This is a genomic window from Asinibacterium sp. OR53 (genome assembly GCF_000515315.1).
Taxonomy (GTDB): domain Bacteria; phylum Bacteroidota; class Bacteroidia; order Chitinophagales; family Chitinophagaceae; genus Sediminibacterium.
Genome location: NZ_KI911562.1, coordinates 461,374 through 576,716 on the forward strand (window position 1 = coordinate 461,374; position 115,343 = coordinate 576,716).

Annotated in this window: 82 protein-coding genes (2 of these 82 only partly in view); 31 read left to right on the top strand and 51 right to left on the bottom strand. The window is 46.1% G+C overall.

Annotated features, from left to right (window positions below):
• A protein-coding gene (locus tag SEDOR53_RS0102050) for a phosphoenolpyruvate carboxylase (protein WP_026768212.1) crosses the window boundary here: on the top strand, positions 1-923 show its end. 1,663 nt of this gene lie to the left of the window's left edge; the window shows 923 of its 2,586 coding nt (coding positions 1,664-2,586); its start codon lies beyond the left edge, outside the window; the stop codon is at positions 921-923.
• Positions 924-925: 2 nt separating this feature from the next.
• Here SEDOR53_RS0102050 and SEDOR53_RS0102055 read toward each other — a convergent pair whose 3' ends face one another.
• A complete protein-coding gene (locus SEDOR53_RS0102055; protein WP_026768213.1) occupies positions 926-1,519 on the bottom strand; it encodes a DNA-3-methyladenine glycosylase in 594 nt (197 codons plus the stop codon).
• Positions 1,520-1,547: 28 nt separating this feature from the next.
• On the opposite strand from SEDOR53_RS0102055, the gene mnmD reads away from it, so the two are divergent.
• Complete coding sequence (gene mnmD, locus SEDOR53_RS0102060; protein ID WP_051416452.1) at positions 1,548-2,216, top strand: tRNA (5-methylaminomethyl-2-thiouridine)(34)-methyltransferase MnmD; 669 nt, start codon at positions 1,548-1,550, stop codon at positions 2,214-2,216.
• Between the two features lie 35 nt (positions 2,217-2,251).
• Complete coding sequence (locus SEDOR53_RS0102065; protein ID WP_026768215.1) at positions 2,252-2,674, top strand: DUF4440 domain-containing protein; 423 nt, start codon at positions 2,252-2,254, stop codon at positions 2,672-2,674.
• A 3-nt stretch (positions 2,675-2,677) separates the two neighbouring features.
• On the opposite strand, the gene SEDOR53_RS0102070 is transcribed toward SEDOR53_RS0102065, so the two are convergent.
• Both SEDOR53_RS0102070 and SEDOR53_RS0102075 read right to left on the bottom strand, forming a co-directional pair.
• The gene (locus SEDOR53_RS0102070) at positions 2,678-2,914 is read right to left on the bottom strand and encodes a hypothetical protein (RefSeq protein ID WP_026768216.1); all 237 of its coding nucleotides are present in this window, start codon (positions 2,912-2,914) and stop codon (positions 2,678-2,680) included.
• 11 nt (positions 2,915-2,925) lie between these two features.
• Entirely contained in the window at positions 2,926-3,897 is a 972-nt protein-coding gene (locus SEDOR53_RS0102075; protein WP_026768217.1) for a M23 family metallopeptidase, read from the bottom strand.
• Positions 3,898-4,008: 111 nt separating this feature from the next.
• Between SEDOR53_RS0102075 and alaS the strand changes: the two genes are divergently transcribed.
• The 4 genes from alaS (at position 4,009) to SEDOR53_RS0102095 (ending at position 10,441) form a co-directional block, all read left to right on the top strand.
• A complete protein-coding gene (alaS, locus tag SEDOR53_RS0102080) occupies positions 4,009-6,639 on the top strand; it encodes an alanine--tRNA ligase (protein WP_198018769.1) in 2,631 nt (876 codons plus the stop codon).
• Between the two features lie 125 nt (positions 6,640-6,764).
• Complete coding sequence (locus SEDOR53_RS0102085; protein WP_026768219.1) at positions 6,765-7,733, top strand: PDZ domain-containing protein; 969 nt, start codon at positions 6,765-6,767, stop codon at positions 7,731-7,733.
• An 82-nt stretch (positions 7,734-7,815) separates the two neighbouring features.
• Positions 7,816-9,258, top strand: coding sequence for an Asp-tRNA(Asn)/Glu-tRNA(Gln) amidotransferase subunit GatB (gatB, locus tag SEDOR53_RS0102090; RefSeq protein WP_026768220.1), 1,443 nt, complete (start codon positions 7,816-7,818; stop codon positions 9,256-9,258).
• 52 nt (positions 9,259-9,310) lie between these two features.
• Positions 9,311-10,441, top strand: a complete 1,131-nt coding sequence (locus tag SEDOR53_RS0102095) for a TlpA disulfide reductase family protein (RefSeq protein ID WP_026768221.1) — start codon at positions 9,311-9,313, stop codon at positions 10,439-10,441.
• A 78-nt stretch (positions 10,442-10,519) separates the two neighbouring features.
• Here SEDOR53_RS0102095 and SEDOR53_RS0102100 read toward each other — a convergent pair whose 3' ends face one another.
• From SEDOR53_RS0102100 to SEDOR53_RS16890, 3 genes are all read right to left on the bottom strand, one after another.
• Positions 10,520-12,019, bottom strand: coding sequence for a SusD/RagB family nutrient-binding outer membrane lipoprotein (locus tag SEDOR53_RS0102100; protein WP_026768222.1), 1,500 nt, complete (start codon positions 12,017-12,019; stop codon positions 10,520-10,522).
• Positions 12,020-12,049: 30 nt separating this feature from the next.
• Positions 12,050-15,151, bottom strand: a complete 3,102-nt coding sequence (locus SEDOR53_RS0102105) for a SusC/RagA family TonB-linked outer membrane protein (RefSeq protein ID WP_037360396.1) — start codon at positions 15,149-15,151, stop codon at positions 12,050-12,052.
• Between the two features lie 319 nt (positions 15,152-15,470).
• Positions 15,471-17,816 carry an RND family transporter gene (locus SEDOR53_RS16890; protein ID WP_037360399.1) on the bottom strand — a complete coding sequence of 782 codons (2,346 nt, stop codon included), beginning with the start codon at positions 17,814-17,816 and terminating at the stop codon, positions 15,471-15,473.
• A 244-nt stretch (positions 17,817-18,060) separates the two neighbouring features.
• Between SEDOR53_RS16890 and SEDOR53_RS16895 the strand changes: the two genes are divergently transcribed.
• Positions 18,061-33,528, top strand: a complete 15,468-nt coding sequence (locus tag SEDOR53_RS16895) for a gliding motility-associated C-terminal domain-containing protein (RefSeq protein ID WP_037360402.1) — start codon at positions 18,061-18,063, stop codon at positions 33,526-33,528.
• Positions 33,525-34,562: a PorP/SprF family type IX secretion system membrane protein gene (locus tag SEDOR53_RS0102120; RefSeq protein WP_026768224.1), complete on the top strand. Its 1,038-nt coding sequence runs from the start codon at positions 33,525-33,527 to the stop codon at positions 34,560-34,562. Before SEDOR53_RS16895 ends, SEDOR53_RS0102120 begins: the two co-directional genes overlap by 4 nt.
• A 7-nt stretch (positions 34,563-34,569) precedes the next feature.
• On the opposite strand, the gene SEDOR53_RS16900 is transcribed toward SEDOR53_RS0102120, so the two are convergent.
• The 6 genes from SEDOR53_RS16900 to SEDOR53_RS0102150 form a co-directional block, all read right to left on the bottom strand.
• Positions 34,570-35,223: a hypothetical protein gene (locus tag SEDOR53_RS16900; RefSeq protein ID WP_051347686.1), complete on the bottom strand. Its 654-nt coding sequence runs from the start codon at positions 35,221-35,223 to the stop codon at positions 34,570-34,572.
• Positions 35,223-37,949, bottom strand: coding sequence for an OmpA family protein (locus SEDOR53_RS0102130; RefSeq protein ID WP_026768225.1), 2,727 nt, complete (start codon positions 37,947-37,949; stop codon positions 35,223-35,225). Before SEDOR53_RS0102130 ends, SEDOR53_RS16900 begins: the two co-directional genes overlap by 1 nt.
• Positions 37,934-38,929: a PorP/SprF family type IX secretion system membrane protein gene (locus SEDOR53_RS0102135; protein WP_051416453.1), complete on the bottom strand. Its 996-nt coding sequence runs from the start codon at positions 38,927-38,929 to the stop codon at positions 37,934-37,936. Before SEDOR53_RS0102135 ends, SEDOR53_RS0102130 begins: the two co-directional genes overlap by 16 nt.
• Positions 38,930-38,942: 13 nt before the next feature.
• Positions 38,943-41,285, bottom strand: coding sequence for a gliding motility-associated C-terminal domain-containing protein (locus SEDOR53_RS0102140; RefSeq protein WP_157576668.1), 2,343 nt, complete (start codon positions 41,283-41,285; stop codon positions 38,943-38,945).
• Positions 41,286-41,385: 100 nt separating this feature from the next.
• Positions 41,386-42,876 carry an RNA polymerase factor sigma-54 gene (rpoN, locus tag SEDOR53_RS0102145; RefSeq protein WP_026768228.1) on the bottom strand — a complete coding sequence of 497 codons (1,491 nt, stop codon included), beginning with the start codon at positions 42,874-42,876 and terminating at the stop codon, positions 41,386-41,388.
• Positions 42,877-42,961: 85 nt separating this feature from the next.
• Positions 42,962-44,179, bottom strand: coding sequence for a DegT/DnrJ/EryC1/StrS aminotransferase family protein (locus SEDOR53_RS0102150; RefSeq protein ID WP_026768229.1), 1,218 nt, complete (start codon positions 44,177-44,179; stop codon positions 42,962-42,964).
• 55 nt (positions 44,180-44,234) lie between these two features.
• On the opposite strand from SEDOR53_RS0102150, the gene SEDOR53_RS0102155 reads away from it, so the two are divergent.
• Positions 44,235-44,894 carry a DsbA family protein gene (locus SEDOR53_RS0102155; protein ID WP_026768230.1) on the top strand — a complete coding sequence of 220 codons (660 nt, stop codon included), beginning with the start codon at positions 44,235-44,237 and terminating at the stop codon, positions 44,892-44,894.
• A gap of 72 nt (positions 44,895-44,966) precedes the next feature.
• On the top strand, positions 44,967-45,599 hold the full coding sequence (locus SEDOR53_RS0102160; RefSeq protein WP_026768231.1) for a DUF1579 domain-containing protein: 633 nt from the start codon (positions 44,967-44,969) through the stop codon (positions 45,597-45,599).
• 83 nt (positions 45,600-45,682) lie between these two features.
• On the opposite strand, the gene SEDOR53_RS0102165 is transcribed toward SEDOR53_RS0102160, so the two are convergent.
• Entirely contained in the window at positions 45,683-46,237 is a 555-nt protein-coding gene (locus SEDOR53_RS0102165) for a DinB family protein (RefSeq protein WP_026768232.1), read from the bottom strand.
• Positions 46,238-46,438: 201 nt separating this feature from the next.
• Here SEDOR53_RS0102165 and SEDOR53_RS16905 point away from each other — a divergent pair, with 201 nt between their 5' ends.
• The 8 genes from SEDOR53_RS16905 to SEDOR53_RS0102215 all read left to right on the top strand — a co-directional run bounded on the left by SEDOR53_RS16905 (position 46,439) and on the right by SEDOR53_RS0102215 (position 56,381).
• Complete coding sequence (locus tag SEDOR53_RS16905) at positions 46,439-46,846, top strand: DUF5606 domain-containing protein (protein ID WP_198018771.1); 408 nt, start codon at positions 46,439-46,441, stop codon at positions 46,844-46,846.
• 137 nt (positions 46,847-46,983) lie between these two features.
• The gene (locus tag SEDOR53_RS0102175; protein WP_037361590.1) at positions 46,984-49,878 is read left to right on the top strand and encodes a glycoside hydrolase family 3 N-terminal domain-containing protein; all 2,895 of its coding nucleotides are present in this window, start codon (positions 46,984-46,986) and stop codon (positions 49,876-49,878) included.
• A gap of 51 nt (positions 49,879-49,929) precedes the next feature.
• On the top strand, positions 49,930-51,660 hold the full coding sequence (locus SEDOR53_RS0102180; protein WP_026768234.1) for a DUF4836 family protein: 1,731 nt from the start codon (positions 49,930-49,932) through the stop codon (positions 51,658-51,660).
• 30 nt (positions 51,661-51,690) lie between these two features.
• Positions 51,691-52,338, top strand: a complete 648-nt coding sequence (locus tag SEDOR53_RS0102185; RefSeq protein ID WP_026768235.1) for an ATP-binding cassette domain-containing protein — start codon at positions 51,691-51,693, stop codon at positions 52,336-52,338.
• 15 nt (positions 52,339-52,353) lie between these two features.
• Positions 52,354-53,550, top strand: a complete 1,197-nt coding sequence (locus SEDOR53_RS0102190) for a hypothetical protein (protein ID WP_157576672.1) — start codon at positions 52,354-52,356, stop codon at positions 53,548-53,550.
• 281 nt (positions 53,551-53,831) lie between these two features.
• Positions 53,832-54,320, top strand: coding sequence for a hypothetical protein (locus tag SEDOR53_RS0102200; protein ID WP_157576674.1), 489 nt, complete (start codon positions 53,832-53,834; stop codon positions 54,318-54,320).
• A gap of 625 nt (positions 54,321-54,945) precedes the next feature.
• Positions 54,946-55,737 carry a sensor histidine kinase gene (locus SEDOR53_RS0102210; protein WP_026768239.1) on the top strand — a complete coding sequence of 264 codons (792 nt, stop codon included), beginning with the start codon at positions 54,946-54,948 and terminating at the stop codon, positions 55,735-55,737.
• Positions 55,734-56,381, top strand: a complete 648-nt coding sequence (locus tag SEDOR53_RS0102215; RefSeq protein WP_026768240.1) for a response regulator transcription factor — start codon at positions 55,734-55,736, stop codon at positions 56,379-56,381. The genes SEDOR53_RS0102210 and SEDOR53_RS0102215 overlap by 4 nt, the downstream gene beginning before the upstream one ends.
• A 7-nt stretch (positions 56,382-56,388) precedes the next feature.
• Here SEDOR53_RS0102215 and SEDOR53_RS0102220 read toward each other — a convergent pair whose 3' ends face one another.
• The 5 genes from SEDOR53_RS0102220 to SEDOR53_RS0102240 form a co-directional block, all read right to left on the bottom strand.
• A complete protein-coding gene (locus SEDOR53_RS0102220; RefSeq protein ID WP_026768241.1) occupies positions 56,389-58,536 on the bottom strand; it encodes a peptidase domain-containing ABC transporter in 2,148 nt (715 codons plus the stop codon).
• Positions 58,533-59,579 carry an HlyD family efflux transporter periplasmic adaptor subunit gene (locus SEDOR53_RS0102225; RefSeq protein ID WP_198018773.1) on the bottom strand — a complete coding sequence of 349 codons (1,047 nt, stop codon included), beginning with the start codon at positions 59,577-59,579 and terminating at the stop codon, positions 58,533-58,535. Before SEDOR53_RS0102225 ends, SEDOR53_RS0102220 begins: the two co-directional genes overlap by 4 nt.
• 107 nt (positions 59,580-59,686) lie before the next feature.
• Complete coding sequence (locus SEDOR53_RS0102230; RefSeq protein ID WP_198018775.1) at positions 59,687-60,121, bottom strand: CPBP family intramembrane glutamic endopeptidase; 435 nt, start codon at positions 60,119-60,121, stop codon at positions 59,687-59,689.
• Between the two features lie 163 nt (positions 60,122-60,284).
• Positions 60,285-60,482 carry a bacteriocin class II family protein gene (locus SEDOR53_RS0102235; RefSeq protein WP_026768244.1) on the bottom strand — a complete coding sequence of 66 codons (198 nt, stop codon included), beginning with the start codon at positions 60,480-60,482 and terminating at the stop codon, positions 60,285-60,287.
• A gap of 128 nt (positions 60,483-60,610) precedes the next feature.
• Entirely contained in the window at positions 60,611-60,970 is a 360-nt protein-coding gene (locus SEDOR53_RS0102240) for a hypothetical protein (RefSeq protein WP_157576676.1), read from the bottom strand.
• Between the two features lie 20 nt (positions 60,971-60,990).
• On the opposite strand from SEDOR53_RS0102240, the gene SEDOR53_RS0102245 reads away from it, so the two are divergent.
• A complete protein-coding gene (locus SEDOR53_RS0102245; protein WP_037360412.1) occupies positions 60,991-63,288 on the top strand; it encodes a two-component regulator propeller domain-containing protein in 2,298 nt (765 codons plus the stop codon).
• Between the two features lie 4 nt (positions 63,289-63,292).
• On the opposite strand, the gene SEDOR53_RS0102250 is transcribed toward SEDOR53_RS0102245, so the two are convergent.
• The 3 genes from SEDOR53_RS0102250 to SEDOR53_RS0102260 form a co-directional block, all read right to left on the bottom strand.
• Positions 63,293-65,731 carry a bifunctional YncE family protein/alkaline phosphatase family protein gene (locus tag SEDOR53_RS0102250; RefSeq protein ID WP_026768247.1) on the bottom strand — a complete coding sequence of 813 codons (2,439 nt, stop codon included), beginning with the start codon at positions 65,729-65,731 and terminating at the stop codon, positions 63,293-63,295.
• A gap of 98 nt (positions 65,732-65,829) precedes the next feature.
• A complete protein-coding gene (locus tag SEDOR53_RS18465) occupies positions 65,830-66,408 on the bottom strand; it encodes a hypothetical protein (protein ID WP_026768248.1) in 579 nt (192 codons plus the stop codon).
• 37 nt (positions 66,409-66,445) lie between these two features.
• Positions 66,446-69,793 carry a methylmalonyl-CoA mutase family protein gene (locus tag SEDOR53_RS0102260; RefSeq protein WP_026768249.1) on the bottom strand — a complete coding sequence of 1,116 codons (3,348 nt, stop codon included), beginning with the start codon at positions 69,791-69,793 and terminating at the stop codon, positions 66,446-66,448.
• A gap of 121 nt (positions 69,794-69,914) precedes the next feature.
• Here SEDOR53_RS0102260 and SEDOR53_RS0102265 point away from each other — a divergent pair, with 121 nt between their 5' ends.
• On the top strand, positions 69,915-70,874 hold the full coding sequence (locus tag SEDOR53_RS0102265) for an aldose 1-epimerase (RefSeq protein WP_051416455.1): 960 nt from the start codon (positions 69,915-69,917) through the stop codon (positions 70,872-70,874).
• Positions 70,875-70,877: 3 nt separating this feature from the next.
• Here SEDOR53_RS0102265 and SEDOR53_RS0102270 read toward each other — a convergent pair whose 3' ends face one another.
• Entirely contained in the window at positions 70,878-71,258 is a 381-nt protein-coding gene (locus tag SEDOR53_RS0102270; RefSeq protein ID WP_026768251.1) for a RidA family protein, read from the bottom strand.
• 67 nt (positions 71,259-71,325) lie between these two features.
• Between SEDOR53_RS0102270 and SEDOR53_RS18470 the strand changes: the two genes are divergently transcribed.
• From SEDOR53_RS18470 to SEDOR53_RS0102290, 4 genes are all read left to right on the top strand, one after another.
• Positions 71,326-71,931: a 3-hydroxyacyl-CoA dehydrogenase family protein gene (locus SEDOR53_RS18470; RefSeq protein ID WP_051416456.1), complete on the top strand. Its 606-nt coding sequence runs from the start codon at positions 71,326-71,328 to the stop codon at positions 71,929-71,931.
• Between the two features lies 1 nt (position 71,932).
• Positions 71,933-72,631, top strand: a complete 699-nt coding sequence (tsaB, locus tag SEDOR53_RS0102280) for a tRNA (adenosine(37)-N6)-threonylcarbamoyltransferase complex dimerization subunit type 1 TsaB (RefSeq protein WP_026768252.1) — start codon at positions 71,933-71,935, stop codon at positions 72,629-72,631.
• Positions 72,632-72,737: 106 nt separating this feature from the next.
• Positions 72,738-73,073: a helix-turn-helix transcriptional regulator gene (locus tag SEDOR53_RS0102285; protein WP_026768253.1), complete on the top strand. Its 336-nt coding sequence runs from the start codon at positions 72,738-72,740 to the stop codon at positions 73,071-73,073.
• An 18-nt stretch (positions 73,074-73,091) separates the two neighbouring features.
• Positions 73,092-74,507 carry a rhodanese-like domain-containing protein gene (locus SEDOR53_RS0102290; protein ID WP_026768254.1) on the top strand — a complete coding sequence of 472 codons (1,416 nt, stop codon included), beginning with the start codon at positions 73,092-73,094 and terminating at the stop codon, positions 74,505-74,507.
• Here SEDOR53_RS0102290 and SEDOR53_RS0102295 read toward each other — a convergent pair.
• The 17 genes from SEDOR53_RS0102295 to SEDOR53_RS0102375 form a co-directional block, all read right to left on the bottom strand.
• Positions 74,504-75,388: a lysophospholipid acyltransferase family protein gene (locus SEDOR53_RS0102295; protein WP_026768255.1), complete on the bottom strand. Its 885-nt coding sequence runs from the start codon at positions 75,386-75,388 to the stop codon at positions 74,504-74,506. The two genes, SEDOR53_RS0102290 and SEDOR53_RS0102295, sit on opposite strands and share 4 nt — an antisense overlap.
• Positions 75,389-75,397: 9 nt before the next feature.
• Positions 75,398-76,993, bottom strand: coding sequence for an L-aspartate oxidase (nadB, locus tag SEDOR53_RS0102300; RefSeq protein ID WP_026768256.1), 1,596 nt, complete (start codon positions 76,991-76,993; stop codon positions 75,398-75,400).
• A 25-nt stretch (positions 76,994-77,018) separates the two neighbouring features.
• Positions 77,019-79,031, bottom strand: a complete 2,013-nt coding sequence (gene ispG / locus SEDOR53_RS0102305) for a (E)-4-hydroxy-3-methylbut-2-enyl-diphosphate synthase (RefSeq protein WP_026768257.1) — start codon at positions 79,029-79,031, stop codon at positions 77,019-77,021.
• A gap of 48 nt (positions 79,032-79,079) precedes the next feature.
• On the bottom strand, positions 79,080-79,922 hold the full coding sequence (locus SEDOR53_RS0102310) for a penicillin-binding transpeptidase domain-containing protein (protein ID WP_026768258.1): 843 nt from the start codon (positions 79,920-79,922) through the stop codon (positions 79,080-79,082).
• Positions 79,923-79,940: 18 nt separating this feature from the next.
• On the bottom strand, positions 79,941-81,128 hold the full coding sequence (kbl, locus tag SEDOR53_RS0102315; RefSeq protein ID WP_026768259.1) for a glycine C-acetyltransferase: 1,188 nt from the start codon (positions 81,126-81,128) through the stop codon (positions 79,941-79,943).
• Between the two features lie 33 nt (positions 81,129-81,161).
• Positions 81,162-81,845: a response regulator transcription factor gene (locus SEDOR53_RS0102320; protein WP_026768260.1), complete on the bottom strand. Its 684-nt coding sequence runs from the start codon at positions 81,843-81,845 to the stop codon at positions 81,162-81,164.
• On the bottom strand, positions 81,842-83,755 hold the full coding sequence (locus SEDOR53_RS18475; RefSeq protein ID WP_051416457.1) for a cell wall metabolism sensor histidine kinase WalK: 1,914 nt from the start codon (positions 83,753-83,755) through the stop codon (positions 81,842-81,844). Before SEDOR53_RS18475 ends, SEDOR53_RS0102320 begins: the two co-directional genes overlap by 4 nt.
• A 108-nt stretch (positions 83,756-83,863) precedes the next feature.
• The gene (locus SEDOR53_RS16925; protein WP_084220282.1) at positions 83,864-84,586 is read right to left on the bottom strand and encodes an FKBP-type peptidyl-prolyl cis-trans isomerase; all 723 of its coding nucleotides are present in this window, start codon (positions 84,584-84,586) and stop codon (positions 83,864-83,866) included.
• Between the two features lie 63 nt (positions 84,587-84,649).
• Entirely contained in the window at positions 84,650-85,984 is a 1,335-nt protein-coding gene (gene argH / locus SEDOR53_RS0102335; RefSeq protein ID WP_026768262.1) for an argininosuccinate lyase, read from the bottom strand.
• 17 nt (positions 85,985-86,001) lie between these two features.
• Positions 86,002-87,075 (bottom strand): M20 family metallo-hydrolase, encoded by a 1,074-nt coding sequence (locus SEDOR53_RS0102340; protein WP_026768263.1) that lies wholly within the window; start codon positions 87,073-87,075, stop codon positions 86,002-86,004.
• A gap of 3 nt (positions 87,076-87,078) precedes the next feature.
• Positions 87,079-87,864, bottom strand: a complete 786-nt coding sequence (gene argB, locus SEDOR53_RS0102345; protein ID WP_026768264.1) for an acetylglutamate kinase — start codon at positions 87,862-87,864, stop codon at positions 87,079-87,081.
• A 5-nt stretch (positions 87,865-87,869) separates the two neighbouring features.
• Complete coding sequence (locus tag SEDOR53_RS0102350; protein WP_026768265.1) at positions 87,870-88,835, bottom strand: N-acetylornithine carbamoyltransferase; 966 nt, start codon at positions 88,833-88,835, stop codon at positions 87,870-87,872.
• A gap of 25 nt (positions 88,836-88,860) precedes the next feature.
• Positions 88,861-90,021 (bottom strand): aspartate aminotransferase family protein, encoded by a 1,161-nt coding sequence (locus tag SEDOR53_RS0102355; protein ID WP_026768266.1) that lies wholly within the window; start codon positions 90,019-90,021, stop codon positions 88,861-88,863.
• A gap of 11 nt (positions 90,022-90,032) precedes the next feature.
• Positions 90,033-91,013, bottom strand: a complete 981-nt coding sequence (gene argC / locus SEDOR53_RS0102360; RefSeq protein ID WP_026768267.1) for an N-acetyl-gamma-glutamyl-phosphate reductase — start codon at positions 91,011-91,013, stop codon at positions 90,033-90,035.
• Positions 91,014-91,016: 3 nt separating this feature from the next.
• Positions 91,017-92,210 carry an argininosuccinate synthase gene (locus SEDOR53_RS0102365; protein WP_232214705.1) on the bottom strand — a complete coding sequence of 398 codons (1,194 nt, stop codon included), beginning with the start codon at positions 92,208-92,210 and terminating at the stop codon, positions 91,017-91,019.
• Between the two features lie 23 nt (positions 92,211-92,233).
• Complete coding sequence (locus SEDOR53_RS0102370; protein ID WP_026768269.1) at positions 92,234-92,938, bottom strand: N-acetyltransferase; 705 nt, start codon at positions 92,936-92,938, stop codon at positions 92,234-92,236.
• A 386-nt stretch (positions 92,939-93,324) separates the two neighbouring features.
• A complete protein-coding gene (locus SEDOR53_RS0102375) occupies positions 93,325-96,198 on the bottom strand; it encodes an outer membrane beta-barrel family protein (protein ID WP_198018777.1) in 2,874 nt (957 codons plus the stop codon).
• A 270-nt stretch (positions 96,199-96,468) separates the two neighbouring features.
• Here SEDOR53_RS0102375 and SEDOR53_RS18990 point away from each other — a divergent pair, with 270 nt between their 5' ends.
• Positions 96,469-96,804 carry a YHS domain-containing protein gene (locus SEDOR53_RS18990; RefSeq protein ID WP_037326052.1) on the top strand — a complete coding sequence of 112 codons (336 nt, stop codon included), beginning with the start codon at positions 96,469-96,471 and terminating at the stop codon, positions 96,802-96,804.
• Positions 96,805-96,861: 57 nt separating this feature from the next.
• Here SEDOR53_RS18990 and SEDOR53_RS0102385 read toward each other — a convergent pair whose 3' ends face one another.
• From SEDOR53_RS0102385 to SEDOR53_RS0102415, 7 genes are all read right to left on the bottom strand, one after another.
• Positions 96,862-100,623, bottom strand: a complete 3,762-nt coding sequence (locus SEDOR53_RS0102385; RefSeq protein ID WP_026768271.1) for a DEAD/DEAH box helicase — start codon at positions 100,621-100,623, stop codon at positions 96,862-96,864.
• Between the two features lie 96 nt (positions 100,624-100,719).
• A complete protein-coding gene (locus tag SEDOR53_RS0102390; protein ID WP_026768272.1) occupies positions 100,720-101,463 on the bottom strand; it encodes a 2-phosphosulfolactate phosphatase in 744 nt (247 codons plus the stop codon).
• A 275-nt stretch (positions 101,464-101,738) separates the two neighbouring features.
• Positions 101,739-102,092, bottom strand: coding sequence for a single-stranded DNA-binding protein (locus SEDOR53_RS0102395; protein ID WP_026768273.1), 354 nt, complete (start codon positions 102,090-102,092; stop codon positions 101,739-101,741).
• Positions 102,093-102,204: 112 nt separating this feature from the next.
• Complete coding sequence (gene gcvT / locus SEDOR53_RS0102400; RefSeq protein WP_026768274.1) at positions 102,205-103,287, bottom strand: glycine cleavage system aminomethyltransferase GcvT; 1,083 nt, start codon at positions 103,285-103,287, stop codon at positions 102,205-102,207.
• Between the two features lie 109 nt (positions 103,288-103,396).
• Positions 103,397-105,619, bottom strand: a complete 2,223-nt coding sequence (locus tag SEDOR53_RS0102405; RefSeq protein WP_026768275.1) for a PspC domain-containing protein — start codon at positions 105,617-105,619, stop codon at positions 103,397-103,399.
• 21 nt (positions 105,620-105,640) lie between these two features.
• Positions 105,641-106,006 carry a PadR family transcriptional regulator gene (locus SEDOR53_RS0102410; RefSeq protein WP_026768276.1) on the bottom strand — a complete coding sequence of 122 codons (366 nt, stop codon included), beginning with the start codon at positions 106,004-106,006 and terminating at the stop codon, positions 105,641-105,643.
• A gap of 85 nt (positions 106,007-106,091) precedes the next feature.
• On the bottom strand, positions 106,092-106,283 hold the full coding sequence (locus SEDOR53_RS0102415) for a hypothetical protein (protein WP_026768277.1): 192 nt from the start codon (positions 106,281-106,283) through the stop codon (positions 106,092-106,094).
• A 240-nt stretch (positions 106,284-106,523) separates the two neighbouring features.
• Between SEDOR53_RS0102415 and SEDOR53_RS0102420 the strand changes: the two genes are divergently transcribed.
• The gene (locus tag SEDOR53_RS0102420) at positions 106,524-106,916 is read left to right on the top strand and encodes an arsenate reductase ArsC (RefSeq protein WP_026768278.1); all 393 of its coding nucleotides are present in this window, start codon (positions 106,524-106,526) and stop codon (positions 106,914-106,916) included.
• Positions 106,917-106,919: 3 nt separating this feature from the next.
• Here the strand turns inward: SEDOR53_RS0102420 and SEDOR53_RS0102425 are convergent, their stop codons facing one another.
• The 4 genes from SEDOR53_RS0102425 to SEDOR53_RS0102440 are packed head-to-tail and all read right to left on the bottom strand — an operon-like array spanning position 106,920 to position 111,042.
• A complete protein-coding gene (locus SEDOR53_RS0102425) occupies positions 106,920-107,279 on the bottom strand; it encodes a phage holin family protein (RefSeq protein WP_026768279.1) in 360 nt (119 codons plus the stop codon).
• Between the two features lie 10 nt (positions 107,280-107,289).
• A complete protein-coding gene (locus tag SEDOR53_RS0102430) occupies positions 107,290-108,570 on the bottom strand; it encodes a pitrilysin family protein (protein ID WP_026768280.1) in 1,281 nt (426 codons plus the stop codon).
• Position 108,571: 1 nt separating this feature from the next.
• The gene (locus SEDOR53_RS0102435; RefSeq protein WP_026768281.1) at positions 108,572-109,816 is read right to left on the bottom strand and encodes a pitrilysin family protein; all 1,245 of its coding nucleotides are present in this window, start codon (positions 109,814-109,816) and stop codon (positions 108,572-108,574) included.
• 35 nt (positions 109,817-109,851) lie between these two features.
• A complete protein-coding gene (locus tag SEDOR53_RS0102440; RefSeq protein ID WP_026768282.1) occupies positions 109,852-111,042 on the bottom strand; it encodes an aspartyl protease family protein in 1,191 nt (396 codons plus the stop codon).
• A gap of 100 nt (positions 111,043-111,142) precedes the next feature.
• Between SEDOR53_RS0102440 and mqnC the strand changes: the two genes are divergently transcribed.
• The 4 genes from mqnC to SEDOR53_RS16935 are packed head-to-tail and all read left to right on the top strand — an operon-like array spanning position 111,143 to position 114,770.
• On the top strand, positions 111,143-112,267 hold the full coding sequence (mqnC, locus tag SEDOR53_RS0102445; RefSeq protein WP_026768283.1) for a cyclic dehypoxanthinyl futalosine synthase: 1,125 nt from the start codon (positions 111,143-111,145) through the stop codon (positions 112,265-112,267).
• Between the two features lie 58 nt (positions 112,268-112,325).
• On the top strand, positions 112,326-112,811 hold the full coding sequence (locus SEDOR53_RS0102450; protein ID WP_026768284.1) for an RNA polymerase sigma factor: 486 nt from the start codon (positions 112,326-112,328) through the stop codon (positions 112,809-112,811).
• A gap of 5 nt (positions 112,812-112,816) precedes the next feature.
• Positions 112,817-113,884, top strand: a complete 1,068-nt coding sequence (locus SEDOR53_RS0102455; RefSeq protein WP_026768285.1) for an anti-sigma factor — start codon at positions 112,817-112,819, stop codon at positions 113,882-113,884.
• A gap of 13 nt (positions 113,885-113,897) precedes the next feature.
• Entirely contained in the window at positions 113,898-114,770 is an 873-nt protein-coding gene (locus tag SEDOR53_RS16935) for an outer membrane beta-barrel protein (protein WP_051416458.1), read from the top strand.
• 61 nt (positions 114,771-114,831) lie between these two features.
• Here the strand turns inward: SEDOR53_RS16935 and serS are convergent, their stop codons facing one another.
• Positions 114,832-115,343, bottom strand: partial view of a serine--tRNA ligase gene (gene serS, locus SEDOR53_RS0102465; protein WP_026768286.1) — the 3' portion only. The gene runs 769 nt beyond the window's last position; the window shows 512 of its 1,281 coding nt (coding positions 770-1,281); the start codon falls outside the window, past its right edge; it ends in the stop codon at positions 114,832-114,834.

The following is a 115,343-nucleotide window of genomic DNA, read 5'->3' on the forward strand; positions in this document are numbered from 1 at the left end:
GCTTCTTCGATGGCCGCGGAGGCCCCCCTTCTCGCGGCGGAGGTAAAACGAATAAGTTTTACGCTTCACTCGGCAGCAATATTGAGAACGAAGAAATACAGATTACCGTACAGGGGCAAACCATTACGTCCAATTTCGGCACCATACAATCATCGCAGTATAACCTGGAGCAATTACTGAGTGCCGGGGCCAGTAATGAATTGTTTGCCGACACACGCATACAGGTATCGCAACACGACCGTTTCCTGCTGGAAGAACTGGGCAGGATCAGTCACGAAGCATACCAATCGTTCAAAACACATCCACTGTTCCTCTCTTACCTGCAACGGTTCAGTCCGCTGAATTATTACAGCAAAAGCAATATTGCCAGCCGCCCTTCCAAAAGAGGCAATGGCGGAGACCTGAAATTCGAAGACCTTCGTGCCGTGCCATTTGTGGGAAGCTGGAGCCAGCTCAAACAAAACGTGCCGGGCTTTTACGGTGTAGGCACTGCTTTGCTGGAAATGAAGAATAAAGGTTTGTGGAATGATGTGAAAGCGATGTTCCGCAACGTGCTTTTCTTCCGCACATTGATCGACAACAGCATGATGAGTATGCTGAAATCTTATTTTGCTATAACACAGTATATTAAAGACGATCCACAGTACGGACCCATCTGGCAACTCGTCAAAGATGAGTTCGACCTCACCCGGCGGCTCGTATTGCAACTGGCCGATGCGGCCGACCTGATGGCCGATGACCAGCCAGGCCGCGCTTCTATCCAGATGCGTGATAAGATTGTATTGCCCCTGCTTACCATCCAGCAGTATGCGCTACATCAACTGAATCAGCCCGAGACCAACGAGCAACTGAAAGTGGTGTATGAGAAACTGGTTACCAGGAGTATGTTCGGGATCATCAATGCTGCGAGGAACTCGGCGTAACATCAGGCATCTTTCCACGCCCATAAATGCAAGCAGGCGTAGGTCCTGTATGGTGTCCATTTCGAAGATAGGCGGAGCATTTTTTCTTTCATCGCTTTTTTATCGGTGGCATCCAGTTTGTATATATGGGTCATAGCCTGTTGAATACCCAGGTCGTCCACAGCGAAAACATCTTCACGCCCCAGCGTAAACATGAGCAGCATTTCAACCGTCCACTTCCCCACGCCTTTGATAGCGGTCAACAGCTCTATGATCTCTTCATTGCTCATGACCAGCAGTTTCTTATCGGTGATCTGATGTTCGATACAGAAACGCGCTACATTTTGTACATAAGATACCTTGGCATTGCTTAGCCCTATAGCACGCAGTTTTTCCGGTGGTGTATCCAATACCTGTTGCGGACTGGGCTCCTTTCCGTTATACAATTCCAGGAAACGATGGTAAATAACCCTGGCTACTTTGGTGCTCAGTTGTTGGCTCATGATGCTGGCCATTAGTCTCAGCGGAATATTCTTGTGCAGTTTCAACTCATGCACTTCCTCACCTATGGCCTTTGCCAGCCTTTTGTCTTTTTGCAGATGTTTGATATACTCCATGCGGTTAAGTTAGCTAATTTGCAATGCCATGCAAAGGGAAATTAGATTAACGGCAGATGGTTCGCATACAGTTGCCATACCGGCGATGGATGTAAGCTATCATAGTAAACACGGTGCAGTAAGTGAAAGCATGCAAGTATATATTGAAGCCGGACTGCTTACCTGTATGAACGGTTTTGCCAGTGACCCTGTTTGCATATTTGAGATGGGGTTTGGTACAGGGTTGAATGCCTTGCTCAGCTTGCGCGAAGCGATCAACCACCGAAGAAATATTTTTTACCTGGCCATTGAACCATATCCGTTAACCACTACAGAAGCTGCATTATTGAATTACGGAAGGATCATCGGCTTTGAAGATGCTTTTCAATTCTTGCATACAGCAGCATGGGAGAAACCGCTTTCGATAAATCCCTTTTTCACACTCCATAAAACACAGGCGGCATTGCAGGATTTCACTACAGGCCATTCTTTTCATTGTATTTATTTCGATGCTTTTGCACCTGAAGCGCAACCTGAACTATGGACAACAGGCATCTTTTCACAATTATTTCCCCTGCTCCTGCCAGGAGGATGCCTCGTTACTTATTCCAGTAAGAGCATCGTAAGAAAAGCCATGGCCGAAGCGGGCTTCAGGGTGGAAAAGATTCCGGGTCCGCACGGCAAAAGGGAAATGGTAAGGGCATGGAAACTGCAATAATTACTATATTGAATGATCATCTTTAAACACATTACATGAAATACTTTGTCTTCATTGCCGCCCTCCTGTTCCAGCAACCACTGTATGCCCAACACAAAGACGAGCAGGCAATCCGTCAAATACTGACCGATCAAACAACCGAATGGAACAAAGGAAACCTGGAAGCCTTTATGAAAGGCTATTGGAAAAATGATAGTTTATTGTTCGTAGGCAAAACCGGTCCGCGTTACGGGTTCCAGACAACACTGGATAATTACCACAAAGGATACCCCGATACTGCTGCGATGGGCAAATTAAGCTTCAACATCATACAGGTGAAGCGGCTTTCTCCGGACTATTATTTTGTATTGGGGAAATGGATGCTCAAAAGAAGTATGGGCGACCTGAGCGGACATTACACGCTTTTATTCAGAAAAATAGCCGGCCAGTGGAAGATAGTAGTAGACCACAGCAGCTAAGCTTCATTCATCATCTTCCTGCTTCAACGGCTTACGCCATAACCATACAATATACCATATAAAAGCGCCCAGGCTCAATAAGAACCATGTATAGAAAAGCAGGTTTTTGAGTTGGATGCGTTCATGTATGAAAGCCAGATCGTACATGATGCCTGCCGTGGAATTAACAGCAAGCCAAAGCAAACTCACTGAAAGGGTGTTCAGAATGCGTATCAGGTATCGTTTTACGATGGGTTCCATGCCAACTTTCTTTAATCAAAGCTTTGATTGCTGGCTGCTGCCATTTTAAGTATCCTGTCGAATTGCGCCGGTGTAAGATCATTGTAGAAATAATAAATGGGATCCACCGGAATGCCATTCTTGTGTACTTCATAATGACAATGTGGTCCGGTGCTCTTACCCGTATTGCCCACATAGCCGATCACTTCGCCCCGCTTCACCGATTGTCCCACCCTTGCTTTGATGCGGTACATGTGTCCATATAAAGTTTCATAGCCGTAACCATGGTTGATCACCACACGGTTACCATAACCACCGGTATTGAATCCTGCATCCTTCACAACGCCATCGGCCGTAGCATAAATAGGCGTTCCCTGTGGTGCTGAAAAATCGAGACCCATGTGCGCCCGCCGCTCTTTGTACACGGGGTCTATACGATAACCGAAACCAGATGCAATGCGGTTGAGGTTTTTATTACTTACCGGCTGGATAGCAGGAATGGCTGCCAGTAGCTTTTCCTTATTCTTCACCATATTGGCGATCTCATTAAAAGATTTTTCCTGGTAAGCGAGGCGCAGGGCCAGGTTGTTCAGTTGACCGGTCATGCTTTTGATGAGCTCGGTCTCACCCATCGCCTGCACCAGTGTTACCTCCTTACTCTTTTCCATTTCACGTATGCGCGCACTGTCGGGAATGGGTTTGGCTTCGAAAATGGAACGGTAAACCGTATTGTCGCGGTTCTCTATTTCGTCCATCTGCAATTCGAGCTGCTTCAGGCGTTCCTGGAAAATGCTGTAATTCTGGGTAAGGTCTTCATATTGCTGGCGCAACAGTTTTTCCTTGGGAGAATCGATATAGCGGAAAGTGATGGCTACGATGATCATGCCGGTAACCGCCGAAGCCATTAGAAAACCCATCACGCGCAAAAGGCGAACACGCAGGGGTGTTTCCAGTTTCTCATAGCGGAGCGTATGGGTATTATAATAATATTTTATTTTCTTCATAGGGGGGTGCTACTTCCAAAGAGGCGCCAAATCCCTACCTTTGATGCCCTTGAAAAGCTTCCAAAGATAGTTTCTAACCGCATAAATGCCTTTATAAAAATTTTTGTCCAGATGATGACCAGTGCCGAGATCAGACAGCAATTCCTTAACTTTTTTGCTTCCAAACAGCACCAGATCGTTCCTTCTGCCCCTATTGTGGTGAAAAATGATCCCACACTTTTGTTCACCAATGCGGGGATGAACCAGTTCAAAGATTTTTTCCTGGGAAACAAAAAACCGGCAAGTCCTCGTGTGGCTGATACCCAAAAATGTCTCCGGGTAAGTGGCAAACACAACGATCTCGAAGAAGTGGGTGTGGACACTTATCACCACACCATGTTTGAAATGCTGGGTAATTGGAGCTTTGGCGATTATTTCAAGAAAGAAGCCATTGCCTGGAGCTGGGAACTGCTTACCGAAATATATAAGATCGATAAAGACCGTTTGTATGTAACCGTTTTTGAAGGTGATAGCCAGGAAGGATTGCCCAAAGATGATGAAGCTTTTGCAGAATGGGAAAAGCACATAACACGCGAGCGGATTTTGCTGGGTAATAAAAAAGACAATTTCTGGGAGATGGGTGATACCGGCCCTTGCGGCCCCTGCTCAGAGATACATGTAGACTGCCGTTCGGATGAAGAAAGAAAAGCAGTAGCCGGTAGTACGCTGGTGAATAAAGATCATCCGCAGGTGATTGAGATATGGAATAATGTATTCATGCAGTTCAACCGCCTGAAAGATGGCAGCCTGCAACCCCTGCCAGCCAAGCATGTAGATACGGGCATGGGCTTTGAAAGACTCGTGAGGGTATTGCAACAGAAACAGAGCAATTACGATACCGATGTATTCACCGGCACCATTGCCGCTACTCAAAAGATCACGGGACAGCAGTATCATTTTAGTGATGATAAAAAAGACATTGCTTTCCGCGTGCTGGCCGATCATATCCGTGCCATCGCTTTCACCATTGCAGACGGGCAGCTCCCATCCAATACCGGCGCTGGTTATGTGATTCGGCGCATCCTGCGACGCGCCGTTCGTTATTATTATTCATACCTGGATTATAAGCAGCCCCTTTTATTTCAGCTGATCCCCATCCTTGCCAAACAATTCGCTACTGTATTCCCTGAATTACAACAGCAGGTGGGATTCATTGGCAAAGTGGTGAAGGAAGAAGAAGAAGCATTCCTCCGCACATTGGAAAAAGGATTGAAGCGGATTGATGATATCATTGGTAATGCAAACCTCAACAAAACCAAATCCATCGAAGGAAAAGCGGCATTCGAATTGTTCGATACATTCGGCTTCCCTGTTGATCTTACACGCCTCATAGCCACTGAAAATAAGCTGGGGGTTGACGAAGCCGGCTTTGAAGCAGAGATGCAACAACAGAAAAACCGCAGTCGCGCTGCAACTGCAGTAGATACCGAAGATTGGGTGATACTGCACGAAGATGCGCTTTCGGAATTCGTGGGATACGATACATTGGAAATACGCAGCAGGCTGATCCGCTACCGCAAAGTCAAAGCAAAAGGAAAAGAGTTGGTACAACTCGTATTGGAAGCCACTCCTTTTTATGCAGAGAGCGGCGGACAGGTAGGTGATACCGGCGTGCTTGATTTCGAAGGCGAGCGGATTGAAGTGATCGATACCAAAAAAGAGAATAACCTCACCATTCATCTTACAGAAAAATTGCCTGGCAATACGCAGGCTTCGGTGATCGCTGCGGTGAACAGGCCCAGGCGCCATGCGACCACTATTCATCACAGCGCTACACACTTACTGCATGCGGCACTCAGATCGGTGTTGGGTACACATGTAGCGCAAAAAGGAAGCCTGGTGAATGAAGAAGGGCTGCGATTCGACTTTTCTCATTTTGCCAAACTGAGCGAAGAAGAGATCGTTCATATTGAAAGGTTGGTGAATGAAAAGATCAGGACCAATATTCCCGTTCACATCAAAGAAATGAACAGGGATGAAGCGATTGCTATGGGTGCGATGGCCTTGTTCGGTGAGAAATACGGCGATACCGTGCGCGTAGTGATCATAGACCCTGCTTATTCTGTTGAGCTCTGTGGAGGAACACACGTGGGCAATACCGGGGAACTGGGCTTTTTCAAAATAAAACACGAATCTGCGGTGGCAGCCGGTGTACGGCGCATAGAAGCCGTAAGCGGCACAGCCGCAGAGCAACTGGTATTGGATCAGTTTGAGCAACTACGCCAGGTGCGGGAATCATTGAAACATCCTAAAGAACTGCTCAAAGCAGTAGACGCACTGGTAAGCGATAACAATGAATTGCGCAAACAGGTTGAGAGCCTGGAAGCCAAACAACTGATCGTGATTAAACAGGAATTACTGAAGCAGGTGGAATCAGTGAATGGGAATGCTTTCCTCGGGGCGATCGTAGAAGTGGGCAATGCAGATGGCCTTAAAAAATTATGCTTCGAACTGAAAAAAGAACTGAACAACTACCTCGTAGTGTTGGCTGCCAATATTGATGGTAAAGCACAGGTGGCCATACTTATTGATGAATCATTGAGTACTTCACGCGGACTCGAAGCGCCAAAAATTATCAAAGAACAGGTGGCCCCACTGATCAAGGGCGGCGGCGGCGGACAGAAAACATTGGCCACAGCAGGCGGTCAGGATGCAGGTAACCTTTTACAGGTTATTGCAAAAGTCAAGGCGCTTATTGAATAAAGTGCCTTTCTTAACCATCTGCAAGGATCCTTTAACCTTATTTAACATCTCCGAAGGTATTCGTATGTAAGAAAAATCGGTAAATTTGATCTACTAATGATTTCGTATAATTAAAATCATGTTTTATGTATTTCAAATGTATTACAGCTTCTGTGCTGGCATTGTGCATCGCGGGCTCGGTTGCAGCCCAGGAAACACTTCCCCCTCCTGTTCCGGATAAGAAGTTCAAAAAAGAGGAAGACATCATCATTCGTAGAAAAGGCGACCGTGATGAAAAGACAACCATTATAATGGATGGCGATAAGATCACCGTCAATGGAAAAGACATTGATGAACTGCACGATTCCGATTTGCAGGTATTGAGAGGTCCCGACGGATTGGCCATGGCAGGGCCGCGGATCAGGATGAAAGGACCCTGGGTTACAGTGCCTGACCATGATTTCAATTTTTCTTTCAGCTCCAACCGCGCGTTCCTGGGAGTGATGAGTGAAAAAAATGAAAAAGGCGCCAGGATCATCGAAGTAACCAAAGAAAGCCCTGCTGCCAAAGCCGGCCTGCAAAAAGGCGATATCATCACCAAAGTGGGTGATAGCAAGATCGAAGGACCTGATGATCTCTATTCTGCGATCGGAAAATACAAGCCGGAAGAAAAAGTGAACATCAGCTATCTGCGCGGTGGTAATGAAAAGAGCACTTCCACTGCACTGGGAAAAAATAAAGAAAACCGGGTATTCAATTTCAGAAGAGATGAAATTGGTCCTCATTTCAAGTCTGACATGATGCCCCATATCCAATTCGATGGTATGCCTTTTATGCGCCCAAGATTGGGTTTGCAGGTGCAGGACCTCGACAACAGCAAAGGAGTGAAAGTGATGGATGTGAATGAAGACGCCCCTGCTGCCAAAGCCGGTCTGCAAAAAGGCGATATTGTTACCGCCATCGATGGCAAAGAAATAAAATCAGTAGAAACCCTTCGGGAAAAACTGCGCGATTTGAAAGAGGGCGATAGTGTAAAACTCACTTATGAGCGGAATGGCAAGACGCAGACCGCTGAAGTAAAGTTCCCTAAAAAGCTGAAAACAGCCGATTTATAAAGATATCATAAAATTATTTTATTTCTCATGTTGCATTGTGCCGCGCCATTCCAGGCGCGGTTTTTTGTTATTTTTGCGCCCGATGTCAGTCCATTCCAAATACGAAGCAGTCATAGGCCTCGAAGTGCATGCCCAATTGGCAACAGTGAGCAAGCTTTTTTGCGGAGATAGCATTGCCTTTGGTGCACCGCCTAACACACATGTGAGTCCTATTACCCTTGGCCATCCCGGCACCCTGCCCAAGACCAACCGGAAAGCGGTGGAATATGCCATTAAAATGGGACTTGCCTGTCACTGTGAAATTGAACGCGACAACTATTTTGCCCGCAAGAATTATTTCTACCCCGATCTGCCCAAAGGATACCAGATCTCTCAACATACCACACCTATTTGTAAAGGAGGTCATGTAACCATCAAAACAACGGAGGGAGACAGGGCCATCCGCCTCAACCGCATTCACATGGAAGAGGATGCGGGCAAAAGTATTCATGATATCGACGACAAGTATACCTGTATCGACCTTAACCGGGCCGGTACCCCGTTGATAGAGATCGTTACCGAACCCGATATCCATACCGCTGAAGAAGCCTGGCTTTATGTAACTGAAATACGAAAACTGGTTCGCTGGCTGGGTATATGCGATGGCAATATGGAAGAGGGAAGTCTGCGTTGTGATGCCAACGTTTCCATCCGCCTGAAAGGCGAGACCAAACTGGGTACCAAGGCCGAGGTGAAGAACCTGAACTCTATCCGCAATGTGAAAAAAGCCATCGAGTTTGAAATACAACGCATGATCGATATTGTAGAAGCCGGCGGAACCATTCAGCAACAAACACGCAGTTTCGATGCAGGCAATGATACCACATTTGCTATCCGCGACAAAGAGGAAGCAAATGATTACCGTTATTTTCCCGATCCCGATCTGGCTCCCTTCCATCTCAGCGAAACATTCATCAACGGCATTCAGGCAGCATTGCCTGCACTACCCGCACAGTTGTCTGCCCGATACCAGGAGGTTTACCAATTGAGTGAATATGATGCCGGTCAATTGTGCGATGACAAAGCCACGGCTGATTATTTCGAAGCAACGGCGCAACACTGCAGCAACCACAAAGCCATCGCCAACTGGATGCTGGGCCCACTCAGGCAGGTATTGAACGAAAACGGCATGGGCTTTGAAACGCTCAGCCTGTTACCTGCTACACTGGCCAGCCTGATTCAACTGGTAGATGACGGAAAACTGAGCTTTTCTGTGGCTTCTTCTAAAATACTGCCTACTGTAATGCTTACCAATGCATCACCTTTGCAGACAGCCGAGTCGATGAACCTGTTACAGGTAAGCGATACAAACGAACTAGATGCGTGGGTGCAACAGGCCCTGGAAAAAATGCCGGAAAAAGTAACGGAATACAAAAAAGGTAAAAAAGGGTTGATCGGTTTATTTGTAGGCGAAGTAAAAAAACTCAGCAAAGGAAAGGCCGATCCGAAATTGGTAACACAGTTACTCGAAGAAAAACTTAAATGAGTTGTTAGATAGATTTTTTCTAACAACCGACATCTATCAACTAATATCTATCATGAAAAGAATCATCTATTTACTCTCCGGCATTCTGTTGCTTACAGTTGCGTGCCGGCAACAGCAATCCGGTTCATTTACCGTAAGTGGTAAAATAACGCATGCACCCGGCAAGAGAATTTACCTGCAGGAGTTACCGTATGGCGGCGAACAGCCGGTAGTACTCGATTCTGGCAGCCTGCAATCCAATGGCAGTTTCGAACTCAAAGGCATGGGCAAGGAAGAATCTTTGTACCGGTTGGTTTTAGAAAATGGACCCGATGTGTTGTTGGTCAATGATGCCAGGCATATTGAGTTGGCACTCGATGTTAATAATTACCGGTCTTATAAGATTGAAGGCTCTCCTGCGAGCGCAAGTTTGCATACTTTGTTCGAAGACTATCGCAGGAAAGATTCGGCATTGTACAAAGCGTTTCAGCAGCTCGATACTTTGCAGAAACAAAAAGCGCCCGACAGTGTGCTGGCGATTGTACGCAATACCCGCGATGCCGCCATCAAAGACATGAACAAGATGGTAACGGATTTTATTGAGCAGTCGCCCAGTCCCGCTGCCCGTTATTACGCTATTGGCATGGCTTCCCGCACCTTGCCGCCCGATGAGCTGAAGAAACTGGTTACTGCTTCAGCCGACAAGTTCAAAGAACACGGCGGACTGGCCAGGATCAAAAGCATGCTTACCGTACAACAGCAGTCCGCCGCTACATCGAAATATGCTTTGCTGAATCAACAGGCGCCCGAGATCAGTTTACCCGATACCGACGGTAAAACTTTCCAGTTGAGCAGCCTCAAAGGAAAGTACGTGCTGGTAGATTTCTGGGCCAGCTGGTGCGGACCCTGCAGAAATGAGAACCCCAATGTAGTAGCCGCTTTCAATAAATACAAGGATAAGAATTTCACTATCCTGGGTGTATCACTCGACTCGGATAAAGCATCCTGGCTGGAAGCCATTAAAGAAGACAAGCTGAACTGGAAACATGTAAGTGACCTGAAAAAATGGGAAAGCAGCATGGTTTCTTTGTACCAGTTCGATGGTATTCCTTTCAATGTATTGGTTGACCCTGCCGGTAAGATCATTGCAACAGAGTTAAGGGGTGAAGCGCTGGAGCAAAAGTTGGCAGCGGTTTTAAAATAAAAAATTGCTCAATAACAAAGAGGCCGTCCCAATAATTACTATTGAAACGGCCTCTTTGTTATCTATTTCACCCAATCGTTATTTATCCCAAAACACCCTTACCAGCAAGTCTGTTTTCTGCGGAGGTGCATTTTTGTTGGCATCAATTTCACTTTGCGGATAAGGCAGTGAACGTGGAATATCTGCTGTAACGGCGTTGGACACTTTTGATATCGCAGGATAACCTGTTCGCCTCCAATCGGTCCATGGTTCCAGTACCACACCATAACTGGCTATGAATTTTTCATTGATGATCTGCTGCAATTGTTGATCAGCAGTACCCGTCAGCACACCATTTGCTGCGATATAAGTTGCAATATCAGCTGCTGCAACACCGGCATTGGTCATTGAAGCAGTGATACCAGCCTGGAAAAATGCCTGCGGGTCTCCCGGAGCTCCATACAAGGCAGCTTCTGCGCGAATGAAATTATACTCGGCAAATGTGAGCATACGAATGGGCGCATCTCCGGTATAAGTAATCCCACCTGCGGAAGGAAGTGCATTATAAGATCCATCTGCATTGGGCGTACCACCGCTTGCTGCACCTCTCAGAAAAACGTGCATCCTTGAATATTTCTGTGAAGAAGGGTCTGCTGCTTTGGCCCCCACATAAGCATTCGAACCCACCGGAAACGCCGTAAAATAAAACGGGCGCCTTGGATCCGCTTTGGCATTCATCATGTCTACCATAAACTTGTTGGGAAACAGGTAGTTGGTCCGTTGCAGTTCAAACTGGTGAATAGGGTTCTGCCTGTTGTTCTGGTTCACGAACGGCATTTCAAAATTATCCGCATTACTTGTAAAGAAGCTGGCTGAGCCACTGTTGACGAGGGCAGTGATTTTGGATACCATGGATGCTTTATCCAGTTTTGAATAGTGCAATAGTATCCTCAACTTCAGCACATTACCGAATTTAATCCAGTTGGCTTTTTTAGTAGAAAAAGTACCGGAATAAATAGTCGAATTGGTACCTGGTGCCAATGAAGAGCTTGTTGCATTCAGGTCGCTGAGGCCATTATCAATCAATGCCAGTAACTGGGTATAGATCTGTGAAGCATCATCGAATTTGGGCGACAGGTTAGCGGTTGTTTGTTGCGATTCGCTGAAAGGTACATTACCCCAGGCATCTACGATCAGCTGATAATTATAAGCTTTCAGCAATTTGGCTACTCCGCTATAATAAGGAGCGTTTTTAGCCGCAGCCTGCTTGATGATCACTTCCAGGTCATTCAGCGTGGTAGCATAAAATGTAGACCAAAGGTTATTTACGTCGGCTGATTGTATAAGGTATTTTTCATACTGCTGTGTTTGTGTTTCACCGCCGGTAGTCTGACCGGATAATTGCTGCGTCAGTAAAGCGGCATACCTGAAAAGGTCGCTTCCACCAACAAAACCAGTATTAATAGTGGTATTGGTAAGCAACAATGCCATCGGAGCATCGGTCTCAACAATATTATCGGGATCTTTGTTGATATCAAGATATTTCTTACACGAACTCAGCGCAACAGCTGCTGTTAGAATGATTACTATCTTTTTCATGTTCAATAAGTTTTGTTAATCAGGAGTTGGTTAGAAAGTGAGTTTCAAATTAACTCCCATGGTACGTGTCGATGGGTTTGAGTTAAACTGCAACCCCTGGAAATTGCTGGATCCAAAAAGGTTCTGCTCCGGATCGAAATGCGGATAATCTTTTGCCCACAGGAAAAGATTCTGGCCATAAATACCGAATTCGATAGCGCCAAACGGAGATTTGTCAACCAGTTTTTTGGGTAGCTTGTATGACAAATTCATCTCCCTTACCCTTACCCAGGAAGTATTCAGAATAAAACCTTCCGCCGCCACATATTTTCCGCTATTGCCCCAATATTGTTCAGCAGTGATAGGAACATTTACCGCGTTACCGTTTGCATCGACACCTGTAAACTGGTAATTTTTCAGTAATGTAACATTGTCTTTGTCAAACCTTGGCAAAGCAGCTGTTTCAATAGCTACACCATTACTCCGCAGGTCTTTCACATCTCTTGAATAGATATCGCCGCCGCTGCGGATATCCACTAGCACATCCAATGTGAAGTTTTTATAGCTGAAGGTATTGGTGAGGCCGATCGTAAATTTAGGATTCGGATTACCAATTTTAAATACACTGGAAGTTGGCAGCGGCAATCCTGAAGCGGAAAGTATCATCCTTCCCTGTGCATCGCGCTGGTATTTGTTACCATATATCTGTCCGAATTCATCTCCTTCCACCAGTCGTACGTTCGGTGTTGTAAAGCCTCCCAAAGTGATTACAGAAACACCCGGCGCCAGTTTTGTTACAGTTGATTTGAATTGTGTATAGTTACCATTGATGGTCCAGTTGAAATCCCTGAGCTTAACAGGTGTCAGCGTAAGTCCTAATTCAACACCTTTTGTTTCAATCTCTCCGGCATTCTGGAAAACAGAAGTTACACCAGAAGCAGGTGATACAGGTACGCCAAATAATCCATCGGTCAGTTTACGCTGGTAATAGTTCGCTTCAATGATCAGTCGGTTGTTCCACAGGTTCACATTGGCACCGACTTCCCATTCAGTTGTAAACTCAGGCTTGAGCTTCGGGTTACCTGCACTGTTGGAAATAGTATAAGCAAGCAGGCTGTTGAAAGGTATGGCGATAGAAGGTCCGAAGCCATCTGATGCCCCCCCGGTAACAGCATAATTATCTGTATTATATGCGCCTGGTCCGCGACCCACTTTACCGATATTGGCTCTTAATTTCACCTGGTTTACAAAGTCTGATTTGATACCGGGCAATGCTTCAGAAAGTAGAACGCTTACGGCAGCGGCCGGATAGAATACAGACCTGGTTGCTTCAGGCAATGTAGAAGGAAGATCATTCCTGGCTTTCACGTTCAATGAGAGCCAGTTCCTGTAATCCACTACCACATCTCCAAAGAATCCAATAGTCCTGGTTTGCGAGGTACCGAACGATGGCGTAAATACCGTTGCATTTTTCATCTGGTCGAACCCTTTAATGCTCAGAGAAGTTCCTACAACAGTGGACGTATTGGAATAGTTGTCAAATATTTCATTACCCAAAGTTGCAGCAACATTCAATGATCCGAATTTCTGGTTTGCATTCAGGGTGAAGTAAGAGTTGAAGTTTCTTACGGTATTCCGGACTTCTCTTACGCCACCTGTACCGCTTGAGCTGGTATTACCGCCTCCGCGAATGCCAATCTCATCAAATCCGTGTGCTTTGAAAGAAAACACATCGGCACCAACTTTCAGATCGGCATTTAGCCAGTTATTGAACTTATATTTCAGGCCGGCATTGCCAAAGAAACGGTTGGTCTCATCATTGTAGCGAACATTATCCATCGACCAATAGGGATTGTCTTCACTGCCATAGAACCATTCATTACCTGCAGCATCATAATAGGGAAGCTTGGTAAGATCATAACTACGCGGAATAAACCATGCCCTGAAAATAGGGTTCGACAGCTGGTTACCCTGTTGCGTCCTGTTCGAAGCCGTATTGTTGTAATTCAGAAAAGCTGATGCAGTCAGTTTGGAAGTCAGTTCTGAATTCAGATTCAGCGTAAGTCCGTTTTTACTCAACTTATTATTCCTGAGCACATAAGTCTCCTGTGTATTATTATAAGACAGCCGGTAAGTGGTCTTATCCGATCCGCCGCTGAAACTGATAGAATTCTGCGCACTGTATCCTTTCTGGAAAATGTCTTTTACGTTATTAGGATACGCAGCCAATTGTTCTGATTTGCCAAAATAGTTGGTCACGGTTTGTCCCATGATCAATGGCCCCCAGGAAGAGGCATTATTAGTAACGTATAATCCTCCTGCACCCTGGGCATAAGTATTTTGGAACTCTGGCAACCGGTTCACTTCAACCATACTGTAAGAACTAACCACTTCCACATTATCTTTTACTCTCTTTCTACCTTTCTTGGTGGTCATAAGGATCACACCACCTGCACCCCTGGAACCATAAAGAGAAGTAGCAGCCGCTCCTTTCAGAATAGTCATCGATTCAATATCGTCGGGATTGATATCCACCACCCTGTTGGAGGTAGTTGTTCCGTTCTGCAGGGAAACACCGCCACCGCTATTATCAATAGGTACTCCGTCTACGACAAATAAAGGAGCACTACTACCTGTCATGGAAGTATAACCACGAATGAGGATACTGGAACCCGTAAAAGAACCGCCTGTTCCCTGGGTCCTTACACCCGGCGCTTTACCCGAAAGTGCATTGCTGATATTGGAATTACGCGTAGAAGTAAGTTCATCGGAATTGATCACTGGCGTGGAATATCCCAGCGTTTTCTTATCTCTCCTGATTCCAAACGAAGTAACCACTACTTCAGAAAGATTAGATTCTTCGGATTTGAGTTGTACTGTAAAAGAAGTGGAAGATCCAATGGTTATAGTCTGTGACGTATAACCAACATAAGAAAAGACCAGCGCTTTGGAAGCTGAGGGAATGGCAATACTAAAACCGCCGTCTGCTTGGGTTTTAACACCACTTTTCCCATCCTGGGTTACAATAGAAACTCCCGCAAGCGGAGCTCCATCTTTCGCATCTGTTACTTTACCGGTAATGGTGCGACTTTGAGCGAACAATTGTGTAGACAGAAACACAAAGCCCGCAAGAAAGACAAATAGTTTTCTCATACGCTTTAGTTTTGATATTATAGATCAGTTAAAACTACCAATTATTTATCAAAAAATGCCGGATCCTGCCGAAGAAACTTAAAAAAAAATTAATGAGAGGTAAGTGCCTTCAGTTACATAAGATGAAGTTACAGGATAAAGTACGGGATAGATAGGGCGATCAAATGAGTATAAACAACTATGAGACGACCGGGTATGGGGCATAAATACCTTATAGATATCCCATTCTAAAGGGTTTATTACCTATTGAGAGGAATGCCCTGATTGATAAATAGAGTGAAGGAAACCCGACATTGGCTTCAGGAAAACCTTCATTAAATCAACCAATGGCTGTTTTTTGTTTCCGGCCGGAAGTATGCAATATCAGCACCGGTAACAAGATCAGGTTGGTGAGTGTCCCCGTTACCAGGGTCAGTGAAGTAAGCCAGCCTAAAGCCTTGGTTCCACCGAAATCACTCCAGCAGAAAATGATGAATCCGGCGATCAATACCAGTGAAGTATAGATGATGCTGATACCGGTATGCCTGATCGTCTGCACCAGGGTTGCCGATACCTGCTTGTTGTAATGCGGCAGTTCCTGTTTATAGTTGATGAGAAAACGAATGGTCACGTCAATAGCTATTCCCAATGCCACACTGAACACCAGCACGGTGGATGGTTTCAATGCAATGCCTGCCCAGCCCATTACACCGGCCGTGATCACCAGCGGAATGAGATTGGGTATCAGCGAACAAACCAGTATGCGGAATGAACGGAACAAATAGAGCATACACAAAGTGATCAGCAGGAAAGCCCAGCAAATACTTTCCTTCAATCCTTTGATGATGAAACTGGAACCTTCCAGGAACGTGATGCTGCTACCTGTAAACGTTACATGGTAACTGGCCGTATCAAAAATTTCGTTGGCCTTGTGTTCAAAATCTTTCAATAGCATGGGCAACCGGGCGCTGCCCACATCTTTCATATTCACACTAATGCGCGCTACCTGCCGCGAGCTGTCCATAAAACTGCTCATCAGTTGTGCAAAGCTTGATTTTTTTTGATTGCCTCCGGCGCTGTCGGGCCGGGCTTTCAGATAAGGGGCCATGAATGCCAGGTCTCCTTCGTAAGGAATGGCATAGCTTAGTGTATCACCATCGAAATAAGCCTGCTTGGCGAACTTCAATCCTTCTACAAAAGACAGCGGCCGCGCGGCTTCCGGACTGTTTGCTATGTATTGCGAGAGTTCTTCAATATTTGCAATGGGTTTAACAGAGCGCACCAGTCCGTTCTTCTTTTTGGTATCCACCAATATTTCCAGTGGCATCACGCCGCCGAAATTGCTTTCAAACCATTTCAGGTCGGTATATATTTTATCGTTTTTAGGAAGATCATCCACAATAAATCCTTCACTCTTGATCCGCAACAATCCGATTGCGGCAAATAAGGTCAATATCGCTGTTACGCCATACACCCATTTTGCGTGGTGGAAGGTCCAGCGTTCGATACGCACCAGCACACGTTCTAAAAATGCGTTGTCGAGGTAGCGGGTGTGTTTGTTTTGCGGAGCGGGAAGATAGCTCAATACCACCGGTATGAAAATGAGTGAAATAAGGAACAGGGCAATAATATTGATACCTGCCACCGCGCCAAACTCTTTCAATACCGCACTGCGTGTAAGCGCAAATACAGCAAAGCCAATAGCCGCGGCAATATTGCAAAACAGGGTAACAATGCCCATTCTCCCCACCATGGTCACCAATGCTTTTTGCTTATCGCCGGTCTCCCGGTAGGCAGTATGGTATTTATTAAGAAAATAAATACAGTTAGGAACGCCGATAACCACCACCAACGGCGGAATAATCGCTGTGAGTAGGGTGATCTTGTAGCCAAACAGCACCACAGTACCCAGGCTCCAAACTACTCCCATCCCCACCACGAACAAGCTCATGAGCATGGCACTGACAGAACGGAAGAACAGGATCAGGGTAATGGCCGACAGCAATAGAGAACCGATGAGAAACCAGTTCATTTCATCTTTGATGCGGTTGCTCATGATAGTCCTGATATAAGGTAGCCCGCTCATGTGTACCGGCACCTGCGCTTTTTGCTCAAAAACCTGCACCTGCTTTACAATGTCGTTGATCAGCCGGGTACGACTCTTGCTGTTGACCGTATCCTTATTCACATTCACACCCATCAGATAAGAACGAGTAGTGGGATTGTACAGCAGGCGGCGGTAAAAAGGCAGGTTTTCAAAAACCTGGCGTGCGCTGTCGAGTGAAGCCTGGCTGGTGTATGGATAATTAAATATTCTATATGGCAACAGCCGCTTATTCAGGGTATCATTTTGCAGGTTTACGACCTCCGGTATACTGGCGATATCAGTCACCCCAGATACTTTTTTTAACTGGCGATGCAGTTCACCTACTTTATTGAAAAAATCTGCAGTAAAGAAGCTATCTGATTGAATGCCAATTACTACAGTCGATCCATCTCCACCAAATTTCTGTAAAAAAGCCTGGTAATCACGGTAGCGAGGGTTATCGTCGGGGATGGCTTTGGTAAACTCATAACTCAGTTTTACCTGGCTGCCGAAGTAACCCATGACGGCCGTAGCAGCCAGTAAAAGAATCAATAATATCAGTCGGTTTTTCAGGATGAATTGCCCCAGGCGATACCACATAAAAAGGTTAAGAATTTATTAAATAATAATATCTGCAAAAAGCCCTAAGAGGCTCAAGCGCAATACCGTTACCTATCATAAAAAGACTACAAAGAAAAGAAGAAAGGACTACATCCGGTCACACAATATTAATCGAACATTGAACGTTGAAATGACCCTTGTTTGACCTGTGCGATTGATGAATTTTAAAATCCAGCGGATGACCCATTTTTAGTCAATGGTTTATGCCCCCCAAACATCCATTATGAGAAACCACAGGCATATATATCTGCTGCCCTTTCTTCTACTGTCGTGCCTGTATAATAATGTTTCCCTTGCCCAAGGAGTTTGTAACAGTACGGCGCTTGCTCCCGTTTACAAACAAGATTTTAGCTTTGCATCGAAATCATCTTCTAAAAGTCAAGTCCCTCCTGGCTTCATCACAAATTATAATTTCGGCACCGATAACAATGGCTCTTTAAATGATGGGTATTATATTGTAACACCACGAATTGAAAATGGCGGTCACGCTGATTGGACTACCGGGGGAGATCATACCGGCAACACCAATGGCAACATGCTTTTGATAAACGCCGGCAGACCTTCTGCAGGTCCTGTTGATCTGATTTTTTCACAGCAGGTAAATAATCTTTGCCCTGGTTCCGTGTATAGTTTTTCAGCATGGCTTGTCAATGTAAATACAAATTCCAAAACGGTTCCCATCTGTGGTCCCTTTGGTTCATCCGGAACCATTCCTGCCAAAGTAACATTTAACATCAAAAACACTTCCGGTACTGTTTTACAGACTTATACCACACCTGATTTACCGCTTACAGCTACCCCAGCAGGTCCTCCCAACTGGCAACAATATGGATTTCAGTTTACGCTTCCTGCCGGAACCACTTCATTGGTTCTGGAAATGCGAGATGCATGGGGTGGGCAGTTGAATTATTGCGGCAACGACCTTGCTGTTGACGATATTCTTTTTTCTGCTTGTACCCCAACTGTAACTACTTCTATTAATTCTGCTACTTCGGCATCTGTTTGTCCCGGTAGCAGTATTACCGTTAACAGTGCTCTTACAAACAGCCCTTTCTCCAGCCCCGCTTACCAGTGGCAGAAAAGTACTAACGGCGGCACCACATGGGCAAATGTGGGAACGCCTGGCACAAGCGCCAATAACTTCACACTTACCAATGTTGCAGCAACTGATGCCGGAATGTATCGCGTACTGGTAGGGCCCGATGTATCCAGCTTGTCAAGCAGTACCTGTGTTACCGCGTCCAATTCCATTACGCTTAATGTATACCCGTCTCCCGCAGTTTCCGTAACCGGCAGCAGTCCGGTTTGTTCAGGAAACAGCGTTGTATTATCATCCACAGCTTCCGGTGGAACACCTGGATATACTTATAGCTGGACGGGCCCAAATAGTTTTGCATCTACAATCAGCAACCCGTCTATTCCCAACTCCACAACAGCGGCGTCCGGTACTTATTCTTTAACTGTTACCGACACTAAAAGTTGTACTGCTACTGCAAGTACTGCAGTTACCGTTAATCAAACACCTGTGGTAGCAGCCATCAGCGGCCCTAATGGGGGATGTGCGGGAAGTACCATCCAGTTGAGTAGTTCCACATCAGGAGGTACGTGGACCAGCAGTAATACATCCGTTGCTACTATTGACAATACAGGGCTTGTTACCATTGTTGCAGGTGGCACCAGCACCATTACCTATACCGTTACCAATAACGGATGCTCTGCTTCGGTAACCAAAAACATTGGCGCAGCCAGTGTTTTTATGAGTCCTGATTATTTGGAATGTAATAACGGGGTGAGGACCTACGACAGTACTGCTGCAAATCCTTATCGCGTTAAATATGATAATCCTGTAACCGGTACTTATAACTGGAAGATCACAGATGGAAATGGCACAGATGTAACTAGCAGTGTATTTAAGAATTCATCCACCGGTCCTTACCCGAGTGTACAACTGCTAAGAGGTAATTGGTATACCGTACAGGTAATTTACACCAGCAATGGCATTACCTGCACCGCCAGTCATAAGGTCTACAAAGAAATAAATGTAGCCGATACCATAGCCGGGTCCCGCGACACCACTGTTTGTTATACCACCAACTCTATACCCATATCGGTAAAAACATCTGCTGTTGTAACTACACTTAATTGGGGTACTACGGGTAGCGGAAGTTTCTCTCCTAATAATTCAATTAATACCACTTACACGCCAAGTGCTGCTGATAAAGCCAAAGGCGTGATCACACTTTATGTAACTGCAAGCACTTCTATCAATGCTACCGGTTCCTGCGGCTCTGCAACTGCCACGGACAGTATGAAGCTGCGCATTTATCCTAACAACACGGGCAAAGATTCTGCAAAGACCGTCTGCTCCAATCAAACCGTCAACTATACACCTGTTTCTGCCGTAGCAGGCAGCACTTTTTCCTGGGCTTCTGCCGTTACTTCAGGTAGCATTAGCGGTAACTCTCCATCAGGCACCGGCAATATCACCGATTCACTAATCAACCTTTCGAATACCAGCAATGGTGTAGTTAATTATACCATTACACCTTATGCATTTACACCTTCGAATGTGAGTTGTCCGGGTTCACCTTTTAATTTTACGGTAACATTGCAACCCCGACCTGCCGTTAATATCACTAATAATACGGCATCGCTTTGTACCGGAACCACTACGAACATTCAATTCAATAGTTCCATTGCTGGTTCTCTGTACACCTGGAGTTCATCCGTTATTTCAGGTGCTGCCACCGGTAATTCGTCCAATGCTGTACCATCTGCTACCAATACCATCAACGATGTATTAACCAACAGTTCCACTACCGCCAATGCAACGGTGCGTTATCGCATCACAGCAATTCCTCCGACTGGTTGCAGCAGAACAGATTCAACCGATGTGTTGGTATATGCATTGCCTACCAAAGCCGTTGCCGGCAGTGCGCAGTCACTCTGCAGTGCTACTTCCACGATGCTGACAGGTAACACACCCATTATCGGTACAGGCACCTGGACCCTTGCATCAGGCCCTTCAGGCAGCAGCTTCAGCAATCCCAATGCGCCATCCACTGCTGTAAACGGACTTACAGCCGGTACTTATAAGTTCGTTTGGTCTATTGTCAATGGCTCTTGTGCTGCTTCAACCGATACGGTTACCGTAACGAATAGTGCAACAACCGTAGCTGGTACGCTCGCATCGCCTGCCACTGTTTGCGCTGGTTCTAATACCGGCACACTTACACTCTCCGGTTATACAGGAAGCATCCTCAACTGGCAGTCTTCTACCGATGGCGGTACCACCTGGACCAATATTGCCAATACTACGAACACTTACACTTACAACAATCTTACCACCAGTACTTTCTTCAGGGCTGTGGTACAAAGCGGCGCTTGCAGCACTGCAAGTTCACCCTCTGTTGCCATCACCGTTACACCTGCTTCCAGCAGCGGTAACCTCGCAGCCAATGCTACTGTTTGCGCCGCCAGCAATAGCGGCACCCTCAACTTAACAGGCTACACCGGCACTGTGACTCGCTGGGAATCTTCTACTGACAATGGTGCTACCTGGGCCAGTATTGTCAATACTACCAGCAGTTACAGCTATGCCAATATAACTGCCACAACACTTTACAGAGCTGTTACACAAAGTGGTAATTGCGGAATCGTTAATTCCAATAATGTTACTATTACCGTAAATCCGCAAACAGTTGCCGGTACACTGGCTGCCAGCAACACCGTTTGCGCCACTGCGAATACCGGCACCCTTACACTCTCCGGTTATACTGGAACCATTCTCAACTGGCAATCTTCTACTGACAATGGTACTACCTGGACCAACATTGCCAACACTACTGCGAACTATACTTACAATAACCTGACAGCTACTACTCTCTTCAAGGCGCAAGTGCAAAGCGGCGTTTGTAACACCATCAGTTCCAATGCCGTTACCATTACCGTTATGCAGCCTGTAACTGCTGCCAGTGCTGGTCCTAATCAGGCATTGTGCAATGTTACATCCACTACTATGGCCGCCAATGCACCTACATCGGGTACCGGCACATGGACACAAGTATCCGGCCCTACTACTGCCAGCTTCACCAATATCAACAACCCGTTTACCACTGTCAATAATTTAACAACCGGTACTTACCAATTCCAGTGGAACATCACCAATGGCCCTTGTGCTTCTTCACAAAGCACTGTTCAGGTTACCATCGATCCGCAAACTGTTCCAGGCACACTGGCATCACCTGCTACTGTTTGTGCTACTTCCAACACCGGCACGCTTACACTTTCCGGTTATACTTCAGCCATTCTGAACTGGCAGTCTTCTACTAACAATGGAACTACCTGGACTAACATCGCCAACACTACTGCCAACTATACTTACAATAACCTGACGGCAACCACCCTCTTCAGGGCACAGGTGCAAAGCGGCAGTTGTGCAGCCCAGTATTCTAACAATGTAGCCATCACAGTTGCACAGGCAGTAACACCTGCCAATGCCGGTCCTAACCAGTCGCTTTGCAATGTTACCTCTACCACCATGGCAGCTACAGCCGTGAGTTCAGGTACCGGCACCTGGACACAGGTATCCGGACCAAGTACAGCCAGCTTCACCGACAGCCATAATCCCTTTACTACTGTAAACGGATTAACCAGTGGTATCTATCAATTTCAATGGACTGTTTCCAATGGCGTTTGTGCCTCTTCACAAAGCACCGTACAAATCAGCATCGATCCGCAAACCGTTCCCGGATCTCTCGCATCACCTGCTACTGTTTGTGCTACTTCCAATACCGGCACACTTACACTCTCCGGTTATACTTCTACTATATTGAAGTGGCAGTCTTCTGCTGACAATGGTACTACCTGGATTGATATTGCCAATACCACCAATACATATACTTATACTAACCTTACCGCCACTACCCTGTTCAGGGCTTCTGTAAAAAGCGGCGCCTGCGCAGCGCAAAACTCAAACAATGTAGCCATCACGGTGCTGCAAACAGTGACGCCTTCTGTTGCCGGAAATGATCAGCAACTCTGTAATGTTACATCTGCTACCATGGCCGCTAATGCGCCTACATCGGGTACCGGTACCTGGACACAGGTTTCCGGACCTACTGCCGCCAGCTTCACTGACACCCACAATCCCAACACTACGGTGAACAACCTTAGTTTCGGAACCTATCAGTTCAAGTGGACTATCTCCAACGGATACTGCGCCAGCTCGCAATCTACCGTTAATATTACCGTGAACACACCTAGTGTGCCAGGTACATTAGCCGCCAATGCTACTGTGTGCGCTACTGCCAATAATGGCACATTAACGCTCAGCGGTTACAGCACTAATATTGTTCGTTGGGAATTCTCTACCGATAACGGCAATACATGGACCAACATCGCCAACACAGGCAATACCAATACTTATAATAACCTTATTGCTACCACTCAGTACAGGGCATTGGTACAAAATACAGTCTGTCCTGCTGCCTATTCAAACGCGGCCATTATTACCGTGTTCCAGCCGGTTACCACTTCCAATGCAGGGCCCGCTCAAACATTGTGTAATGTTACATCTGCAACACTGGCAGCCAACGCGCCTGCATCGGGCAGCGGTACCTGGACAAAAGCTTCCGGCCCAACTGCCGTTAGCTTTACCAACCCCAATGATCCGAATACTACTGTAACCGGACTTGCTACCGGCATCTATCAGTTTGTATGGACCATCTCCAATGGTGTTTGCGCTTCTTCTCAAAGTACGGTACAAGTAGAAGTAGATGCACTCACAGCACCAGGTACACTCGCCTCACCCGCTACTGTTTGCGTTACAGCCAATGCAGGTACACTTACGCTCAGTGGTTACAGTACCAATATACTTCACTGGGAATCTTCTACCGACAATGGTAATACATGGACCAACATTATCAATACGGCCAATACTTATACTTACAACAATATTCCGGCAACAACCCTTTACAGGGTGTTGGTGAAGAATGGTGTATGTGCTTCACAGTATTCCAACAATGTAGCCATTACCGCTTTAGCGGCCGTATCAACTGCCAATGCAGGAACTGATCAGCAACTCTGTAATGTTACTTCCGCTACAATGGCCGCTACGCTGCCCACATCGGGCACCGGTACCTGGACCCAGGTAAGCGGCCCTTCTACTGCAACCTTTACCAACCTGCACGATCCCAATACAACTGTCAATGGACTCAGCTTCGGCACTTATCAATTCAAATGGACAGTCTCCAACGGATATTGCGCCAATTCAGAAGCCACAGTCAACATTACAATAAACACTCCCAGTGTTCCGGGAACATTGGCTGCCAATGCTACGGTTTGCGCTACCGCCAACAACGGCACACTTACACTTAGCGGTTACAGCACTAATATCGTTCGTTGGGAATCTTCTGCTGATAATGGCAGTACATGGAGCAATATTGCCAATACAGCCGCTACTTATACGTATACCAATCTGGCTGCTACTAGCCTGTTCAGAGCCCTTGTACAAAACACTGTTTGTCCTGCACTCTATTCCAACCAGGTAGCCGTTACCGTATTCCAGCCCGTTACCGCTTCCAATGCTGGGCCCAATCAAACACTTTGTAATGTTACCTCTGCTACGCTCGCTGCCAACGCACCTACATCGGGTAGCGGTACCTGGACAAAAGTTACCGGTCCGTCTGCAGTTACTTTCACCAATCCCAATGATCCCAATACAACTGTAAGCGGACTCATTGCAGGTACTTATACATTCCAGTGGACCATCTCCAATGGTGTATGTGCTTCCAGTCAAAGTACTGTGCAGGTACAAGTTGATCCAGCCACCATACCGGGCACACTCGCTTCACCTGCTACTGTTTGCGCTACAGCCAATGCGGGTACACTGACCCTCTCCGGTTATACATCCGCTGTTCTTCATTGGGAATCTTCTACTGACAACGGCAACACCTGGGGGGCCATCATCAATACGAACAGTACCTATTCATACAGTAACTTAACCTCTACTACCTTGTTCAGGGCCTCTGTTAAAAGTGGTTCCTGTGCAGCACAGTATTCCAATAATGTAGCCATTACAGTTGTGCCAGCCGTTACCACCGCCAACGCCGGCACCAACCAAACACTCTGTAATGTAACGGCCACTACACTGGCTGGAAACATTCCCACATCCGGTACCGGTACCTGGACAAAAGTTTCCGGCCCTACTTCGGTTACCTTCACCAATGCCAATGACCCCAATACAATGGTCAGTGGATTAACAACTGGTACCTACCAATTCCAGTGGACCATTTCGAATGGCGTATGTACTTCCAGTCAGAGTACCGTACAGGTTGAGGTTGATCCGGCAACTGTTCCTGGTACACTGGCATCGCCTGCTTCTGTTTGTGCTACCGGCAATGCAGGTACACTTACCTTATCGGGTTATACTTCTTCAATTTTAAAATGGCAATCTTCTACCGATAATGGTAATACCTGGTTGGACATTGCTAATACCAGCAACACATACCCTTACAATAACCTTACTCAAAGTACTTTGTTCAGGGCTTCTGTGAAGAGCGGCGTTTGTGCAGCACAGTATTCCAACAATGTAGCCATTACCGTAATGCAGGCTGTGACTACTGCTAATGCAGGCCCCGATCAACAGCTTTGTAATGTTACTTCTGCTACACTGGCAGGTAATACACCTGCTTCCGGTACGGGCACATGGTCTTTCGTGAGCGGACCTTCGGCTGTTACTTTTACCAATCCGAACAATCCAACTACTACGGTATATGGTTTAACAACGGGAACTTACCAGTTGCGTTGGACCATTGCCAACGGACCTTGCGCTGTTTCACAAAGCGTGATGAACATTACTGTATTTGCACCAAGCGTTCCTGGCACACTGGCTTCCGATGCCACTGTATGTGCTACTGCCAATGGCGGTACGGTTGCACTCAGTGGTTACAGTACCAATATCCTGCGTTGGGAATCTTCTACTGATAATGGCAATACCTGGACCAACATTGCCAACACAGCTAATACTTTTAACTACAGTAACCTCACTGCTACCACCAAATACAGGGCGTTGGTACAAAATGGTATTTGCCCAGCATTGTATTCCAACCTGGTTACGGTGAATGTGATCCAGCCGGTATCAACCGCCAATGCGGGGCCTGACCAAAGCATCACTTTCATTTTTGCTACTGCACAACTGAATGCAGTTCCGCCTACATCAGGAACAGGTCAATGGTCTCAACTGACAGGCCCCACAACCGTTAGCTTCGTGAATACTGCCGATCCTAAGACCTCCATTACAGGACTCACATATGTTGCCGGAACGCCCCCTTCAAATGGTGTGTATACATTCCGCTGGACTGTATCTAACGGCATATGTGCGAATTCTTATGCCGATGTGACCATTACTGTTGCACCACCTACGAATCCTGGTGTGATTGGTCCGGACCAGGTAGTTTGCAGAGGCGTCAATCACGGTACACTTACTTTGTCTCAATATAATGGAACCATTCTTCGATGGGAAGATTCAACAAGCGGATCAACATGGCAACCGATCGCCAGTACAGTTGGTGCCAATACACCTACTTATACATTCGACAACCTTATTGTAACTACTTACTACCGGGCATTAGTACAAGCATCGGGCGGACAGCCATTGTATTCAGGTGTTTCGGCTACCATCACTGTTGTGCAACCGGTAACGCCTTCCAATGCAGGACCCGATCAGAGCCTTTGCAGCACTTCTACTACAACGTTGGCAGGTAACATACCAACCCAAGGTACCGGTAAATGGACACAGACAAGTGGATCTCCTACTACTATTGTAAACCCGCTTGACCCGAATACTGTTATAAACGGATTGGCTGTGGGTACTTACCAATTTGCCTGGACTATTTCCAATGGCATCTGTGCCGATTCAAAAACATTTGTGAATATTACGGTACATCCGCTCACTGTTCCCGGAAACCTGGTAACCCCAGCTACTGTTTGCGCTAACCTTAACAATGGTAACCTCAGTCTGAGTGGTTATACCGGTAGCATTCTCAAATGGCAATCTTCTACCGATAATGGCACCACCTGGGCTGATATCGCCAACACTACTGCCGGCTATACTTATAACAACATACCTGCTACTACGGAGTACAGGGTATTGGTGCAGAACAGCCCTTGTCCGTCACTGTACTCCAATATTGTTACCATCACTGCATTGCAGGCTGTTACTACTGCTCATGCAGGGGCTACACAAGAGCTCTGTAATGTTAGTTCAGCTACACTGGCAGGTAATACGCCCACTTCCGGAACAGGTACCTGGTCATTCGTAAGCGGACCTTCTACCGTTACTTTCAACGATATACATAATCCTACAACTGATGTATACGGATTGGTACAGGGTACTTATAAATTGATGTGGACCATCTCTAATGCTTTGTGTACACCTTCAACAGATGTTGTAACGATCAATGTTCATCCGCCTACTGTAGCAGGCTCACTCGCTGCACCGGCTACCGTATGTGCCACTTCCAATAACGGCATACTCAATCTCACCGGTTATACAGGTACCATTAACAAATGGCAATCTTCTACCAATAACGGTGCTACCTGGACTGATATCTCCAACACCACTGCCAGCTATAACTACAGCAACCTTACTACTAATACACAATTCAGAGCCGAGGTACAAAACTCGGTTTGTCCTTCACTTGTTTCCAATGTGGTAGCGATTACCGTGATACAACCGGTGACCACTGCTAATGCAGGACCTAATCAACAACTCTGTAATGTGGCTTCCACAACACTCGCCGGTAACAACCCAACTTCCGGTACTGGTATCTGGACACAGGTAAGTGGGCCTTCTACCGCCAGCTTTGTCAATCCAAATGCTTACAATACGACCGTGAATGGTCTTGTTGCCGGCACTTACCAGTTCCAATGGACCATCTCCAATAACACCTGTACCAGTTCACAGTCAACTATGAATGTAACGGTGTATGCTGCTACTGTAGCTGGTTCTCTGGCTGCACCCGCTACGGTGTGTGCTACATCCAACACCGGTACACTCAACCTTACCGGTTATACAGGTACCATCAACAAATGGCAATCTTCTGTTGACAATGGTGCTACCTGGATAGATATCACTAATACTACCGCCTCTTATAATTATACAAACCTCACTGCCACTACCTTGTTCAGGGCTCAGGTACAGAATGCGGTTTGCCCCGCATTGCCTTCCAACAATGTAACCATTACCGTACTCCAGCCGGTAACCACTGCCAATGCAGGACCTGATCAACAACTCTGTAATACTACTTCCACCAGTTTGGCTGGTAATGTACCTGCTTCCGGAACTGGTACCTGGTCGCAGGTAAGCGGACCTACTACTGGTTCTTTTGTTAATAACACCGATCCACATACGGTTGTTAATGGTCTTACTGTGGGCACTTATACATTCCAATGGACCATCTCCAACAGTACTTGCGCCAACTCGCAATCAACTATAAAAATAACCGTATATCCTGCTACGGTTGCCGGCTCATTGGTTGCACCGGCTACTGTATGTGCTACTGCCAATACCGGCACACTCAATCTCACAGGTAATACGGGCAACATTAACAAATGGCAATCTTCTATCGATAACGGTACTACCTGGACCAATATCACTAATACTGCAGCCAGCTATACTTACAATAATCTTACTACTAGTACCCAGTTCAGGGCCGAGGTGCAAAACACTGTATGTCCCGCACTAGTTTCCAATGTAGTGACTATTACGGTGATACAGCCGGTAACCACTGCTAACGCAGGACCTGATCAACAACTTTGTAATGTGGCTTCCGCTACACTTGCCGGTAATAACCCAACTTCCGGTACCGGTACCTGGACACAAGTAAGCGGACCTTCTACCGCAAGCTTCGCCAATCCAAATGCTTACAATACTACTGTTAGCGGCCTTGCTACCGGTACTTACCAGTTCCAGTGGACTATCTCTAATAATACCTGTGCCAGCTCGCAGTCGACCATGAAAGTAACCGTGTATGCTGCTACGGTTGCCGGCTCACTCGCTGCGCCTGCTACTGTGTGTGCTACTGCCAACAACGGCACGCTCAACCTCACCGGTTATACAGGTACCATCAACAAATGGGAATACTCTATCAACAATGGTTCTACCTGGACTGATATTGTGAACACCACTGCCAGTTATACTTACAATAACCTTACTGCCAATACGCAGTTCAGAGCAGAAGTGCAGAATGCGGTTTGTCCCGCGTTGGTTTCCACTGCTGTAACCATTACCGTGCTTCAGCCGGTAACAACTGCCAATGCAGGACCTGATCAACAACTCTGTAATGTAAGTTCAGCTAAGCTCAGCGCTAATACACCTACTTCCGGAACCGGTACCTGGAGTATGGTGAGCGGACCTGCTGCTGTCAGCTTCACCAATCCTAATGACCCGGCTACCACCGTGAATGGATTGCAGACAGGCACTTACCAACTGGCATGGACCATTACCAATGCAGCCTGTACGCAATCGACCGCTACCATGAAGATCACTGTGTATGCTGCTACAGTAGCAGGCTCACTCGCTGCACCCGCTACTGTGTGTTCTACTTCCAACAACGGCACGCTCAACCTCACCGGCAACACAGGCGCTATTAATAAATGGCAGTCTTCTATTGACAATGGCACTACCTGGGCAGATATCGCCAACACTGCTGCAAACTATACTTACAATAATCTGAATACTACTACACAATTCAGGGCACAAGTACAAAATGGTGCTTGCCTGGTGCTGGCTTCCAGCCCGGTTACTATTACCGTACTGCAACCGGTTACCACTGCCAATGCAGGACCCGATCAGCAACTCTGTAATGTGGCTTCCACCACACTCGCCGGTAATAATCCAACTTCGGGTACCGGTACCTGGACAATGGTAAGTGGTCCTTCTACTGCCAGCTTCACCAACCCGAATGCTTACAATACTACGGCGAATGGTCTTGTTGCTGGTACTTACCAGTTCCAGTGGACCATCTCCAATAACACTTGTGCCAGCTCACAGTCAACCATGAAAGTAACCGTGTATGCTGCTACGGTTGCCGGAACACTCGCTGCACCTGCTACTGTATGTGCTACTGCCAATAACGGCACACTCAACCTCACCGGTTATACAGGCGCCATCAATAAATGGCAATCTTCTATTGACAACGGTACTACCTGGGCAGATATCGCCAATACCGCCGCTGCCAATTACTCATACAACAACCTGAACACTACCATGCAATTCAGGGTGCAGGTGCAGAATGTTGTTTGTCCCGCGTTGGTTTCCTCTGCAGTAACTATTACTGTGCTTCAACCGGTAACCACTGCCAATGCAGGACCTGATCAACAACTCTGTAATGTAAGTTCAGCTAAGCTCAGCGCTAATACACCTACTTCCGGAACCGGTACCTGGAGTATGGTGAGCGGACCTGCTGCTGTCAGCTTCACCAATCCTAATGACCCGGCTACCACCGTGAATGGATTACAGACAGGCACTTACCAACTGGCATGGACCATTACCAACGCAGCCTGTGCGCAGTCAACTGCTACCATGAAGATCACCGTGTATGCAGCCACCAATGCAGGTTCACTGGCTGCTCCGGCTACTGTGTGTGCTACTGCCAATACCGGCAACCTTAACCTCACCGGTTATACAGGTAACATCAACAAATGGCAGTCTTCTACTGATAATGGTACTACCTGGACCGATATCGCTTTTACCGGCGCCGGTTATACCTATAACAATCTTACGGCTACTACCCTGTTCAGGGCACAGGTGCAGAATGGTGTTTGTATAACGCAAGCTTCCAGTCCGGTTACCATTACCGTATTGCAGCCTGTAACCACCGCACATGCAGGTCCTGCGCAGAACCTCTGTAATGTATCCGTTACGCAGTTGGCAGCCAATGCCCCTTCTTCCGGAACCGGTACCTGGTCTTTGATTAGCGGTCCCTCTATTGTTGTATTCTCCAATGTAAATAATGCCGCTACTACGGTCAGCGGCCTCCAGCCCGGCACATACAAATTCGCCTGGAATATTTCCAACGGATCCTGTGCCGATTCTAAAGATTCTGTAGCCGTTACCGTATTTGCATTGTCTAATGGCGGCAAACTGGCGCCGGATGCTTTCGCCTGTGTAACAGGAAATGCCGGCACGCTGCAAGTGACAGGTTATACCGGCAATATTGTTCGTTGGGAAATTTCAACCGACAGCGGTACCACCTGGAACAGCACCAGCAATGTGGCTGCTACATACAATTACAACAACCTGTTGACCACTACCCAGTTCAGGGTATTGGTGCAGAATGGTCCTTGCAGCATAGCATACAGCAATATTGCCACCATCAATGTGCGACCGGCTTCTGTGGGTGGCAAACTAAATTCAGCCAGCAGTGCAGTTTGCGCCACAGCTAATATCGACAGTCTCCGCCTGACCGGTTATACAGGCGTGGTACAACATTGGGAATATTCTACAGATAAAGGCGCCAGCTGGACCAGTTTCATCAACAGCGAGGATAAATACACTTATACCAACCTTACTACCACTACCTGGTTCAGGGTACTGGTACAGAGCAGTGTATGTTCCAGTGCCTATTCAGACACTTTTGTTGTACGGGTTGATTCTGCTACAGTTGCCGGCAAGCTGGCCAGCGATGCAGTGGTTTGTTATAATGCCAATAATGGTTCCATCAAATTGTCGGGCAGAACAGGATCTGTGCTTCGCTGGGAATTCTCTACCGATAGTACCCATAGCTGGAACGCGCTCAACAACAATACAAGCGATGTTCAACAGTACAACAACCTCCTTACTACTACCTGGTACAGAACATGGGTACAGAATGGCACTTGCGCTTCTATGGCAACCAATGTAGTTACCATCACTACTATGCAGCCGGTAACGATTGCACATGCAGGTCCCAATCAACTGGTTTGCGATGGCAGCAGCCGTGTAACACTGGCCGCCAACCTTCCCACATCGGGTGTTGGAAAATGGAGCATGGCTTCAGGTCCGTCTACACCTTCATTCCTGAATGTACTGTCTCCCAGCACCGATGTATCGGGTCTGCAAAAAGGTGTTTATAAATTTGTATGGACCATTGCCAACGATGTATGTAACAGTTCATCCGATACCGTTACCATTACCATCGACAAACTACAAACCGGGTTCAGGTTGAGCGCCATCAATGATTGCGGTAAAACAACTTTCTTCTTTACCGATACTACCAGCACGAGCTTTGGTATCCAGAGCTGGAAATGGTACACACCGGGTGTTGGGGGCGATACCGTTCGAACCAGGAACAACAGCATCGTATACACTGCCGATGGCATGCAGAGCATCGCTCTTACTGTTCAAAGCAACAGTGGGTGCGTTAATACCCGCCAGGCGAATTATAAAGTAACCGTGTTCAATTTCCCGCAGGCCAATATCAATGCCTTAACTGAGATCTGTAAAACACAGTTCATGAGGGTATCGCCCGATGTACATTCCAAAGATTCCATCGCTTACTTCTTGTGGAACCTGGGCAACGGTAAAAAATCCCTCGACAGTGTTGTTACCGTACAATATGTAGAAGACGGCAATTATACCGTTAAGCTTACAGTAGCTACCATTAACCGTTGCTTCGACTCTGCTTACAAGGCCATCACCGTTCACCCCATTCCTGCTGTTACGATCACCAGCAATACCAATGTATGTAAGGGTGATACGGCTACCCTCAAAGCCGATGGCGCTGCCAGCTATATCTGGAGCGATCAGAACAATAATATCCTTTGCAGCAACTGCCAGGTGCTGAAGGTGCAGCCCGGCTCCAGCTCACAATACAAAGTGGTTGGTGTGAGCCAGTATGGATGCAGTGAGATCCAGACGACTAACCTGCACCTCGTACAACCATTGAAGATGCTGGCAGCTCAGGGAGATACCATCTGTTATGGCCAGTCGAAACGATTATTTGCTGCCGGCGCCAACTCTTATACCTGGTACCCTGAAACAGGATTGAGTAATAAGAACGCTGCAACACCTGTTGCAAGCCCTCAGCAAACCACTACCTATCATGTGATTGGTAAAGACCAGTATGGATGTTTCGCCGATACTGCCGAGGTTAAAATGGTAGTGGGTCTCCCAACAGCCATTCACATTGGAAAAGATACGGTAATGTCGGCAGGAGATATACTGCAGATCAAAACAGTAACAGAGCGTCCGGATATTGTGAAGTGGGCATGGTATGGTTCATCCAACCTCTCCTGCTACAACTGCGCCACACCGCAACTGAAAGTGGGTGATGATGTATCGCTGATATGCAGGGCCACTAACCGTTACGGATGTATCAGCATAGATACCCTGAACATCAAGACCTTCTGTCCGGGCACCCTGGTATTCATCCCCAACGCCTTCTCTCCTGATGGCGATGGCATCAACGATGTGCTGATGATACAGGGCAAGGGCGTGAAAGTGATCAAGAGCTTCCGCATCTTCAACCGTTGGGGTGAAGTGGTATTTGAAAAAATGAATTTCCAGCCCGGTGACCCTGCTTATGCATGGGATGGCAAAGTGAGGGGTAAGCCGGCAACACCCGATGTATTCGTATATATATGCGAGGTGATCTGTGACAAAGGTGTTCCATCCTTCTTTAAAGGCAACATAACTATTTTAAAATGATAAAGCAATCTACCCTTCGGATGCTCGTGGCCTGGTGCTTGCTACTGCTTTGCAGTAATAGGGTAGCGGCGCAGGACTACACATTCTCCCAGTTTTATGAGCAACCACTGCTCAGGAACCCCGCGCTGGCAGGCATATTCACGGGTGATATACGCTTATCACTCGCACACCGCGATCAATGGGGCAGCGTTACCGTTCCATACAGGACCACTTCTTTCAGTGCAGAGTACAAAATACCGGTGGGGACCAAAGACGATATCGTTACCGTGGGTACGCAGATGAGTATGGACGGCGCCGGTGACCTCAGGCTCAGGAGAACACAGATTCTGCCAGTAGTGAATTTCCACAAAGCACTTAGTGAAAACAGCGATACTTATTTGTCCGCCGCATTCATGGGCGGCCCCGTTTCCAGCCAGTTCGATCCATCACAGATGAAGCTGGGCGACCAATACCGGGGAGGTAGTTTTGATCCATCCAATCCTACTTCACAACCCATTACTGCAACAGGATATTCTTACTGGGATATGGCAACCGGACTCTCCTTCAGCAGCTCGTTCAGTAATAAAACCAGGTTTTATGTAGCAGTAGGACTTTCGCATTTCAACAACCCCACCATCACTTCCGTGACCGGTAACGTGGAGAACTTCCTGAAACCCCGCTGGTCTTTTAACCTGGGAGTGAATGCTCCTTCCGGCGAGAGCGGACACCTGATTGCCTTTGTAGATTATTTTGCCCAAAACGGTGGCAGGCAGATACTGGGCGGCGCCCTTTATGGCGTAAACATCAGGGAGTACGACAACAATGAGCCGGATATCATGTACATCGGCAGTTTTCTGCGTTGGGGCGATGCAGCCATCCCTACTGTTAAACTGGAATTCGCTCACTTCAGCATCGGCGTTAGTTACGATATCAACATTTCCAAACTGAAAGTGGCTTCCAATCTCAGGGGCGGACTGGAACTGACGGCTTCTTACCGCGATTTCTTAAAGATCAGGAGTTCTACGCTGGACAAAGTGCGTTGCGTTCGTTTCTAATACTTCATCACATCACAAAAAAATAAGCGCCTACCTGGCACAAAATACCGGTAAGCAAACCGGTATACACTTCTTTGCTGTTATGATCACCTAATAACAGGCGGCAGGTACATACCAGGCCGGCCAGCAAAGTAGCAATGGTGATAGGCAGTCCCAGTGGTTGCTGGTAGTAAAAAGAAAAAAGGATGATGGCCATCATGCCCCCACCTGCTCCCATCGCATGCATGCTGATCTTTTGATAATTGTTCACGATCAGTCCTACTACCGTAGCCGCAAACATGCCCATGAAGAAAAATTTCAGCACTTCGGGCTGGTCAGAAAAATTACGGCTGAGATAATACATCCACCAGTAAAAGAACATGGTAATAACATAAGGAACGATCCTTTCTTTTTGTGTGCGGAGGAAAATGCTTTCGCTGAACTTCAACCGCCACAGCAGAAATACCGAGAAAGCGGGAAAGAAAGCCGTCATCCAGAACAAACCGAATAAGCGCATTTTCAACTGCCACTCCGTGATCCCCGCGAACTCATAAGGGAACTGGTAGATCAGGAAAAAGAATACATACGTAGGAATAAACAACGGATGCAATATGTATGAAACCAGTTTTGCAGGTACGCGTAACACTGGTGTTTCGATCAGGTTCATTTCTTTGCTGCTCATCATTTTTTGTTGACCTTGATGAAGTACACCACCGTGTTATGCTCCAGGTCGCTCGTTACATTCACTTCGGTACGTTTGTTACCATCGGTAATGATCATGAGCGCCGAGTTGGGTGGTGTGATCCCCAAATTTTCTGCAAAGAAAATCAATTCATTCTTAGTTTGATCAGTATTCAGGTTTACATAGAAAGTAATTGGCTTGTTGGTCTGCAGCAGTTCCTTATATACAACCAATTTTTTATTATATATTACTGAAACTGAATCATAGTCGAACACACCATTATCGTACAGGTCTATCCGCACAGAATCGGAAGTGGAATAGATATCGAGTGGCTTGCGCGGTATGCGTTTGGTCATTTCCTCTACCAGGTCGGGCGATTTGATGGAAGGCAGCATGTTTACCAGGGAGCTGATATTCATTTTATGCGGCAGCTTTTCAACATCTCTTCTTGCAACGGTTTTATCGAAACCTTCCCTACGGCCCGTTACAACGGGTTCAGCTTTCTTCGGTATGGTAGTGCCCTTATCTTTTGGCTTTTTAAGTTTGAAAGCTGTGGGCTCATCACCCCTGTCACTTTCTTTTTTCTTCGACGTAGCTACTGCTTTATTGTTTGCAGCTTTGTTATCATCAGTAATTGCAGACTTATTAGCAATAGATACATCTTTATTTCCGGCAGTGATGCGTTTGCTCTCTCCAGATACCTGTCTATTACCTTCAGCAGAAGTAATACGCTTGCGCTCGCTAACCGTAGGGTATGCGGCAGAAACACTAACCGCACCAGTTTCGCCTGCATTTTCATTGCCAATGATATCCAATTCTTTTCCGGAAGGGGTCCATTTAGGATGAAGCGCATGTGTCAGGATCAGGTCAGACCGCCTGTTCGCGATTTGTTCTTCAATGTTCACGCGTTTGGCTTCATAACAGGGTAAGATCAGGTGTTTTTTCCCGAAGAAATCTGTGTTGATGCGTGCAGAAGCGATTCCTTTTTTCTCAAGATATTCTTTTACCGATTCGGACCTCCTCCTGGACAATCTTTCATTATTCTCTTTGCTTCCGATACAATCGGTGAAGGAAGCCACCAATATATTCAGTTGGGGATCTTTTTTCAATTTGCTTACGATCCTATCGAGCGTTGCATGATCCACCCGCCTGATAGCTGAGCTGGCAAAATTGTAATTCACGTACAACCGCTCTACAGTAGCTGCATTCACAGAATCCATCAACGCTTGTTTGACCTTGTTATCTTCTGCCACGCTGCGTGCGATGGAATCGGCCTGCGCTTGTTTTTCCTTCACCACTTTTGCCCAGTAATCACTACTATCTACAGCGGGAGCGAGTTTGGCGGTATCTTTATACAGGATGGGCACGGCTTTGTAGAGTTCCAGGCAACACAATGAATTGCGGTCGGAGCTCAGGTATGCGGTATCTGTATACCGGTCTTTACTGAAATAAACATCGTTTTTTACCGAGTTATAGGGGTATCCCATATTAGTTACTTCCGCAGACCATTGGTTATTTTCAGGCGTACCATATATCCGGTAAATATCTAATCCACCCATACCGGCTCTTCCATCTGAACTGAAGAAAAGTCTCGAAGAATCGGCATCATAAAAAGGAGAAGCCTCTTCTCCATCACTATTGATGATCTTGCCCAGGTTGATGGCTGCTCCCTGAGGTTTTGCGCCTTCCATATTGATCAACCACAGGTCGAACTTACCATAACCGCCGGGCCTGTCGGACGAAAAGAAAAGATGTTTCCCGTCACGTGTAAGAAATGGTTGTCTTGTATTATACCCCGGTGCATTCACTACAGCTGGCAGGGCCACCGGCACAGTCCAGTTACTGTTGGCATTTTCTCTTTGCATATAAAAGATGCCATAATTCGTACCGGAAGATTTATCGCCGTTCCTCCACCCGGTGAAGAAAACAGTTCTTCCGTCTGCCGACATCGAAGAAGCCGCCATATTCATATCGCGTACCGAAACGGCTGCGATCTTTTGTACATTATCGTTGTTGAACTTGCCCGAGAAAAGCCGGATGGGGTATTCAATCTCATGTTGTTTAGAAGGTTCATGCTTTGAGCTGCTGAACCAGAAAGTAGAATCATTGATCTTGTCCAATGCGAAAATGGAACCATCGCCCGATGGCAGGTTCTTGATCTTTGTTATCACCGCTTTGGGAGGCAATACCCTGTTGGCAATGACAAAGTCGGTGTTAGCGAGCCCAATCCTTGCCATTTGTGCATAGGCATCTTTAGGCCGGTATTTTTTGAGAAAGTCTTTGAACACCGTAGCGGCTTTCTCAGGTTGGTTATTTGCATTCAGGCAGATACCATACCATAACGATGCCAGCGGAAACCGGGTATCTTTGGTGGCTATGTATTGTTCATAAGGTTTCAATGCTTCCTGATAATGATAACCCAAGCGGTAAGATTCCGCCAATTGATACAATACATAAGGCTGCTGCGATGATTTGGTTTTAGAAAAAGCTTTCTGGTTAGATGATTGGTAAGGATATAGGGGTGCGACTCCGTCAAGCGCCGCACTATCGTACAAAAGCGACGCATAGAGTTTGGCCGCCGTATAATAGTCTTTCATCTTAAAGCTTGCATCGGCCTTCTTTTCAATTTTCCTGGCATTCTGTGCTTGCACACCTGCTGGCAGGAGATAACCGACAAGAACAGTGCACACCATGCAAACCAAACTATGTTTTATAATCTTGACCATATAAACCTTGTATCTTTCTTTTTCTTTTTATGAACAAAGCTGAGAGAGAGTTCATACCCGCTGTTGCTCGACGCCACTGTTTTGTATTGCGAAATATTGATATCATAACTCAGTCCCACTGTTAATGTACCGAAACGCAATCCCAGGCTGGGTGCCACCGCATCGTTGAGGCGGTATATTCCTCCCAGTATCAACTCTTTGTCCTTTTCCAGTTTCAGGTCAAGACTGAGGCCCGCTACTGTTTCATCTGCATCGCCTTGGCGTATGTACGCTGCATGGGGCGTTAAATCGGCTGTTGTACTCAATTGTATCCGGGCGCCCGCATGTACCAGGTAACGCATGGGTATTTTACTGTCGTCACTACCCGTTAAAAACCGGTTGACGGGTTGTGTAGGATGATAAAGGCTCACGCCAATGAATGGGTTGAATTTTTTCGAAGGGTCGCCATCGAAATACATCAATCCGATACTACCGTCTACCGATGTGGCGGAACGGTAAGCAAATACTTCATTGCTGGGGATGGAAGGATCGTACCCAATAACCGGGTTGAACTGGTTGCCATACTGAAACTTATTCGGATCAACGCGCCTGTTGAGCATACCCACCTGGAAGCCTGCACTCAGCATCTTGAACTCCGATAGCTGTGCCAGGTATGAAAGGGAAAGCGCACCATTCACATATTGGTAACCGCTGCTTACAGCAGTCTGGTTGATCATGGTCAGCCCCAATCCAAAACCATGGGGCAAAGATGCATCTACAGTAAGTCCTTGTGTGTTATAAGGATCGATGGCAGAAGGCAGTTGCTTGCGGTAATTGCCGGTAACACGCCAATCACCATCGATAACACCTGTCAATGCCGGGTTGAGCCACAAGGGATAAGCATAATACTGTGTAAAATGCGGATCCACCTGCGCCTGCATTTTAGATGCAGTCGCCAGCAAAATAAGAAACAAGAATAGAAATTTACGTACGCTGTTCATGTATATTCTTCTGCTACCTGATTAATGCAAATGTGCCGTTCTTCACCACCCTGGTTCCGTCGATCATGATCGCTTCCATCACATAAGTATATGCTCCGCCAGGTGCTTTATTGCCTTTGTAAGTGCCATCCCAACCTTTCTTCGGATCTCTCGACTCAAATACAAGCGCGCCCCATTGGTTATAGACCATCAGCCGCAAGGAAGCAATGGCCGTTCCGTATACCAGGAATATATCATTGACGCCATCACCGTTCGGTGTGAAAGCATTGGGTATATAAATACCATTGCCAAAGGGGTTCAGTGCCCTTAATGATAATTGCGAAGTATCACTGGTTTCACAGGTATATCGACCCAGTGTTTTAACCGTCAGGTTAACCAGGTCATTGGGTTGCAATCCTGTTACTGTATGGGTAAGCCCGAGTAAGCCGCTCGAAGGCAATTGATAAGTAGTGCCCTTATCCAAACTCACAGAGAAGCCAGAGGCAACCGTTATGGGATTCCAGCGGAAGCGAAGCACGGCCAATCCTATCGAATCGGCATATATTACCGGCTTGGGTAATGACACCCGTACCACCACTTTTGCGTTAGCAGTCTTGGTAGAACATACTGCGGGGTTGCTGGCGCCGGAAACAGTAAAGCTCACGTCTTTGGCAATACCCGGCGTTTTATAATCCGGGGCTGTATGCAGTATCGTTGAATTACCGCTGATCGTCCACGAATAACTCACGCCGGTTTGCGGTAACGCTACATACATAGAATCGCTTTCACCGGTGCAGATAGAATCTTTGAGCGTTATCACGCCAAAATCCTTTATCGGCACGGCAATGAGCAACCGCGTGGTGTCTTGTGCAGTACAGAGATATTTTGTAACAGTTACCTTATAGGTACCACTTTGTTTTCCATAGATCGTTTGCGATGTGGCGCCATTGCTCCACAAATAAGAACTGAAACCCGCACCGGCGTCAAGCAGGGTACTGTCGGCACAAATGGATACATTCTTTTGCAAAGCCGTTTTCATGCCAGCCAATGTAATGGTCACACTATCGGAACAAACAACACCGCCTACCGTACGCGTTACTTTGTATTGGGTGGTTTGGGTGGGGGTGACTTTGATTGAGTCGGTAGTTTCACCGGTTGACCACTGCACTTTCACCCTTGATCCCGCTGAAAGCGTAGAATCTGGATAATAAGCCCAGATACCATCGTACCGTGCCCATATCATTCGCTTGCCTATAGGATCATAATACGCCATGCCGTTGGAAACACCGTTGGGTAATGCTGGCGGTATATCTCCTTCCCCCTGGAACTGGTTAAAACTGGTATCTACATTGCGACGGAAACGATAAGTCTTATTGGTATTAACATGATTCAGGTTAACGGTATAATTGGAGTCGGGTTTGAATCCGCCAAAAATGAAGAACCTGGATTTATTGTAATCATATACAGCGGCGCCTTCGTATTGAATGGACTGGCTGTTGACCGGCAATATTTTCGTGAAAGTGTAATTATTCTTTACATCTATTTCCCACAAGTCGCGCAGCCAGCACAGTCGCCCGTTCTGTGTGGCCCAGGGGCTACCCAGTGAACAACCATCTGCTTCATTACCGGTATAACTACCCTGGCCGGAGAACAGGTACAGCTTACTGCCATCTGCATTGGAGCCAATCAGATTACCTCCTTTGGGAACAGTATCGAGTGGTAGTACATTAGGTCTTTTTTCTATCCAGCCGGCCACGGTGTTTTCATAAACCCAATTTTTCATAGTTCCGTAACCGAAACCGCCATATAAGCCAGCCTGTCCGCTAAATGGGTTCCAGAAAGAAGAAGCGCCATAGCAGTCATTGTCGGTGAAGCCAACGCTGATCTGCTGCCAGGATCCTCCGTTCTCACTCACTGCCCATACCGCATCACGTCCTGCTCTCCAGCAAAGCAGACGTTTATTAGTGTAGTCGTAAGTGAATTCGGTATAATCGCCTGGCCAAAGGCCTGAAATAGGTATAGATTTCTGTGTATTTTTCCGCAGATCATAACGCACGATGATCTGGTGGTAGATGGTATAGAGGAACTGACTGTCGCGATTGTACCCGAACGGTTTCGGGTTGAAAAGAATACTATCGGCCATACCGCTCCGGGTTATCAATTGTTTCCATACACCCGGCATGGAATCAGGAGGCGGAGGCGGCAGCAGTTTGAGGGTCAAACTGGTTCCATCACAAATAGTAGTATCTCTCTGGATGATGAAAGGTGTACACCCTTGCGGGAAAGGCAGGGAATCGAATAAAACATCCTTTCCCCATGAAAACATGGGGGCAAGAAGGAATAATAAAGAAAGTGTGTATAATTTTCTCTTATTCACGAAGGTTTTTTATAGGCGGACTTTCCCCTGCCGGGGATATAACGCTAAAATATACAAAATAGTATGAAACCGCCAGCGTTTCTGGCAATAATCCGCAGTTTTACAGCTCTTTACGCAGGCGGGCTACGGGTATATTCAGCTGTTCACGGTATTTGGCCACCGTTCTGCGGGCAATATTGTAGCCTTTCTCCTGGAGCATATCGGTGAGGAGCTCATCGCTGAGGGGTTTTCTTTTATCTTCTGCTTCTATCAGGTCGCTGAGGATCTTTTTCACTTCGCGGGTGCTCACTTCCTCCCCGCTATCGGTACTCAAAGATTCACTGAAGAAGAATTTGAGGCGGTAGGTACCGAATTCTGTTTGTACAAATTTGCTGTTGGCCACACGACTTACGGTAGAGATATCCAAGCCGGTCAGTTCGGCAATATCTTTCAATATCATCGGCTTCATCGTGGTCTCATCGCCTGTAAGAAAGAATTCGCGCTGGTGTTTCATGATAGCGCTCATGGTATTGATCAGTGTTTCCTGTCTTTGTTTGATCATATCAATGAACCACTTGGCAGAATCGATCTTTTGTTTGATGAAGAGTATGGCTTCTTTCTGTCGCTTGTCTTTTTTATTGCCTTTATCGTAATCCTTCAGCATGTCGCGGTAACCTTCGCTGATGCGCAGATCGGGAGCATTCTTGGCATTCAGCGTGAGCTCCAGCTTCCCATTGTTATTGATGATGAAAAAATCGGGAACGATATAACTCTCCGCTTTATTGATCTCGCCAATATGGCCGCCTGGCTTGGGATTGAGTTTGATGATCTGGCTGATCACTTCCCTGATCTGTTCATCGCTGAGATTGAGTCCGCGTTGTATTTTCTCGTAATGCTTCTTGGTAAACTCGTCAAAATACCTGCTCAGTACCTGTATAGCCAGCTCCACGCCTATGCCTTCCGACAGCTTTCTTTTCAACTGAAGCAACAGACATTCTTTCAGGTCACGCGCGCCAATACCTGGCGGGTCGAACTGCTGTATCTGGTGGATAATGGTTTCTATTTCTTTTTCATCTACCTGCAAGGATTGGCGAAAAGCGAGGTCATCGGCGATGGACGACAGTTCGCGACGCAGGTATCCGTCATCATCGAGACTTCCCACTACCTGCTCTGCTATTTTAAGACTGCGCTCATCCAGTTCCAGCATGCCCAGTTGATCAACCAGGAGGTCATGGAAACTGGTCTCTACTTTGATAGGGATGATTTTCTGATCGTCCATCTCAGGATAATTATCATCCTTCAGTTTATAGTCTGCGATCTCTCCATCATCATCCATCACATATTCACTGATGTCTACATTCTCATAATCTTCCACACTCCCGTCGGGGTCGAGGTCATCGGCCTCATGGTTATCAAATTCGTCCTGCAGTTCATCGGAATATTCATCTTCGTGCCTGTCCTCATCCATCTCCAGGGCAGGGTTCTCTTCCAGCTCTTCTTTGATGCGCTCTTCCAGGTTGGCCGTAGGCACCTGCAATAGCTTCATCAGCTGTATCTGCTGTGGAGACAGTTTCTGTAGTAACTTCTGTTGTAATGACTGGCTTAAAGACATAGGTTTCTAAAACGCTGCAAATTTACACACAAAATGATGCCAGACATGATTTCTGGCATCTCATTTGTGGATTTTGATTTGCCTATCATGCCTGCACAGTCGCTTCGCTCAATACTTTTTTGATGATATCAGCCATTTTTGTCCCCTTCTCTCGCACCTGTTCTTCCGTCCACATCAGACTAATGGCAGTTGAAATACAGCGGCTCATAATGGCATCGCTTGCCGGAAAGTTGGTTGATCGCAGTTTTTGTAACGCAGCTTTTTGTTCTGCGTTGAGGTTATTCAGTGTAGCAATATTTTTTAAGTGGTCCCATTGTTTGATATAATGCCAGTTGTTCGCATACCAATAAAAATTGCCTGGTAATATGCCTTGTGCTTTCATTTCCACAACTACCGCTTTTGCGATGGCTTCGGTTGGCAGAAACCAACTGAGAAAAGTACAGCTATCCCCTTCCGCATCGGGTATTACACGAAAACTCAATTCGGGTACCTGCTCCAGGTAGGAACGCAGCAGGCGCTGGTTTTTCCGCTGAATGGCCAGGAACTGATCGAGCTTGCGTATCTGTGCGAGTCCAACTGCTGCATGCAGTTCACTGATGCGAAAATTTTGTCCTATGAACGGGTGCAGATCAGCGCCCCTATCCGCTCCTTTGTGATCGTGGCCATGATCGGTATAGCCATCACATTTCAAATACACTTCTTCATTATTTGTAAGTACCACTCCTCCTTCTCCACAAGTAATAGTTTTAACAAAATCGAAAGAAAAAGCGCCCGCATCGCCAATGGTACCTACTGCTTTCCCTTTATACGTAGCGCCGATGCTCTGGCATGCATCTTCAAGAAATACGAGTTGATGTTCTTTACATATCTGTTGCAACGCGTCTATATCGGCCATACTGCCACACATGTGCACGGGCATTATGCATTTGGTTCTGGGTGTGATGGCCGCGCGAACCGCATCGGGATTGAGCGTGAGCGTTTCATCCACATCTACCAATACAGGTATGGCGCCTACTCCGAGCACTGCTTCAAAACTGGCCACGAAAGTAAAAGTAGGCATGATCACTTCATCGCCTGCACCAATATTCAACACAGTCAATGCTGTTGTAAGCGCGGTAGTACCGCTCGAAGTGAGCTGTGCATATTTAGCGCCGAATACACGGGTAATGGCTTCTTCCAATTCTTTGGCTTTCCAGATGCCCTTACGGGGACCATCAAAACCATAACGCATCAATATGCCTGTTTCCAGTACATCATTGACTTCTTTTCTTTCTTCATTGCCAAAAAATTCAAAACCGGGCATATTGTTAAAGTTGTAGAGCAAAGGTAGAGAAACTTAGGTAGACTATCTTTGTGTAATGGAGCCTTCTCTTATTTACTGTTATGATGCTTATTGTGGGTGGTGTTATGGGTTCAGTCCGGTAATAAAAAAAATAGCTGCGCATTATCCTCAATTACCTGTTCAGGTATTATCCGGTGGTATGATCTTGCCGAAAGAACCTGTGCATATCGGCGCTACTGCAGGCTATATCCAACAGGCTTATAAGACCGTTGAAGAATATACAGGCATTCAATTTGGCAATGATTATCTCTGGCATATCAATCACCCGGAGTTGAGCGACTGGTACCCTAATTCTGAGAAACCCGCTATTGCATTGTGTATTTTCAAAACCTTTTATCCCAACAAGCAACTGGAGTTCGCATCTGATCTGCAGTATGCATTGCACTACGAGGGGCGCGACCTGACCGATGACGAAGCCTACCGTCATTTACTGGAAAAATATGGTATCGATGAAAAGGTTTTTTACAGCAAGCTTAAAAGCGAAGAATATAAAGTGCAGGCGCATTATGAATTTTCACTGGTCAAACAATTGCAGGTAACTGGCTTTCCTTGCCTGCTGTTGCAGGAAACCGACAGCCGCTTTCACCTGCTGTCCAGAGGCTATACCGATTATGAAACGCTCCGGGCCAGGCTCGACGCGGCTTTAAAGCAGGTTGGCTCGGGCAACCACTCATAAAATAATTCCCTGCTGACCGCTTGACATTGCCGGAAGGGGTTTGTATTTTTCATGTCCACTAAAACGGGCCTTATGAAAAATATCCATTTGCTAGCTGCTTTGCTGCTGCTTGCATCAACCGCCTGCAACAATACCAAAAAAGAAGAAAGCGGCATGGCCAAAGACGGCGCCCAGCAAGCTTCTGCCTCAACTCCTGATTCTGCCACTATGATGAAGAACTGGCAGGCTTATATGACGCCTGGCGACATGCACAAGATGATGGCATCCTGGGATGGCAACTGGAGTTGCACTGTTAGTAGCTGGATGCAGCCGGGCGCACCGCCGATTACCAGTACAGGCACTGCCGTTAACAAAATGGTCTTGGGCGGACGTTACCAAGCTTCTGCTTTTACCGGCACTTTCAATGGAATGCCTTTTGAAGGAATGGGTACACTGGCTTATGATAATGTCAAAAAACTATTCATCTCCACCTGGGTAGACAATATGGGTACCGGTGTAATGAAAATGGAAGGCCCCTGGGACCCAGCCACGAAAACCATGGATCTCAAAGGCTCGATGATAGACCCAGGTACAGGTAAAGAAGTAACCGCACACGAAATGTTCACTGAAAAAGATGCCAATACACAGGTCATGGTCATGTTCGCACCCGGGCCCGGCGGAAAAGAATACAAATCGATGGAGATTTTATTTACCCGCGACAAATAAAAGGGACCCATTGTTGCCAATAAAAAAGCTGCCCGTTATAACGGACAGCTTTTTTATTGGGTTGATGTTTACAAATTCCTGTTTCAGAATAACATTTCCTGCGGAGGTTTGATACCCTGTGTACGGATATAGATGGTACACTGGCCACGATGGTGTGTCTGGTGTTCGAATGTTTTCAATAAAAATGCATACCTGGAAGCAGAGAAACCGAATATGCTCACCGACTCCCACAATTTCGACAGGTCCATCTTTTTAATACTGTTGATGGCATAATCATAACTCTCATTCACATAATAATGAACAGAATCTGCGCTTTGGGCAGTCTTTGTTTTTTCCAGTGAAAAGAGGCGTGCCGGAGGATACAGCATGGCATTACCGGTAGCGTTTGCCATCAGTCCGATGTTGGCAGTAGCCAGGTGCAGCATTTGCTGCGCGAAGGTGCGGATACTGTCATTCGGCCTGGTATCATACTTATCGGCCGGCATAACAGCCAGGTACGCATTGGTATACACTTTAGCCCTTTCCCAATCGCGTATCATCTGCGCCCGGACACTGTCTGCCGGAAGATCCTGTGCCCGCAGAGCAGTTGCCGTGACCAGCAGCAGTAGTAAAGAAAAACAAGTGAACAGTTTTTTCATGTGTGTTTTTTTTATTGTTTGTAATGTTCACATAAAATTTGTCTGGTACACATAAACATAAATATGTCATGTACTATAACTCATTTCATGTTGATGATTTTGGGAGGTCAAAATAATCAATCGGTTTTCGAATTCAAAACCGTTCAAATAACTTGTTAGTTATTTTTCCCTTTACTTTGCAACTCTTAACAGTAAGTTTATATGGAGTATAGCAAATTGATTTCGGTAACTGGTATCGCGGGTTTATTTGAGCTGGTGGGCAGCAAGACAGACGGCGCCATTGTACGTTCTCTGGATGATAAAAGCACCAAGTTCGTGAGCAGCCGGGTGCATAATTTCTCTCACCTCGAAAGCATCGAAGTATATACGGTTCGTGAAAATGTAAACCTGGTGGAAGTATTCCAGGCCATGGATAAAAGCAAAACTGCCCTGCCGTCTGATAAAGACGATAAGGCCGTAAAAGCTTATTTTCAGAAAGTATACCCCGATATGGATTTCGACCGCGTATATGCCAGCGACATGAAGAAAATGGTCAAATGGTTCAATATACTGAAGGCCAACCAGGTAGAACTGAAGCTGAACGAAGAGCCACCGGTCGAGGAAGCATGAGTAATCAAAGATCAAGAGATTAAAGCCGGCGCCGCCGGTTTTTTTTATGCCCTTTGGTCTGGGTTTAAACGCAGTCTCACTCATAAAAACGCACAAAAACGCATCCGTTTCCTTATCTTGTGTATTCAAGCGCTATTATGAAAAAACTGCTTCTTCCTATTCTTATCCTAATGCTGGGTATGATGGCTCAGGCCCAATCATTCTATGAAAAAACACCCGAAGCTGAGCGTTGGGTAAGAAAAAAGTTTCGTAAGCTCTCAAAAGACCAGCGGATTGCCCAACTGATGATCATCAGGGCACATAGCAACCTGGGACCCGATCATGTAGCGCAGGTGACCGAGCTGATTAAAAAATACAATGTAGGCGGACTCTGCTTTTTCCAGGGAGGGCCCGTCAGACAGGCGCTCCTCACCAATTATTACCAGTCCATCGCTAAAACACCGTTGATGATCGCGATCGATGGGGAATGGGGACTTGGTATGCGACTCGACAGTGTAACCAGTTTCCCGCGCCAACTCATGATGGGTGCTGTACCCGATGCGCAACTCATTTACCGGTTTGGTAATGCGGTGGGTGAACAATGTAAACGCATGGGCATACAAGTCAATTATGCACCTGTAGTAGATATCAATAACAATCCCCAGAACCCGGTGATCAACGACCGCAGTTTTGGTGAAGACAAATACAAAGTGGCGCTTTACGGCGTACAATACATGAAAGGCATGCAGGACAAGGGCGTGATGGCCTGCGCCAAACATTTCCCCGGCCATGGTGATGTAGCCGTTGACTCGCATAAAGACCTACCGGTGATCAACAAAACAAAGGCGCAGCTCGACGAACTGGAGCTTTATCCTTTTCGCGAACTCATTAAAGCAGGTGTGGGGAGTATGATGATCGCGCATCTTTCCATTCCTGCCATCGATACCACACCTAACCTGCCTACTTCGCTTTCCGTAAAAAATGTTAGCGGTTTGCTGCGCCAGGAACTGGGTTACCAGGGTATTTCTTTTACCGATGCGCTGGAAATGCAGGGCGTAGCCAAATTCTTTCCCAAAGGAGATGCTTCTGTTCTCTCTCTTATTGCAGGTAATGACATGCTTTGCTTGCCCGGCGATATTCCCGGCAGCATAGCCAAAGTAAAAGAAGCCATCAAAGCAGGGAAGCTGAGTTGGGAAACCATCAATGCACGGGTGAAAAAAGTATTGCTGGCGAAATACCACCTGGGGTTGAACCATCTTTCTGCTATCGACACCACGCACCTGGTGGATGACCTCAATCAACAAACCAATCAGCTCAGGCAAGAGATAGCAACCAATGCACTTACGCTGCTACGCAGGAATAACGCCGCACTCCTGCCCCTTCATGCAACAAAAGTTGCTTATGTGGGCATTGGTATTGCAAAGCCAAATGTATTCGCGGCAAGGTTGCAACAGGATGATCATGTCGATCTGTTTTTCTTCGATGAAAAGAATAATAATGCTGCCGATATACTCCAGAAACTTTCGGGTTATGATGCCGTGGTGATGGGCTTGCACAATTATAGCCGCGTGCCGGCCAATGATTTCGGACTGAGCGCTGCTGCACGTGATTTCATTAGTCGCCTGCAACAATCCAATACCATCAGTTTTGTATTCGGCAATCCTTATGCACTCAAATACACCGCAAATGCACAGAACCTCGTAGCCTGCTATGAGAACGACGACATCACACAAAACGCAGCGGCCGATCTGTTGCAAGGGAAGATACAGGCAAAGGGTAAACTGCCCGTTACTGTAGACAATCAGCTTAAGTTTGGAGACGGTATTGTATATCACAATTATTTTCCGCAGGTAAGTCCGGCTGCTGTTGGCATACGCCAGGATACGCTCGACCGGATAGACCGCATTGCTTCCGATGCCATTGAAAAAGGAGCGGCACCCGGTTGTGTGGTGCTGGTAGCCAAAGACGGAAAGCTGGTTTATTACAAAGCTTTCGGCTATACCAGTTCCGATAAACAAACCCCCATGCATACAGAAGATGTATTCGACCTGGCATCGGTAACGAAAGTATCGGCCACCACCGTTTCCATTATGAAGTTGTATGAAGAAGGAAGGATCAGCCTGGATAAAACATTGGGCGATTATCTTCCCTGGACAAGGGGAACCAATAAAGCGGGACTAAAACTAAGTGATGTGCTGTTGCACCAGGCCGGGCTGGTACCTTTTATTCCATTTTACAGGGAAGTGATTGATACGGTGACCGGCAAACCATTGCCGCAATATTTCAGTACTATCAAAGATGCACAACACCAATATCGTGTGGCAGAAAACCTTTTCCTGCGCAACGATTGGGAGGATACCCTGTATCACCGCATCCTGCAAAGCAAGCTCGGCGCACCGGGCACTTACGTGTACAGCGACAACGACTTTATATTTCTGGGCAAGATCGTAGAAGCCGTTAGCGGTATGCCCCTGGATCAATATGCGCGTAGTCATTTTTATCTGCCGTTGCAGATGAACAGTACCACTTTCAAGCCAAGGGAAAGGATGCCCTTGCAGGTGATTGTGCCCACTGAAGAAGAACATCATTTCCGCATGCAACTGATCCACGGCGATGTACACGATGAAGGGGCCGCCATGTTCGGCGGGGTGGCCGGGCATGCCGGGTTGTTCAGCAATGCTTACGACCTGGCGCAGTTGTACCAAATGTTGTTGAATGGCGGCGAACTCAATGGCACCCGCTTTTTTCAAAAAACAACGATTGACCGCTTTACTGCTTATAACAGTACGGTAAGCCGGAGGGGACTGGGCTTTGATAAGCCCGAAAAAGACAATGCTACCCGCAAAGAGCCCTATCCTTCGGCGAGTGTTTCACCGGCTACATTCGGACATACTGGCTTTACCGGCACCTGCGTTTGGGTAGATCCCAGGTATAACCTGGTATATATTTTCCTGTCCAACAGGGTCAACCCCACGCGCAATAACAACAAATTGAGCCAGTTAAATGTGCGTTCAAACATCCAGGAAGCCATTTATCAAGCAATGATCCAATAAGCAATAACAAATAGTAACTTCGTATATATCAACCCTTAATCTCTATCCTATATGAAGTTACTTGTCCGCTACGCCGTAGCCGCCGTATTATTGGTGGCCGTTCTTTCGTCTTGTAAGAACCGTACACCCCAGCAAGCCAAACTAATTCCCAAAACTGCAGCTGTTGTTTTGGTACTGGATGCCAAAGCTATGCAGGATAAACTGCAGAAAGGAGGCTTGAGCGTCGATTCATTATTCGAGAATTTCTTTCGTCGCGATAAAGACGATTCGGCTCACAAAGCCAAGATCAATGATTTGCGCAACAATGCCGGCATCAACTGGAACAGCCAGTTGTATTTTTTTGTCAGCAATAAACCAGGTAAGAGTGCCCAGGAATCCATCAATGTATTCAATGTAATGGGTAGTCTCAATGATCCTTCCAAATTCGAAGCATTCCTGAAAAAACAGGATGACCTGAAAAACAAAGAGATCAAAAAAGAGAATGGTTATTCTTACCTGCTGGCAGATGATGGCGTTGTGCTATCGTGGAACGACCGGTACCTGATGGCCACCATTTATAACCAGAATACCAGACCCGTTTACGATTCGGTTTCAGGTAGCTTTAAAAAACCAGAGACAGGTAATATCGCTGAGAATGCAAAAGCAGAAGTGAATAGTTATTATACATTGAAAGAAGAAGAGTCGTTGGCCAGCTTGCCTTTGTTTACCGATCTTTTCAAAGAAAAAGCAGACGGTTATGCTTTCACCAGTTCCAACAGCTACCTGGGCATGCTCAGCATGATGCCCTTTCAGTTACCCAAGCTGGAAGACTTTGTAAAAGACAACTATTCTGCCTCCACCCTCAATTTTGAAGACGGGAAAATACTGGCGAAAACAACCAGCTACCCCAATGAATTGCTCGCGGCTTTGTGTAAACAGTTTCCCAGTCCGGCTGTTAACCTTTCACTCATCGATCATTTCCCTTCACAGCACATCAATGGTTTCCTCCTTTTTGCTTTCAACCCGGATATCATTGGAGGCTTGCTGAAGCAGATGGAAGTGGAAGGAATGGCAAATAATCTTTTACAGAAATCGGGTATCACCACGGAAGATTTTTATAAAGCCATGAAAGGCGATGTGGCCATTGTGCTTTCAGACATTGGCCTGAAGCAACCCGAGCCGCAAAATAAAACCGACGAACTGAGTATGGTACGCAGCAAGCCGACTTACAAAATGATCGTCAATATTCCTGTAGGTAATCAGGCCAACTTTTTCAAACTCATGGACCAGGCTGCGCAATCGGGCGTGGTTACCAAACAGGGCAATATATACAAAGGGGGCGGCCTCCTGTCAGCCTTTGGTATATATATTCAGGGCGATGCAAAGAACCTGATCCTTGCCAGCGATTCATTGACCTATGTACAATACATGGCAGGCACTAGTAAAGCAGTCATCGATCCGGAGATTACCAGCAGGTTTAAAGACAAAACAAGTTGTTTTTATTTTGATATAGCACGAACCATTGGCGACTTATCTACCAACGATTCCTCTTCTAATTACCGCCAGTCGATGAACACAGCGAAAGCAACTTTCAAAGATGTTGTTGTAACTGCTGGTCCCTTCAATGGCAAATCGTCCAACGCTGTTTTTGAGGTTCGCTTGCAGAACGAAAAGCAGAACAGCCTGGTTACACTTACCAGCCTGCTCACCGATGTAGCAGTGGATATGCGTGCACAAGCTAAAAAGGAAAGGGCGCTGGAGATTTTTCCCGGAGGAGTACCTGCCATTATTCATACCAATTAATCCCCGCTTTGTAATATCCAAATCGTAGCTATGGACATTGTGATGCAACAGGTGCTTCCGCTTCCGTTGAAAGATAAATTGCTCAAAAAGCCTTCCGATGTGTGGAATACCAGTCGTGTTTTTCGCCAGGGGAAATGGATCAAAATAAAAGCGCCAAGCGGTACGGGCAAAACCACATTGGTGCACATGCTGTACAGGCTTCGTCAGGATTATGAGGGGCGCATATCCTGGGGTGATCAACTGCTCACTTCTATTACGGCAGCCGAACTCGCATCGTTGCGCCAACAGAAGATCAGCATTGTTTTCCAGGACCTGCGGCTGTTCCCCCATCTTACTGTACATGAAAACATAGAACTCAAACGGGTATTGCAAACGCCCTATTATAGTAATGAAATGATTGATGAGATGGCAGAAGAATTGGGCATTACGCATATCCTGCATCAACGTGCCGGCCTGTGCAGTTATGGCGAGCAACAACGCGTAGCCATCATCCGGTCATTGATGCAGCCTTTTGAATGGCTGATCATGGATGAACCGTTCAGTCACCTCGATAGGGCCAACACCGCCAAAGCCGTTGCATTGATCGCGAGGGAATGCGGTAAAAGAAAAGCGGGACTGGTCATCACCGATCTCGATGAAGACCAGCATTTTGCTTATACAGATGAACTCACTTTATAAATGACAGGGCATCACATGGATCAGTTGAAACATCTTTTAACCAAACTCATTCGATCTGGTGCAGGCCGTTCCCGTTTTGTGATGGCCATCCTGGGTTTGTCGATCGCCATGGTATTGATACTGGCGGCCGTGCAGATACAGGTAAATTATAACGAGTTGCTGCATGGCAAGCGCAACCAGGACAGTGTTGCTAATTTCCTGGTGGTGAACAAACTGCTCACTGATCGAAATATCGGTGCTACTGCACTTACAGGCGATGAGATCAATGACCTTAAGCGACAGCCTTTCGTGCAATCAGTAGGTTTGTTAACGCCCAGTCGTTTCAAAGCATCTATTCAAAGCAATAGCGAGCGATTCCCTTTCTTTACTGAAATCGCTTTTGAAAGCGTACCCAACGAATTCATTGATGTTACGAATAAAGATTGGCGATGGGATGAAGGATCAAATTTTGTTCCGGTGATCGTGCCCAACATGTTCCTTGATTTTTACAATTTCCAGTTTTCATTTTCTCAGAACCTGCCGCAATTGACGCGTGAGGTAGTTAAAATGATTATCTTCAGGATCAACGTTTATGGCCCCAACGGCATCACCAGTTTTAACGGAAGGGTCGTAGGGTTCAGCGACCGGGTCTCTTCTTTGTTGGTACCGGAGGAATTTATGGACTGGGCTAACCAGCGGATGGCCGGTGCGGGTGAAGCCAAACCGTCAAGGGTTATTATCCGTACGGCCGACCCCGGTAATCCGGCACTGGTACAATATCTCAGGGGGCACGGACTGAGTACTGATGCCGACAAAACACGTTTCAGCCGTTACCGGCAGGTAGTGGATGTAGTAGTGAATATTTCAGGGGTAACCGGGCTCGTGATGCTACTATTTGCATTACTCATATTTACGCTCTTTATACAACTGACCATCGCTTCCTGTAGCCGTGAAATCATATTGTTGATCACTTTAGGGGCAGCACCCAGACAATTAGAACAATTCCTGATGGGCCGGTTCTTCCCACCAAATATAGGGATAGTTGTGGGGGCTCTTATTTTAATAACTGTTTTTCAGTATATTACATATTTGTATTTGAAAATAATGCATATATTTATTAGTCCAGGGATTTCGGTGTACACAGTGTCAATAGCCCTTATTTTATTGATAGTCATCTGGTTAGTGAATCGGAGCAGCATTCGGAAGCATATCGGAAAAACAGGTCTTGAATGAAGGTGGAGGCTTGTTTTCCACAGCTTGGGGATAATTTTGCGGAAAACACGGTTAAAAAAACCGTGAAAACACCGGCAAAATTCAGTGTTTTAAAATTAAAAGGCTGCTGATTTCTTCCGATTTTTGTAATACCCGTAAATACATCTTGTTGGTTTTAAGTGTTATCAGGCAGTATTTCCGTAAAATTTATTATTCGCTTAATCCAATACCTATATATAACCGAATAGGTCTTATATATTTTTAACTATCCTAGACATAACCGAAACCTAAAACTTTTTTAGATGAAAAAGATTAACTTAATGAGCGGCTTTTTGATGCTCGCCGTGGTTGCTACTCTCTTTGTAGCTTGCCAGAAAGAGCAAAATGGCGTTTCTGCACAGAATGGGACTACTGCTTCAAAAGCGAATGAATCTGCTATCGGCGTAGCCGTGAACGGTTCAGATGTAGCGGGTTTCATTACCGGAGGCGCTGCGCAACAAATGCATGATGCATATGTTAAATCAAACCCCAACGGTACCCAGTACGTTGTTTTTAAGATCAAGGACTTGCAAGGGTTCCTTCAGATACTGAAAAGCAAGTACAATTCAGATAATGTGTATGTGAACTTTGCCGTTTACAATGCACAGACTGCTAAAGACCCTTCGAACGTGGGAAAGACTACTGTTTATTTTTCAGGCGACGACAACAGGGTTGTTAATGGTACAGTACAGAGCAACGATGCTTCAGCACCCAGCGACGCTTATTTAAACCACGGGGGTATTTATCCATAAGTTCATGGAAGCGGCGATTTATTTGTATTTTCAAATACTCAGCCTCGTTTTAGCGATCTTTTTTTATGCAAAAAAGGGATAAAATAATCAAGTATTTTATCCCTTTTTTGTTATTAACTGTAATCGTTGAATTGGTGGGTACTTGGTTTAGCTACAAGGATATTAAGAACTATTGGCTGTACAATATTTTTACAACTATTGAGTTTATATTCTATTCATTTCTTTTTTACCTTCATTTCAGGCGGCCAGTATTTAAGAAGGTCGCGTTAGTTCTCATACCTATACTGATACTTTTCGATGTTGTGAACCTCACTTTTATACAGGGTACCAAATATTTTCATACTTATACTTTCTTGCTGGGTTCTTTTTTTATCGTGGTATTTTGCTGCTTTTTCCTCTATGAATCTATCCTGCCAGAACACATCAACCAGCATCTCTCTAAGCAACCTTTCTTCTGGATTTGTATCGGCTTGCTTATTTTTTATCTGGGATCTGTCATCATCAACGCATTATTTGAATATCTTCGGTCGAACGATCTGCAAAGGGAGGGAATTAAGATTTATGGGATTATCAACCATACTTTAAACGTACTTTTGTACAGTTCATTCAGTGTCGCATTTTACCTATGCCGAAACAACAGGAAGACATACTCATCACCATCGTAATTGCTTCCGTATTCCTGGTATTGATCGGTTTTTTCCTTTTGCTCATTGTGTTCATTTTCTTGCGGCGCCAGCGAAAATTCCAGCAGGAACGGGATGAAATGAAAAACCGCTTCGACCAGACCATTTTAAAAACCCAGTTGGAGATCCAGGAACAGACTTTCAGCCATATCAGCCAGGAAATACACGATAACATTGGACAGGTATTGAGCCTGGTGAGATTGAACCTCAGCACTTTCATGGATGATGTCTCCGAAGAGAAATTCGAGCATACCGACCAGTTGCTGGGAAAAGCCATCAAAGACCTCCGCGACCTGAGCCATAACCTGCAGTCCAACAGGATCAATGACATCGGAATTCTGGAGTCTATTCGCCAATTAATGGCTACCTTGCAGAAGACGGGTCGCTATGCTACCAGCCTGGAAATTGCCGACAGCTTTGCAGGAGTAAACAAAGACACAGACCTGATCCTGTTCAGGATGATACAGGAAATCATCAACAACATTATCAAGCACGCTTCTGCTTCGGCTATTGATATCAAGATTGAAAGCGATCCCAGCAATATAAAGATAGTGGTCACAGACAATGGAACGGGATTTGACACGGAAAAGTTGAAAAAAACGGGGCATGGTATTGGTTTACAGAATATTTTTAACAGAGCAAAGATGATTCACGCAACCGTTGATATCCAGAGTAACCCGGGTCACGGCACTGCCATTACCTTACAGATTAAACCCAATAGGCCTTTATTATGACGCTTGTTGCATTAGTAGACGATCACGAATTGCTCCGATCAGGGCTTGCGGCCATCATCAATTCATTTGATGGTTATAAGGTAGTGATGCAAGCGGGCAATGGTAAAGAATTCATTGACCAGTTGAACCATGAAGCTCCGCCCGATATTGTATTGCTCGATATTACCATGCCTGTTATGGATGGCTTTGAAACTGCCGAATGGATCAAGAAAAGCCTCTCTTCCACACGTGTACTTGTATTGAGCATGCTTGAAAACGATATCGCCATTATTCGTATGATGAAAAATGGCGCGAGGGGTTACTTGCTAAAAGACAGTAAGCCCAAAATATTCAAACAGGCCCTTGACAATATCCGGGACACCGGCTATTTCATCAATGAACTGATCAGTGATAAACTGATGAACTATATCAGCAATGGCAATTCATTTGCCGTTAATGCACCCTTTGGCTCTCTCTCAGACAATGAAGTACATTTTCTGCGACTCATCTGTTCAGATAAAACCTATAAAGAAATCGCCGAAGAGATGTGTGTAAGCCCCAGAACGATTGACAGCTATCGCGACAACCTGTTCAAAAAATTAGACATCAAGACAAGGGTAGGCCTGGCTATTTTTGCCATGAAGCACAACCTGGTTGAAATGTGATCATCCGTCAGGGCTGCCACAAACGCACATAAGCGCCGTTCTGTTGCATCAACTGATCGTGCGTTCCTGTTTCCAGTAATTTCCCTTTATGCAAAACATGAATGCTATCGCAATTCCTGATCGTTGCCAGGCGATGTGCAATCACAATTACAGTCTTGCCCCTGCTCCTGAACCATTGTAGCGCTTCCTGCACTTTTTGCTCACTTTGGCTATCCAATGAAGCTGTTGCTTCATCCAGCACCAGTATCTCTGGGTTGCGATACAAAGCACGGGCAATGGACAATCGCTGTTTTTGTCCGCCCGATAAATTATTCCCCTGTTCCTGCACCTGGCTATTGAACCCCGCCGGCAACTGCTCGATGAAAGTATCCAGTCCCAGCAGCCGGGAAAGAAAAAAGATTTTCCGGTTATCCGGATACTCATCCCCAATACCTATATTCTCTGCAATAGTGCCTGCAAACAGGTCTGTTTCCTGTGGTACCGGCGCTATTAGTTTCCGCAGGCTCTCTCGGCTGACCAGGGTAATATCGATCCCACCAATGTATATTTTGCCCTTTGATAAAGGATACAATTGTTGCAATAAAGCAAGGAGGGTAGATTTTCCACTACCACTCTCTCCTACGATCGCCGTACAGCTTCCTTTACGTATACAGAGGTTAAGGCCTTCGAAGACCTGTTCCCTGGTTCCATACCTGAAATGTACATCCTGGAAAACAATATCTCCCATCTGAGCTGGTTCCAGTACTATTTTCCCGGCCTTCGTTCCCTCCTCCGTTTCAAGATCGATGATCTCGAATAACCGGTCTGCCGCAATGAGCGCTTCACGGATATCTTTGTTCGATCCGATCAGTGCTGCTGCAGGTGTAGTAAAGTATTCCGCGAGGGCATAAAAAGAAACCAGTTCACCAGGCGTTAGTTCTTTTCTGATCACAAAATATCCGCCGGTCCATAAAATAATGATCCCCAACAGCCGCGTAAATAAAGCAGAAGCCGTTCCGCTGTATAAACCCTTTTTACTACTGAAATAAACAGACCTGAGTAGTGCAATGAACCGATGCTCAGTTTTAACACCAGCCTGGTATTCCAGTCCAAACTGTTTAATCGTTGCTGCTGCATTCAGACTTTCTACCAGCTGGCTTTCCAGCGATGCCGCATTTTCCATTAGTCTGCGTTGCCATACACGATTGATGTTGCCCGTGATTTTGTATAGCAACAGGTAGCAAGGTAAAACAGCCAGCACAATAACCGCCAGTTTCCAGTAATAGAAGAACATCACCATGAAAGAGAACAACAACATGCTCAGGTTCACGATCGTATTAAGTGCGACTTCATTTACGAAATGACGGATCTTCACCGCATCATTTACCCTGCTGATGATTTCTCCTACCCGCATCGTATCAAAGAAGCGCTGTGGCAATCTCAACAAATGCTTATAATAACCGAGCAGTAATTGTACATCTATATGCTGTCCTACTTGCAATCCCAGCAAAGCCTTGAACATTCCTATGAATAACTGGAACAACAATAAACCCACCATCAGTATGCTCATCAGGTTGAGCAGTTTGATATTGTCTTCTACCAGTACCACATCGATGAGCTTCTGCATGTACACAGAAGTAGACAAACTCAACAAGGTAACCACAAGCGCCCCGGTAAGTGCCAGTAGCATCGAATACCGGTGCGGGGCAACCAGTTGCCAGAACCTGGCTACAGGTGTTGTCACAGCCTGCTGCCGACGGAACGCTGCCGCAGGCGCCAGTAGTACCAGCACACCCGTCCACTCTTTCGCAAAGGCAGTGTGGTTGTATCGATGTATCTGCCCATCAGCAGGGTCCATAATATTAATACAACGTTTCTTCACGCTGCAGATCACCACATAATGTTGCAAACCATTTTTCAGTACCACATGCGCAATAGCAGGCAAGGGAATACGTGGAAGGCTATCGATACCCGCTTTGCCGGCTTTGGCATCCATTCCCATCTGGCCGGCAGCTTCGAGCAGCCCACCTACAGAGGTACCATTTTTATCTGTGCCTGCATATTGCCGGATACGGCTGACCGGCCATTGCAGTCCATGATAAGCAGCAATGGAAGCCAGGCAAGCGGCACCACAGTCGGTAATATCCCTTTGCCTGATACACATCGCTTTTCTCATACCGATGGGTTTAACCAGTCATCCATATGATCGAGCAGTAGTTGCCACAAGCTCCTTTCCGTTACTTTAAACCGTGCCTGGAATCCAAGTCCTTTCTTCAAAGCCACTTCATATCCTTTTTTCAAACCCAAACGGGTGGTCTGAAAAGAACAGCGTACCCGGAATAACGGCCTGCCGTTAACCAGGCTGAAATCGTCATCAATAGCTATCACTCGTCCACTTACAGTACCAAAATACCGTTGTTCAAAAGCATCAAAGCTGCAGATCACGTTCATTGAATCCTTGATCAATCCTATATCTTTAGACGGCACATAACATTCCCCCATCAGGGTATCGGTTGGAGAAACCAGGCAAGCTGCTTCTCCGGCAGTTGCAAAAGCTCCGGTGTGCCACTGGCCGATGCCCTGCACAAAGCCTTTTACAGGCGAACGTACCAGTAACAAAGCTTCGTAAGCCGCGAGTTGTGCCGCCTGTTCTTCGCATTGTGCCAGTTCCATCCTGTTCCGCTCAAGCGCTTCCTGCCAATATCCCAGTTGTTCATTCCTGGCCAACCGGTATGCTGCTTCTTTTTCTTTCAGTTGAATTTGCATTTCATAAAAAGCATTCGGTGCCGTGATCCGCTCTTTCACCAGTGAACTATGACTTTGCAACGCATGTGCTGCCTGTTTAACAGCCAGTTCATGAATAACCAGCCGGTTCCTGAACCGGTTGTATTGCTCTCTGTACAACGGCAAATACAATTGCTGTTGAAGGCAAGCCGAATCAACTTCCGGTGCCGTCAGTAATAGCAGATCTTGTATATGTTGTTGCCGTTTATGCATTTCAAATTGGTTCCGAATTTTTTTAGACTGAAGCGTCGAATCTTTCAGACGCATCAGTACAGTTCCTTTTTCAACCAGGTCACCCTCCCGGCATCTGATCTCGGCAATAATACCTGTAGCGGGTATCTTCACTTCCGCTCGCGCTGTTGCCGGCCGGATCATTCCCTGAGCTTTAACGGTAATATCTACCCTGACCAGCGGAAGTACGGCAATCGCTACCACAAATAGCATTAGGAAAAGGACGTATAATCCCCTGTACCGGGGTCGTACAAGATTAAGCCATAGTGCCGCATCATAACCCTGGCATGATATATCATGGATTGGTTGCACTAAAAAACGTGTTCAATACAAAACCCTGTCAGGTTGTGTAATGCATGTGTCAATGCGATGTAAACAAATGGATCCTTTCCCCGGAGTGCTAAAACGACATAAATGATGCCGTATATAATTCCTGACAGGAAAGTCAATATCATATAAGGAACAGAATACTTATGCAAGGCGCCGAAAATGATGGCACTGGCTAATACTGCTATCCAATAAATACCTGTCCACTTATGGACATTTTTGATTACAAGGTATTGTATCAAATAGGTTTCAACCAATGGAGCAAATATCACCGCTACCCAAAACGCTTCTTTAACATTGAGATTTAGTATAGCGGTAGCTGATTGTTGTTCGGGAAAGAGCAAATACCCGAACAAAAAATTCAACCCAATTGTCACAAGGTATCCACCTGCCACCAATTGCCAGACTGATCTTTTCATGATCCATGTATGCATACTAATCCAAGAAGCATTCAGTTTGCTTAGTAACATATAGCTTAAATTTTATTTATCAAACATACGCCTCTATAACATTAGACACCTGCTTTCCTGACAAATCTTAACAAAGAGTGGCCTGTTTCAGCCACTCCGGGTTTCCCATTTCCTATTTTTCCAAGCTTGACGGTAACGAGGCCTGGAACTCACTGGCAGTTCTTGCAAACTCCATGATATAGCTTGTGGTTGTTTTTGCAACATAAACCAGGCTATCCCAGACACTACCACCATTCACCGTTTTCAATTCATCCCTATCCAACTCACTGAATCCTTCCAGTGTATGGATGTTCAATTGGTTTTGTTTCATAAAATCAGGTTTTACTGTTTGTTAGAAAATTTCATCCGTCTTCCTCATCGTATTTGTTTTGAATTAATGTCTCGTCTTGGGATCCTGCGCAGGAACCGGGCATACAGACAATCCTCCCATTCATTGGCCTATGAATCTTCATCTATTTCAAAACATTCCTCACTTCCTTTTTCAAGGAACTTCACACAAAAACTTCCTTCGCATGCATAATAATACGACTTACGCGCCCGCTCGTAACGGATAGGCGCCCCGAGCTCCTTCATAAATGCCAGGTACTCGAAAAGCGTGGTTTCCGATACCCCTATCCGCTCCGCAAACAGCGCCGGATTCCCGGTTGCTTTCAGCCTGATCATGAAATCAATCCGGTTCAACTTATGAATAAACATGCGTCCCAATCCCATAACAACTCTTTTTCTACAATCGAAATTAAGCCAGGCTAACACCAGTACGATCAGGTATAAGTACCCGTTTTTTGAATAGAACAACATGAATTCAGTTAACTTAGCTCATGCGCTTTGCTATCATCATCCTTGGCTCATGCCTTATGCTGGCAAGCCCATCGAAAGCCCAGTCGCCACCCATCGGGCAGTGGCGCGAACACCTCAATTACCGGCCAGCCATACAAGTCATCAAAGCCGATCAGGTTTATTGCGCTACCGCCACCAACCTGTTTGCCGTTGATGCGCAGGATGAAATGCAACGCTTCAGTAAGATGACCGGCCTCCATGATATAGGCATCAGTTGTGTCGGTTGGGATGATCTCAGCTCCCAACTTGTTATTGCGTATAACAACAGCAATATCGATGTACTCAAAAAGCAATCCGTTACCAATATCGGCGATATCAAACGAAGCACTATTGCCGGCAACAAATCCATCCATCATATTTTTTGCAGCAACGGACTCGCATACCTTTCCAGCGGACTCGGGATCATCGTAGTCAATCTTATCAAATACGAAATCAAAGACACCTGGTTCATTGGCGCCAGCGGAGCACCGGTGAATGTACACAGCATAGCTGCCGACGCTGATTTCTTTTATGCTGCTACAGATGAAGGATTGAAAAAAGCATCCCGTCTCGCCGATCTCTCCGATTACCGCAACTGGACCACACTCAGCGGCAGCAATGGTTTACCCGGCGGCAATACCAACGCTGTGGTGGTTGCCGCCAACCAGCTAATCGCTCAAAAAAACGATTCTCTTTTCATTGCATCGGGCAATAACTGGAGCCTATTGTATACAGATACTGTATGGTCTTTGAACAGCATCACTCCATCTGGAAATAAACTCCTGGTCTGCCAGCAAAACAATACTGGCAAAGCCCGTGTTTTGCAATTGGCAACCAATGGCAACATAGAAAAAATCATTACCAATCCGGCACTGCTCTCCCATCCATTATCAGCCATTATCGATGCCGGTAAAATATGGGTGGCCGACAGCCTCAATGGTCTTTCAAGGTTCACCGCAACAGGCGCCGACCGTTTCATTCCGAATGGGCCACCCGGTACAGCAACCGGTGAAATGATGGGTGATGGAAAACAACTTTTTGCAGCAGCCGGCAGTATCAACAACAACTGGCAGCCGCAACACAATCGGAATGGAATATTCCAATTGACGAACAATGAATGGAATTTTTACCGCTATGATAATACGCCGGCACTCAGCAATACTTATGACTTCATCACAGTAGCCATCGACCCTGTTGATCAAACGCTTTGGGCCGGCAGTTTTGGAAGTGGCCTAGCACATTTCAAAAACAATAACGTTTCAATCTATCAAACCAATAACAGCGCATTGCAGGCTGCTATGAACAATCCGGGCAGTTACCAGGTAGGCGGACTGGCATTCGGTCAAAACAACCATCTCTGGATAAGCAACTACGGAGCTGCGAAAGAGTTGGTGGTACGGAAAGCCGACAGTTCATGGAAAGCATTTGCCATACCGTTTCCGCATACAGAAAATGCAGTAGGGCAGGTATTGATCGATGATGCCGATCAGGTATGGATCATTAGTCCGAAAGGCAACGGTATCTTCTGTTACAACCACGGCGCTTCCATTGACAATACCAATGATGATCAATGGAAGTTTTACCAACAGGGAAATGGCAAAGGAAATTTGCCCAGCAACAATGTATTGTGTATGGCAAAAGACAAGAACGGTTTCATCTGGATAGGCACCGATAAAGGCATTGGCATTGTTCAGTGTACCGGCAATGTGTTTAGTCCGCAAGGATGCGATGCCCTGCTGCCCGTAGTACAGCAGGATCGTTTTGCCGGGTTGTTGTTCCGTGATGAGATGGTACAATGCATAGCAGTAGACGGCGCAAACCGCAAGTGGGTAGGAACGAGAAATGGCCTCTGGTTGCTTTCACAAGACGGCACTTCGATCGTGTACAGATTTACCAGCGATAATAGTCAGCTGTTGAATAACGATATCCGAAAACTGGCCATCGACCCGCATACCGGCGAAGTATTCATTGAAACGGCTATGGGCATCTGCAGTTTCAGAAGCACCGCTACCGAAGGGGGGCCATCAAATCAGGATGTATTGGTATTCCCCAATCCCGTACCACCAGGCTACAATGGAACCATCGCCGTCAGGGGGCTTACCAATAATGCCCTTGTAAAAATAACCGAATTGAATGGCCGGCTCGTATACCAAACCCGCGCCCTGGGCGGTCAGGCTATATGGGACGGGCGAACTTACCTCGGCAATAAAGTTGCAAGCGGCATTTACCTTGTCATCGTACGCAGCGATTCAGGCGACGATAAGATCGTCACTAAAATCGCCATCACTTCGGGTCGTTGACAACTTAATCCCTGTCGGCCATTTTTGTTTGTTTGAAGAAAGCAGCGCGGCGTGGTGCAGGGAACGGTACATGATCGCCTTTGAGTCCGTGCCATAATACTTTATTGAATTCAAGATCCGGCACCGCATCTTCTTTAGCAAGATCAAATTTCTCAGATCTCCTTTGCCATTCGTTCATGGCTGTATTCTTTTCACTCAAGTTAATATTTGCCGGCCTTGCAGTAAATCCTTTGGAATCGGCAGCGGAAGCAAATGAGCGCCACATAGGAGTAGCTGCCGCATCATATTGGCTCATGGGCGGAATGCCCAGGATCAATTCAATGGTGCGCAGCATAGATGAAGTAGAATACATCGTATGATCTACAAAATTCCTTTTTACAAATCCACCAGCTATATAAGCCGGACTGCGGTGTGCATCTACATGGTCGGCGCCATTCTGTGCATCATCTTCCAGGATGAATACAGCTGTTTCATTCCAAATGCGGCTCTTGCTCAGGTATTCTACAAACATTCCCACCGCCAGGTCATTATCGGCAACGTGGGCATAAGGCGTAGGCCTTCCTTTGCGGAGCCCCTCTGTATGATCATTGGGAAAACGAAGGCTGTTGAAGCTGGGTACCTTGTCGATCGCCAGCAGGGAATCGAAATCGCGCTTCCATTGCTGGAAACGGGTAGTGTCTGGCACCGTACCATCGAAGCTGGTGAAATAAGGACAGAAATGGTCTTTTAATACCGGGATATTGGGTTTATAGTTATCGGCGAATTCACCGTAAGTCCGGTAGCTGACGCCCGCTTTTTTACAATGATCCCATATAAATCCACCTTTGTTGTTGGCGATAGCCCTGTGGCCTTCACCATCATAGCTACCACCACGTCCGCCGTAACTGGTTACCCAGTTTTTTTCAAGATAGTCCGTTGCATACGCGCCTGTGCTCCAGTTATGCCCATCCATGCTTACTTCGCCATCTACATAAAAATTATCCAGTAATACAAATTCTTTTGCCACTGCGTGCTGGTTGGGCGTTACATGTTCTCCAAACAGTACCAGCGACTGATCGCCGTTGCCTTCTTTCATATCACCCAATACCTGATCGTAAGTCCTGTTTTCTTTTATCACATAGAACACATACTTGATAGGGCTTTTCTCTCCTACTTTATGCGGAATGGGATTGCCTTCCTCACCTTGTGTAAGCATTTCCTTTTCCTTACTGTAAGGTGTATTGCTATATACCTGGCGTGACCATGCTGCCAGCGTTTCTGCATTGGGCTCATCAATAATGCTCATAGTTCCTTTAAAAAGAGAAGCGATATACTGCACGTCCTTGGGCTTATTGGGGTCGCCCTGCTGGTAAACCACTTCTTCTTTAATCCGCTTGTTTCCAAAAGGATTGGGGCCGCGCGGATTGGCCATGGAAGTAAAACCTTTACCATTGGATACGAATATTTTTTTGCCGATCACTTTTACATTGGTGGGATACCAGCCTACCGGTATAAAACCTTTGCTCTTGCTGGCACCCGGTTCACTTACATCGAATACCGAAACACAATTGTTATCTGCATTGGCGATGTAGAGGGTTTTTTCGTCTTTATTAAGGGCCAGGCCGTTGGTCGTAGAGCCATTGGGGGCATCGGGATACAGTGCCGTATTCAATGTTTCGATCGTCTTTCTTTCCCTTACATTGATCACAGAAACGCTGTTGTCATTCGAATTCGCTACATAGAGGTATTTACCATTGGCGGTGAGCACCATCTCGTTGGGATTATCTCCAACAGGTATTTCAGCTTTGATGTTTCTTTTTTCCGTATCGAACACATACACTTTATCGCATCCCCAGCAACTGATGTACAACTCTTTTGCATTGGGCGAAAGCACGCACGCGTAAGCTTCTCCACCAAGTGCAAAAGGTTCAGCTACTTTTTTTGTTTTCAGGTCGATGATATACAGCGCGTTGTTCTCTTTAGTAACCACGTATAGCTGTTTTTGTTTTTCATCGATTTCGATACCTGCAGGTGAAATTTTATTGGGCCATTTTTTACCCAGTACGATGGTGTCTTTAAGGATGAGTTTTTTATTTTCTACAGCGTATTCAGCAATCCAGTTATCATTGCCACCGGAAGCATACAGTTTTTTTTCATCGCCACTAAATTTCAATCCGTACCATCCCTTGGCAATCACTATATTATCCAGCACTTTTTCAGTAGCAGGGTCGATCAGTTGAATGCTCTGCGTGCCTTGTCCGTTATTGGTTACAGCCATCAATTGCTTGGACTTGCTCACAGCAATATTCAGTGGCAGGTCTCCCAATGGCAGGCTGCGGCCGGCAGGTGATAAAGTCCATCCATTGGGCAGTGTCAATGTTTTCAATCCGGATGCAGGGGCCGTTTGAGCCTGGCCGGCTACAGCGAGCAATACAAACAATGAATAAAAAAATGCTTTTTTCATGAATTGCAATTTAGGGAAGGATAAAAATACAAATGCAGTTGCGATATGGGCAACTGCATCGATGAATTAATGCTTTGGTAATATGAAACGGATGTTAGCTATTGTTTTGTGTATTCGTAAGAACGGATGACTTTAAACTTGAGCATGTTCCTTTCGCCGGGTACTACGCGATACAATACCTGCCGCATTTTACCGGTTGGATGAGCGCCAAGACTATCCGTAAGATACAGCGGATACCGGCGCATGAGGGTACCTTCCATCAAATTAAAGTCGTCGAAGCCTCTGTAACCTTCCCGCAGTTTCTGGTCATCCAATACATCGGGAAGAATGATCGGGTTAACCGATTGGTTCTTATCGGAGCTGATACCTATCACCGTTCCTTTTTGCAGGGAGTCGCCCGAGAAAACATAGAGTACCACATCGGGGAACCCGTCGTTATTAAGATCGTCGATCTCTGCTTTTTTTATCCTGCCCTTGATCTCGATGCTGAATTCACGCGCCTGGTTTTCAAAACCAATCGGATTGATGGTAGCGTCATTCTTTTCGGGATTCCTGTTACTGCAGGTGATCCTGTAACCGACTTTACCAATTTTCAAAGTAGTATCTATCCGCCTCGACTGGCCATGCACCACAAAAGCGCCGATGCAAAAAACCAGTAATATAAAAAACTGTTTCATGGGTAGCCAAGGTATAAAATATTATCCATTCCGGCGCTTACATATTTCTCCGGTACTGGCCGCCCACTTCATACAATGCATGGGTGATTTGGCCAAGGGAACAATACTTGGCCGTTTCCATCAAAACCGCAAAGAGGTTCTCGTTTTGCATGGCGGCTTCTTTAAGACGGTTCAGCTCCCTAGCAGATCGCTGTTCGTTCCTTTTCCAGAAAGCGTGCAGGTTTTGTATCTGCTGTTCTTTTTCTTCCGTGTTGGAGCGGATCACTTCGCCGGGTAAGGTAGTGGGACTTCCATTCTTATTCAGGAATGTATTAACGCCCACCAACGGCAATTCGCCGGTATGTTTGAGGGTTTCGTAATGCAGGCTTTCCTCCTGTATCTTGTTGCGCTGATACATTCTTTCCATAGCGCCCAATACGCCTCCGCGTTCTGTGATACGGTCGAACTCGGCCAGTACCGCCTCTTCTACCAGGTCGGTCAGCTCTTCTATGGCAAAACTGCCCTGGATAAAATTCTCTGTCTTGGCCGAACCCAATTCGCGGTTAATGATCAGCTGGATGGCCATCGCGCGACGCACGCTTTCTTCCGTAGGCGTGGTAATAGCTTCATCATAGGCGTTGGTGTGAAGACTATTGCAATTATCATAAATGGCATACAATGCCTGTAAGGTAGTACGTATATCGTTGAAATCTATTTCCTGTGCATGCAGACTACGGCCGCTGGTTTGGATATGGTATTTGAGTTTCTGTGAGCGGTCATTGCCTTTGTATTTATTTTTCATGGCCTTCGCCCAAATACGCCTGGCCACACGCCCGATGACACTGTATTCGGGATCCATGCCATTACTGAAGAAGAAAGAGAGATTGGGTGCAAAATCATCGATGTGCATTCCCCTGCTCAGGTAATACTCCACATAGGTAAAACCATTTGCCAATGTGAATGCCAGTTGTGTAATAGGATTAGCTCCCGCTTCGGCAATATGGTACCCACTGATGCTGACGCTGTAAAAATTGCGCACTTTATGATCGATGAAATAAGATTGCACATCGCCCATCAGCTTCAATGCAAACTCGGTAGAAAAGATACAGGTATTCTGCGCCTGGTCTTCTTTGAGTATATCGGCCTGCACAGTGCCACGCACCTGCGACAATGCCTCTGCCTTCAGTTGTTCATACACTTCTTTGGGCAACACTTCATCTCCGCTCAAGCCCAGCAGCCGCAGCCCAAGGCCATTGTTGCCTTCGGGTAATCGTTCCGGTGAAGCAGGGTTATAATAATGCGGACGGGGAGCACGCTGGTATTTCTTTTCCAATGCTGCTTCCACCAGCGACCATTGACCATTGGCTTCGATCCACTTTTCGCAAAGCTGATCGATCGCTGCATTCATGAAGAATGCCAGCAGTATCGGTGCCGGTCCGTTGATGGTCATGCTCACAGAGGTTTTCGGATCACAGAGATCGAATCCGCTGTATAATTTTTTTGCATCGTCTACTGTTGCAATGCTCACACCACTATTACCCACTTTGCCGTAAATATCGGGCCTGCTGGCCGGGTCTTCTCCATACAATGTAACACTGTCAAATGCAGTAGAAAGACGTATGGCCGGCTGGCCCAGCGATACATAGTGAAACCTTTTGTTGGTCCTTTCCGGTCCGCCTTCACCCGCGAACATACGGGTAGGATCTTCACCTTGTCGCTTCAGTTCAAAAACACCTGCTGTATAAGGAAATTCACCCGATACATTTTCCTGGAGTTGCCAGCGCAGGATATCGCCCCAATCCTTATATTTCGGTAATACAAGCCTGGGTATGCGTGAGCCGCTCAATGAAGTAGTGGTCAATGGTTGTTTGATGATCTTATCGCGTACCTGGTATTCAAAAAAATCTGCCTTGTATCGCACAACCAATCCCGGCCATGACTGTATCAGCTTCCTGCAACCTGCATCCAGTTTTGCATCGAATTCATTGTAGATGTTTTCCAGTGCGGCTTTCAACCCGGACTTCACTTCCTGCATAGCACCGTGTAACTGGTAGAGTTTGGATGCAATCATAGCCTGATCCTCTACCCATGCATCGTAAGCCCGGTTATTATCGGCTATTTCAGAAAGATAACGAACTCTTTTGGGAGGAATGATCTGGGAACGCGTAGTGGTCTCGTGGTCATGCGGATGAATGGCTATCTGTCCGAATGCAACACCTGTTTTTTCCCTTAAGGTCACCATCATTTTTTCAAATAGCTCATTGATGCCGCTATCGTTGAACTGCGCAGCAATGGTACCGATTATCGGTAGTTCTTCATCTTTAGCAGTCCACAGCCCGTGGTTCCGCTTGTATTGTTTGCGCACATCATGCAATGCATCGAGTGCGCCGGCCTTATCGAATTTATTGATACAGACAAGATCGGCATAATCAAGCATGTTGATCTTTTCCAGTTGTGAAGCCGCACCGTATTCAGGTGTCATCACATAAAGACTTACATCGCAGTAATCGAGGATCGAAGCATCGCTTTGCCCTACACCTGCCGATTCCAGTATGATCAGATCGAAAGCCGCTTTCCTGCAAACATCAATGGCATCCTGCACGTAAGGGCTCAACGCCGTATTATCATCCCTGGTAGCCAGGCTACGCATGTATGCACGCGGATGTGAGATCGAATTCATCCGTATCCTGTCGCCCAGCAAAGCGCCGCCTGTTTTTTTCTTGGAAGGATCTACCGAGATCACCGCGAGTGTTTTATCTTCAAACAGGTTGAGGAATCTTCTTACAATCTCATCTGTTACACTGCTCTTGCCTGCACCTCCTGTGCCCGTAATGCCCAACACAGGAATAGCAGGTATCTCACCGTTTACTTTTGTATTTCCTCCTCCATTTTCCGCATTCGTGATTTCCCGTGCCAACTTGCGTATGTCTTTCACTTCGCCCAATGTCATGGCACGTTCATAAATGTCATTGCCATTCAGACCAAAATCGCATTGTTTGATCACATCTTCGATCATGCCCTCCAATCCCATCCGGCGGCCGTCATCCGGACTATAAATCCGGGTGATGCCATATTGCTGTAATTCCCTGATCTCTTCCGGCAGAATAGTACCACCGCCACCACCGAATATTTTGATGTGCCCGCAACCATTCTGGTCCAGCAGGTCCTTCATGTACTTGAAAAATTCTACGTGTCCACCCTGGTAGCTGGTAATGGCAATACCCTGCACATCTTCTTCAATGGCACATTCCACAATATCTGCCACGCTGCGGTTATGTCCGAGGTGAATGATCTCTGCTCCTTTTGCCTGCAGGATGCGACGCATGATATTGATGGCTGCGTCGTGGCCATCGAAAAGACTGGCCGCTGTTACGATCCTGATCTTATGCCGGGGTTGATAAGACATATTGTATAGTTAGTGTAGACGGCAAAATTACAATATTGCATGCAATAGTTAACAACTGTTAGTTTTAACGGTTTCATTTTTTGCTAGTCAAAACTTACTATTTTGCCGCTCAAATCGTTTTATGTCTTTTGAGGTGCTCATTGATCGTTCCGCCCAATATCCTGTTATTACGTTGAGAAATAAGATTTCAGGGGCGGAAGCTGACGTTTATGGTTTCGGGGGATTGCTGAATGCTTTCCGTTTGCCCGTTGAAGGCCGGATGGTGAATGTGATAGAGGGGTTCGCTTCGGTTGCCGATGCCATAGCCAATATTACCCATGGTTTTAAGAGTGCCAAGCTGAGTCCTTATGTTTGCCGCCTGCACAAGGGCAGTTATGCGTTTCAGGAGAGGTCGTTCAAAGTGAATGGTTTTTATATGGGAGATCATGCCATTCACGGGCTTATTTATAACCGGCCTTTCGATATCATCGATACAACTGAAGATGCTGCACAGGCCGCCCTCACACTGCAATACCGATATGAGGGCGATGATGTCGGTTATCCTTTCCCGTTTACCATGCAGGTTCAGTGGAAGCTCAAGGATGGTGGGTCTTTGGGTGACCGGCTCACAGTTGTTACCAGTTTTACCAACAGGCACCATGATGTGGTTCCTTTGTCGGACGGATGGCATCCGTATTTTACATTGGGAAATAGCCTTGACGAATGCTCGCTGCAATTCAATTCCGGTATGCAAGTAGCATTCAGCAAAGACCTGCTTCCCACAGGCGATACGTTACCTGATGAACGTTTCCTGCATGGTGCATCGTTAAAGGGGGTTGAGCTGGACAACTGTTTTCTCCTTGATACGTCGAAAGAATCTTCACGCTGCATACTACAAAACGGGCGTCTCCGCCTCACCATTGAACCCAATGCCTCTTATCCTTATTTACAGATCTACACACCTCCGCACCGCAAAAGCATTGCTATCGAAAACCTCAGCAGCGCACCTGATGCATTCAACAATGGCATTGGTTTGATTGTGGTGAACAGCGGAGAGAAAAAAGAATTTTCTACCAGTTATGTGTTAGCGGCTGGTGCCTGATGGTTATCCCACTGCTGTTACACTGATCTCCACATTTACGCCTTTGGGCAAGCCTTTCACCGCAACTGTCTCACGGGCAGGATAAGCACCTGTAAAATAAGAACCATAGATTTCGTTTACCGATGCAAAAAGGTTCATATCGCTGAGGAAGATGGTGGTTTTGACGATATGGGAAAAATCCAGCTTCGCTTCTTCGAGTATGGCCTGGATATTTTTCATCACTTGGTGCGTCTCCGCCTGAATCGTACCGGTTTCAAGCGCTCCTGTTTCAGGAATGATGGCCACCTGGCCACTCACAAATAAAAAGCCATTGGCGCGGATGGCTTGGTTATAAGGCCCGATAGGAGCCGGCGCTTTGTCGGTTTGCACAATCTGTTTTGACATCTGGTTTGTTTTGATCCGTTGCAAATTGATGCATTTCTATCATCCTGCCAACCTAAATTTGCGTTCTATGCACATTGCAATACAGGCAAATACACAACAGAAGGAATTGTTGCTGCAAAAAGGCATTCCGGCCGGCATCAGCGTAAGTTGGTTGGCGGAAGGCATGGCATTGCCTGTTGCCGATGCCTATTTCGATTTTTTGGGTGTGGGTGATGTATTCGCAACCATAAAAGAACAGCCTATTTTTATCAATGAAGTACTGCGCACTAGCAGGCAACTCCCGCTGAATTGCATTCGTATCAATGCCTGGAATAGTTTCCTCGAAAGACCTGTATTGGAAATAGCGGGAGAAAATAACAGGGCTGCGGGAGAAAACATACTCCGGTCATTGAACTGGAAATACCAATGGGTTCCGGATGAACCTGGTTTTATTGCTGCCAGGATAGTATGCATGATCATCAATGAAGCTTATTTCGCACTGGGTCAGGAACTAAGTTCCAAAAATGAGATTGATATCGCTATGAAACTGGGTACCAATTACCCGATGGGACCGTTTGAATGGGCAGAGCAGATCGGTACCCGGCAGGTATATGATTTATTGAAAATACTGGAGCGTGAAGACAAACGCTATACGCCGTCCGGACTGCTCGAAAAAGAAGCGTTGCAATCATAAGATGCCAACCATTTTACATATAGATACAGCTACAGAGCAGGCGGGTGTTTGTATCAGCCGTGATCAAACCGTTCTGCACCTGCTCGAAAGTCCCGACCAGAAAAACCATGCGGCTTTTGTGCAACCTGCTATTCAACAGTTATTACAGGAAACGGGCATTGCGCTTTCAGGCATTGATGCAGTGGCCGTGGTAGCCGGACCGGGCAGTTATACCGGACTGCGGGTGGGACTGGCCTCCGCCAAAGGCATTTGTTATGCCCTCCAAAAACCTCTTATCCTGTTGAACACCTTAAAAGTGATGGCGCAGGCATTGATTGGCAATAGTTCCACCACGCAGGACCCTGTTGTTGGCAACGACCTTGTTTGTCCCCTGATCGACGCCCGCCGGATGGAAGTGTTTACAGCAGTGTACGACACATCATTGCGGGAAACCTGGCCACCGCAGGCATTGATACTGGAACCGGGTTCTTTCAGCAGTTTGCTCGATAAGGGCCGTGTGCATTTTTGTGGAAGTGGTCTGCAAAAACTGGAGGGATTGATCCATCATGCCCATGCTGTTTTTCACCATTCCGGTCACAGTGTAAGGGATATGATAACGCTTGCGGAAGAAGCCTTTGAGGCTCAATCTTTTGCTGATCTTGCCTATAGTGAGCCTTTATATGTCAAAGAGTTTTTTGATAGTTCTAAAGCCGTTAGGTAAAGTATTTTTTTGTATTCACAAAAATTATACTATAAAACCCGAACATTATTGTAGCTTTACAGGTGCAATTAGAGTTTCTTAACCCCCCAATATAACTTTTATTGTCATGAGTCAATCATTACAGTCTGTTGTTCTCAACAACGGCAAAACGCAACTAAAAGTTGATTTCTTGCATACCAAGAAAGCAGCTCTTATCCTTCGATCGGTGAATCACAAGCTTCGTCAGCAGATCATCAAATTACTGGATGATCATCAGAAAATGACCGTTACTGAAATTTATGTAAAACTGAGGCTTGAACAATCTGTTGCTTCGCAGCACCTGGCTATCCTGAGAAGGGCCGGCATTGTGAGTACTGCGCGTGATGGAAAATTTATTTTTTATTCTGTCAACTATACCCGCTTGGCTGAAGTAGTGGGATTTGTTGAAACCTTGGTAGCCTGATATCTTAAATTTGTTGTGATGTTTGTAAAACAATTGTATACGGGCTGTCTCAGTGAAGCCGCTTATTATATTGAGAGTGAGGGAGAAGCCGCAGTAATCGATCCTTTGCGAGATATTGAAGAATACCTTCAACTCGCCAGGGAACGTAATACAACCATCAAATATATTTTCGAGACCCATTTTCATGCCGACTTTGTCAGCGGCCACCTCGACCTCGCAGCGGCAACCGGCGCTACTATTGTGTATGGTCCGGATACCCATACTAACTTTCCTGTGCATGTAGCCAAAGACGGAGAACTGTTTTCCATTGGCAAAATGAAAATGCAGGTACTTCATACGCCCGGGCATACACTGGAAAGCAGTTGTTACCTGCTGAAAGATGAAGCAGGCAAAGACCAGGCATTATTCACAGGTGATACCTTGTTTGTGGGGGATGTGGGCCGTCCCGACCTGGCACAAAAAGGCGCCGCATTAACCATGAACGACCTGGCAGGCATGTTGTATGATAGTCTCCGGAAAAAAATATTGCCCTTGCCAGACCATGTGATCATCTATCCTGCCCATGGAGCGGGCAGCAGTTGCGGCAAGAACCTCGGCACCGAAACATACAGTACCGTAGGTGAACAAAAACAAACGAATTATGCGCTCGCTTCACAAAGCAAGGAAGATTTCATCAAAGCCGTCACTGAAGGATTAACGACCCCTCCTCAATATTTTCCTATTAATGCACAGATCAATAAGGAGGGGTACGAAAGCCTGGAAGCACTGCTGCAGAAAGGCATGCAGGCCTGGGATGCAGATTCATTCAGAAAAAAAGCACAGGATGAGAACATCATCTTATTAGACACCCGCAAAGCCACTGTGTTTACACAGGGCTTTGTGCCGGGGTCTGTAAGCATTGGCCTTGAGGGCCGTTTTGCCGAATGGGCAGGCAGCTTGTTACCATTCGATCAACCTTTACTGCTTATTACAGAACCGGGACAGGAAAGAGAAACCATTGTACGATTGGCCAGAGTAGGCTTCGATAAATTCGAAGGACATCTTGCCGGTGGCTTCGAAACCTGGCAGGCAGCCGGTTTGCCCATCGATATGATCATCGATGTGGAAGCCGATGAATTGGCGATGGACATTCCCTTCGATCCCAACCTGGTGATCGTGGACGTTAGAAAAGTACCTGAATATGCCGATGGCCATGTTAAACAAGCCATCAACATACCCCTTGAAACGCTCATGGATCCCGCCAGCATGGCCGATCTCGACGAGCATCACAACATCTATGTTCACTGTGCGGGTGGTTATCGCAGTGTTATTGCCTCTTCACTTATAAAAAGACAGGGCATCCACAACCTGCGCAACATAGCGGGTGGGTGGAGCAGTATCAAAGAATTGGGTGATAAATTCAAGATTGAAAAAAGTACGGAAGTGTTGAATTAAGGGACCATCAGGTGCCCGAATTTCTCTTCGTCGTACTGGAATTTCCAGCGACGGTGACTCCACAAATAATTATCGGGAATCTGTTTCACCGATGCTTCTATTTTGTTCACCAGTAATTTGGTCAATGCCCCGTTGGAATAAGTTTTGGGTTCTGTAGTTACCAACTCAAAATCTACCCGATAATACCCTCTTTTTACTTTGTAAAAATGTGCATATACAATGGCTGTATTGTTCACTTTGGCTCCTTTTTCAGGCCCCCTTACAAATGGAGCGGGCTTGCCAAAGAAAGGCGCCCAGTATGCCTTTTCAGGCCCCCCGGGGTTCTGATCGGCCACCAGGATCAAAGCGTACTGATCATGAACATATTTATTAAAATCCCGCCTGAACTCCGTAGCTGGTACCAGCAGCGTACCAAATTTTGTCCTGAGTTTGTATATCAGCCTGTCAAATATTTTATTCGATAAAGGCATATACACTACTACAAAAGGATATTTACTGTCGAGCGCTACTCCCAGGTTAGCAAATTCCCAATTGAAATAATGACCGGAAATCACCTGTACATTCTGCCCGGTTGCATACAATTGATTCATTACTTCGATATTAGATGAAAACCGTTTCCTGAATGCTTTCTCACTAATAGAAATTAATTTAATGGTTTCGATAAAAGTGTCGATGAAATTATGGTAGAACTTCTTTGCGATGCTTATCCTTTCTGCCTCGCTTTTTTCAGGGAAGGCGATGGCGAGATTACCCATCACCACTTTTTTCCTGTATCCGAATACATAATACACCAATAAGTAGATACCATCACTCAGGAAATACAATACCCGCCAGGGTAGCAGCGATAACAGGTAAAAAATGCCATAAACGATATAATACATGCGGGTATTTTAAAGGATGATGTTTTGCAGCAGTTCGCTTTTCTGCTGGTGATCGGTATTATAATGCAAACCCCTGCTTTCTTTCCGGAACTGTGCTCCTTTTACGATCAGGTATCCTACGGTGATGAGGTTCCGCAACTCGCACAGTTGGGGCGATACTTTTGTTGTGCGATACAGTTCTTCTGTTTCTGCAAACAGGAGGTCCAGTCGTTTCATGGCCCTCTCCAATCGCACATCGGTTCGCACGATACCTACATAATCGCTCATGATCTGTTGCAATTCTTTCTGACTCTGTGTGATCAGGATCATCTCGCGCGGATCGGTGGTGCTCAATGCTTTCCAGTCTGGGATGTTTTCTGCGAAAGCAATGGCATTTATATGTTTATTCGCATCGAGGAAGCAACGGTGTCCGAATACCATGGCTTCGAGCAGACTATTGCTGGCGAGGCGGTTGGCGCCATGCAAACCGGTACTGGCACATTCTCCGCATGCATAGAGGTGTTGGATGGAGGTCCTGCCCCATTCATCTGTTTTGATGCCGCCACAACTGTAATGTGCTGCCGGCGCCACTGGTATCATCTGTTGCATCACATCGATACCTATGCTGAAGCATTTTTCGTAAATATTGGGGAAATGCCGCAGGAATTTTTCCTTGTCCATTTCCCTGCAATCGAGGTACACGTATTCGGTACCGGTGCGTTTCATTTCACTATCGATGGCACGCGCTACGATATCACGTGGTGCCAGATCTTTCCGGGCATCGTATTTTTCCATGAAAGCTTCCTCGTTCCTGTTGCGGAGGATAGCGCCATCACCCCTCACCGCTTCGGTGATCAGGAAAGAAGGGGAAACACCCGGCTCATACAATGCAGTAGGATGGAATTGTATGAACTCCATGTTTTCGATCTTGCCTTTAGCGCGATATACCATCGCAATGCCATCACCTGTGGCTATACGTGGGTTGGTAGTAGTGCGGTATGCCTGTCCGCAGCCGCCGGTAGCCAGCAAAGTGATCCGCGCCAGTATTTTTTCAATCTGGTTAGTACGTTCGTTCAGCACATATACGCCATAACAGGTAATATCGGGTGTTGACTTGGTAACGAGGTAGCCGAGATGATGCTGGGTAATGATATCAATCACAAAACAATGATTGATGAGTTGTATGTTGGCTACCTGCTTCATTTCTTCCAGCAAAGCACGTTCTACTTCTTTACCGGTAACATCTTTGTGATGCAGAATGCGGTTCTCGCTGTGGCCACCTTCTTTTCCAAGACTGTACTCGCCGGTATCATCCTTATCGAAACGGGCGCCATATTCAATGATCTCCCTGATTCGCTCAGGGCCTTCTTTCACTACAATTTCCACGACCCGTTCATTGCACAATCCATCGCCTGCGATCAATGTATCCTCAATATGTTTGACAAAGCTGTCATTTTCCTCATCCCATACACCTGCAATTCCACCCTGCGCATATTTGGTGTTGGTTTCATCTACGCGGGTCTTGGTAATAACAGTCACTTGCCTGGAAGGATGCTGCTTGGCCGCTTTCAATGCATAAGTCAGTCCTGCAATACCCGATCCGATTACCAAAAAATCTGTCTGCATATCTGTTGTTATAATTGCTGGTTATTCATAGCCCTGCCGGTTCCACCCAGGCGCCATGTTCTTTCAATATATTGATCAGCTCATCTACCGCTACTTCACTTTCCACGTTCCGCTTCACTATTTCTTTTCCTTTATACAAAGTGATTTTACCAACCCCGCTTCCCACATATCCAAAATCGGCATCGGCCATCTCGCCGGGTCCGTTTACAATGCAACCCATGATGGCAATCTTAACACCTTTGAGGTGATTGGTTACTTCCCTGATCCTGGCAGTGGTTTCCTGCAGGTCGAACAAAGTACGGCCGCAACTGGGACAAGAAATGTATTCTGTCTTCGATATCCGGGTACGCGTGGCTTGCAGGATACTGAAAGCCGTTGCGTTCACAAATTGTTCAACAGTGGTGTTGTTCAGGTAATTCCTGCCGCTGGTAGCGCTTTTGTTCGCTTCCAATTGTTCATAGCTTTTTGCTTTCATGCCCAGCCATATCCCATCGCCAAACCCATCGAGCAGTAATGCACCCGCTTCTGTTGCAAAATGGATCAGGTGTTCATCGGCTGTTTCCCATGAACTGTCTGTCATCAGTATCACCGGGTTCTGTATTTTTCTTTGCAGTAATTCCATGAACATGCGGCGAACAGCGGGCATTGCGTGTTGCCGGCCACTACTGAGACAAAGTATTACTGAAGGATCGTTGGCCAGTTCATCGAGGTGAGAAAAATCATTGATGGGCGTTTCATCACTGAAACAATCCAGCATCACAAAATTCTTCGAGTGCCTGTTTTCTGCCAATACAAAACCCGATGCATTATATACAGGGAAATATTTTTCCTTATCGGCAGCCATCGCCCAGGCACCCGCATACGCAATCACTTTCAACGTTCCGGGAAGGGCAAAATCGAGTAGCTGGTGGCCGGTGAACACATAATCGGCTGCCGTATCACTGATATTCCACTTGTCGAGTTTTTCATCGTACCGGTAGCCAATGCTTTCCAGGCTAGCCGGTGTGATCTTGTCTACCTTGCTCAGATCGGCCACTACAACAGGCACTTGTTTGCCGCCGATATTTCCCACTTCGAAACATTCCCTGCGTTGATAACTGAAAGGATCATACGGTATTTTCTCTATTGCCGGGATGCCTGTACCAACCGATGTTGCGGATGTATAACGTTTTACCAGGTCTTTGCATACGGGTATTTCAAATTCTGGGTCTTCTGTTAAACTAACGCGTATGGTATCTCCCACACCATCTTCCAGCAGGGTTCCGATACCGGCAGCGCTTTTAACCCTTCCATCTTCCCCGTCTCCTGCTTCTGTAACGCCCAGGTGCAGCGGATAGCATTCACCAAATTCTGCAGCCATTTGTTGTATCAGCAAACGATAAGCCTGCACCATTACCTGCGGGTTGCTGGCTTTCATGCTCAATACAATATTGTGATAGCTTTCTCCCCTGGCGATCCTTAAAAACTCCATGGCGCTTTCTACCATGCCCATGGGTGTATCTCCATAGCGGCTCATGATGCGGTCGCTCAACGAGCCATGATTGGTACCGATGCGCATGGCTGTTCCATGTTCTTTGCAAATCTTTACCAGCGGTGTAAAGCGTTCGCGGATGCGATCGATCTCTTCCGCATATTCCACATCGGTGTATTCGAGGAGTTCGAACTTTTTCTTATCTACATAATTACCGGGATTGACCCTTACTTTTTCTACAATACGGGCTGCGATCTCTGCTGCATTGGGTGTAAAATGGATGTCGGCAACAAGTGGCGTATGATATCCTCTTTTCCGTAGTTCGTTTTTGATGTGCAGCAGGTTCTCCGCTTCCTTCTTGCTGGGCGCCGTAATACGCACCAATTCAGCCCCTGCTTCAATACAACGGATACTTTGTTCTACCGTAGCAATGGTATCCATGGTATCCGTGGTGGTCATGGTTTGCAGCCTGATAGGATGGCCATTTCCCAATAACAAGTCTCCAATCTTCACTTCCCGGGTTGGTAGCCGTTTATACTGGGTAACAGAATTACAATACAATTGCATAACACTAAATGTGCTGCAAAATTAACTGTTAATAGGCAATAATTATTTTCAGCGTTTTCCCTCGAAAAAGCCCCTTTCTTTCAGGATGGCCTTCAGTATATCCAGCCGCAGCGGTGTCATGGGCGTATTATGGGGGCCTTCAACGTTCATGGCAAAGAAATAAGGATGATGGTTTTCTTCTATCCATCCAACCATCCAGCCCAGGGCATTGCCATTGGGCAGAAAACCCCAACCAGTTTTATAGCTGAGCTGGTAATTGGCATTGCTTTCTTGCAGCAGGGCTTTCTTAACAATTTCCTGGGTACGCTTCTGAAAAGGTAATTTTCCGAAATACAGTTCTTTCAGCAGTCCCATCTGTTCATCGGCCGTCACCTTTAATGTATTATTCAACCAAAATGTATCAATAGCGCCGTTGATAATATGATTACCATACTTCAGGCTGTCGAGCCAGTGCTGCATGGTATCCTTTCCAATTCTTCTCGCTACTTCCTGGTAATAGGGAACAGCAGATGCTTTGAATGCTTCCAGCATTGTAAGGTCTTTATTCCATCCAGTTGCCGTATCTCCGTTGGGATATTTGCGAATCATCCCATCCCATTTAATGACCATTTTTTCATCAACGATCTTACCTGTTTCAATACCTATGAGCGAGTTAACGATCTTGAATGTAGAAGCGGGTAAATACGCAGAATCTTTAAACCGTTCAAGGTTGTAAATAATAAACTGCCCCGTTCCGTTATCGTATAGTCCGAATGTTCCTTTTACATGGTTTGTATCGAAATATTTCCGGAGACTGTTATCAATGGTAACATTATTCGGAGAACAAGCTGAGATGCATACGGAGAGTATCACAGCCATGCAACACAACAGGAATGAAACGCTGTTTTTCATGTCTAGGTTTTACGGTGTTTATTTCAATACGCCCAGTTCCTTACCCACTTTGGTGAATGCGGCAATGGCTTTGTCGAGATGCGCCTGTTCATGTGCAGCGCTCAGTTGCACGCGGATACGTGCAAGTCCTTTGGCTACCACCGGGTAGAAGAAACCGATCACGTACACGCCTTCATCCAACAATTTAGCTGCGAACTGCTGCGCCACTACTGCATCGTAGAGCATGATGGGAACGATGGGATGATCACCGGGTTTGATATCGAAGCCGGCTTCCGTCATTTTCGACCGGAAGTATTTTGTATTGTGTTCGAGCTTATCACGCAGCTCAGTGGTTTCGGTAAGCATATCCAGCACTGCAATGGAAGCCCCTACAATAGAAGGTGCTACTGTATTGGAGAAGAGGTAAGGCCGGCTCCGCTGGCGCAGCATCTCGATCACTTCTTTTTTTCCGGAAGTAAATCCGCCACTGGCACCGCCAAGCGCTTTACCCAGTGTGCCGGTAATGATATCGATCCTGCCCATCACATTCCTATATTCATGGGTACCGCGACCTGTTTTACCCAGGAAGCCGGAAGAATGGCATTCGTCGATCATCACTACAGCATCATATTGATCGGCCAGGTCGCAGATCTTATCCAGTTGGGCGATAGTGCCATCCATACTGAAAGAGCCGTCTGTTACAATGATACGGCTCCGGCAACCTGCCGCTTCTTTCAGCTTGACTTCCAGGTCGGCCATGTTGTTGTGCTCGTAACGAAAACGCTGCGCTTTACACAAACGCACCCCATCGATAATGGATGCATGGTTGAGCGCATCACTGATAATGGCATCCTGCTCGTTGAACAGGGGTTCGAATACACCACCGTTCGCGTCGAATGCGGCGGCGTACAATATGGTATCTTCGGTCCCGAGGAATTGGGCGATCTTTTGCTCCAGTTCTTTATGGATATCCTGGGTGCCGCAGATGAAGCGCACGCTGCTCATACCGTAGCCATGGCTGTCAATGGCTGCATGCGCCGCTTCGATCACTTTGGGGTGGGACGAGAGTCCGAGGTAATTATTGGCACAGAAATTCAATACTTTTTTGCCGTTCACTACAATTTCCGGGCCTTGTTCACTGGTAATAATCCTTTCTTTTTTGAACAGTCCGGCTTCTTCTATCTCCTTTAATTCCTGCGCAATGCGGTTGGTAAAATGATTATTCATGGTCGACACTTTTCGACCGCGAAGATATTTTATTTAGACAACAAAACGATACCCTACCCCTTTAATGGTAATGATCTCCAGGTTCATATCGTCTTTCAGGTATCCCCTGATCTTGGTAATATATACATCCAGGTTACGGCTGTTGAAGAAGGAATCGTTACCCCAGATATGGTTGAGTAGTTCCCGCCTGTCTATCACATCGTTGCGGTGCTGATAAAGGTATTTGATCAGTTCGGTTTCGCGGTAAGAGAGTTTCCGCTCTTCGGCGCCTCCCTGCAATAATTGTTTGTTGAGGTGGAACTGGAATTTGCCCAGCGGGATGGTATCTCCATTTGTTGTCAATAACGGCTCCTTTTTTATACGCAGTGAATTTTCTATCCGTACAATCAATTCTTCCATACTGAAGGGTTTTCGTATGTAATCATTGGCCCCCAGTCTAAACCCTGTAAGCACATCATCCGTCTGTGTTTTGGCCGTCAGGAAAATAATAGGTACATCATCATTCAGTTTACGGATATCTTTTGCCAGTTCAAATCCACTGCGACCGGGCAGCATCACATCCAACACACAGATATCCGGGCGCTCGTTTGTAAACTGTTCCAGCACCTGGTTCCCATCAGCTTCCATGACCACTTCAAAGCCACGTGTCTCGAGCGATTCTTTTACGATCTTTCCCAGGAAGAGCTCGTCTTCCACATATAATACTTTGATGCTCATATAGTTTTCTTTCTGATCACGCGATGCTCATCAAACCGGATCTCATCGGCCGCTGCAACCGGGAGTTTTACAATGAAAGCGCTTCCTTTTCCCAATATACTTTCAACATAAATATACCCCATGTGTTGTTTCACGATCTCAGCAACATAGCTCAATCCCAATCCATATCCCTTGATGTTGTGCTGGTTTCCCATCGGCACCCTGAAGAATTTATCAAAGACTTTCTGTTGGTACTGGTGTGCAATGCCTACACCGTTATCACTCACTTTCAATTCAAGAATATTCTCCTGTACAGCTTTCAACACTATTTGAATGACTGGTACGCCGGCGCTGTATTTCAACGCATTATCCAGTAAGTTATAAATAACACTGGTAATATGCAATTTATCTGCTTCAATCAGGAAGGAACTGCCTTCGGTGGTAAAAGATACCCGGGCGTTTTGCTTTTCCAATTGCAACCGCATGGTAGTGAGGGTTTTCTCGATCAATACTTTCATGTCGAATTGCTCTTTTTTCAGTTCTACTTTTTTGTTTTCAAACATTGATAACTTAAGTACTTTATCTACCAACAAGCCCAGTCTTTGCAATTCGGAAGCTGAAATATCCAGGTACTCTTTGGTCTTTTCCGGGCTCCTGATGGCATTGAAGTTGCGCAGCGCTTCTATGGCAACACTTACTGTTGCGATAGGTGTTTTCAGTTCGTGTGTGATATTGCTGATGAAATCGTTTTTGATATTGGCCAGCTTTTGTTGCGCCATGATATTCCGGTACATGATGATGAAAGAAACCAGCACCAGTAAGAGCAACAGGACAGAACCGCCAATTTGCATGCGCATTTTACCAAGAATGTATTGTTGCACACCGGAGAAATGCGCCTGGTAAGCGTAAGGTGTATTGAATCCTACAAATACTTTCGAAGTGGTTACTTCTTTGGTACTGTCTTTCTCAAAATCTGCTTTTACAGGCAATGTATTTCTATAAGATTTGAAGCTGATATTGTAAGGAGGGTAACCGTTCATGAGCCTTGCCAACTCTGCTCTATAGGCCGAATCAACGCGTGCAACCGGTATAGAATCGTTCAGTGTTCTATTTGTATTGAAGAAAGTAACAATGTCCGAAGTGGGTTTATAGCGCTTTTTTATTTGAATCTTTTCCGGAACAGGGGCTGTTGCGATCGTATCTTCTTCCGGTGGTGGCGGTGGCGGCCTGCGAAGATGTGATTCGACCTTTGCAGGCATCGGGAGCCGCACGGAAAAATTAGGGTAAACGGGCACCCGCATCCTTTGCGGATGATATATTATGTTGACATTGTCTTTCCGCTCAAATTGATCAAACTTTGCTACCTCATTAACTTTTACCAATGTGTCATTGGATAAGCGAAGAGAAGTGCTGTCACCTGTGCTATTACTATAACTTATGATGATGGTGGGGAAATCTTTCCTGACATGGTTCAAAGGAACTGAATCTCTGAGGACAATTTTATCCTTCAACATCAGCTCGGCTTTTCTCCGCAACATCAGTTCAATCAGCCTGGGAGGAGGAACTCCTGTTACTTCATCATGTATTTCCGGTCCTGCAAACCTGAAATGAAATGTTGAGTCTTCCCTATGATCCCGTCTATACTGCACTCTTCGTTTGATTCGTGGTGCTGTTCTTACAGTCTGCGAAGTGCTCAATCTAGCTATATGCCGTTTATCCGTGTCGGGAACGACTAAAGCAGTTAATGAAGTATCTTTTTCATACAAACCGCGCTGCAATTTGTCTATCGCGCCCCTGAAAGCCACTTCCACTCCATTGTTCAGGCCTTTGTATTCATCCCTGTACAGCTTGTTCAACCAATATCCTTCAAATGTCGCCAGTACCAGTATGGTCGCAATCATCAACGCACGCGAAATCTGAAGCTTGTTCATGCTCTTTTATTCAGATACAAAAGTAACAGGGCTTTACTGGAACTCCCCGCTTCTATTAACCTAAATTAACCTTAGTGCAAGAATGCTTAACGCGGCGCTGTAGCGGATCTATTTTGTGATACCCAACAGCTCTACTTCAAATATCAATGTTGATCCCGGAGGAATGGCTCCGGCAGCCCTGTCGCCGTATGCCAGGTCGGAAGGAATGTATAATTTCCATTTGCTGCCTACGGTCATCAATTGCAATGCATCCTGCCATCCTTTGATCACCCTGTTCAGCGGAAAACTGATGGGCTCTCCCCTGTCTACAGAACTGTCGAATACGGTTCCGTTGATGAGGGTTCCATGGTAATGGCATTTCACTGTATCGCTGAGTGCGGGTTTAGCCGTACCTGTTCCGGCTTTGATGATCTCATATTGCAGTCCGCTCGGCAATGTTACTACGCCCGACCGTTTGCCATTGGTTGCCAGGAATACTTTTCCTTCCTGCTTGGCTACCATAGCTTTTTCAGTACTTACTTTTTGCTGGTAAGCACCGATGCATGCATCCAGTGTAGCTTCTTCAATCAATATCTTTTTATTCTGCAATACATCTGTCATAGCTTTTTGTACCATTGACAGGTTCAGTTTGTCGAACCCGGAATTCTTCAGGTTCTGCGCGATCCGAACGCCCAGCGCATAACTGGCGCTGTCTGTGCTTCCTTTGAAAGGATTAACCGTTGCGGTTGCTTTCGCGGGAGCTTTTTTTATAGTGGCAACAGGCTTTTTAACCTGCGCAAACATATTTACTACGCATAAAAGCGCGCCAGCCAGGATGATCGTTTTTTTCATTTGTATCATTTGAGAGATTCAAAACAACAATAATTATTTGATTGACCCAAAAGCCATCGTCTTTTACCCTTTTATCAAGGTATCTACTGCCCTGTGTACCTTTTCAAAACCAAAGCCATCGATGACTTCATGCATCATACCTGTTATCTTATCGTTACAGAGGTTGCCGATGCTGCCTTCATGCACATGGTTCAGTGCAGTAGAATAAGTAAATTTTCCTTCCTCGATATCCATGCCTACTTGTTTATATGCGTCCCTGAAAGGCACGCCGTTGAGTACCAGCTTATTCACTTCTTCAACACTGAATGCATATTTGTATTTTTCATCAGCGAGTATATTTTCTTTTATACGGATATTATCCAGCATCAGCGTAGCCATCTGTATGCAGTCTTTCAGCGTTTGAAAAGCCGGGAATAGGTGTTCTTTGAGCAGTTGCAGATCGCGGTGGTAGCCCGAAGGCAGGTTCGCAGTCATGAGCATGATCTCATTGGGCAATGCTTTGATGCGATTGCAATGCGAGCGGATCAGTTCAAAAACATCCGGATTCTTTTTATGCGGCATGATGCTCGATCCTGTGGTGAGCTCTGCCGGAAAACTGATGAAGTCGAAGTTCTGGTTCAGGTAGAGACAGGCATCCATGCTCAGCCGCGCCAATGTATCGGCAAGGTTGGCCAGGGCCATGGCAGTAATGCGCTCAGCCTTGCCTCTTCCCATTTGTGCATATACCACGTTATAATTCAGGTCGGCGAAACCCAACAATTGTGTGGTAAGCGTTCTGTTGATAGGGAAAGAAGAACCATACCCTGCTGCAGAGCCTAACGGATTTTTGTTCACTACTTTAAATGCTGCCTGCAAAGTAGTCATATCATCTACCAGGCTTTCTGCGTAAGCGCCGAACCAGAGTCCGAATGAAGAAGGCATGGCCAGTTGCAAATGGGTATAGCCTGGCAGCAGGTATTGTTTGAATTGTTCGCTCTGCCTGATCAGCAGTTGAAAAAAAGGCTCAACTGCTTGCACCAGCATTTCAATTTCATGCCGCAGGTATAGTTTGACATCTACCAGCACCTGGTCGTTGCGACTCCTGGCGCTGTGAATTTTTTTTCCGGCATCACCCAGTTTGCGGGTCAGTAACAATTCAACCTGTGAATGCACATCTTCAACACCTGCTTCAATCACAAATGATCCTTCTTTGCAGAGTGCATAAATCTTTTTCAATTCCTCGATCACCGTATCCGCCTCTGACCGGGTAAGCAACCCAACCGTTGCAAGCATTTTCACGTGGGCCATTGAGCCAAGTGTATCGAAAGGAGCCAGCAACAGATCGAATTCAGGATCTTTACCAACGGTAAACTGCTCCACTGCACCCGATACACTCGTATTTTTTTGCCACAGTTTCATTTGCGTAGTTTTATGTTTTACAAAAGCTGGTCCAGCAATTTTATGTACAAGTCAATTCCTTCTTCGATCTCTGCCAGGTAAATGAATTCATCGGCTGTATGGCTTCTCGCAGAATCGCCGGGGCCCATTTTCAATGTAGTAAAAGGCATCAGTGCCTTGTCTGAAGTCGTGGGCGATCCATAATAAGTTCTTCCCAGTTGCATTCCTTCTTTCACCAACGGATGATCCAATGCAATAGCAGTGGAGCGCATACGCAGGCTCCTGGGCTGCACATCACTTTGTATATGTGATCTGATGATCTGCAGTATTTCTTCGAATGTGTAACATTCATTCACCCGCACATCTACCACAAAATGACAGATCGGCGGCACTACATTATGGGCTTTATTCTCGGTCTCTATAACAGTAACTGTCATCTTCACCGGACCTAATAAAGATGATACTTTATCGAACCGGTAATCGCGGAACCAGGTGATATCGGTCAATGCTTTGTACAAGGCATTTTCTCCTTCCTCTCTTGCAGCGTGACCGGCTTTGCCTGTAGCATAACCATCGAGTACAAGCAAGCCCCGTTCCGCCACTGCCATTTGCATCTGTGTGGGTTCTCCCACAATACCGGCAGTGATCGGTGGCAGTTCAGGTACGAGCAATTCAATGCCGTTCTTTCCTGAAATCTCTTCTTCCGCAGTGGCGGCAAGTACGATATTGTACTTCAGATCCGTTCTGTTATAGTAATGAAGAAAAACAGCGATGAGCGACACCAATGAACCACCTGCATCATTACTTCCTAAGCCAAACAATTTACCATCTTTCACAGCAGGTTCAAAAGGATCAAGGGTATAGGCTTTGTTGGGCTTTACCGTATCATGATGCGAGTTAAGCAACAAAGAAGGTTTGTCAGGATCGAAATGCTGGTTTTTTGCCCATACATTGTTCAAATGCCGGTGAGTGGTTACGTCTCTTTTCTGTAAAAACCGTTCCAGCAGGTCGGCCGTCCGGTCTTCTTCCTTACTGAAAGAGGGAATGGTTATCAGTTGTTGTAACAACTCAACCGCTTGCTGTGTTAATATAGAAGATGGCTGGTTGCTCATAAATTATTCCTTTTGAATGGCAGTACCTGCTTCTCCGGCTACCAGTTGCGTGAGTTGCTCCGCTTTGCCGATGATCACTTTATGAACACCGTTTTGTAAGGCAGCGAAGGCATTGTCGAGCTTGGGTATCATGCCCGCAAAGATCAGTTCTTTTGCTTTGAGTTCACTATAATAGCCCGGGTTGATCTTGCTGATAACAGTAGCATCATCATTAGCATCAAGCAGCACACCGCTTTTCTCGAATGAGTAAATCAATTCTACCTGGTACAGACTGCTCATGGAGCGGGCCATTTCCTGGGCAATGGTATCTGCATTGGTATTCAGCAATTGTGCCTTTTGATCGTGTGTGATAGGGGCCGCTACGATCGCTACCTGTTGTTGCAGCAGCGCATGGACCAGTGATACATTCACTGCATCTACATCTCCTACAAATCCATAATCGATGCTGGGATGTTGTCTTTTGTGAGCCAGTATAATATTGCCATCTGCCCCACTCAGTCCAATGGCATTGCAATGATTCGCCTGCAGCTGTGCTACAATGTTTTTATTGATATAACCGGCATACACCATGGTTACGATCTTCAGGGTCTCAGCGTCGGTGATCCGTCTGCCATCTATCATCTGTTGCTCAACCCCCAGTTGGGCCGCCAGCTTTGTTGCCAGCTTGCCTCCTCCGTGAACCAATATTTTATGTCCTTTCAATGCGGCAAAATCTTTCAGGAACGATTCAAGTTTTTGCTCATCGTCTATGATGTTTCCGCCGATCTTGATCACATAGAGCTTTTCCATGATGCTTATTTTCCCGATTGTAATAATTCTGCCAGTACTGCCTGCGCAGCCCATACCCTGTTACCGGCTTGTTGTGTTACCAGGCTGTGTGCACTGTCGAGTATTTCATCGCTCAGTTCCACATTCCTTCTTACGGGCAGGCAATGCATCACTTTTGCATTGTTGCTGGCTTTCAGCTTTTCTTCTGTCAGCATCCATGCCGGATCGTTCTCATAGATCTTACCATAATCGGTATAAGTGCTCCAGTTCTTTACATATACATAGTCTGCACCTTTCAATGCTGCATCCTGGTCATGTGTAATGGCAGCTCCTTTGGTGAACTGCTCTGCGAGTTCATAATCCTGCGGATGAGTGATGACAAAATCGGCTTCTCCCCATGCATTTATCCATTGAGAAAAACTATTTGCTACACATTGTGGCAGTGGTTTTACATGTGGCGCCCAGGTGAGTACGATCTTGGGTTTGCGTTTCGCATTTTGTGCCCGGTAATGTTCCTGTATGGTAATGATGTCTGTCAACGATTGCAAAGGATGCAGTGTAGCGCTTTCCAAACTTACAACAGGTACACCAGCATATTTAATGAACTGGTGGATGAACATTTCGCTGTAATCCTCTTCCCGGTTCTTAAGAGAGGGGAATGTACGTATGCACAGTATATCGAAATATTGCCCCAATATCGGCGCAGCATCTTTGATATGCTCTACCGTATTACCGCTCATGATGGCGCCTTCTTCAAACTCAAGCGCCCATCCTTCTTTATCTACATTGAACACAATGGCTTCCATACCCAGGTTGCGCGCGGCCACTTGTGTGCTCAAACGCGTACGCAGACTGGGATTCAGAAACAATAAACCAATTCGTTTATCCGCTCCGAGCTGTCTGTCGGCAAAAGGATTTGCCTTATATGCCAACGCTTTTTCAACGAGCGCATTGATATTGGGAACATCATGAACGGAGATAAATTGTTTCATTGTTATAGTATTATGCGAGGTACTGTTATGCGTTTTCTGTTGCATGCGCTGTTATTTCAGCGATGGCTTCTTTCAATACGTCCAGGAATTCATCTACCTGTTTGCGTGTGATGGCTAAAGAAGGCAACAGACGTATTACATTCGGCTTGGCTTCTCCGGTAAATACGTTGTGGTCGAACAATAATTTTTTCTTCAGGTCTTTCAATGCTTCCGGCACATCAAATCCAATCATCAATCCGCGGCCGCGCACGTTCTGTATGCCTTCGACGGCTTTCAGCCTGTTGAGCAGGTATTGTCCTCTTTGCTTTGCCACATCTATTAACTGGTCTTGCTGTATCACTTCCAGCACCGCCAGCGCTGCTGCACAAGCCAATTGGTTCCCGCCAAAAGTAGTGCCCAGCATGCCGTACTTAGGTTGTATATGCGGTGCTATTAATATGCCGCCTATCGGAAATCCATTGCCCATGCCTTTGGCCATGGAATAAATATCTGCATTCACACCGGCATAGTCATGCGAGAAGAACAAACCGCTTCTGCCATAACCGCATTGAACGCTATCAGCAATATATACCGTACCGTATTCGTCGCACAATTGCCTGATCAATTTCAAAAACGACTCATCGGCAATATTAATACCGCCTACACCCTGTATTCCTTCAATGATCACAGCAGCGATCTCCTTTCCCTCTTTTGCAAAACAATCCTGCAATGCCTGCTGATCGTTGAACGGAAGGAAAATAATATTATCTGTCTCATTCACCGGTGCCACGATCGATTTGTTATCGGTAGCGGCCACTGCCAGTGAAGTTCTTCCATGAAATGATTTGCTGAAAGCGATTATTTTTTTTCTCCCCGTATGAAAAGATGCCAGCTTCAACGCGTTTTCATTGGCTTCGGCGCCACTGTTGCAAAGGAAGAGCTGATAATCCTGTTTGCCGCTCACTTCTCCTAATTTTTTAGCCAGTTCCAGCTGAATAGGAATATGAATGGAGTTGGAATAAAAAGCGATCTTTTCCAGTTGATCTTCTATTCGGCGCACCCAGTGTGGATGTGTATGTCCGATACTGATAACGGCATGGCCGCCATACATGTCTAAATACTGTACACCGTTCTCATCCCATACATAAGACCCCTGGGCCTTGGTGATGGTGATGTTGTTGAGGGGATAAACGTCGAATAATTTCATGGTCTTCCTTATTAAAAATAGTTTGCTTTCAATTTTAGTCCTGCTGTTTCATCCAGTCCAAATAACAGGTTCATGTTCTGCACTGCCTGCCCGCTGGCCCCTTTCAGCAGGTTATCCGATGCGGAGTGTACCGCTATCTTGTTACCTTGTTTTTCAATATGCAACAGGCATTTGTTGGTATTCACCACCTGCTTCAGATCAATCATGGTGTCGCTTACATGCGTAAAAGCGGCGTCCTTGTAAAAATCTTTGTACAGTTGTTTTATTTCTTCAATCGGAGACGCACAATCGATGACTGAAGTAACATAGATACCTCTTGTAAAGTCTCCTCTCCAGGGAACGAAGTGTACATCTGCCGCATCACTGCCCTGCAATTGTTGCAGGCTTTGACGTATTTCTTTGATATGCTGGTGCTGCAATGTTTTGTAAGCTTGTACATTGTTCGCTCTCCAGCTGAAATGTGACGTAGTGCTCAACCCCTGTCCTGCGCCTGTTGATCCGGTGATACCGGTAGTATATACATCACGCAGTAAACCTGCTTTGGCCAATGGCAACAGGCCCAATTGAATCGTGGTAGCGAAACAACCCGGGTTAGCAATATTAGCCGCTGTTTTGATCTGCGCTTTGTTCAACTCCGGCAGTCCGTAAACAAATTGCCTGTTGCCGATCGAAGCATGCGCTGCCAGCCTGAAGTCCTGTGAAAGATCGATCACTTTGATCTTTTCAGCCACCGAATTTTGTTCCAGGAATTTCCTCGCATCGCCATGTCCCACACAAAGGAACAGCACATCGATGTCATCGCTTAGTGTGCCGGTGAATTGTAAGTCTGTTTCACCCACAAGGTCGGCATGCACTTTACTCACAGGATTACCTGCGTTGCTGGTGCTGTGTATGAATGCTACATCAACATCAGGATGGTTGATCAACAGGCGTATCATCTCCCCACCTGTATATCCTGCTCCTCCTACTATGCCTGCTTTGATCTTTTTCATGACTTACTGGTTGCTTTCTTTTACATTATGATAAATAGAAGTCTGGTTGCCGAAGATCTTCGAGAAACCTCTCACATCTTCTCCCGTCCAGCCATTATTCATCTCTCCGTATTTACCAAACTTGCTGCTCATCAGGTCGTATTTCGATTCGATGCCAATGATTTGGAAATGATAAGGATGCAATTGCACAAATACATCACCTGTAACATTGGCTTGTGAATTTTCCAGGTACGCTTCAATATCCCTCATTACCGGATCGAGTATTTGCCCCTCATGCAGCCAGTTACCATAAAACTGCGCCAGCTGGTCTTTCCAGCTCAGTTGCCACTTGGTTAACACATGCTTTTCCAGTGCATGATGTGCTTTCAGTATTACCATGGGTGCCGCAGCTTCAAAGCCAACGCGGCCTTTAATACCAATAATAGTATCACCCACATGGATATCCCTGCCCACACCATAAGGGCCGGCAATGGTTTGCAGGTATTGAATGGCTTGCGCAGGGTGATCGAATGACTGATCGTTCACTGTTCTCAATTCTCCCTTTACAAAACCCAATTTTACTTCTTCAGAACCGGTTTTGGTAACCTGTGTAGGCCAGGCTTCTTCAGGCAACATGCCTTTCGACTGCAAAGTTTCCCTTCCACCTACGCTGGTGCCCCACAATCCTTTATTGATGGAGTAAGCCGCTTTGGTAAAATTCATTTCCACACCTTTGGACTTGAGGTATTCGATCTCTTCTTCCCGGCTTAAACGCAAATCTCTTATAGGCGTAATAATTTCCACTCCAGGGATCATGATGTTGAAGATCATATCAAACCTTACCTGGTCGTTACCCGCACCTGTACTTCCATGAACCACTGCAACAGCGTTCAGCTTTTTGGCGTGCTCGGCAATATGCAGGGCTTGGCTCAATCGCTCGGCGCTCACACTTAGCGGGTAAGTATTGTTCTTGAGCACATTACCAAATACCAGGTATTTGATGATGCTTTCGTAATAGCTGTTTACGGCATTCACCGTGGTATGTGTTTTCACGCCCAGCTTGTAGGCATGCTGTTCTATATGCTGTAACTCGGCTTCGCTGAAACCGCCGGTATTCACAATTACGCTGTGCACTTCATAACCCTTCTCTTCTGTCAGGTATTTTACACAATAGGAAGTATCGAGGCCGCCACTGAATCCGAGAACTACTTTTTGCATGATATGACTGGTTTTGAAAATGATTAAAGGTGAAAGAAATAATGAAACAATGATTTGGGTTTACCCGAAGAGCCGGAGCTCTCTTTTCTTTTGAAAAAACTCAGCAACCGGCTTTGCTTGATCTTCATGAATCTTTCCCAGAGCTTGGATTGCTTATTGAATTCCTGCGTGGTCTCTTCCGGCGTATAATGATCGGCCGGATCGTATAACATGGCTGTGCACATACAATTCTTCCTGTCTTTACTCATCAGGATATCGTAGTTCACGCAGCTCTTACAACCTGCCCAGAATTCTTCATCATCTGTCAGTTCACTGTAGGTAACAGGCTCGTAACCCAGCTCGCTGTTGATCTTCATCACGGCAAGACCCGTGGTTAAGCCAAATATTTTGGCCTTCGGGTATTTTTCCCTCGACAGGTTGAAGATGGTTCTCTTGATGAGCTTGGCTACGCCGCTTTTCCTGAATACAGGCGCTACGATGAGACCGCTGTTCGCAACGAACTCATCATGCCCCCAGGCTTCTATATAGCAAAAGCCTACCCAGGTGCCATCTGGCAGGAGGGCGATGACGGCTTTGCCTTCCGTCATTTTCTGCGCAACATAATCCGGACTACGTTTGGCAATCCCCGTGCCACGCGCTTTTGCAGAAGCTTCCATCTCATCAGTGATGGTTTGCGCGTAGTGTGTGTCGCCACTATTGGCTACACGGACAATAATATTTTGTTCCAACTTGCGAAAATTAATAACGTGAAAAAGAAACGCTGCTCTTGTCGAAGGATTCCGGGGGATTTTCCACTGATAGGGGCAAGTGCCAGTTGCTCGTCCTATCAGCAACCACGTCGGGGGAAGGAAATAAAAGCGGCTTCCATTGAGCCCACCCTTAACGGGGAATTCAATGAAACTAAATTAATATGTGTAATTGCCTGCTTCACTTTGCGAATATCTTTTCAGTGATTTGAAGGTGTAAAATTAGTATAGTTTACAATAAATACCCTCAATTTTTTATGAAAATTTGGTTAAGCTCGGTCATTCGTGGCACTTACGGCTGTTAGCATAAAAAAGGCCACCCCGTCTTTCAAGGATGGCCACCATTTATACCAAGCAATAACAAACTATTATTCCATGCCCCCGGGTTTTCCGCCACCGCCTCCCATCCGCATCATATCACCCATACCCATTCTGCCACCCTCCCTGAACATTTGACGCATCTTATTGTTGTCGTTTCCACGCTGCATATTATTAGCGCCAAACCGTCGAAGATTATAGGTAAAGCTGATCATGAAATACCTTGTGAGCACTTTATTCTGTATATCCTGCCAGCCGGTAGCAGTTACCTGGCGGGTGAGCGACACGTTCTGGTTCAACAGATCAAATACATAGAATTTGAGTTCCCCGGCTTTATTTTTGAACATTTGTTTCGATAAGCTGGCGTTCCACAAGGGAATGGCTGTATTGTACCCGGCGCTCCGGCCACTGCTGTATGTATAGCCAAAATCGGTAGATAGCATCCAGCCGCTTTTAGTGTAGTAAGTAGCTGCCGTAGAAGCGTCCTGGGTAAAGGTATTGTTGTTCTGCTCGGGTTTGAGCGTATACCTCGCCATCACATAAGTGGGGGTATAGAAAAAGTTCATGTCAAAATTATCTTTCAAATTGGTTGTCCATGCAATGGTTCCGCCCAATGAATGATTACGGGTATAGTTGCTCAGCCCGTTGATCAACGCCTGGCTCTGGTTGGTTGACAGGTTAGCCCTCAGGTTCATATTACTTTTGGGCGATTTGATCTGGAAACCATAGTTAAAGAAAGCATTGACATTGTAAGTTCCGCCGAGATTCACCGGCTTCACCATCTGGCCGCCATTGGGCAGTAATGTGGTGGCATTCTGGATATCATTCTGTACTACGCTGGCATTCACGGTTGCGAAAATGATCCTGCCTGTAGTAGCTTCGTAGGAATTATACAATACGCGGAAACTGTGTGTGAATTGTTGCTTCAGATCCGGATTACCTACTTTAATGTTGAGTGGATTGCTGTTGTCCACTACCGGTTGCAACTGATCAATGCTGGGTTGACCCGTTCTTCCGTAATAAAAGAACCGCAGGTTGCGCGTTTTGCTGAACGCATAACTGAAATTGGCCGTTGGTGAAAGGTTTACATAATGCTGTGTCAGCGTACTGTCTTTCGTAAGGTTGTGGCTGCTGCGATCGCCTAATTGCAATCCCGATCCCACACTGAAATTCATTTTGGTGCTTTGCACACGGTAATTCAGCGAAAAACGATTGGCCTGATACGTATTCTCAAAAATATTGCTCAGGTTCATTACCGGTATATCGTAGTTGCCGTTTGCTTTGTCGAAATTATACGTGTGCTTACCGGAACTGTTACGGTTGGCGGAATAATTATAGTTCAGCTCTATCAGTTGGTTCTTGCCCACCGGCTCGGTATAAGAAAAAGTTGTGCTGATGCTTTTGGTTTCAGGGTTGCTGTTGTACACCTGGGTGATGGTATCGATGCGTTCAGGCCTGGTAGCCGTGGCGAATATATGTGTGATGGAATTATTTGTGCCGGAACCATCATTGGTATTCTGTCCAAGGTTGAGGTTTACAGAGAAAGTGCGCCCCTTCTTGGCGAAACGGTGACGAAAGGTTGCATCTACACTGGCGTTGTAACCAGTGTTAATGCGGGTAGCATTGGCAGTAGAATTACTGATATCGACCAGGCTTCCACCCTTGCCCATTCCTTGCGATGCATTGACCTGATCGGAAGTCGAGTTCGTATTTTGGAAACTGATATTGGGTCTGACGATCAGGATATTACTCGAATCGAACTGGTGTTCGATGTTCAGATCAATGCGATGATTCCGGTTATGTGTAACGGATGACTGGGATGACCTGGTGAAAATAGAGGAGTCAGGTGTCTGCGTCAATGTTTGCGCGTAACTGTTCTGTTCACGGTATGTACGTTGGTCGTTGTAAAAATAGCTGCCGGATACCTGTGTCTTTGCACCCCAGTTGTCGCGGAAGTTGACACCCCCTGCCCAGGTATTGACCAGGCCACCACCTCCGTTAGTTCCCAACAAAGTCCCACCACCAAATCCTCCGCCTCCAAACTTTCCACCACCACCGCCGAAACCTCCCCCACCAAGTGAACCGAGGATATCCCGTACGGAAAAATTTTGCTTGTTTACGTTATTACCTTGTCCCAACAATGTGATCTGCTGATCTCCATTCATCCTGCTCAGGTTAAAACTATTATCATACAATCCTTCTTCCGTATTTGCACCGAAGCCTACTGAAGCTTTTCCGAAATAACCTTTACGCTTGTCTTTGCGGGTGGTGATATTGATGGTTTTGATCCGGTTGCCATCATCAAATCCGGTGAAAGCGCTCTGGTCACTCAATGCATCAAACACCTGTATCTTGTCGATGATATCGGGGGGCAGGTTCTTGGTGGCCATTTTGGGATCATCCCCAAAAAATTTTTTGCCATCTACCAGTACCCGCTGCACCTGTTCGCCCTGTGCTTTTACATTACCATCTTTATCTACCTCCATGCCCGGTATCTTTTTGAGCAGGTCTTCTACAACTGCGTTGGGTTTGGTCTTGAACGCAGAAGCGCTGACTTCTATCGTATCTTTTTTCATTTGTATGGGCGACTGTGTAACGGTTACCATACCCAGGTCGTTAGCGGCCTGTTTCAGGTAAACGGTGCCCATACTTATTACTGCATTTGTTTTTGAGAAATTGAAACGCCGTGTGAACGTTTCATAACCTTGGAAGCTGACTCTTACCACCATATCACCAAAAGGAATACCGCTGACAGAAAAGCTTCCGTCTGCTTTGGCAAGGCTGTAAGCTTCAATGGTAGAATCGTGTGCATTTAACACAGTTACCGAAGCATCTTTCATGGATTGCTTCGCGACCGAATCCACCAGTTTTCCGTTGATGGTAGCAGTGGTCTGCGACATAGCGTCAACAGAAAAAAACAACATTCCGATTATTAATAGAACTCTGCTCATAAGCTGCTGGATCATTGTGACAAACAAATATATTCTCCTTTATTGGGCAGCGAGGGTTTAGTAGATACAGAAGGAAAACTACTGCTATAGCTGGACAAGCACCTGAAATAATCGGTGAAACACCGGGCAAAAAAGGGCAGAATCGATTTACTTATAATTTGTTAAGAAAAAGAATATATGCAAATGGTGCAGTAATTTTGTTGTTCTGTCAACTGCATTACTTAACACCAATACCATTTAAAGATGAGAAAACCTTTGCAAGCTTATTCTTTTTTTGCGACTGGCCTGATCTTGCTGGCCGCATGTCTTTTTATGAGTTCCTGCGCAAACAATTCACACGCAGAAGCTGAAAAGAAAGATTCTTCCGGCACTCACCCAGATCCGATGAGCCTTGAATTGAGATTTACTGCCGATATGCTCGACAACAAGAAAGACCCGTCCTGCGGTATGCCTGTAACAGCCGGCATGTCAGATACTGCCCACTATCACGGCAAGGTGATCGGTTTCTGTTCGAAAGAATGCAAGGCTGAATTCCAGAAGAGCCCTGATAAATACATAGCGGCTGCGGAAATGAAATAATTATCCCGCAATAATTTACCGGAATGCCATGCGATGATATTGTGGGGCATTTTTAATTTAACTGAATAAGTATTCCACGTCTTCTTTGGTAAGACTCTTCACAAAGCCTTCATCGTCTGTAATGAGTTCGCGGGCAAGGCTTCGTTTCCGCTCCTGTAGTTTGAGTATTTTGTCTTCCACCGTATCGGTGCATATCATCCTGTAAGCGAAAATATTTTTCGTTTGACCAATGCGGTGTGTACGATCTATCGCCTGTTGTTCCACAGCCGGATTCCACCAGGGATCAACAATGTAAACATAATCTGCCGCAGTGAGGTTCAGACCTACACCTCCCGCTTTCAGCGAGATGAGGAAAACACGGCAGTTCTCATCATTCTGGAATCGCTGGATAGCTTTTTCACGTTCGTCTACTGTACTGCTTCCATCGAAATATTCGTAATCAACACCAAGCTCTTCCAGCTTTTGTTTTATCAGTGCCAGCATGCCCAGGAACTGCGAGAATACCAGCGCTTTGTGGTTGCTGATGTTTTCAGTGATCTCCCTGCCAATCTCTTCGAGTTTTACCGACACATTGGGGTACCGTTCTTCTTCTTTCATGATGGCCGGACTATCACAGATCTGCCTGAGTCTCATCAGTCCCTGCAAAATGGTGAGCTGCGATTTTTGTATGCCCTGGTTTTCCACCACACCTAATATCTTATCGCGATAATCGTTCCGGTAAGCATCATAAATCCTTCGCTGCTCTTCTCCCATTTCACAGAACAGTACCATTTCCTGCTTTTCGGGCAGGTCTTTGGCCACTTGTTCTTTTGTACGACGCAGGATGAATGGATACAGTAGTTTGCGCAAATGCTCTTTCTGTTCTTTTTCTCCGAACTTGTCAATCGGGATGGAGAACTCCTGCTTGAAAAATTCTACACTACCCAGCATGCCCGGGTTGAGGAAATTCATCTGGGCATAAATATCGAATGTATTGTTTTGCAAGGGAGTACCACTCAGGCAAAGCCGGTTCCTGGCTTTCAGCAGGCCTGCAGCCTTGGTTACCTTACTGCTGGGGTTTTTGATGGCCTGGCTCTCATCGAGTATCACGTAATCAAACGGAACTTCCACAAATTGCTTGATATCACTTCGTAAAGTACCGTAAGTAGTGATCAGCACATCCACACCGTTCATCATCAACTTCTCTTTGGACCTCCCACCACCGTGATGGATGTTGTAACTAAGACTGGGCGTGAACTTGGTGATCTCGTTTTGCCAGTTGTACATAAGTGTAGTCGGACAAACCACCAGCGCCTTGATGTGTTCATTTTCTTCCTTGAGATGATGCAGAAAACTCAATGCCTGTATGGTTTTACCCAAACCCATATCGTCTGCCAATATACCACCCCATTGCACTTCGCGCAGGTAGTTGAGCCATTGGAAACCGCTTTCCTGGTAAGGACGTAAAATCGCTTTCAGGTGAGCAGGGGCTGGTATTTCTTTGATAGAATGATTGTCTTTGATCCGTTCATATTTCTCTTCCAGTTTAAAAGAGAGTTCCTCTTCGTCACGCTCCAGGTATAATTCTTCTATTACTCTGAAATGGTATTTACTCAGCTTCATAGTTCCCGTCTTTCCTTCACCTACACGGAACAGCAACGAATATTTTTTGATCCATTCTTCCGGTAGGATGCCCAGCGTGCCATCATCCAGTTGCACAAACTGCTGTTTGTTGGCCAGGGCCTTTTTCACATCGTCTACCGTTACCTTCTGCTCTCCGAATTGTATCTGTACTTTGGCATCAAACCAGTCGGTGTTGCTGCTGATGAATATTTTAGTGGATGGCTTGGCGGTATTGAAACGAAATTTTTTCAAGGCCTCAAAACCGTATACCGGGATATTCATTTCATTGGCCGCATCCACAAACAGGAAGAACCAGTTGTTCTTGAGTACTTCGGAACCTTTCAGCGCCAGCACATCTCCCTCAGCCGGTTTTACAAAATGAGAATGCAGCGATTCCACTTTCTGCACAAATTCCCTTTCAGCATCGAGGTTGCGCTGTATCACAAGCAGTTTGTCTGCTACCGGCAGAATGATCTTTTCTTTATCGGTACTGCGCACATCATATCCCTTATATGTAAACACCGGTTGAAACAAAAGATAATCCCCTTTCTCTTTCAGCACCACTTTCACATCCGGCTTAATATCCTTGACTTCTTCTTTTTGTACATTACTGAAATGCACATTGTATTCTTTCGAAAGCGGCAGCACGAATTGCTGTAACTGCACGGCCCAGTCTTCTGCGGCGATGGTCATCTTTCCGGAAGGGAGGAATTTTTCCAGCACAATGATGTCTTCCGTGCGATTCCAGGTGAAAAACTGGTTGTGGTATTGAAAAAGCAATGCCGATCCGCATTCATTTTCGGCGATATTGAGGTTAGCCAGCGGCAGCTTTATCCTGCAATCGATCACATACTGGTGATTGCTGTAGTTTACTTCGAACTCCGGACTGATAAACGGCAGCATCAACTCAGCCTGCTGCATATTAGCCGTTGTAAAGGTTTTCCCGGATGGCAGGTAGAATACAAAAGCATTACCCGTCAGATCGCTAAACAGCTTTTTTATTTTGGGATGAAGGTATTCATTGATCAGGTGACGGGTCTCTTCCGGTAACTCATCGTCGTGTTGCTGTATGATGTTTTCCCAAATGCCGCTGAACGGTGAATTCCGGTTAAGGTACCGGTTGATCTCTCCCGGCAATAATTTACGCAGCTGTTGCAGCAGTATTTTGTCTTCTTCATTAAATACTTCCGTGTTGATGTATTTGCCCAGGTCGAGTTTTACTGCCTTGCCTGTATAGCCCGTTCCAGCCTCATCTGCTTCGCCCTGTACCGCATCCAGTTGAAGATAGGGGTACTGGTGTTCGTTGGAATTGATTACAATTCCCAGTTTCAGCAATTGCTTTTCTGTCTCTTCCTCGTCTTCTGCAATATCTGGTACTGTTTCTTCTATTTTTTTTGGCTGCACAGTAGCCGGCTGGCTCAATGATACTTTTTTGATGGAAGCATCCAATACACGCAGGAAAGGTTTCCCATCTGTATAGGTGAATTCAAATTTCCCATCCAGGTCGTCTTCCAGCGAATAGCCGTAGAGCGACAGCAGCTTGTTTTTTTCTTTGTCCCAGTTACGGATGCTGTCGAAATAATTGGGGCCATAATTATGCAGGAGTTGCAACAGCACGATGCATTTGTGTACGCAGAGCGGATGTGCCTGGTCGGTGTGACAGGTACAACTCGTATCAAAATTCCGTTCTTCGTTTTTCTGGATAACTACCCTGAAATTTTCGCCCTCGTATTCCAGTTCGGCCACCACCCTTTCATCTTTTGCTTCGAGGAGATTGGACCTGCTGCTGCGCAACAGGTTCTCAGCGGCGTCGAAGCTGGCGGGTGAGGTCAGCATACGAATCAGCTTCAGATCAAGCTGTTTCATTTTTACTACCGTATGCTTCTGGTCATAAGAAGATTCCCTGTCGCCCAATAAGTTTTTATCCAACAAGTCCTGTAAGTAAAAAAGAGCGGCTGCTTTGTGGCGACAGATTTCCGAGAGATTATACGGACAGGAGCAACGCAGCGAAAGGGTTTTAGCGTCTTTGAACTGGTTGATATGTACTTTATAAAAAGTAGTATATCCGTCATCTTTCACCCGGAAAACCACATTGGCCATCAGGTCGTCGTATTCCACCAATTCCACATTGCCGAGCGCATGGATCTTTTTGCCCCTCCGGATGACTTCTTCGGTGCCACTGTTATAGATATGTTTGACCAGGTACGGTAAAGCCATGTTTTGCCAGGAATTAGGGTTTGGGCAATTTGCAAAAGTAAAGGAAAGCGCGGCAGTTACCGAAAACTAAAGGGAAGAATGTGGATGAAATGTTTGTTAAGATCCCCCGGCAGGGCCTGTAAGGCTTATGAGGTCCCCGTTACGGTAAACGGGCAAAACATTGGCCTGATCGGCCGTTACGCAGTATTCCAGGTCGGCTTCCAGTCCGTAAGCCGCCAGCCTGTGCCAGTGGGTAGTTTTACGTATGAACTGTTTAATATCGTTTTTGTGCAGGCGGTACATGTCTTCCGCCATCAGGCTGCTGTCGCAATGGATGGCAAAATGGTCTCTGATCCTTTCAATGACTGCACCTGCAAAAAGGGCATCTTCCAGGTTGAAGCGGTCTTTCCAGGCAGAGCAGCCCAATACCACATTCTTATTTTGCTCCACCAGATGGTCACACACGGCAGAGAGGTTGGGAAAAGATCCTGTGATAACCTCAGATGCACCATTATTCAGCGCCATGTGTAAAAGCCTGGTACCATTGGTGGTGGTGAGTACCAGTGTTTTTCCTGCGATGAAAGAACGCGGGTATTCGGCCGGAGAATTGCCATGTGCAAGACCTTCAATCACTTTACCATCACGCTCTCCGGCTGTGATGCCGCCGGTCGTCTTGCCTATCTGGATGCATTTATCCACGCTGTCAACGGGAATCACACGCGTAGCGCCATTATATAAGGCGGTAGCAATGGTGGATGTGGCGCGGAAAACATCAATGACTACCACAATACTGTTTGAAATATCATAGATATCCAGCAAACGGGGAGATACAACGGTAAATAAACTGGGTTTTTGATTCATAGGTTGCAAAGATAAAGTTCAGGAAGAACAAAGAGCCAGCCTGGAAAGGCCGGCCTTGCACAAAAAGAACCGAGTCACAAAAGATGCTGTTTGTTGGATCATGCGGGGGGAACATAGAAACAACATCCATCCGGACAACCGATACAGCCCGGCATCTTTGTCATTTGGCACTCACACGCTAACCCTCTTCAATCGATGCAGGCAGACTGCGTTCTTTTGTGCAACCAAACACAAAGAACAGCTGCAGGGAACCTGAGCCACAGTATTGAGTAATGCTATTGCTGCAGTTCAGGAAGTTTCTTTCCCAGTATCAGTAACTCATTGATCTGTATTTCGGTTATGTATTGTTTATCGCCTTTTTTATCTGTATACTGGCGATTGACCATCTTGCCTTCGAGCGCAATTTCACTTCCTTTGAACAGGTATTTTTCAGCAATATCGGCCAGCTTGTTCCAGGCTATGGCCCGGTGCCATTGGGTATCGGACACTTTTTCCCCGTTTACATCACGGTAATGTTCATTGGTGGCCACACGCAGGTGTGCAGCTTTCTTTCCAGAATCGAATTGTTTGATTTCAGGGGCCTGGCCAAGATGGCCGATCAATTGTACCCTGTTCCTGATCGTGTACATAAGCAACAGTTTTACTTTGATGATGAATCGATGAACGGTCATTCACCGTAGCGAATGCATCACAAAGTTTAACTGTTCCGGTCTTTTTAAAAACCGTACTAATACGCAATTATTAGAAAGGAATTTTAACCACCTTTGCTTTGACAGGTGTATTGCGTATGTCGATAAAAATTTCGCTATCAAGAGCAGCGTGGTCTACGGTTACATAGCCCAGTCCCACTGCTTTACCCAGTGAAGGCGCCTGCGTACCGCTGGTCACTTTTCCGATCGTATTGCCTGATACATCCTTGATTAGGTAATCGTGGCGCGGGATGCCTCTTTCAATCATTTCAAAACCAACCAGCTTCCGTTTAACGCCTTCCGTTTTTTGTTTTTCGAGTATTTCTTTTGCAGTAAAATCTTTGCTGAACTTGGTGATCCATGCCAGCCCGCCTTCCAGTGGAGAAGTGGTATCATCGATATCATTTCCATAGAGACAATAACCCATCTCCAGTCGAAGGGTATCCCTCGCCCCCAATCCAATAGGTTTCAGCCCCTGTGGTGCACCAATCTCAAAAATGGCGTCCCAGATCTTATCTGCCGCGCCGTTGCTGTCTTCAAAATAAATCTCTACACCACCGGCTCCGGTATAACCAGTGGCGCTTACCAGCACATTATCTACGCCTGCAAATTTTCCTTTGGCAAACGTGTAATATTTCAGGTTCATGATATCCATATCGGTAAGCGGTTGCAACATCTTTGTGGCGTTCGGGCCCTGTATGGCCAGCAGACAGGTTTTATCGCTGATGTTGTGCATTTCCACATTCCGGGTATTGTGCTTCAATATCCAGTTCCAGTCTTTTTCTATATTGGAGGCATTCACCACCAGCATATATGTTTTGTTCTCTTCTATACAATAGACAATGAGATCATCTACAATGCCTCCCTGTTCATTGGGCAGACAACTATACTGGGCTTTCCCATTGGTGAGTTTGGAAGCATCGTTCGAAGTAACGCGCTGGATAAGGTCAAGTGCATCCGGGCCTTTGAGTATGAACTCTCCCATGTGACTTACATCAAAAACACCTGCATTTTTGCGAACAGCCGCATGCTCATCGTTGATACCGCTGTAACTGATGGGCATATTGTATCCTGCAAAAGGGGCCATTTTTGCGCCCAACGCTATGTGTTTCTGCGTAAAAGGAGTATTCTTCATATATAGTTTAGATAGTGTGGGGGCAAAAATAAGTGAAAGCCTCCATAAAAGGGAAGAACCCCGTTCTGAGAACAAATCAGGGTTCTTGCTTTCCCAACTTCAACCGATTTTATAGTACCATTTGCATCATCATCAATCTTGCATTATCGAATGTGATGTCTATCTTTTCTTCTTTTTTCTCGGCATGCACCGCAGGTATCACAGCATTTGGCTGGGGCACTTCTTCGTAAGTGGTGGCTTTCTGATAATGATAACGAGTAGTAGTATCTACGGGTTTATCCAGTTCTTTTTTAAGCTCTTCTGCTTCTTTTTGTTTTTTATCATATTCCTTACGCAGTTCTTCTTTGCTCTTCTTGTATTGCTCTACTGCATTGTTCTCGTCATCATTATTATTGTTGTCGCGCGCATCTTCTTCCTTGTGTACTCTTTCCAATCCGCCTGCCCTCATAATGTATTCCACATTGCTGTCCCAATTTTGGTAATCGTTCCAGTCGTCGCCCCAGTCGCCGTCATTGACATGAAACCAACTGAGCCTGTTCGCCACTCTCCTGTCGATCATGATCCGTTTGCCCACCGGCACCTGTACGGTTACTTCTACACGCTGGTTGCGGAATTGGGTTCCTGTATGCAGGGAGAATCCCCGGTCGAGCCAAATGGTACTGTCTTCCTGGTTGATACCATAGTTGATGCCTTTTACATTTTCCATGGCGCTACCGGCATCTTTTCCGCTGCTGTACTTGGTAGCGGAGATATGGTAAACAGAATCCTTACTTTTTAAGATGCGAAGCCTTACATTATTAAGGAAAAGACTATCATCGCTCACACTCATCACGCCATCTATTTTACCCAGCCATCCACCAATCACTTTCACTTTACTATCGGGTACATTAATGATCAGTTTTCCCGTACCGGGCTGTACAATGGAGTACTCTTGTTTATCCCTGGCGCTTGCATCGAAATTACGTGCGATGGAAACGGCCAGCATAATGCCGCAGAATAATCCGATGAACCACAGTCCGGCGAAAGTGAAACCAAGAAACTTGTTGCCCGATTTAACACCCATGATCCTGCGCACGATCCATATAATGAAAGCAACCACCGGCACGCCCAGGAACAGCAACAGTGTTGCCCACGCGAGGAAGTTTTGTGTCACGCCTTCCAGGAAAAAATCCTTCAGGGGGAATACACCTATTCCTGCTACCAGGAAAGCCAGGAGCGTAACCAGTAAGGCAAAAGCCAGTATACCTGCGAGGAAAAGAAAGAATGCCTTGAAGATAATGGCTATGGCATTGCCCAGCCGGCTACCGCCTCTCCTGCCGATCTTTACTGCTTCGCCGCTGAACTGTTGTCCCTTCTGGCTGATGGTTTGTCCGAATTCCTGTCCGAATTGTTGCGCACGCTCTTTTACTTCACCTCCCCATTTCTCGGCGCGGCTTTTAAACCCCTCCAGGTCTTCCTGTATGGTATTCTTGATGGTATTGAGGTCTACTTTTTCACCACGCATCTCCAGTTTATCCGATGCACTTTTGGCTTCCGGTATCACCGCCCAAAGTATGGCATACGTGATGAAAAGCGTGCCGCCAAAAGATCCGAAGACGATGCCCGGGAATGGGTTATAGTCGAACCAGAAAGCATGCCTGAATATGGAAGTGAATATACCTACTACCAGCGGCAGCACGAAGATCAGTCGGGGTACCCATACGGCTATGTCGAAATAAGCAGCCAACCCGCTCGCCACGCCGGCAATCACTTTTTCATCGGGATTGCGATATAAGCGTTTGGTGCTAGTAGCATTTTCAAGCCTCTTGGAAGGCAGTATGATCCATAAAAGAATGTATAACAGAATACCGGTTCCGGCACCAAAAGTGATGAGGGCAAATACCAGGCGGACAATCGTAGGGTCTACGCGCAGGTAGTTGGCCAGACCGCTGCACACACCTCCCAGCATTTTATCGCTTTCGTCGCGGTAAAGGCGGCCTCTCGGTGCCTCATTGGCAGTTTCATAAAATGTTTTGCTTTGCTGCTGCTGTTTGGATTCTTCTCCTAATTGAGTTTGCACTTTGCTCTCTTCTCCTTCAAAGTCTTCCGGGCGGCCCATGCTTGCGATAATACCGTTTACATCTTCATCAGTGATGCAGGTACTGCCTTTTTTAAGGCTGTCGCCAAACAGTTCTGCAATACGCCCTTCGATATCATTGATGATCTCGTCGCGCCCCTCCTCGTTGGCAAAGAACTTACGCAAGCTTTCAACATACTGTTTGAGCATGTCGTAGGCCGATTCCTCGATGGGAATCACCCTGCCCTGGAAGTTTATATTGATTACCTTTTTCATTTTCTGTTCTGGTTTTGTTGGTTAAGGTTGGGATGGGTTGGGTTCGGATGTTGGATCCATGGCGGATTGTGTCAAAGTATGTACGGCGCCGGCCAGCTCCTGCCAGGTTCTTTCCAGTTCGCCATAGAACTCAAGACCTTTGTCTGTCATCACGAAATATTTACGGGGAGGTCCGCTGTTGCTTTCTACCCATCGATAGGTCAGCAAGCCTGCATTTTTCAATCGTGTGAGCAACGGGTATAAAGTGCCTTCCAGTATATGCAGGTTGGCAGTCTTCATGCGATCCACAATATCGCTGGGATATACTTCACCCTGGCGTATGATGGACAAAATGCAAAACTCCAATACCCCCTTTCGCATCTGACTCTGTGTGTTCTGAATATCCATATCCGGAGTTTTTGGACCTTCCGTCCCGCACCTGTTTTTGCGCGGGATGGGAGATCGTTGTTATGAAATGAGATTGGTTTGCTGCTTATGCCATCAGGAATCTCCGTCCGGTCCTTGTTCTTCTGCTGCGCTGGAGGTTCCAGTAATCGGCCGCTGTAAAAATGGCTTTGTGTTCTGCTACCCGGGCTACTGTTTCTTTTACAGATGCTTCCTTCACCAAGTTAGTGATATCGCTTTTCTCCAGGGCTGTCAGCAATTGAATGTTTTGTGTTTTCATGATTCTTTTATTTGATAGTGTTTTTAAATGCCTGTTCTCATTAACAACACAAAGATGGGATATTATTTGGTACTATGCAACACATAGTACCAGTTTTTTTTTAGTAATAGGCAGAAGACTGTAACTGGCTAAGCTTATTCATTTGATAGTCAATATATTATATTCAAACGAGGTAGTTAACTCTTACATAAACGGCTTCCCGGGCTGATGAAAGGCTTTATGTTGTATCATTGTGCCTCTATGAAAAAGAAGCTCCTTTTCGTTTGTATTGAAAACAGTAACCGCAGCCAGATGAGCCAGGCTTTTGCCACTATATATGGCGGCGATGCTGTTGAAGCCTTCAGTGCGGGCAGTAAGCCCAGCGGCATAGTGAATCCCAAAGCCATTGCAGCCATGAAAGAACTGGGTTATGATCTCAGCAAGCACGACAGCAAATCATTACAGGAAGTGGAACAATACGCTCCTTTCGATGCAGTGGTAACCATGGGTTGCGGCGATGCCTGTCCCTGGATGCCCGCCAAACAGTTCATCGACTGGCAGATACCAGACCCCAAACACCTGGAGCCCGTTGAGTTCAATCAAATACGAGATATGATTGGCGAGAAAGTAAAGCAGCTCATCGCTTCTTTGTAATGTTTATTGCGGGTTACCGCCTTTGCCCAGGATAGCTTCGATAATAGAAGTAAAGAATGATACCACCAGGCTGAACAATAACGCCGATACCCATCCGTCTACTGTAAATCCTGGTACCAGGGAGGCGGCGAATTTTACAATGAGAATATTGATCACCAACAGGAACAATCCCAGCGTCAATAAAGTGATAGGTATGGTGAGCAAGATCAGCACAGGTTTCACAAAGCTGTTTAACAGGCCCAATACGAGCGCCACCAATAAGGCAGTGGCAGTGCCATTTACATGTATACCTTTCAGTATATAGGCGGCAGCCAGTATGGCTACTGCTGTTGCAACGGTCTTTGTAAAGAAACGTCCTATCATGAAGTATAATTTATATTACCGTTAACTCATAAAATGCGTCGGGCTGCAGGTATTTTTCTGCCAGTTCCCGCAACGCTTCCGGACTCACTGTCTTGATGGTTGCTATGCTATTATAAAAATAAGCTTCCTCCAGATTGTTCAACACATAACTTTTCCACCTGGCAATGATCTGAAAGGGGCCGTCCAGATCGCCCAGCAAAGAACCCATCATATAATTACGTACCAGATCGAGTTCTTCTTCCGGCACCGGTTCTTTACGCAGGAGCGCCATTTCTTTGTACACTTCTTCAATAGTGGCTTCACATACATCCCTGCCCGCTTCCGTGCTGATCATCCAGGCACTGTTGTGTATGTGATTTTGCAGGTAACTGTGTATGCCGTAAGTATAGCCTTTGTCTTCCCGGATATTGCTCATGAGCCTTGAACCAAAAAAACCGCCAAACAGGTTATTCAATATCTGCACCTTGGGAAAATCGGGGTGATGCCTGTTGGGAAAAGGACGGGCGATACGAATGGCACCTTGCACACCATTCGCATCGTTGAGGATATGGTATTTTTTTTCATCGGCGGACTGCAGGTTGAATACTGTTTCAGGTAGCAGTTGTTTATTCAGGGGCAAATGGCCGAATGTTTTATTCAATTGTTGTTGAATATCTCCCGGTAATTTCCCTGCCGTGAACACCAGGCATTTTCCTTCAACATAAAAACGCTTGTAGAAAGCTTTCAATTCATCCTGCTGCAATTGGTCGTAATCCAGTGTTGAAGTATATCGCCCGTACGGATGATGAAACCCGTAAAGATATTCATCGATCAACCGGTTGGCGATGAAATCGCATTTCTTCAGGTTCACTTCCAGTCGTTGCTTCTGGTTTTGTTTGTAGATGGCCAGTTCTTCTTCGGGAAAAATACTTTCGGTGATGAGTTCGGTAACTACGGGTAACAGGTGATGCAAATGTTTTGCCAGGCAATGCAAAGAAATAGTGGCCGTTTCATTATAGCACTGGCGATTCAGGTAAGCGCCATAAAACTCAAAATGCTCATTGATGGCAAAAGCATTTTTTTTCTTTGTACCATTCTTCAACAAAAAATTAGTAGTGGCTGCTACGATGTTTTTTTCTTCATACCAGTTACCGGCATAAAACACCCACTCGATCATTATCACTTCTTCTGCGCCTGCATCGATGGCATAAACGGGTACGCCGTTATCAAGGGTAAACCGGTCGCAGGGTTTCAGTCGCAGATCAAAATCCACTGCATCTACTATTTCGGGGGCTGCTTTCCTGTTGGGCATTTTATCGATTGGGTTTGCTGTAGTAAAAGATCGTGTTGCTGTTGTTCTCATCAAAGATGGCCTGGCTGTATTCCAGGATATCCTGCTCCGTTACTGCATGGTATTTTTGCAGTTCGGTATTCATTAGTTGTGCATCGCCCAGCAATTCATACAGGGCCAGGCTTCCGGCGCGGCTCATCACACTCATGTCTTCAAAAGCAATCACGCTTTCTGTTTTATTCTTTACTTTCTGCAATTCAGTATCACTCACTTTTTCCATTCGCATCCGCGCAACCTCGTTATCCACGGCTTCGGCAGCCGTTTCCATGCTCACTCCTTTTACCAATTTTCCTTCGATAGCCAGCAAACCGGCATCTATGCTTCCGAAATGATAGCAATCCAGGCTGGAAAATAATTGCCGTTCTTTTACCAATGCCTGGTAAAGTCGCGATGAGCCTCCACCTCCCAGTATTTCCGTAATTAAGTCGGCTACATAATAGCCTTTATCGAGCCGGCCGGCAATATGCCAGGTTTTGATGAAAGCATCCAGCGGCACATCGGCATGGTATATTGCTTTTCTCGGGGTTGCCTGCTTTGGTTCAACCGGTAAATTCCGCTGGTATTTCTCTCCCATGGGAATATCGCCGAACCATTTTTCGGCCAGTGTTCTAACCTTGTCTGTCTGCACGTTTCCCGCCACTACAAGAATAGCATTCACAGGCCTGTAATGTTTGAAGAAAAATGCTTTTACATCCTCTATCTGTGCGTGTTCTATATGTGCTAATTCTTTACCAATAGTCATCCAACGATAAGGATGTGTGGTATAAGCCAGTTCACGCATCTTATGCCATACATCGCCATAAGGTTTGTTGATATAATGTTCCTTGAACTCTTCCACCACCACTTTGCGCTGTACATCAAGACTCTTTTCGCTGAAAGCCAGGCTCAGCATGCGATCGCTTTCGAGCCAGAAAGCGGTTTCTATATTTTCTGCCGGTAACTGGCAATAATAATTCGTGAGATCATTGGTGGTATACGCATTGTTTTCACCGCCGGCCCTTTGCAGGGGCTCATCGTAATCGGCGATATTGATACTGCCGCCAAACATCAGGTGTTCGAACAAATGCGCAAAGCCTGTTTGAGCAGGAGCTTCGTCGCGTGCGCCTACATCATACATGATATTTACTACAGCCATGGGTGTGGACGGGTCTTCGTGTACCAACACACGCAATCCGTTCTCCAGCACAAATCGATTAAATTGAATCATATTCCTTATAAAAAGCGCAAATTAGTCATTTTGTGCTACCGCCTGATGTCTTTGATATCCATAGTAAGTACCAGGGGATTGTTATTGCGGAAAACAATTACTTTCACCCTGCCCAGGGTATTCTGAAAGAGATTTTTGTATATCTGTATATTCTTGGAGAAATTAGATTCCACAGAAAAAATAATGTCGTCGGGCTTGAAACCTGCTTTATCGCCTGGGGAACCTTTGACAATATCTATCACACGTATTTCACCATTGATCATATAAATGCCCAGACCGGTATACGAATAATCGAAAGACTCTGCGTAATGACTGTTGGGTTTGATGTAAATACTTCGCTCGGGGTAATTCAGGATCACATTGAAACGGCGCATGATATCGTTGCCTATCAGTCCGCCCAGCAAAGGATAAGAGGTGACATTGAAATCGTCTTCGAAAATATGGATGGGCACTTTGCGGAATTTATACGGCCCCAGCTTCACCGATTTGATCACCGTTATCTGCATTTGTTTTTTCCCGCCTAAACCCTCTGCCTGCGTGGCATAATATTTTCTTTTCTTTTTGATGAACACGCTGTCATCCACAAAATCTTTTGATAAAAGAAAACAGAGCCCGGCGCCTGTATCAAAAATGAATTTACCGTTGATCTCTCTTTCATCGCCGATCATTGCATGCTGCATGGCCAGTGTTGAAAAATCCGGTTTCAATATATATCCGCCGCGTGGATATTTGATAGTGCCCGGTGTAAACACTTCGATCAGCTGTTTATCATAATCGATCATCACAATATACCTTCTCAAAAAACTATACCCGATGATGCCGTCTATTTTAATACCATACACACTGGTAAGCAGGTCGTAATCATTGATGTGAAAGTCGAGGTGTTCCGTAACCAGTCCGGGTAACCTGAGCGTATGATTATACGCAAACTCCACCGTTCGCATCCCCGCAATACCGCGAATGGTCTTATCGCTCATCTTGAGCGACAGCTTCAAAGCCGCAGCAGTGGTTGAATCGAGCGAAATACCGCCGCTGCCGGTATCGAATACGAAGTTGAGCGAGTCGGGCGAATCATCTACCTGTGCTTTTACGATCACAATGCCGCCACTGAGTTGTGTAAAAGAGAACTTGGTGAGCAAGCGCGATTGTGGAGCTACGAACTCTTCCTGTGCTTTCAAAGAAAAAAAACAGAAAAGCAGCAGGTTGGCAAGCAATAAGCGTTTCATACAAATTGAATATAAGCTTAATTTTTAATAGCTGCTCAATTACTTTATGAATGGCATTTATCATCTTACCTTTGCCTTTTCTACTAAATGAGCGGATGATATGCAACTAGCCGATTTATACCAGAAAGCACTAAGTTTTAAATTCCTTTCCGTTGAAGAAGGTCTGTTCCTTTTTGAACAGGCACCCCTGACCGAACTGATGTATGTTGCCGATGAGATGCGTAAGCAACAGGTGCCACATGGAAAAGTGACCTGGCAGATCGATCGGAATGTAAATACCACCAATGTTTGCATCGCCAATTGCAAATTCTGTAACTTCTATCGTATACCGGGTCATGCCGAAGCATATATCACCGATATGCCGGTTTACCGCAAGAAGATCGAGGAAACATTCAAATATGGTGGCGACCAGTTGTTGTTGCAGGGCGGACACCACCCTGAGCTAGGCCTCGATTTCTATACCCGTACATTCCGCCAGTTGAAGCAGGAATATCCTACCCTCAAGCTGCATGCATTGGGTCCGCCCGAAGTGGCCCATATCTGCAAGCTGGAAAAAATGAGCCATCGCGATGTGCTCATGGCTTTGCAGGAAGCAGGACTGGATTCTTTGCCGGGTGCAGGTGCTGAAATATTGGTTGACAGGGTGCGACGCCTGATCTCCAAAGGAAAATGCGGTGCCGATGAATGGCTCGCCATTATGCACGAAGCGCATAAACTCAACATCACCACCAGCGCTACCATGATGTTCGGTCACGTGGAAACACTGGAAGAGCGTTTCATTCACCTCGTGCGCATCAGGGAAGTGCAGAGCCGTAAACCGGAGTCGGCCAAAGGCTTCCTGGCATTCATTCCCTGGACCTTCCAGGATGTAGATACCTTACTGGCCCGTATCAGGGGCGTACACAACCTCACTACCCCCGATGAATATATCCGCATGATCGCCATCAGCCGCATCATGCTGCCCAATGTTAAGAACATCCAGGCGAGTTGGCTTACAGTGGGCAAGCAAACTGCCCAGATCTGTCTGCATGCAGGCGCGAACGATTTCGGCAGTATCATGATCGAAGAGAATGTAGTGAGTGCAGCCGGTGCACCCCACCGTTTTACCTACAAGACCATGCAGGACGCCATCCGCGAGGCCGGTTTCGAACCCCAGTTACGCAACCAGCAGTACGAATGGAGGCCCATTCCCGAAGCCATACAGGAGCAGGTGATCAATTATTGATGTTTTTCTGCCCTTAGTGTAACATAGCGGCTCTTCAATCGTATCAATAGTCAACAACATGACTGAAAAAGAGTACAACGACTGCGTCACACAATACGCCGATAATGTTTACCGCTTTATCGTGAAAAACCTCCGGCACGAGGAAGATGCCAGGGATATTGTGCAAACTGCATTCGAAAAACTCTGGCGTAACCGGGAAACGATCGAGACCATCAAATCAAAATCATACCTGTTTACCGTTGCCTATAACCAGATGATCGACCATATCAGGAAGGTGAAAAGGATAGAATTGAAAGATATATTTGAAGAAAGCGGAAGCAAGACCTACCAGTTACACAGTAATCCCAGAAAAACCCTGATGGAGGCCTTGAACCGTCTCAATGAAACGCAAAAAAGCCTGGTGATGCTGAAAGATTATGAAGGATACAGTTATGAAGAGATCGGACAGATCATGAACCTGAACGCGAGCCAGGTAAAAGTGTACCTGCATCGCGCGAGGCTGGCATTGAAAACCTACCTGGTGAAACCTGAAAATATCATATAAGACCTGTGATAAACATCGACCGACATAACTACGAAGAATTATTCCTGCTCTACCTCGACGGGGAACTCCCTGCCGCGGATGCCAAAGCAGTGGAACAATTCGTAGCAGATAATCCCGATCTGGCGGTGGAACTGGAAGCCCTCAGGCAAACCCTCTTATTACCCGGTGAACCAGTTGATTTTCCTTTCAAGGAATCGCTATACAAAAACACTACATCTGTTAATGCATCTTCTTACGAAGAGCAATTACTCAGTTATATCGATGACGAGTTAGCAGGTGCTGAAAAAGAAAGTATGGAAGCTTTGCTGATGAAGAACCCGGAGGCAAAAGCTTATTTGCATCTGCTTCAACAAACAAAACTCGAAGCCGAGCCAGTGTCTTTTCCCTATAAAGAATCGCTTTACCGCAGCGCTTCAACAAAAAGACCTGTTATTTATATAAGCTGGCAGCGCGTGGCTGTGGCAGCCGTTTTAGCAGGTCTGGGACTGGTCATTTGGTTGATTCCCGGCTCTCTCCGCCGCAACCTGCCGGCTGAAAAAGAATTGGCTGCTATCAACAAACCTACTGTTCAGCCTCAAAACAAAACAACCATACCATCACCGGGTACTGTTGAGCATGTTATTACCAATACTGAAAACAAAGAACTCGTTGCAGTTCATACTACCACACCTGCAGCTAATAAACAGCCTACTATAAAAATACAAACAGCAGGAGCCATACCTGTTGAAAATAGTTTACCTGCTGAACAGAACCGCTCCCTGGCAAAAGTACAAGAAGCTATTCCTGTAAGCACAAATGTTGGAAGAACCGAGATACATCAACCGGTTGAAGTACTGGCTGCCAATACCAGTTTGCAACAACCTGTTATTGCTCCGAAAGAAGCAACAGCAGCCAACAATAATGCTGCTATTACAAAATACAAAGAGCTGGAAACCGATGAAGACAATAAAGGACTCTTACTGGGTTCTATCGAGATCAATAAAGACAAACTGCGCGGCTTTTTCAGGAAGGCGTCCAGCATTTTTAAAAGCAAAGCTGCCCGGGAGGAAGAAGACAATCGCAGCTTGAGATAAAGTAAAAAATCGTATGAAGTATGTAGTAAGTTTAGTAGCGGCACTGTTCGTTACCGGATGGGGAATGGCGCAGACCGACAGCACCGGCCGTTCATCGGACACGATCAAAGTGGGCAATTTCATCATCATCAAAAAGAAAAAAAGCGGGTCGGGCGATGAGGAGAGTGTGTGGAAGAACTGGGACAAAGATTTCGAGATCCGTACAGAACACCGTAGCCACAGAAGAACCAATATCAGCACGAACTGGTTCATCTTCGACCTGGGCTTTGCCAATTTTCGCGACCAGACCGATTATACGGCAGCACAGTCTGGAGGCTATTTCAGGGTACTGCGTCCGGCAGACGGCCAGGTAAATGCCAACAGCTTCCACCTGAACAACCTCAAATCCAGCAATGTGAACATCTGGTTTTTCATGCAAAAGCTGAACATGGTAAAGCATGTGGTCAATCTCAAATACGGACTGGGGCTTGAAATGTACAATTTTCGTTACGACAGCCGGATCAGTTACCGCAAAGACCCTGTGCCTTATGTGTACAATGATTCCATCTCTTTTTCCAAGAACAAACTATATGTGGGATACCTGACGGTGCCGCTGATGGTGAACATCAATCCTTCGCCGGATAAAAAAAGGAGTTTTTCTTTCAGTGCGGGTGTGAGCGCCGGGTATATGCTCAGCAACCGCAACAAACAGGTGAGCGCCGAAAGGGGTAAGCAGAAAAACAACGGCGATTTCAGCCTCGAGCCCTGGCGTCTAGCGGCTGTGGCTGAATTGGGACTGGGCCCCGTGCGCCTGTACGGTTCGTACAGCATCAACAGGCTGCACAAGGAAAGTACCCGGTTAGAACAATATCCCTATGCCGTAGGTATCCGTTTCAGCAACTGGTAAACGGCTTTTATTTCTCATGTTGTATCATGCGCTCTCTTTCCAGGGGGCGCTTTTATTTACATCAGTTGCCGGCAACCACCATCTTCTTTCCAAAATAGCCATGCAGCACTTCGGGCAATAAAATGCCTTCATCGCCCTGGTTGTTTTCGAGCAGGCAGGCCAGTATCCTGGGCAATGCCAGCGAACTGCCGTTCAGCGTATGTACCAGTTGCGTTTTGCCTGTAGCATCTTTGTAACGGCACTTGAGACGGTTGGCCTGGAAACTTTCGAAATTGCTTACACTGCTCACTTCCAGCCAACGTTCCTGTGCAGCACTATACACTTCAAAATCATACGTAATGGCACTGGCAAAACCCATATCGCCGCCGCAGAGACGCAATAAACGATAAGGCAATTGCAGCGACTGTAATAATTTTTCCACATGCAGCACCATTTCATCGAGTGTATCGTAACTTTTTTCGGGCTGCACCAACTGAATGATCTCTACTTTTTCAAACTGGTGCAGGCGGTTGAGGCCACGTACATCTTTTCCATAACTGCCAGCCTCTCTTCTAAAACAAGGTGAATAGGCCG

Excerpts from the sequence above, each read along its gene's own strand:
- SEDOR53_RS0102180 (WP_026768234.1), top strand. The coding sequence starts at position 49,930 with ATGAAGTTACTTGTCCGCTACGCCGTAGCCGCCGTATTATTGGTGGCC.
- SEDOR53_RS0102230 (WP_198018775.1), bottom strand. The coding sequence starts at position 60,121 with ATGAAAAGATCAGTCTGGCAATTGGTGGCAGGTGGATACCTTGTGACA.
- SEDOR53_RS0102215 (WP_026768240.1), top strand. The coding sequence starts at position 55,734 with ATGACGCTTGTTGCATTAGTAGACGATCACGAATTGCTCCGATCAGGG.
- SEDOR53_RS0102100 (WP_026768222.1), bottom strand. The coding sequence starts at position 12,019 with ATGAAAAAGATAGTAATCATTCTAACAGCAGCTGTTGCGCTGAGTTCG.
- ispG (WP_026768257.1), bottom strand. The coding sequence starts at position 79,031 with ATGCAATTGTATTGTAATTCTGTTACCCAGTATAAACGGCTACCAACC.
- SEDOR53_RS0102210 (WP_026768239.1), top strand. The coding sequence starts at position 54,946 with ATGCCGAAACAACAGGAAGACATACTCATCACCATCGTAATTGCTTCC.
- SEDOR53_RS0102120 (WP_026768224.1), top strand. The coding sequence starts at position 33,525 with ATGATAAAGCAATCTACCCTTCGGATGCTCGTGGCCTGGTGCTTGCTA.
- SEDOR53_RS16925 (WP_084220282.1), bottom strand. The coding sequence starts at position 84,586 with ATGAAAAAAACGATCATCCTGGCTGGCGCGCTTTTATGCGTAGTAAAT.
- argC (WP_026768267.1), bottom strand. The coding sequence starts at position 91,013 with ATGAAAAAGATCAAAGCAGGCATAGTAGGAGGAGCAGGATATACAGGT.
- SEDOR53_RS0102405 (WP_026768275.1), bottom strand. The coding sequence starts at position 105,619 with ATGAAAAAGGTAATCAATATAAACTTCCAGGGCAGGGTGATTCCCATC.
- SEDOR53_RS0102395 (WP_026768273.1), bottom strand. The coding sequence starts at position 102,092 with ATGTACACGATCAGGAACAGGGTACAATTGATCGGCCATCTTGGCCAG.
- SEDOR53_RS0102430 (WP_026768280.1), bottom strand. The coding sequence starts at position 108,570 with ATGCCCAACAGGAAAGCAGCCCCCGAAATAGTAGATGCAGTGGATTTT.
- SEDOR53_RS0102285 (WP_026768253.1), top strand. The coding sequence starts at position 72,738 with ATGAGTCAATCATTACAGTCTGTTGTTCTCAACAACGGCAAAACGCAA.
- SEDOR53_RS0102155 (WP_026768230.1), top strand. The coding sequence starts at position 44,235 with ATGGAGCCTTCTCTTATTTACTGTTATGATGCTTATTGTGGGTGGTGT.
- SEDOR53_RS0102320 (WP_026768260.1), bottom strand. The coding sequence starts at position 81,845 with ATGAGCATCAAAGTATTATATGTGGAAGACGAGCTCTTCCTGGGAAAG.
- SEDOR53_RS0102075 (WP_026768217.1), bottom strand. The coding sequence starts at position 3,897 with ATGAAGAAAATAAAATATTATTATAATACCCATACGCTCCGCTATGAG.
- SEDOR53_RS16895 (WP_037360402.1), top strand. The coding sequence starts at position 18,061 with ATGAGAAACCACAGGCATATATATCTGCTGCCCTTTCTTCTACTGTCG.
- kbl (WP_026768259.1), bottom strand. The coding sequence starts at position 81,128 with ATGAATAATCATTTTACCAACCGCATTGCGCAGGAATTAAAGGAGATA.
- mqnC (WP_026768283.1), top strand. The coding sequence starts at position 111,143 with ATGCAACTAGCCGATTTATACCAGAAAGCACTAAGTTTTAAATTCCTT.
- SEDOR53_RS0102085 (WP_026768219.1), top strand. The coding sequence starts at position 6,765 with ATGTATTTCAAATGTATTACAGCTTCTGTGCTGGCATTGTGCATCGCG.
- SEDOR53_RS0102260 (WP_026768249.1), bottom strand. The coding sequence starts at position 69,793 with ATGTCTTATCAACCCCGGCATAAGATCAGGATCGTAACAGCGGCCAGT.
- SEDOR53_RS0102350 (WP_026768265.1), bottom strand. The coding sequence starts at position 88,835 with ATGAAACAATTTATCTCCGTTCATGATGTTCCCAATATCAATGCGCTC.
- SEDOR53_RS0102425 (WP_026768279.1), bottom strand. The coding sequence starts at position 107,279 with ATGATAGGACGTTTCTTTACAAAGACCGTTGCAACAGCAGTAGCCATA.
- SEDOR53_RS0102165 (WP_026768232.1), bottom strand. The coding sequence starts at position 46,237 with ATGAAAAAACTGTTCACTTGTTTTTCTTTACTACTGCTGCTGGTCACG.
- SEDOR53_RS0102095 (WP_026768221.1), top strand. The coding sequence starts at position 9,311 with ATGAAAAGAATCATCTATTTACTCTCCGGCATTCTGTTGCTTACAGTT.
- SEDOR53_RS0102070 (WP_026768216.1), bottom strand. The coding sequence starts at position 2,914 with ATGGAACCCATCGTAAAACGATACCTGATACGCATTCTGAACACCCTT.
- rpoN (WP_026768228.1), bottom strand. The coding sequence starts at position 42,876 with ATGTCTTTAAGCCAGTCATTACAACAGAAGTTACTACAGAAACTGTCT.
- SEDOR53_RS0102340 (WP_026768263.1), bottom strand. The coding sequence starts at position 87,075 with ATGAGCAACCAGCCATCTTCTATATTAACACAGCAAGCGGTTGAGTTG.
- tsaB (WP_026768252.1), top strand. The coding sequence starts at position 71,933 with ATGCCAACCATTTTACATATAGATACAGCTACAGAGCAGGCGGGTGTT.
- SEDOR53_RS18465 (WP_026768248.1), bottom strand. The coding sequence starts at position 66,408 with ATGAAACAGTTTTTTATATTACTGGTTTTTTGCATCGGCGCTTTTGTG.
- SEDOR53_RS0102185 (WP_026768235.1), top strand. The coding sequence starts at position 51,691 with ATGGACATTGTGATGCAACAGGTGCTTCCGCTTCCGTTGAAAGATAAA.
- SEDOR53_RS0102175 (WP_037361590.1), top strand. The coding sequence starts at position 46,984 with ATGAAAAAACTGCTTCTTCCTATTCTTATCCTAATGCTGGGTATGATG.
- SEDOR53_RS0102200 (WP_157576674.1), top strand. The coding sequence starts at position 53,832 with ATGAAAAAGATTAACTTAATGAGCGGCTTTTTGATGCTCGCCGTGGTT.
- SEDOR53_RS0102150 (WP_026768229.1), bottom strand. The coding sequence starts at position 44,179 with ATGCCCGGTTTTGAATTTTTTGGCAATGAAGAAAGAAAAGAAGTCAAT.
- SEDOR53_RS0102440 (WP_026768282.1), bottom strand. The coding sequence starts at position 111,042 with ATGAAACGCTTATTGCTTGCCAACCTGCTGCTTTTCTGTTTTTTTTCT.
- SEDOR53_RS0102420 (WP_026768278.1), top strand. The coding sequence starts at position 106,524 with ATGAAAAAGAAGCTCCTTTTCGTTTGTATTGAAAACAGTAACCGCAGC.
- SEDOR53_RS0102415 (WP_026768277.1), bottom strand. The coding sequence starts at position 106,283 with ATGAAAACACAAAACATTCAATTGCTGACAGCCCTGGAGAAAAGCGAT.
- SEDOR53_RS0102365 (WP_232214705.1), bottom strand. The coding sequence starts at position 92,210 with ATGCAAAAAGTAGTTCTCGGATTCAGTGGCGGCCTCGATACTTCCTAT.
- SEDOR53_RS0102240 (WP_157576676.1), bottom strand. The coding sequence starts at position 60,970 with ATGTTGTTCTATTCAAAAAACGGGTACTTATACCTGATCGTACTGGTG.
- gatB (WP_026768220.1), top strand. The coding sequence starts at position 7,816 with ATGTCAGTCCATTCCAAATACGAAGCAGTCATAGGCCTCGAAGTGCAT.
- SEDOR53_RS0102265 (WP_051416455.1), top strand. The coding sequence starts at position 69,915 with ATGTCTTTTGAGGTGCTCATTGATCGTTCCGCCCAATATCCTGTTATT.
- SEDOR53_RS0102220 (WP_026768241.1), bottom strand. The coding sequence starts at position 58,536 with ATGAGAAAAGCGATGTGTATCAGGCAAAGGGATATTACCGACTGTGGT.
- nadB (WP_026768256.1), bottom strand. The coding sequence starts at position 76,993 with ATGCAGACAGATTTTTTGGTAATCGGATCGGGTATTGCAGGACTGACT.
- SEDOR53_RS0102245 (WP_037360412.1), top strand. The coding sequence starts at position 60,991 with ATGCGCTTTGCTATCATCATCCTTGGCTCATGCCTTATGCTGGCAAGC.
- SEDOR53_RS0102135 (WP_051416453.1), bottom strand. The coding sequence starts at position 38,929 with ATGAACAGCGTACGTAAATTTCTATTCTTGTTTCTTATTTTGCTGGCG.
- SEDOR53_RS0102105 (WP_037360396.1), bottom strand. The coding sequence starts at position 15,151 with ATGAGAAAACTATTTGTCTTTCTTGCGGGCTTTGTGTTTCTGTCTACA.
- SEDOR53_RS0102055 (WP_026768213.1), bottom strand. The coding sequence starts at position 1,519 with ATGGAGTATATCAAACATCTGCAAAAAGACAAAAGGCTGGCAAAGGCC.
- mnmD (WP_051416452.1), top strand. The coding sequence starts at position 1,548 with ATGCAAAGGGAAATTAGATTAACGGCAGATGGTTCGCATACAGTTGCC.
- SEDOR53_RS0102385 (WP_026768271.1), bottom strand. The coding sequence starts at position 100,623 with ATGGCTTTACCGTACCTGGTCAAACATATCTATAACAGTGGCACCGAA.
- SEDOR53_RS0102410 (WP_026768276.1), bottom strand. The coding sequence starts at position 106,006 with ATGGATATTCAGAACACACAGAGTCAGATGCGAAAGGGGGTATTGGAG.
- SEDOR53_RS0102160 (WP_026768231.1), top strand. The coding sequence starts at position 44,967 with ATGAAAAATATCCATTTGCTAGCTGCTTTGCTGCTGCTTGCATCAACC.
- SEDOR53_RS0102190 (WP_157576672.1), top strand. The coding sequence starts at position 52,354 with ATGGATCAGTTGAAACATCTTTTAACCAAACTCATTCGATCTGGTGCA.
- SEDOR53_RS18470 (WP_051416456.1), top strand. The coding sequence starts at position 71,326 with ATGCACATTGCAATACAGGCAAATACACAACAGAAGGAATTGTTGCTG.
- SEDOR53_RS0102435 (WP_026768281.1), bottom strand. The coding sequence starts at position 109,816 with ATGATTCAATTTAATCGATTTGTGCTGGAGAACGGATTGCGTGTGTTG.
- SEDOR53_RS0102295 (WP_026768255.1), bottom strand. The coding sequence starts at position 75,388 with ATGTATTATATCGTTTATGGCATTTTTTACCTGTTATCGCTGCTACCC.
- SEDOR53_RS16890 (WP_037360399.1), bottom strand. The coding sequence starts at position 17,816 with ATGTGGTATCGCCTGGGGCAATTCATCCTGAAAAACCGACTGATATTA.
- SEDOR53_RS0102390 (WP_026768272.1), bottom strand. The coding sequence starts at position 101,463 with ATGAATCAAAAACCCAGTTTATTTACCGTTGTATCTCCCCGTTTGCTG.
- SEDOR53_RS16900 (WP_051347686.1), bottom strand. The coding sequence starts at position 35,223 with ATGAGCAGCAAAGAAATGAACCTGATCGAAACACCAGTGTTACGCGTA.
- SEDOR53_RS0102130 (WP_026768225.1), bottom strand. The coding sequence starts at position 37,949 with ATGGTCAAGATTATAAAACATAGTTTGGTTTGCATGGTGTGCACTGTT.
- SEDOR53_RS0102235 (WP_026768244.1), bottom strand. The coding sequence starts at position 60,482 with ATGAAACAAAACCAATTGAACATCCATACACTGGAAGGATTCAGTGAG.
- SEDOR53_RS16905 (WP_198018771.1), top strand. The coding sequence starts at position 46,439 with ATGGAGTATAGCAAATTGATTTCGGTAACTGGTATCGCGGGTTTATTT.
- SEDOR53_RS18475 (WP_051416457.1), bottom strand. The coding sequence starts at position 83,755 with ATGAACAAGCTTCAGATTTCGCGTGCGTTGATGATTGCGACCATACTG.
- alaS (WP_198018769.1), top strand. The coding sequence starts at position 4,009 with ATGATGACCAGTGCCGAGATCAGACAGCAATTCCTTAACTTTTTTGCT.
- SEDOR53_RS0102375 (WP_198018777.1), bottom strand. The coding sequence starts at position 96,198 with ATGTTGTTTTTTTCTGTTGACGCTATGTCGCAGACCACTGCTACCATC.
- SEDOR53_RS0102310 (WP_026768258.1), bottom strand. The coding sequence starts at position 79,922 with ATGAAAAACAGCGTTTCATTCCTGTTGTGTTGCATGGCTGTGATACTC.
- SEDOR53_RS16935 (WP_051416458.1), top strand. The coding sequence starts at position 113,898 with ATGAAGTATGTAGTAAGTTTAGTAGCGGCACTGTTCGTTACCGGATGG.
- SEDOR53_RS0102250 (WP_026768247.1), bottom strand. The coding sequence starts at position 65,731 with ATGAAAAAAGCATTTTTTTATTCATTGTTTGTATTGCTCGCTGTAGCC.
- SEDOR53_RS18990 (WP_037326052.1), top strand. The coding sequence starts at position 96,469 with ATGAGAAAACCTTTGCAAGCTTATTCTTTTTTTGCGACTGGCCTGATC.
- SEDOR53_RS0102270 (WP_026768251.1), bottom strand. The coding sequence starts at position 71,258 with ATGTCAAAACAGATTGTGCAAACCGACAAAGCGCCGGCTCCTATCGGG.
- SEDOR53_RS0102065 (WP_026768215.1), top strand. The coding sequence starts at position 2,252 with ATGAAATACTTTGTCTTCATTGCCGCCCTCCTGTTCCAGCAACCACTG.
- SEDOR53_RS0102450 (WP_026768284.1), top strand. The coding sequence starts at position 112,326 with ATGACTGAAAAAGAGTACAACGACTGCGTCACACAATACGCCGATAAT.
- gcvT (WP_026768274.1), bottom strand. The coding sequence starts at position 103,287 with ATGAAGAATACTCCTTTTACGCAGAAACACATAGCGTTGGGCGCAAAA.
- argH (WP_026768262.1), bottom strand. The coding sequence starts at position 85,984 with ATGAAACTGTGGCAAAAAAATACGAGTGTATCGGGTGCAGTGGAGCAG.
- SEDOR53_RS0102355 (WP_026768266.1), bottom strand. The coding sequence starts at position 90,021 with ATGAAATTATTCGACGTTTATCCCCTCAACAACATCACCATCACCAAG.
- SEDOR53_RS0102290 (WP_026768254.1), top strand. The coding sequence starts at position 73,092 with ATGTTTGTAAAACAATTGTATACGGGCTGTCTCAGTGAAGCCGCTTAT.
- argB (WP_026768264.1), bottom strand. The coding sequence starts at position 87,864 with ATGGAAAAGCTCTATGTGATCAAGATCGGCGGAAACATCATAGACGAT.